The organism is Klebsiella sp. D5A (assembly GCF_001620885.1).
Classification (GTDB): Bacteria; Pseudomonadota; Gammaproteobacteria; order Enterobacterales; family Enterobacteriaceae; genus Klebsiella; species Klebsiella variicola.
On sequence record NZ_LOAR01000008.1, the window covers coordinates 226,894 to 309,968 of the forward strand.

70 protein-coding genes, 2 tRNA genes, 3 other RNA genes and 3 pseudogenes (1 of these 78 running past the window's edge) are annotated in these 83,075 nt (G+C 57.2%); 27 read left to right on the plus strand and 51 right to left on the minus strand.

What is annotated here, in order from left to right:
- On the plus strand, nucleotides 1-232 hold the 3' end of the coding sequence (locus tag AS136_RS13920) for a fructosamine kinase family protein (RefSeq protein WP_012541366.1). 641 nt of this gene lie to the left of the window's left edge; only the last 232 of its 873 coding nucleotides appear in the window; its start codon lies beyond the left edge, outside the window; its stop codon occupies nucleotides 230-232.
- A gap of 42 nt (nucleotides 233-274) precedes the next feature.
- Here the strand turns inward: AS136_RS13920 and tonB are convergent, their stop codons facing one another.
- Nucleotides 275-1,021, minus strand: a complete 747-nt coding sequence (gene tonB, locus AS136_RS13925) for a TonB system transport protein TonB (protein WP_022065331.1) — start codon at nucleotides 1,019-1,021, stop codon at nucleotides 275-277.
- Between the two features lie 210 nt (nucleotides 1,022-1,231).
- On the opposite strand from tonB, the gene AS136_RS13930 reads away from it, so the two are divergent.
- A complete protein-coding gene (locus tag AS136_RS13930; RefSeq protein ID WP_008804420.1) occupies nucleotides 1,232-1,528 on the plus strand; it encodes a YciI family protein in 297 nt (98 codons plus the stop codon).
- Between the two features lie 276 nt (nucleotides 1,529-1,804).
- Here AS136_RS13930 and AS136_RS13935 read toward each other — a convergent pair whose 3' ends face one another.
- Nucleotides 1,805-4,234: a glucose/quinate/shikimate family membrane-bound PQQ-dependent dehydrogenase gene (locus AS136_RS13935; RefSeq protein WP_023322849.1), complete on the minus strand. Its 2,430-nt coding sequence runs from the start codon at nucleotides 4,232-4,234 to the stop codon at nucleotides 1,805-1,807.
- A gap of 780 nt (nucleotides 4,235-5,014) precedes the next feature.
- On the opposite strand from AS136_RS13935, the gene AS136_RS13940 reads away from it, so the two are divergent.
- Nucleotides 5,015-5,593 (plus strand): YceI family protein, encoded by a 579-nt coding sequence (locus tag AS136_RS13940; RefSeq protein WP_063266805.1) that lies wholly within the window; start codon nucleotides 5,015-5,017, stop codon nucleotides 5,591-5,593.
- 468 nt (nucleotides 5,594-6,061) lie between these two features.
- Here AS136_RS13940 and AS136_RS28205 read toward each other — a convergent pair whose 3' ends face one another.
- Nucleotides 6,062-6,235, minus strand: coding sequence for a YciY family protein (locus tag AS136_RS28205; protein WP_023290120.1), 174 nt, complete (start codon nucleotides 6,233-6,235; stop codon nucleotides 6,062-6,064).
- A 143-nt stretch (nucleotides 6,236-6,378) separates the two neighbouring features.
- Between AS136_RS28205 and cls the strand changes: the two genes are divergently transcribed.
- Together cls and AS136_RS13955 are read left to right on the plus strand one after the other, a co-directional pair.
- Nucleotides 6,379-7,839: a cardiolipin synthase gene (gene cls, locus AS136_RS13950; RefSeq protein WP_008804416.1), complete on the plus strand. Its 1,461-nt coding sequence runs from the start codon at nucleotides 6,379-6,381 to the stop codon at nucleotides 7,837-7,839.
- A gap of 34 nt (nucleotides 7,840-7,873) precedes the next feature.
- Nucleotides 7,874-8,203 carry an HI1450 family dsDNA-mimic protein gene (locus tag AS136_RS13955; RefSeq protein ID WP_002910079.1) on the plus strand — a complete coding sequence of 110 codons (330 nt, stop codon included), beginning with the start codon at nucleotides 7,874-7,876 and terminating at the stop codon, nucleotides 8,201-8,203.
- A gap of 63 nt (nucleotides 8,204-8,266) precedes the next feature.
- Here AS136_RS13955 and AS136_RS13960 read toward each other — a convergent pair whose 3' ends face one another.
- The 8 genes from AS136_RS13960 to AS136_RS26860 all read right to left on the minus strand — a co-directional run bounded on the left by AS136_RS13960 (nucleotide 8,267) and on the right by AS136_RS26860 (nucleotide 16,531).
- A complete protein-coding gene (locus tag AS136_RS13960; RefSeq protein ID WP_012541359.1) occupies nucleotides 8,267-9,094 on the minus strand; it encodes an ion transporter in 828 nt (275 codons plus the stop codon).
- A gap of 54 nt (nucleotides 9,095-9,148) precedes the next feature.
- Entirely contained in the window at nucleotides 9,149-10,153 is a 1,005-nt protein-coding gene (oppF, locus tag AS136_RS13965) for a murein tripeptide/oligopeptide ABC transporter ATP-binding protein OppF (protein ID WP_008804414.1), read from the minus strand.
- Nucleotides 10,150-11,163, minus strand: coding sequence for an ABC transporter ATP-binding protein (gene oppD, locus AS136_RS13970; protein ID WP_004151853.1), 1,014 nt, complete (start codon nucleotides 11,161-11,163; stop codon nucleotides 10,150-10,152). Before oppD ends, oppF begins: the two co-directional genes overlap by 4 nt.
- Before the next feature lie 11 nt (nucleotides 11,164-11,174).
- Complete coding sequence (gene oppC / locus AS136_RS13975; RefSeq protein ID WP_004145396.1) at nucleotides 11,175-12,083, minus strand: oligopeptide ABC transporter permease OppC; 909 nt, start codon at nucleotides 12,081-12,083, stop codon at nucleotides 11,175-11,177.
- A gap of 14 nt (nucleotides 12,084-12,097) precedes the next feature.
- On the minus strand, nucleotides 12,098-13,018 hold the full coding sequence (oppB, locus tag AS136_RS13980) for an oligopeptide ABC transporter permease OppB (RefSeq protein WP_002910089.1): 921 nt from the start codon (nucleotides 13,016-13,018) through the stop codon (nucleotides 12,098-12,100).
- A gap of 85 nt (nucleotides 13,019-13,103) precedes the next feature.
- Entirely contained in the window at nucleotides 13,104-14,738 is a 1,635-nt protein-coding gene (oppA, locus tag AS136_RS13985; protein ID WP_008804413.1) for an oligopeptide ABC transporter substrate-binding protein OppA, read from the minus strand.
- Between the two features lie 746 nt (nucleotides 14,739-15,484).
- Nucleotides 15,485-16,132 carry a YchE family NAAT transporter gene (locus tag AS136_RS13990; RefSeq protein ID WP_008804412.1) on the minus strand — a complete coding sequence of 216 codons (648 nt, stop codon included), beginning with the start codon at nucleotides 16,130-16,132 and terminating at the stop codon, nucleotides 15,485-15,487.
- A 183-nt stretch (nucleotides 16,133-16,315) separates the two neighbouring features.
- Nucleotides 16,316-16,531, minus strand: a complete 216-nt coding sequence (locus AS136_RS26860; protein WP_012541357.1) for a hypothetical protein — start codon at nucleotides 16,529-16,531, stop codon at nucleotides 16,316-16,318.
- A gap of 77 nt (nucleotides 16,532-16,608) precedes the next feature.
- Between AS136_RS26860 and adhE the strand changes: the two genes are divergently transcribed.
- Nucleotides 16,609-19,284, plus strand: a complete 2,676-nt coding sequence (gene adhE, locus AS136_RS13995) for a bifunctional acetaldehyde-CoA/alcohol dehydrogenase (protein WP_008804411.1) — start codon at nucleotides 16,609-16,611, stop codon at nucleotides 19,282-19,284.
- A gap of 137 nt (nucleotides 19,285-19,421) precedes the next feature.
- Here the strand turns inward: adhE and tdk are convergent, their stop codons facing one another.
- Nucleotides 19,422-20,039: a thymidine kinase gene (gene tdk / locus AS136_RS14000; RefSeq protein WP_008804410.1), complete on the minus strand. Its 618-nt coding sequence runs from the start codon at nucleotides 20,037-20,039 to the stop codon at nucleotides 19,422-19,424.
- A gap of 7 nt (nucleotides 20,040-20,046) precedes the next feature.
- On the opposite strand from tdk, the gene AS136_RS28685 reads away from it, so the two are divergent.
- Both AS136_RS28685 and hns read left to right on the plus strand, forming a co-directional pair.
- Nucleotides 20,047-20,178: a hypothetical protein gene (locus AS136_RS28685; RefSeq protein ID WP_048271801.1), complete on the plus strand. Its 132-nt coding sequence runs from the start codon at nucleotides 20,047-20,049 to the stop codon at nucleotides 20,176-20,178.
- Between the two features lie 421 nt (nucleotides 20,179-20,599).
- On the plus strand, nucleotides 20,600-21,007 hold the full coding sequence (gene hns, locus AS136_RS14005; protein ID WP_002910103.1) for a histone-like nucleoid-structuring protein H-NS: 408 nt from the start codon (nucleotides 20,600-20,602) through the stop codon (nucleotides 21,005-21,007).
- Between the two features lie 122 nt (nucleotides 21,008-21,129).
- Here hns and galU read toward each other — a convergent pair whose 3' ends face one another.
- From galU to rssA, 3 genes are all read right to left on the minus strand, one after another.
- On the minus strand, nucleotides 21,130-22,032 hold the full coding sequence (gene galU / locus AS136_RS14010) for a UTP--glucose-1-phosphate uridylyltransferase GalU (RefSeq protein ID WP_008804409.1): 903 nt from the start codon (nucleotides 22,030-22,032) through the stop codon (nucleotides 21,130-21,132).
- Nucleotides 22,033-22,229: 197 nt separating this feature from the next.
- Nucleotides 22,230-23,243 carry a two-component system response regulator RssB gene (gene rssB / locus AS136_RS14015; RefSeq protein WP_008804408.1) on the minus strand — a complete coding sequence of 338 codons (1,014 nt, stop codon included), beginning with the start codon at nucleotides 23,241-23,243 and terminating at the stop codon, nucleotides 22,230-22,232.
- An 89-nt stretch (nucleotides 23,244-23,332) separates the two neighbouring features.
- Nucleotides 23,333-24,235, minus strand: a complete 903-nt coding sequence (gene rssA / locus AS136_RS14020; protein WP_008804407.1) for a patatin-like phospholipase RssA — start codon at nucleotides 24,233-24,235, stop codon at nucleotides 23,333-23,335.
- Nucleotides 24,236-24,347: 112 nt separating this feature from the next.
- Here rssA and AS136_RS14025 point away from each other — a divergent pair, with 112 nt between their 5' ends.
- From AS136_RS14025 to AS136_RS14055, 7 genes are all read left to right on the plus strand, one after another.
- Nucleotides 24,348-24,806 carry a YchJ family protein gene (locus tag AS136_RS14025; RefSeq protein WP_008804406.1) on the plus strand — a complete coding sequence of 153 codons (459 nt, stop codon included), beginning with the start codon at nucleotides 24,348-24,350 and terminating at the stop codon, nucleotides 24,804-24,806.
- Between the two features lie 42 nt (nucleotides 24,807-24,848).
- Nucleotides 24,849-25,691, plus strand: coding sequence for a formyltetrahydrofolate deformylase (gene purU / locus AS136_RS14030; protein WP_004203178.1), 843 nt, complete (start codon nucleotides 24,849-24,851; stop codon nucleotides 25,689-25,691).
- 159 nt (nucleotides 25,692-25,850) lie between these two features.
- Nucleotides 25,851-25,935: transfer RNA gene (locus AS136_RS14035), tRNA-Tyr, on the plus strand.
- Nucleotides 25,936-25,978: 43 nt separating this feature from the next.
- Nucleotides 25,979-26,111, plus strand: a non-coding RNA gene (locus tag AS136_RS14040) — RtT sRNA.
- Between the two features lie 39 nt (nucleotides 26,112-26,150).
- Nucleotides 26,151-26,235: transfer RNA gene (locus tag AS136_RS14045), tRNA-Tyr, on the plus strand.
- A gap of 44 nt (nucleotides 26,236-26,279) precedes the next feature.
- A non-coding RNA gene (locus AS136_RS14050) (RtT sRNA) lies at nucleotides 26,280-26,412 on the plus strand.
- A 43-nt stretch (nucleotides 26,413-26,455) separates the two neighbouring features.
- A non-coding RNA gene (locus AS136_RS14055) (RtT sRNA) lies at nucleotides 26,456-26,588 on the plus strand.
- A gap of 117 nt (nucleotides 26,589-26,705) precedes the next feature.
- Here the strand turns inward: AS136_RS14055 and AS136_RS14060 are convergent.
- Entirely contained in the window at nucleotides 26,706-27,149 is a 444-nt protein-coding gene (locus AS136_RS14060; RefSeq protein WP_004152249.1) for an Lrp/AsnC family transcriptional regulator, read from the minus strand.
- A 107-nt stretch (nucleotides 27,150-27,256) separates the two neighbouring features.
- On the opposite strand from AS136_RS14060, the gene AS136_RS14065 reads away from it, so the two are divergent.
- Entirely contained in the window at nucleotides 27,257-28,153 is an 897-nt protein-coding gene (locus AS136_RS14065) for a DMT family transporter (protein WP_008804405.1), read from the plus strand.
- Here the strand turns inward: AS136_RS14065 and narI are convergent.
- The 5 genes from narI to AS136_RS14090 all read right to left on the minus strand — a co-directional run bounded on the left by narI (nucleotide 28,150) and on the right by AS136_RS14090 (nucleotide 36,603).
- Nucleotides 28,150-28,827: a respiratory nitrate reductase subunit gamma gene (gene narI / locus AS136_RS14070; RefSeq protein WP_002910189.1), complete on the minus strand. Its 678-nt coding sequence runs from the start codon at nucleotides 28,825-28,827 to the stop codon at nucleotides 28,150-28,152. The two genes, AS136_RS14065 and narI, sit on opposite strands and share 4 nt — an antisense overlap.
- Nucleotides 28,827-29,537 carry a nitrate reductase molybdenum cofactor assembly chaperone gene (gene narJ / locus AS136_RS14075; RefSeq protein ID WP_008804404.1) on the minus strand — a complete coding sequence of 237 codons (711 nt, stop codon included), beginning with the start codon at nucleotides 29,535-29,537 and terminating at the stop codon, nucleotides 28,827-28,829. Before narJ ends, narI begins: the two co-directional genes overlap by 1 nt.
- On the minus strand, nucleotides 29,534-31,069 hold the full coding sequence (narH, locus tag AS136_RS14080; RefSeq protein WP_002910193.1) for a nitrate reductase subunit beta: 1,536 nt from the start codon (nucleotides 31,067-31,069) through the stop codon (nucleotides 29,534-29,536). The genes narJ and narH overlap by 4 nt, the downstream gene beginning before the upstream one ends.
- Nucleotides 31,066-34,809, minus strand: coding sequence for a nitrate reductase subunit alpha (locus AS136_RS14085; RefSeq protein ID WP_023322851.1), 3,744 nt, complete (start codon nucleotides 34,807-34,809; stop codon nucleotides 31,066-31,068). The genes narH and AS136_RS14085 overlap by 4 nt, the downstream gene beginning before the upstream one ends.
- A gap of 405 nt (nucleotides 34,810-35,214) precedes the next feature.
- Nucleotides 35,215-36,603, minus strand: a complete 1,389-nt coding sequence (locus tag AS136_RS14090) for a NarK family nitrate/nitrite MFS transporter (protein WP_023322852.1) — start codon at nucleotides 36,601-36,603, stop codon at nucleotides 35,215-35,217.
- Between the two features lie 311 nt (nucleotides 36,604-36,914).
- On the opposite strand from AS136_RS14090, the gene narX reads away from it, so the two are divergent.
- Nucleotides 36,915-38,693, plus strand: coding sequence for a nitrate/nitrite two-component system sensor histidine kinase NarX (narX, locus tag AS136_RS14095; RefSeq protein ID WP_008804401.1), 1,779 nt, complete (start codon nucleotides 36,915-36,917; stop codon nucleotides 38,691-38,693).
- Between the two features lie 10 nt (nucleotides 38,694-38,703).
- Nucleotides 38,704-39,354, plus strand: coding sequence for a two-component system response regulator NarL (gene narL / locus AS136_RS14100; protein WP_002910198.1), 651 nt, complete (start codon nucleotides 38,704-38,706; stop codon nucleotides 39,352-39,354).
- Here the strand turns inward: narL and AS136_RS14105 are convergent.
- The 7 genes from AS136_RS14105 to nasR all read right to left on the minus strand — a co-directional run bounded on the left by AS136_RS14105 (nucleotide 39,351) and on the right by nasR (nucleotide 51,933).
- Nucleotides 39,351-40,733, minus strand: a complete 1,383-nt coding sequence (locus AS136_RS14105; RefSeq protein ID WP_023322853.1) for a YchO/YchP family invasin — start codon at nucleotides 40,731-40,733, stop codon at nucleotides 39,351-39,353. The genes narL and AS136_RS14105 overlap by 4 nt on opposite strands.
- 151 nt (nucleotides 40,734-40,884) lie before the next feature.
- Nucleotides 40,885-43,491, minus strand: coding sequence for a nitrate reductase (locus tag AS136_RS14110; protein ID WP_023322854.1), 2,607 nt, complete (start codon nucleotides 43,489-43,491; stop codon nucleotides 40,885-40,887).
- Nucleotides 43,491-47,558, minus strand: coding sequence for a nitrite reductase large subunit NirB (nirB, locus tag AS136_RS14115; protein WP_023322855.1), 4,068 nt, complete (start codon nucleotides 47,556-47,558; stop codon nucleotides 43,491-43,493). Before nirB ends, AS136_RS14110 begins: the two co-directional genes overlap by 1 nt.
- Nucleotides 47,559-47,568: 10 nt before the next feature.
- Entirely contained in the window at nucleotides 47,569-48,357 is a 789-nt protein-coding gene (locus AS136_RS14120) for an ABC transporter ATP-binding protein (RefSeq protein WP_004145418.1), read from the minus strand.
- A gap of 9 nt (nucleotides 48,358-48,366) precedes the next feature.
- Complete coding sequence (ntrB, locus tag AS136_RS14125) at nucleotides 48,367-49,251, minus strand: nitrate ABC transporter permease (RefSeq protein WP_008804396.1); 885 nt, start codon at nucleotides 49,249-49,251, stop codon at nucleotides 48,367-48,369.
- Nucleotide 49,252: 1 nt separating this feature from the next.
- Nucleotides 49,253-50,509: a CmpA/NrtA family ABC transporter substrate-binding protein gene (locus AS136_RS14130; protein ID WP_032733486.1), complete on the minus strand. Its 1,257-nt coding sequence runs from the start codon at nucleotides 50,507-50,509 to the stop codon at nucleotides 49,253-49,255.
- 242 nt (nucleotides 50,510-50,751) lie between these two features.
- Nucleotides 50,752-51,933, minus strand: coding sequence for a nitrate regulatory protein NasR (gene nasR, locus AS136_RS14135; protein ID WP_023322857.1), 1,182 nt, complete (start codon nucleotides 51,931-51,933; stop codon nucleotides 50,752-50,754).
- 68 nt (nucleotides 51,934-52,001) lie between these two features.
- Between nasR and AS136_RS14140 the strand changes: the two genes are divergently transcribed.
- Together AS136_RS14140 and AS136_RS14145 are read left to right on the plus strand one after the other, a co-directional pair.
- Entirely contained in the window at nucleotides 52,002-52,355 is a 354-nt protein-coding gene (locus AS136_RS14140; RefSeq protein WP_012541343.1) for a DsrE/DsrF/TusD sulfur relay family protein, read from the plus strand.
- A 238-nt stretch (nucleotides 52,356-52,593) separates the two neighbouring features.
- The gene (locus tag AS136_RS14145) at nucleotides 52,594-52,836 is read left to right on the plus strand and encodes a DUF1883 domain-containing protein (protein WP_002910387.1); all 243 of its coding nucleotides are present in this window, start codon (nucleotides 52,594-52,596) and stop codon (nucleotides 52,834-52,836) included.
- A gap of 217 nt (nucleotides 52,837-53,053) precedes the next feature.
- Here AS136_RS14145 and AS136_RS14150 read toward each other — a convergent pair whose 3' ends face one another.
- Both AS136_RS14150 and chaB read right to left on the minus strand, forming a co-directional pair.
- Nucleotides 53,054-53,734, minus strand: coding sequence for a gamma-glutamylcyclotransferase (locus tag AS136_RS14150; RefSeq protein WP_004203203.1), 681 nt, complete (start codon nucleotides 53,732-53,734; stop codon nucleotides 53,054-53,056).
- A gap of 136 nt (nucleotides 53,735-53,870) precedes the next feature.
- On the minus strand, nucleotides 53,871-54,101 hold the full coding sequence (gene chaB / locus AS136_RS14155) for a putative cation transport regulator ChaB (protein WP_008804392.1): 231 nt from the start codon (nucleotides 54,099-54,101) through the stop codon (nucleotides 53,871-53,873).
- 263 nt (nucleotides 54,102-54,364) lie between these two features.
- Between chaB and chaA the strand changes: the two genes are divergently transcribed.
- Complete coding sequence (gene chaA, locus AS136_RS14160) at nucleotides 54,365-55,465, plus strand: sodium-potassium/proton antiporter ChaA (RefSeq protein ID WP_008804391.1); 1,101 nt, start codon at nucleotides 54,365-54,367, stop codon at nucleotides 55,463-55,465.
- Nucleotides 55,466-55,552: 87 nt separating this feature from the next.
- Here the strand turns inward: chaA and kdsA are convergent, their stop codons facing one another.
- Genes kdsA through hemA form a run of 6 tightly spaced genes read right to left on the minus strand, consistent with a single transcriptional unit; the run spans nucleotide 55,553 to nucleotide 60,884 of the window.
- A complete protein-coding gene (gene kdsA, locus AS136_RS14165) occupies nucleotides 55,553-56,407 on the minus strand; it encodes a 3-deoxy-8-phosphooctulonate synthase (RefSeq protein ID WP_002910393.1) in 855 nt (284 codons plus the stop codon).
- Nucleotides 56,408-56,446: 39 nt separating this feature from the next.
- Nucleotides 56,447-57,259: an invasion regulator SirB1 gene (gene sirB1 / locus AS136_RS14170; protein ID WP_008804390.1), complete on the minus strand. Its 813-nt coding sequence runs from the start codon at nucleotides 57,257-57,259 to the stop codon at nucleotides 56,447-56,449.
- Nucleotides 57,260-57,262: 3 nt separating this feature from the next.
- Nucleotides 57,263-57,655 (minus strand): invasion regulator SirB2, encoded by a 393-nt coding sequence (gene sirB2, locus AS136_RS14175; protein WP_008804389.1) that lies wholly within the window; start codon nucleotides 57,653-57,655, stop codon nucleotides 57,263-57,265.
- Complete coding sequence (gene prmC, locus AS136_RS14180; protein ID WP_023322858.1) at nucleotides 57,655-58,503, minus strand: peptide chain release factor N(5)-glutamine methyltransferase; 849 nt, start codon at nucleotides 58,501-58,503, stop codon at nucleotides 57,655-57,657. Before prmC ends, sirB2 begins: the two co-directional genes overlap by 1 nt.
- Nucleotides 58,503-59,585 carry a peptide chain release factor 1 gene (gene prfA, locus AS136_RS14185; RefSeq protein WP_008804387.1) on the minus strand — a complete coding sequence of 361 codons (1,083 nt, stop codon included), beginning with the start codon at nucleotides 59,583-59,585 and terminating at the stop codon, nucleotides 58,503-58,505. Before prfA ends, prmC begins: the two co-directional genes overlap by 1 nt.
- Before the next feature lie 42 nt (nucleotides 59,586-59,627).
- On the minus strand, nucleotides 59,628-60,884 hold the full coding sequence (hemA, locus tag AS136_RS14190) for a glutamyl-tRNA reductase (RefSeq protein WP_012541339.1): 1,257 nt from the start codon (nucleotides 60,882-60,884) through the stop codon (nucleotides 59,628-59,630).
- A gap of 271 nt (nucleotides 60,885-61,155) precedes the next feature.
- Between hemA and lolB the strand changes: the two genes are divergently transcribed.
- The 4 genes from lolB to dauA all read left to right on the plus strand — a co-directional run bounded on the left by lolB (nucleotide 61,156) and on the right by dauA (nucleotide 65,676).
- Nucleotides 61,156-61,767 (plus strand): lipoprotein insertase outer membrane protein LolB, encoded by a 612-nt coding sequence (lolB, locus tag AS136_RS14195; RefSeq protein WP_023322859.1) that lies wholly within the window; start codon nucleotides 61,156-61,158, stop codon nucleotides 61,765-61,767.
- Entirely contained in the window at nucleotides 61,767-62,615 is an 849-nt protein-coding gene (gene ispE / locus AS136_RS14200) for a 4-(cytidine 5'-diphospho)-2-C-methyl-D-erythritol kinase (RefSeq protein ID WP_012541338.1), read from the plus strand. Before lolB ends, ispE begins: the two co-directional genes overlap by 1 nt.
- A 183-nt stretch (nucleotides 62,616-62,798) precedes the next feature.
- Nucleotides 62,799-63,746 (plus strand): ribose-phosphate diphosphokinase, encoded by a 948-nt coding sequence (prs, locus tag AS136_RS14205; RefSeq protein WP_002910407.1) that lies wholly within the window; start codon nucleotides 62,799-62,801, stop codon nucleotides 63,744-63,746.
- Between the two features lie 250 nt (nucleotides 63,747-63,996).
- Complete coding sequence (gene dauA / locus AS136_RS14210; RefSeq protein WP_071787626.1) at nucleotides 63,997-65,676, plus strand: C4-dicarboxylic acid transporter DauA; 1,680 nt, start codon at nucleotides 63,997-63,999, stop codon at nucleotides 65,674-65,676.
- Here dauA and AS136_RS14215 read toward each other — a convergent pair whose 3' ends face one another.
- On the minus strand, nucleotides 65,677-66,723 hold the full coding sequence (locus AS136_RS14215; protein WP_012541336.1) for a MerR family transcriptional regulator: 1,047 nt from the start codon (nucleotides 66,721-66,723) through the stop codon (nucleotides 65,677-65,679).
- Between the two features lie 220 nt (nucleotides 66,724-66,943).
- Nucleotides 66,944-67,219 (minus strand): stress-induced protein YchH, encoded by a 276-nt coding sequence (gene ychH / locus AS136_RS14220; RefSeq protein WP_002910437.1) that lies wholly within the window; start codon nucleotides 67,217-67,219, stop codon nucleotides 66,944-66,946.
- A 272-nt stretch (nucleotides 67,220-67,491) separates the two neighbouring features.
- Here ychH and pth point away from each other — a divergent pair, with 272 nt between their 5' ends.
- Both pth and ychF read left to right on the plus strand, forming a co-directional pair.
- The gene (gene pth / locus AS136_RS14225; RefSeq protein WP_004180389.1) at nucleotides 67,492-68,076 is read left to right on the plus strand and encodes an aminoacyl-tRNA hydrolase; all 585 of its coding nucleotides are present in this window, start codon (nucleotides 67,492-67,494) and stop codon (nucleotides 68,074-68,076) included.
- A gap of 117 nt (nucleotides 68,077-68,193) precedes the next feature.
- A complete protein-coding gene (gene ychF, locus AS136_RS14230) occupies nucleotides 68,194-69,288 on the plus strand; it encodes a redox-regulated ATPase YchF (RefSeq protein ID WP_008804380.1) in 1,095 nt (364 codons plus the stop codon).
- Nucleotides 69,289-69,370: 82 nt separating this feature from the next.
- Here the strand turns inward: ychF and AS136_RS14235 are convergent, their stop codons facing one another.
- From AS136_RS14235 to AS136_RS14290, 13 genes and pseudogenes are all read right to left on the minus strand, one after another.
- Complete coding sequence (locus AS136_RS14235) at nucleotides 69,371-69,700, minus strand: DUF1869 domain-containing protein (RefSeq protein WP_008804379.1); 330 nt, start codon at nucleotides 69,698-69,700, stop codon at nucleotides 69,371-69,373.
- An 83-nt stretch (nucleotides 69,701-69,783) separates the two neighbouring features.
- Nucleotides 69,784-70,698, minus strand: a complete 915-nt coding sequence (locus tag AS136_RS14240; RefSeq protein WP_002910453.1) for a sugar ABC transporter substrate-binding protein — start codon at nucleotides 70,696-70,698, stop codon at nucleotides 69,784-69,786.
- Between the two features lie 131 nt (nucleotides 70,699-70,829).
- Nucleotides 70,830-72,232, minus strand: a pseudogene (locus AS136_RS14245) (VasL domain-containing protein).
- Nucleotides 72,233-72,251: 19 nt separating this feature from the next.
- Complete coding sequence (gene tssE / locus AS136_RS14250) at nucleotides 72,252-72,695, minus strand: type VI secretion system baseplate subunit TssE (RefSeq protein WP_004152261.1); 444 nt, start codon at nucleotides 72,693-72,695, stop codon at nucleotides 72,252-72,254.
- Nucleotides 72,696-72,697: 2 nt separating this feature from the next.
- Entirely contained in the window at nucleotides 72,698-73,234 is a 537-nt protein-coding gene (tssJ, locus tag AS136_RS14255; protein WP_016161331.1) for a type VI secretion system lipoprotein TssJ, read from the minus strand.
- Nucleotides 73,215-74,231 (minus strand): type VI secretion system baseplate subunit TssG, encoded by a 1,017-nt coding sequence (tssG, locus tag AS136_RS14260; RefSeq protein WP_162499954.1) that lies wholly within the window; start codon nucleotides 74,229-74,231, stop codon nucleotides 73,215-73,217. Before tssG ends, tssJ begins: the two co-directional genes overlap by 20 nt.
- A 29-nt stretch (nucleotides 74,232-74,260) precedes the next feature.
- Nucleotides 74,261-76,024: a type VI secretion system baseplate subunit TssF gene (gene tssF, locus AS136_RS14265; protein WP_022066211.1), complete on the minus strand. Its 1,764-nt coding sequence runs from the start codon at nucleotides 76,022-76,024 to the stop codon at nucleotides 74,261-74,263.
- Nucleotides 76,025-76,158: 134 nt separating this feature from the next.
- Nucleotides 76,159-79,569, minus strand: a complete 3,411-nt coding sequence (locus tag AS136_RS14270) for an ImcF-related family protein (protein ID WP_063266806.1) — start codon at nucleotides 79,567-79,569, stop codon at nucleotides 76,159-76,161.
- Nucleotides 79,553-80,710 (minus strand): hypothetical protein, encoded by a 1,158-nt coding sequence (locus AS136_RS14275; RefSeq protein ID WP_063266807.1) that lies wholly within the window; start codon nucleotides 80,708-80,710, stop codon nucleotides 79,553-79,555. Before AS136_RS14275 ends, AS136_RS14270 begins: the two co-directional genes overlap by 17 nt.
- Before the next feature lie 3 nt (nucleotides 80,711-80,713).
- Nucleotides 80,714-80,980, minus strand: a complete 267-nt coding sequence (locus AS136_RS14280) for a PAAR domain-containing protein (RefSeq protein WP_063266808.1) — start codon at nucleotides 80,978-80,980, stop codon at nucleotides 80,714-80,716.
- 297 nt (nucleotides 80,981-81,277) lie between these two features.
- Nucleotides 81,278-81,703 (minus strand): annotated as a pseudogene (locus AS136_RS29225) (DUF6392 family protein).
- Nucleotides 81,704-81,840: 137 nt separating this feature from the next.
- Nucleotides 81,841-82,069: pseudogene (locus AS136_RS14285) on the minus strand (DUF6392 family protein).
- Between the two features lie 133 nt (nucleotides 82,070-82,202).
- On the minus strand, nucleotides 82,203-83,075 hold an 873-nt coding region (locus AS136_RS14290), incomplete at its 5' end, for a formylglycine-generating enzyme family protein (protein WP_228140422.1).

Sequence of the window (83,075 nt, forward strand, 5' to 3'; positions counted from 1 at the left end):
CTACTGGGGCGATCGCGAGTGCGATTTAGCCATGCTGCCGATGCACCCGGAACAACCGCCGCAGATCTATGACGGCTACCAGTCCGTTTCACCGCTGCCAGCAGGTTTTCTCGATCGCCAGCCCATCTATCAGCTGTACACCCTGCTGAACCGGGCGATTTTGTTTGGTGGCCAGCACCTGGTGACGGTCCAGCAGGCGCTGGACGATGTATTGACGGAAAAAACGCGTTAGACAAGACTCACGGCGGACCAGGGGGTCCGCCGCAACGCATTATCAGTTGATCTCGACCCCACTCAGACGGAATTTGATAGTCATCGTCACGCCGGTTCCCGGTCTTGCCTGCTCGTAACGCCATCTGCGCATCGCGCTTTTCACTTCGCGCTCAAACATATTGGCCGGCTGGGCAGAGAGGATCTGTAGGTTGTCGATTCGGCCATCTGGCGTCACGTCAAACTTCACCCGTACCGTCCCTTCGATGCGCAGCGCCTGGGCGCGGGCCGGATAGGTCGGCTGGACACGGCTGATCGCCCGCGGGCCGCTCGGGGCAGTAACGGTGGGTTTGGCGGCCGCGGTCGAGGTGCTTGGCGCGGTGCGCGCTGGCGTCGTGTTGTTGTTTTCAAACGGCGAGGCCGGACGCGGCTCTGCTGCCGGCTTCACGTCCCGCTTCGGCTGCTCAACCTTTTTCTCCGGCTTGGGTTTCGGTTTGGGTTTAGGCTTCGGCTTCGGTTCCGGTTTATGGATCACCACCGGCGCCTCTTTCGGCGGTTCAGGCACCACCTCGGGTTCCGGCTCAGGATCAGGTTCGACAACGGGCTCCACGACTGGCTGTGCCGCCGGGGGCGGTTCAAGATCGGCCGGCGCGACCATCGTAATCTCAATCGGCTGCGTCGGAGAAGGCTGTTCAATAACCTGATGTACCGAGGTATAAAGCAGCCCCGCCACAACGGCACCGTGGATAGCCACGGACAGCAGCGTTGGCCACGGGAAGCGGCGAGGTAAATCAAGGGTCATTGCGCTCATAGTCGTTTCTGTTGAAAAATGATGCTCCGATTTTAAATGCAAATAGCAATCATATTCAATAAGGCGTCTTAACCTGAGTCAATTTTTGCCACCATTTGCAGAAAAAAGCCGCGTCGGCAGCGCATTCGACACCGGTATGCATCTTTGCATTGCAGTCCAGGGCGGTTTAACTTAACGTAATTCGCCTGATTATTGATAAGGAGCTTTGCCGTGCTTTACGTTATCTACGCTGAAGATATCGCCGATTCTCTGGAAAAGCGGCTCTCGGTTCGCCCTGCGCATCTCGCGCGTCTGCAACTCTTACACGATGAAGGCCGGCTGCTTACCGCCGGGCCAATGCCGGCCGTTGACAGCAACGAACCGGGCGCAGCAGGGTTCAGCGGCTCAACGGTGATTGCCGAGTTTGAGTCGCTGGAAGCGGCGCAGTCCTGGGCCAATGATGATCCGTATATTGCGGCTGGCGTCTACCGCCAGGTCTCTGTTAAGCCTTATAAGAAAGTGTTTTGATAAATATTCCCTGCTATTTTTCTGGTTAGCCATAAAAAAGACACCAGGCCATCAGATTAAAGGGCGCATTTTGGTACACAACATTAAAATGCCGCCCTTTTCCATCACGCGAAAAGTTTGGCTGTTCTCTCACTGACATGTCCTGTACAGGGTCAGATCCCCTCTCCTGCCTCAACATCGTCGCCTAACACAACGCCACACCATCCATGCATTAATATGAAAAGCCCCCGCTGTCCGGCGGGGGCCTCTGATCGTTATCGCTGATCCAATTATCTGTTACTTATCGAGCGCATAGGCAATCACGTAGTCACCGCGATCCGGCGACTGGCGGGCTCCACCGGCGGAAATCAGAATGTATTGTTTGCCGGTCTTCGGCGAAACATAGCTGATGGGTCCCCCCTGGCTTCCTACCGGAAGACGGGCTTTCCAGACTTCTTCACCCGTAGATGAATCGAAGGCGCGCAGGTAGTAGTCCTGGGTTCCGGCAATGAACACCAGGCCGCCCTGAGTTGCCAGGGTTCCACCCAGCGTCGGCATACCGATCGGCATCTGAGCACGCATTTTTATGCCAAACGGACCGGTATCCTGGACGGTACCGACCGGCACCTGCCAGACGATTTTCTGTGTTTTCAGGTCAATCGCGGACAGCGTACCAAACGGCGGTTTCTGACATGGGATCCCCAGCGGCGACATGAAACGGTTTTTGTTGACCGAGTACGGTGTTCCTTTCATCGGGACCGCCCCCATCCCAGCGTTCACCGCTTCACCACCGGTGTTGGCCACCGCGCTTTGTGGGTCCTGCTTAATCAGCTGCACCCACAGACCCAGACGCATATCATTGACGAAGATATAGTGGTTGTTCGGATCGGTAGACAGGCTGCCCCAGTTCATTCCTCCCAAAGAGCCCGGGAAGCTGAGGGAAACATCGGTCCCCGGCATGGTGTACAGCCCGTCATAACGCATCGATTTGAAGCTGATACGACAGACCAGCTGATCAAACGGCGTTGCCCCCCACATATCAGATTCTTTCAGGGTTTCCGCCCCAATCTGCGGCATCCCAACAGAGCGCGGCTGCGTCGCCGGATATTGTTCATTTGGGATATCAGCCGGTTTCACCGGGACCTCTTTCACTTCGGTAAGCGGTTGACCCGTCAGGCGATCAAGTACATAGATTTGACCCGCTTTGGTCCCCACCACCACGGCGGGTTTGTTGCCCTCTTTGGTCGGGAAATCGACCAGGCTTGGCTGCATCGGGACATCGAAGTCCCACAGATCGTTACGCACGGTCTTGTATACCCACTTCTCTTTCCCGGTGGTCGCATCCAGCGCCAGGATTGAAGTGGCGTATTTGTGATCGCCCTGAATACGGTCCGCGCCCCACAGGTCAACAGAGGAGCTCCCCATCGGAATAAAGAGGGTATTCATCGACGCATCCCATGACATGGGCGCCCAGGAGTTAGCGGAACTGCGTTTGTAATGTTCCCCTGGTTGCAGAACATGATTGGGATCCGGATTACGCGGATCAAATGCCCAGCGCTGCTGGCCGGTAATCACGTCATAACCGCGCACCACGCCGCCAGGCATGTCAGTACTGACGTTATCCGCCACGCGGCCTCCAACCACCACCGTGGTGCCAGCCAGCGTCGGGGCTGAAGTCAACACATAGCTTGGATCTGCCGCAGCGCCCATCCCTTCCCGCAGATTCACGCTGCCGTTCGTCCCGAAGTCCGGGCAGAATTGGCCGTTATCTGCGTCTAAGGCGATCAATCTGTCATCAATCGTATTCATCAGGATGCGACGCTGGCATGCTGCACCTGGCGCGACCTGTGCCGGCAGAACCGGGGAGGAGCCTGCCACAGTGGGCTGCGTCAGTGGCTTCGTCGCATCAAAATACGCCAGGCCTCGACAGCGCATCCAGATGGCGGATTTCGCATTAATTTCCGCTCTCCAGATCTCTTTTCCACTATCGGCATCGACGGCGATCACATTGTTATGCGGGGTACAGAGGAAAACACGATCGCCTACCTGCAGGGGTGTTTGCTGATCTTCTGCGCCATTGCCATCCGGGCTTAACGGGGTGTCGCCAGTATGGAAGGTCCAGACGGGTTTCAGGTTTTTTACATTGTCACGCGTGATCTGGTCCAACGCCACAAAGCGGCTACCGCCGGCAGTATTGCCGTAGTGGTCCCAGTTTTGCTGTTTAATGTCTTCTTTTACCGGCACCAGCGGTAATTTCTCGCCGCTGAACGCCACTGTGGGATGGGGCTGAAACATCTGAACAAAGGTGACGCCCATGGCGATAACCAGAACAACGCAGACCCCCCATGCCCCTTTGGTGCTGTAAGGCTTTCCTTCATGCTTACGTAGCGCAGGCCAGGTGGCCGCCGCCAGCAGCATCAACCCGGCGGGTACCATCAAACGGGAAACGAGCGGCCAGAAGTCGAAGCCGGCATCAAACAGTGCCCAAATCAGGGTACCCACGAATACCAGAGCAAACAGCCACACCGCGGACGACCTGCGGCGGAAAAACTGAATCGCGGCGAGCAGGGTAATAACCCCGGCAATAAGGAAATACCAGCTTCCCCCCAGGGAAACCAGTTTATAACCGCCGATGACAAAGAACAGGCCTGTCGCAAGCAGTATCACGCCGACCAGCAGGCACCACAAGCCTAACCAGCCGGATGAGCGGGGATTCGTATCTGACATAATAACTCTCCTGATAACACCATGAAATAAAACTATTTCTTATTTAACTATCGATGTTTTCCCCGCAGTAAGCCAAACGGCATTAATGAAGCATAATGCCGGGATAGAAAATGGCGATAAAACATCGATGTCGGGAATTATATTTAATTGTTAATAAATTGTGTAAGTCCGTTATGTAAGATCTTGTATTTTATTTATTTATTGATTGTTTTTTGCGCGACACTATTGTGATAAAGCTAAAAAAACGCCAGGAAGGATTAAAAAGAAATGACTACAACAAATAAATAACACAGAATAATATATCGACATTTATTCATTTCACATTGATATTGGATTGGATAAATGCCTAATTTATGGTTATTGCTCTTTTTTACATTGACTGGATTAGCATGTTGATGCGGGTAATTTCTCCCTGCCGATATTAAGCCATGGAATAAACGGGGATTAATGTCCGGTTTTCGCAAGGTACTGAACCGGTCTTAAACAACCTTCCTGCATTCAGGCTCGCGGTGATTTCTCTCCCCCGGAAAATAACCCCGCAATGATAAAACCACACACAATATCCTGACATGGCCCAATAAAAATCTCACCGTCAGGTTAAAATTGTCGATGATCATTTTTTAACTTCTATTAATTGCCTTGCGTAAAGTTCACGCTGCGTTATTGTAGGGTTATTCGTGCTTGATTAAAAATTTTGAAAGGGAATAACAAATGTTTTCAATAAGACTTTCCTGTTTTTAAGCTACCCTTTGTGTACTTGCCCATTTTGAGGACTTTTTTGTGAACGTTCTGAAAAAAACAGTATTTCTTTCTCTGCTTGCCTTATATATCCCTGTATCACAAGCTGCGGCGACGGAATATAACCTGGATCCGCAGCACACGTCGGTGGTTATTGCCTGGAACCATTTCGGTTTCTCTAACCCTACCGCCTATATCTCTGATGTTTCAGGGAAATTATCTTTTGACAAAGAAAACCTTGAAAAATCTTCTGTTAGCGTTACTCTGCCGGTAAAAACCATTGACACGCATGTCAAAGCGTTAACCGATGAATTTTTAGGCAAAGAATACTTTGATGTCAAAACGTTTCCCGAGGCTACTTTCCGGAGTACCAAAGTGGAAAGCAAGGGCGACAATAAATATGATGTCGAAGGTAACCTTACCATTAAAGGCATCACCAAACCGGTAGTTCTGCATGCAACCCTCAATAAGCAGGACATGCATCCAATGGTGAAAAAAGAGGCGATTGGATTTGATGCAACAGGGGTAATCAAACGTTCAGACTTCAAGCTTGATAAGTATGTGCCCGCGGTAAGTGATAACGTGACCATCACTTTATCCACTGAAGCCTATGCAAAATAAAGTAATGCACGCGTAATAGCGTGCATTTTATTCAGGCGCGTTATCCAGACAACCGTTCTGAAAGGCAAACAAACAGGCGCAGATTATTTAAGACCAGGAGCGGCACGCTTAGCCTCATGCGCCATGATCTGACTGCGCCTGTTTCATCATTCTTCTCAACTTACTTCAGGCTGCATCTGCTGGCCAGTGTAGGCATGCATTCGACAGCGCCGCACCTGTCTGGGTAACAATAAATACTGCATGGCAATTAATTCCTGTGGCGGCAGGAATAGGTTCTGCCTGAAACAAACCGCCCGGAATAACGTGACATGCCTATTTTAATGAGACGTGAAAGCAAGCCAGGCGCAAACTGTCGTTGCACCGCAGTCGAGCAAAATAATGATGTCAAGATGGCAATGATAACGATAATTCAGCGCAGGGCTGAGAAAACGACAACGGCACCGCGTACGGTGCCGTTAGCCTGCTCGCTTAACAGTCGGGAAAAATAAACAGCAGAGCATGACGCTGCCGTTTCACCAGTCCCTTCCTGATAGCAAGGATCCGCATATTGCGGCGCGATTGGGCTTCCAGCCAGCGCGCTTTACGGCGATTCACCTGTCTCAGCATGCGCCAGCGCCCTACTTCCGTTCTACTACGCTTCATTGCAACGACTCTACGAGTGAAAACAGCCTCCATTATAAACCTCTGCCAGCAACTGACTACCGCTTTCGCTGCGTTTTTATTTGCCAGAAAAATACTGATGCGTAAACTCATCACATAACGTCATTCAAAAGGATTTTACATCTATGACAACCTTTTACACGGTGGTGAACTGGCTGGTCATTCTGGGGTACTGGCTGTTGATCGCCGGTGTAACATTACGAATTCTAATGAAACGCCGCGCTGTCCCGTCCGCCATGGCATGGTTGCTGATCATTTATATCCTGCCGCTGGTGGGGATTATCGCCTATCTCTCCTTTGGCGAACTGCATCTCGGCAAACGCCGGGCGGAACGCGCCAGGGCGATGTGGCCCTCGACGGCCAAGTGGTTAAACGACCTCAAAGCCTGCAAACATATCTTCGCGGAAGATAACAGCCCGGTGGCAGAATCCCTGTTCAAGCTGTGTGAACGGCGTCAGGGCATTGGTGGCGTAAAAGGCAACCAGCTGCAGCTGCTGACGGAATCTGATGACGTGATGCAGGCTCTGATCCGCGATATTCAACTGGCCCGCCACAATATCGAGATGGTCTTTTATATCTGGCAGCCAGGCGGTATGGCCGACAGCGTCGCCGAATCGCTGATGGCCGCCGCGCGTCGTGGGGTTCACTGTCGGCTAATGCTCGATTCTGCGGGCAGCGTGGCCTTTTTCCGCAGCCCATGGGCGGCGATGATGCGTAACGCCGGTATTGAAGTCGTCGAGGCCCTCAAAGTTAACCTGATGCGTGTGTTCCTGCGCCGGATGGATTTGCGTCAACATCGCAAGATGGTGATGATCGATAACTATATTGCCTATACCGGCAGCATGAATATGGTCGATCCGCGCTACTTTAAGCAGGACTCGGGGGTCGGCCAGTGGATTGACCTGATGGCGCGGATGGAAGGCCCGGTGGCGACCTCGATGGGCATCGTCTACTCCTGCGACTGGGAAATCGAAACCGGAAAGCGCATTCTGCCGCCACCACCGGACGTCAATATCATGCCGTTCGAAGAGGCCAGCGGGCATACCATCCACACGATCGCCTCCGGCCCGGGCTTTCCGGAAGATCTGATCCATCAGGCGCTCCTCACCGCCGCCTACGCGGCGAAAGAGCATCTGATCATGACGACACCTTACTTCGTGCCCAGCGACGACCTGCTGCACGCAATCTGTACCGCCGCCCAGCGCGGTGTCGACGTGAGTATTATTTTACCGCGCAAGAACGATTCACTGCTGGTGGGCTGGGCCAGCCGGGCCTTTTTCACCGAGCTGCTGGCGGCCGGGGTCAAAATTTATCAGTTTGAAGGCGGATTGTTGCATACCAAGAGCGTGCTGGTGGATGGCGAACTGAGCCTGGTGGGGACGGTGAATCTGGATATGCGCAGCCTGTGGCTCAATTTTGAGATTACGCTGGTCATTGATGACGCCGGTTTTGGCAGCGATCTGGCGGCGGTCCAGGATGACTATATCTCGCGTTCGCGCCTGCTTGACGCCCGTCGTTGGCTAAAACGACCGCTCTGGCAGCGGATCGTCGAGCGACTGTTTTACTTCTTCAGCCCGTTGCTGTAAAACGTGCCCATCAGATACCGAATGAGTAGCAATCATGGATATGGATTTAAACAACCGCCTGACCGAAGACGAAACGCTTGAGCAGGCTTACGATATCTTCCTCGAGCTGGCGGCCGACAACCTCGACCCGGCGGACATCATTCTGTTTAACCTGCAGTTTGAAGAGCGCGGGGGCGCCGAACTGTTCGACCCGTCCGCAGACTGGGAAGAGCATGTGGATTACGATCTGAATCCGGATTTCTTCGCCGAAGTGGTGATTGGCCTGGCGGATACCGATGGCGGGGAAATTAATGACATTTTCGCCCGTGTTCTGCTGTGCCGCGAAAAAGATCATAAGCTGTGTCATATTTTGTGGCGTGAATAACGCTCACTATCCAGTGAAAAGCCTGCCGCGGTTCACCCGGCAGGCTTTTTTTATGCTGGCAGCTTATTTCGGCAACGCATGGCCGCAGGCGTGACAAAAACGGGCGTTATCGTCATGGTCGCCCTGCTGGCACTGCGGACACAGGCGACGCTGACGCCGACGGTTCAGGGCGCTGGTCATATGGGTAGTGATAAGCCCGGTCGGTATCGCAATAATGGAGTAGCCGATCAGGATGAGGATCGACGCCAGAATGCGGCCCAGTGGGGTATGCGGGGTGATATCGCCATAGCCGACGGTGGTGATGGTCACGATGGCCCAATAGACCGAGGCGTTGAGCGTCGTAAAGCCGTACTCCGGCCCCTCGATCAAATACATTAGCGAACCGAAAATCACCATCACAATGGCGATAAACGAATAGAACAGAATCAGCTGGTGACGCGCACTGACGATTGCTCGCCAGAACACGTTGAGCGAAGGCATAAAGCGCAACAGTTTGAGAATACGCAGCGCGCGGATCGCTCGCATTGCTCGCCAGGCAAAGACATAATTCAGGCTAATCTCCGGCCACAGCCACATCACATAGAGCGGCAAAATCGTCGCCAGGTCAATCAGTCCCCAAAAGCTAAAAATATAGTGGAGCGGATTGGGCCAGGTGGCGATACGCAGCAGGTACTCCACGGTAAAAACCGCGGTCACCAGCAGCTCCAGCCAGACGAAAATATGCCATTCATCTAATGTTAGATGATATTGCGTGCCCAGTCCCGACTCGATAAAAATCACCAGCACGCTGAGCAAGGCGAAAAGTCCGCACAGCCCTTCGAAGCGGCGGCCGGAACGTCGGTTCTGATCGAAAAGTAAATGATAAAGCCGCAGACGCGCGGCAGAAAGCATACCCACTTCGTTAACCTCGCAAAAAAAAGGGCTGACCTGCGTCAGCCCCTGAGATTATAACGGGTCTACCTTAAGGCAGGAAACCGCATGGCGGAAACTGCCCTCCAGTACCGGGCGGGTTTTCGCACACTCTGGCCCGGCGAGCGGGCAGCGGGTGCGGAACACGCAGCCCGACGGCGGGTTAATTGGCGAGGGTAATTCGCCCTCCAGCAACTGAATAGTTTTCGCTTTCTCGAGATCAGGATCGGGGATCGGTACCGCCGACATCAGCGCTTTGGTATAGGGATGCAGCGGATTATGATACACCTCGTCGTAGGTGCCCAGCTCCACCGCATGGCCCAGATACATCACCAGGACGCGGTCGGAGATATGTTTAACCACCGCCAGATCGTGGGCGATAAATATCAGCGACAGCCCCATCTCACGCTGCAGCTGCTGCAGCAGATTGACCACCTGAGCCTGAATCGACACGTCAAGCGCAGATACTGGCTCATCGCAGATAATCAGCTTCGGCTCAAGGATCAACGCCCGCGCGATGCCGATACGCTGGCACTGACCGCCGGAGAACTCATGCGGATAGCGGTTAATCAGATTAGGCAGCAACCCGACCTTCATCATCATCGCTTTGACGCGATCACGAACTTCCTGACGCGACATCTTCGGATGATAGGTGCGCAGCGGTTCAGCGATAATCTCCCCGATGGTCATGCGCGGATTCAGTGAGGCCAGCGGATCCTGGAAGATCATCTGGATATCGCTGCGCACATCGCGCCACTCTTCCTGCTTCATACCCAGCAGATCTTTCCCAAGCCAGGCCACTTTGCCATCGGTCGCTTTCACCAGGCCAATAATGGCGCGGGCGAAGGTCGATTTGCCGCAGCCTGACTCCCCTACCACACCGAGGGTTTCCCCCTCATAGAGGCGCAACGTCACGCCATCCACTGCTTTCAGCGTTTTCGACGGCTGCCAGAACCACTGCTTGCCATCTTTGATATCGAAGTGCACCTTCAGGTCGGCAATTTCAAGCAGGACTTTTCGTTGTTCAGTTACGGCGTTCATAGCAGATCCCCCACCGGTTTAAAGCAGGCGCGCAGGCGGCCTGGCGCGAACGACTCCAGCGGCGGTGCGCTGCTACACTGCTCCATGGCGTGCGGGCAGCGCGGCTGGAATGGACAGCCTTTCGGCAATCGCAGCAGGTTTGGCGGGTTGCCAGGGATGGTTAACAACGCATCGCCCTCGGCATCCAGACGAGGAACTGCATTCAACAGGCCAATAGAGTATGGATGTGACGGTTGATAGAAGACATCGCGCGCCTGACCGTACTCCATGGTGCGCCCGGCGTACATCACCAGCACTTTATCGCAGATCCCGGCCACCACCCCGAGGTCGTGGGTGATCATGATGATTGCCGTATTGAATTCGCGTTTAAGCTCATTCAACAGCGTCATGATCTGCGCCTGCACGGTGACGTCCAGCGCGGTGGTGGGTTCATCCGCAATCAGCAGCCGCGGCCGACACAGCAGCGCCATGGCAATCATCACGCGCTGGCGCATCCCGCCGGAAAACTCGTGCGGAAACATCTTCATGCGCTTGCGCGCTTCCGGCATTTTTACCGCATCGAGCATCTTCACCGACTCTTCAAACGCTTCGGCTTTGCTCAGTCCTTTATGCAACATCAGGACTTCCATTAACTGCTCGCCCACCCGCATATACGGGTTAAGAGAGGTCATCGGATCCTGGAAAATCATCGAGATTTGCTCGGCGCGCAGTTTGTTCAGTTCACGCTCGGGCAAATTGAGGATCTGCCGACCGTTAAAGGTGGCGGATCCTCCGATGCGGCCGTTGGCCGCCAGCAGCCCCATCAGAGCGAAGGCGGTTTGCGATTTACCGGAGCCAGATTCGCCCACAATGCCGAGCGTCTCGCCCGCCTGCAGGGTGAAGTTCAGGTCATTGACGGCGGTGACATCGCCATCCGGCGTTTTAAAGGTGACGCGGAGATCTTTCACGTCCAGCAGCAGGCCGCTGTGACTCTGCGCTTGCGGCGCCTTTGCCGTTTCAATCATGGTCATGGCAGCGCTCCTTAGCGGTCTTTCGGGTCGAGGGCATCACGCAGACCATCGCCGATAAAGTTGAAACAGAACAGGGTCACCACCAGGAAACCCGCCGGGAACAGCAGCAGCCAGGGCGAGACTTCCATTGAGTTGGCGCCATCGCTGAGCAATGCTCCCCAACTGCTGAGCGGCTCCTGGGTTCCCAGCCCGAGGAAGCTGAGGAAGGATTCGAAGAGGATCATGCTGGGGACCAGCAGCGAGGCGTACACTACCACCACCCCCAGTACGTTGGGGACGATATGGCGCAGCACGATGCTGGCCGTGGAGACCCCACCGACCTGCGCGGCTTCGATAAACTCTTTACGCTTCAGGCTCAAGGTCTGTCCGCGCACGATACGCGCCATATCCAGCCAGGAAACCATGCCGATGGCAACAAAGATCAGCAGGATATTCTGACCAAAAAAGGTCACCAGCAGGATGACGAAGAACATAAACGGGAAGGAGTTGAGGATCTCCAGCAGACGCATCATCACCGAATCCACTTTGCCGCCGAGATAACCGGAAAGCGAACCGTACAGCGTGCCGAGGATCACCGCCACCAGCGCCGCTGCCACCCCGACCATCAGCGAAATGCGCCCGCCGATCGCCACGCGCACCAGCAGGTCGCGCCCGGAGGAGTCGGTTCCGAAGTAGTGGCCTGAAGCCATATCCGGGGCATTGGACATCATGCCCCAGTCGGTATCGAAGTAGGAGAACGACGACACCATCGGCGCAAAGGTGACAAACAGCGCAATAAGCACCAGCATGATCAGGCTGGTCACCGCGGCGCGGTTATGCATAAAGCGGCGACGCGCGTCCTGCCAGAGGCTACGCCCCTCCACTTCCAGCTTCTCACTGAAGTTTTCCAGCGCCTCGCTATTTTTCTTACTTAACATCATGGCGAACTCCGGCTTCAGTAGCGAATCTTCGGATCGATAACGGCGTACAGCACGTCAACGATGGCGTTGAACAGGATAGTCAGGGCGCCAACGAGGATCGTCAGGCTCAGCACCAGCGAGTAGTCGCGGTTAAGCGCCCCGTTAACGAACAGCTGGCCGATCCCCGGCAGGCCGTAAATGGTTTCAATGACCATTGAGCCGGTGATGATGCCCACGAAAGCTGGCCCCATATAGGAGAGCACCGGCAGCAGCGCCGGCTTCAGCGCATGGCGCAAAATAATGCGGCGCATCGGCAGCCCTTTTGCCCGCGCGGTGCGGATAAAGTTAGAGTGCAACACTTCTATCATCGAGCCGCGGGTGATACGGGCGATACTGGCGATATAGGCCAGGGAAAGCGCCACCATCGGCAGGATCATAAATTTCAGCGCTCCGCCGTTCCAGCCGCCGCCCGGCAGCCAGTGCAGGGTAATGGCAAAAATCATCACCAGCAGCGGCGCCACCACAAAGCTCGGAATAACCACGCCGGTCATGGCTACCCCCATCACCGCGTAGTCCCATCGGGTGTTTTGCTTCAGAGCGGCTATCACCCCGGCGGCTACGCCGATCACCACCGCGAGTAAAAAGGCGGCGAAGCCCAGTTTCGCAGAAACCGGGAAGCTGGCGGCCACCAGATCGTTGACCGAATAATCTTTGTATTTAAAGGAGGGACCAAAATCGCCATGCGCCAGTTGCTTCAGATAATTGAAGTACTGCGTCATGATAGGGTCGTTTAAATGGTATTTTGCTTCAATATTCGCCATGACTTCCGGCGGCAGGGTGCGCTCCCCGGTAAAAGGACTTCCCGGTGCCAGACGCATCATGAAGAATGAGATGGTAATAAGAATAAATAGCGTCGGAATCGCTTCCAGACAGCGACGTAAGATAAATTTTAACATTGCCCGTACCTTCTGGCGTGTGCCTTTGCACTGCTCTCAAATAAGACACGATGGAGCGAGCACAGGCCCGCCCCACGTATTGCCATTAATGTTTGATAACGTAGAGATCTTTGGTATAGACGTTATCCATCGGGTCTTTACCGGTATAGCCCCCAACCCACGGTTTCACCAGGCGGGCGTTGACGTAGTAATAGACCGGTACGATCGCGCTGTCTTTGTCCAGCTGCTGTTCCGCTTTCGCATAGGCTGCCGTACGCTGCGCTTCATCAGACGCTTTTACGGATTCAGCCATAATCTTGTCGAACGCCGGGCTCTTATAGTGCGCAGTGTTCATTGAGCTGTCAGAGAGCATGGTATTCAGGAAGGAAGTTGGCTCGTTATAGTCGGCGCACCAGCCTGCGCGTGCCACGTCATAGGTGCCCTGGTGACGGGTATCGAGGAACGTTTTCCACTCCTGGTTAACCAGCTTCACGTCAATGCCCAGGTTTTTACGCCACAGCGAGGCGGCGGCAATCGCCAGCTTCTTGTGCAAATCGGAGGTGTTATACAGCAGGTTAAAGGTCAACGGTTTATCCGCGGTATAGCCGGCTTCGGCCAGCAGTTTCTTCGCTTCTTCGTTGCGTTTTTCCTGCGACCACGTAAACCATTCCGGCTCGCTCAGCTTCGCGCCATCGGTGTACGGCGGCGTGTAGCCGTAGGCCGGCAGATCGCCCTGTCCTTTCACTTTATTAGCAATAATGTCGCGATCCAGACCCAGCTTCAGCGCGGTACGGACGCGTACGTCGGTAAACGGCGCTTTCTGGTTGTTGATTTCGTAATAATAGGTACACAGATACGGGTCGACGTGCAGCTCGTTGGGGATCTCTTTTTTCAGCTTCTGGAAGAGTTCGATCGGCAGCTGGTTATAGGTCATGTCCAGTTCACCGCTGCGATAGCGGTTAACATAGGTCACTTCGGAAGAGGTCGGCAGCCAGGTAACGGTGTTAATGACGGTTTTAGCATTATCCCAGTAGTGCGGGTTGCGCTCCATCACGATACGTTCGTTGACCACCCAGTCTTTCAGAGTATACGCCCCGTTGGTGACGATGTTGCCAGGCTGTGTCCATTTCTCGCCAAATTTTTCAATAGCCGGTTTGTAGACAGGAGACATCGCCGGGTTAACCAGCAGCTTATAAAAATAAGGGACTGGCTCGCTGAGGGTAACTTCCAGCGTGTGGTCGTCAATGGCTTTTACGCCCAGTTCGCTCGGCGCTTTCTTGCCATCAATGATGTCGTCGACGTTAACGATATGACCATATTGCGGATAGCTGGCATAAGGAGAAGCGGTTTTCGGATCCACCAGACGCTGCCAGCTGTAGACGAAGTCCTGAGCAGTAACCGGCTCGCCGTTAGACCATTTCGCATCTTTACGCAGATGGAAGGTCCAGACTTTAAAATCTTTATTATCCCAGCTCTCTGCTACGCCAGGGATCGGGTGGCCATCTTTCGGCGAAGTATTCAGCAAGCCTTCGAAGAGGTCGCGGCTAATATTGGCCTCGGGTACCCCTTCAATTTTATTCGGGTCCAGCGATTGCGGCTCAGCGCCGCTATTTCGCACCAGCGTTTGCTTATCCGACAACTGCACACCGGCCGGGACATCCGCTGCCATAGCCATATTGCCGGCAAGCAGTGCGGATAGCACTCCCGCGGCGATCAAACGTTTTTTAGTGATGATGGTCATTGTGTTGTAACTCCAGTCATTATAATTACTGGTTTTTTAACCAGCCTGTTTTTTTCCCGTTTGCGGGGATCTGTCCAACGCAGGAGCGTTTGCGATTGGCAGATTGCTATCACCGACTTATTTATTACGACCGCTCGAACGGCAGCCTTAACGTCGATTCTTTGCCCCCTCGCTGGAGGGCAGTTCCGGCGCAGTGAGATTATTAATAATAATTCTCATTTACGCATATAATTCAGCAGACGATAACGGCGGAAATTACCAAAAGGTAAACACCTCCGCCAATGCAATTTGCAAATATGTTACCGGATTCTCTTTTATCGCCGATATTGCCCGCGATGCTCAAGATCTTCGCGGACTACCGACAAAAAAATATCATTGTTAATCATAGTGATATGATTTTTTAATCGCGTTGAGAATCGAGTATCGGCTAAAAGATGCTTTTTTGTACAAAAATTTAACAACAGGTTACTTTTTAGCACATTCATCTACTGCCTTGTTAAAATTACTAATATCATTTCGATGATCCGACAGCAAGTGCCAGAGAATGATGTGAAGAAAATAACATCGCAGGCAGGAAGAGCGTGAGGGGAAAACAATGAACAAAAACAGATATCTTAATGAAAAATATGGATTTAAAGATATTATCGCAAAACGTTATCTCAACAGCCGATCTCGCGCTGGTTAATAGGTTTTGCTAATAATCGCGCAAGCGCGAAGTGAAGCCTCCACGCTTGCATGGTGTTCCACTAATTAAGCAGTCCGGGGAACAGCGCTTTAATACCGGTTACGATAAACTCGATCCCCAGGGCCATCAGCAGCAACCCCATGATACGGGTGATGACGTTGATTCCCGTCTGTCCCAGCAGACGAACCAGCCACGGCGCCATTCGGAAAATGCCCCAGCAGCAAAGAGCGAATACCGCTATCGCCAGTGAGAACCCGACCAGGTGCACCCAGGAATGATATCGGGTGCCCCAGACAATAGTTGAACTGATTGCCCCCGGTCCGGCCATTAAGGGGAGCGCGAGAGGCACGACGCCGATGCTCTCCCGGACCGCCGTCTCCGATTTCTCCTGCTTGTTCTGCTTATCTTCGCCGAGCTTGCCGCTGATCATCGACATCGCAATGGTCACCACCAGGATGCCGCCGGCAATGCGGAAGGAATCAATCGAGATGCCAAAAATCTGCAGAATGCCATCGCCGAGAAACAACGACGTCAGGAGGATGATCGCCACCGACAGGTTTGCGGTCAGGTTGGTCTTGTTGCGCACCGCTGCCGGTTGGTAGCTGGTCATACTGATAAACACCGGAATGATGCCGACCGGGTTGACCAGGGCAAATAAGCCAATGAAAAACTTGAAATAGGTAGCAAAATCGAACAGTGGTTGAGTCACAATGGGCTCCGCAGCATCATCAAAATTGGCGGTTGACTATTAACAGCATAAAATAACTGCGCGAAACATACGCTTTTTGCATGCAATATTCATTATAAATATGCATAACCCGGTGATATGTATCGAATGTTAGTTATTTGTAGCTTTAATGCTAATCGTTTTTTTAATTTCAAAACCCTTCCATTACACTTGATCGAATCGGTTAAAAAGCAGCCAGCTGAAAGGTATCAGCCACGCCAATACTTGATCTAAATCACGTATTTTGTACTCAGAAGTGAGTAATCTTGATGACACCAACAGAGTGGAAGGCAGCATGACCTGAAAGTTAAAGTAATAGAGCTTTTTTAGTAAATCGGTAAAACAGTGTCCTGATTTTTCTACATAAACATTTACATGCAAGCTGTTAACAGCCTGTCTATAATGTCGAATCGAGCGACTGATTTACTAAAAAAGTTTAACATTATCAGGAGAGCATTATGGCTGTTACTAATATCGCTGAACTGAACGCGCTTGTTGAGCGTGTCAAGAAAGCCCAGCGTGAATATGCCAGTTTCACTCAAGAACAAGTCGATAAAATCTTCCGCGCTGCCGCTCTGGCCGCTGCAGATGCTCGAATCCCTCTCGCTAAAATGGCCGTTGCCGAATCCGGCATGGGCATCGTTGAAGACAAAGTGATCAAAAACCACTTCGCTTCCGAATACATTTACAACGCATATAAAGATGAAAAAACCTGTGGCGTCCTGTCAGAAGACGACACCTTTGGTACCATCACTATCGCTGAACCGATCGGCATCATCTGCGGTATCGTACCGACAACTAACCCGACTTCAACAGCCATCTTCAAATCGCTCATCAGCCTGAAGACACGTAACGCCATCATTTTCTCTCCGCACCCGCGTGCAAAAGAAGCCACCAACAAAGCGGCTGATATCGTACTGCAGGCTGCCATCGCGGCTGGCGCGCCGAAAGACCTGATCGGCTGGATCGATCAGCCGTCCGTAGAACTGTCTAACGCGCTGATGCATCACCCGGACATCAACCTGATCCTTGCGACCGGTGGTCCAGGTATGGTGAAAGCGGCGTACAGCTCCGGTAAACCAGCTATCGGCGTTGGTGCCGGTAACACCCCGGTGGTCATTGATGAAACGGCTGATATCAAACGTGCTGTTGCTTCCGTTCTGATGTCTAAAACCTTCGATAACGGCGTTATCTGTGCTTCTGAGCAGTCTGTTGTCGTCGTTGATTCAGTGTATGACGCGGTTCGCGAACGTTTCGCCAGCCACGGCGGCTATCTGCTGCAGGGTAAAGAGCTGAAAGCGGTTCAGGACATCATCCTGAAAAATGGCGCGCTGAACGCTGCTATCGTTGGTCAGCCAGCGGCAAAAATCGCGGAACTCGCAGGCTTCACCGTTCCGGCTACGACTAAGATCCTGATTGGCGAAGTGACCAACGTTGACGAAAGTGAACCGTTTGCTCACGAAAAACTGTCTCCGACGCTGGCGATGTATCGTGCGAAAGATTTCGAAGACGCGGTCACCAAAGCAGAAAAACTGGTTGCCATGGGCGGTATCGGTCACACCTCTTGCCTGTACACCGACCAGGACAACCAGCCGGCTCGCGTGGCTTACTTCGGCCAGATGATGAAAACCGCACGTATCCTGATCAACACCCCGGCTTCCCAGGGTGGTATCGGTGACCTGTACAACTTCAAACTCGCGCCTTCCCTGACTCTGGGTTGTGGTTCCTGGGGTGGTAACTCCATCTCTGAAAACGTTGGTCCGAAACACCTGATCAACAAGAAAACCGTTGCTAAGCGAGCTGAAAACATGTTGTGGCACAAACTTCCGAAATCTATCTACTTCCGTCGTGGCTCCCTGCCAATCGCACTGGATGAAGTGATTACTGATGGTCACAAACGCGCGCTGATCGTGACTGACCGCTTCCTGTTCAACAACGGCTATGCCGATCAGATCACTTCCGTACTGAAAGCAGCGGGCGTTGAAACCGAAGTCTTCTTCGAAGTTGAAGCTGACCCGACCCTGACCATCGTACGTAAAGGTGCCGATCTGGCGAACTCCTTCAAACCAGACGTCATCATCGCGCTGGGCGGCGGTTCCCCGATGGATGCGGCGAAAATCATGTGGGTCATGTACGAACATCCGGAAACCCACTTCGAAGAACTGGCGCTGCGCTTTATGGATATCCGTAAACGTATCTACAAGTTCCCGAAAATGGGCGTCAAAGCCAAGATGGTCGCCATCACCACCACCTCCGGTACCGGTTCTGAAGTGACGCCGTTCGCCGTAGTGACCGATGACGCAACTGGTCAGAAATATCCGCTGGCAGACTACGCGCTGACCCCAGATATGGCCATCGTTGATGCCAACCTGGTGATGGATATGCCGAAATCGCTGTGTGCGTTCGGTGGTCTGGATGCGGTGACTCACGCCCTGGAAGCTTACGTTTCCGTGCTGGCTTCTGAGTTCTCTGACGGCCAGGCTCTGCAGGCGTTGAAACTGCTGAAAGAGTACCTGCCGGCTTCCTACCACGAAGGTTCCAAGAACCCGGTTGCCCGTGAGCGCGTACACAGTGCTGCGACTATCGCCGGTATCGCGTTTGCGAACGCCTTCCTCGGCGTGTGTCACTCCATGGCGCACAAACTGGGCTCTCAGTTCCATATTCCGCACGGTCTGGCCAACGCCCTGCTGATCTGCAACGTTATTCGCTACAACGCGAATGACAACCCGACCAAGCAGACTGCGTTCAGCCAGTACGACCGTCCGCAGGCTCGTCGTCGCTACGCTGAAATCGCCGATCACCTGGGTCTCTCTGCACCGGGCGACCGCACCGCAGCGAAGATCGAGAAACTGCTGGCATGGCTGGAAAGCATCAAAGCTGAGCTGGGAATTCCGAAATCTATCCGCGAAGCTGGCGTTCAGGAAGCTGACTTCCTGGCTAACGTTGATAAGCTGTCTGAAGATGCATTCGATGACCAGTGCACCGGCGCTAACCCGCGCTACCCGCTGATCTCCGAACTGAAACAGATTCTGCTGGATACCTACTACGGCCGCGAGTTCGTCGAAGGCGAAACTGCTGCGAAAACCGACGCGGCTCCGGTGAAAGCTGAAAAAAAAGCGAAGAAATCCGCTTAATCAACAACGGTAAACATACTGCAAGCCCCGTCACCTGACGGGGCTTTTTTATGCCCGCTTGTCAGCCAATCCCGAGCTGCAGCCTTCCTGAGTATAAAAAAGGCGCCCACAGGCGCCTGTATGAGCTTCTGAGCAACTCAGCAGGAATAACGCTGGTTTTGTACCTGGGTTAAAGAACCCACGCTCAGCGCCTCTTTATAATGCTTACGACAGACGGACACATACCGCTCATTGCCGCCGATGACAACCTGCTCGCCTTCATTATAAGGTCGCCCCTCTTGATCGAGACGTAGCACCATGCTCGCCTTACGGCCGCAGAAGCAAATGGTTTTCAGCTCCACCAGCTTATCGGACCATGCCAGCAAATACTGGCTACCGGTAAAGAGCTCGCCGCGAAAATCCGTCCGCAGTCCATAGCACAGCACCGGAATATCCAGTGTATCGACAACTTCGGACAGCTCATGAACCTGTTCGCGCGTCAGAAACTGGCTTTCATCCACCAGCACGCAGTGAATTGGCTTAAGCTTGTGCTCTGCCGCAATATCGTTAAATAGCGACGTCTGCGGATTATACAACCGGGCCGGCGAGGAGAGGCCGATACGCGAGCTGACTTTTCCAGCACCGAAGCGGTCATCTATCTCAGCGGTATAAACGATGGTACGCATCCCCCGCTCCTGGTAATTGTACGAAGATTGCAACAGAGCGGTCGACTTACCTGCATTCATTGCAGAGTAGTAGAAATAAAGTTGTGCCATCGGCTGCGTGACCCCAATCAAAGTGTTTTATCGCGGCGGCGATTGTACCATATTTTATGCGTACAGCCGCCCTTTCCGCAGGGGTATTGTCGCAGCGCTGAAGGGCATGGAAACGGAAAGGGTGACGTGGATGAATTGAATTTACAGGGCCATTATTTGTACGCCCCGTTACGCTATCGGTGAGGTAACCATTGTCTTTTCGTGCTTATAGGACCAGTATCCATGCACTATAAGCGGGCTTGCGGGTTGTTTTATATTAAGGCGCGTAACCAAAAATGCGCTAATACTGACGAGGGTTATTTACCCATGCAAAGGATAATTTTTCTCACTGAACCTCAGAAAAAGCATATGGTCTCAGTGTTTTAGCTGGCCCCCTACTCATGGCTATAAGGAGCAAAGATGTGAAGCGGCACGAGAATTTTAACTTAAATTAATTAATTCCCGCGACAAATAACCAGTAATTTTGAATTCCTTACATTCTCCCCTATTGCACAACGCATTTTATCGCTCTATTATTAGTTCAACAAACCACCCCACAATATAAGTTTGAGATTACTACAATGAGCGAAGCACTTAAAATTTTGAACAACATCCGTACTCTTCGTGCGCAGGCAAGAGAATGCACCCTTGAAACGCTCGAAGAAATGCTGGAAAAATTAGAAGTCGTTGTTAACGAGCGCCGTGAAGAAGAAAACGCCGCCGCAGCAGAAATTGAAGAGCGTACACGTAAGCTGCAGCAATACCGTGAAATGCTGATTGCTGACGGTATTGACCCGAATGAACTGCTGAGCACTATGGCTGCCGTTAAAGCCGGTACCAAAACTAAGCGTGCTGCACGTCCGGCTAAATATAGCTATGTAGACGAAAACGGCGAAACCAAAACCTGGACTGGCCAGGGCCGTACTCCTGCGGTGATCAAAAAAGCAATGGACGAACAAGGTAAATCACTGGACGATTTCCTGATCTAATCTCCGTTGTCGCAATATTAAAAATCCCGCTCCGGCGGGATTTTTTTTGCCCTCAGGCTCGATAAACAAAACCGGGAGTCGCTGACGCGCTCCCGGTTTCTGGCTTTTAATCGCGCTGCGGATTACTTCGTCACCGCGGTTTCCAGCCAGGCTTTAAAATCGTCACCAAGCGTCTTGTGACGAATACCATATTCGACAAACGCCTGCATGTAGCCAAGCTTATTGCCGCAGTCATGGCTCTTGCCCTTCATATGATAAGCTTCAACCGTTTCTTTCTCGATCAGCATATCAATCGCGTCAGTCAGCTGAATTTCATCACCGGCGCCCGGAGGGGTCTTCGCCAGCAGCGGCCAAATATCTGCGCTGAGGACATAGCGCCCCACTACCGCCAGGTTGGACGGCGCAACGTCAGCTTTTGGCTTCTCGACCACGCCCACCATCGGCACACTTTCGCCCGGCTTCAGGGATTCGCCTTTGCAATCGACCACGCCATACGCGGTCACATCCTCGACAGGCTCAACCATAATCTGGCTAGCGCCAGTCTCATCAAAACGAGAGATCATCTCCGCAAGGTTATCACGGCTCAGATCGGACTCAAATTCATCCAGAATAACGTCTGGCAGAATAACCGCTACCGGCTCATCACCCACTACCGGATGTGCGCACAGCACGGCGTGACCAAGGCCTTTCGCCAGGCCCTGACGAACTTGCATAATTGTCACGTGCGGCGGGCAAATAGACTGCACTTCTTCCAGAAGCTGGCGTTTTACACGTTTTTCCAGCATCGCTTCCAGCTCAAAACTGGTATCGAAATGGTTTTCGATAGAGTTTTTCGATGAGTGCGTTACCAGAACAATTTCAGTAATTCCTGCAGCGATACATTCATTAACAACGTACTGAATTAACGGCTTATCTACCAGCGGCAGCATTTCTTTTGGAATTGCTTTGGTGGCAGGCAGCATCCTGGTGCCTAATCCCGCTACCGGGATAACCGCTTTTCTGACTTTAGAATTAAGGGCAGCCATTGAAATCTCCTGGACTGTTTGTTTTTTAAACTTCTCGTTACAAATAACGTGTCGAGTATATCAGTCAACCGCGTATTCACTGGTCTGAAAAGGTTCCGATAGCCTCGAATTAGGACTTTTACGCATAAAACTGCTCGATGGTACCACCAGTATAGGGCTGCAGGTAATGCCGTCTGCTTAGATATAAACGCAATTGCTCATTCCGCAGACAACATTAAGCGTAAACGCCCCCCGGCCCCCCAAATTTGGCACTGCCATGAGGCGCAGCGCTGGCTAATTTGGTTAAGATAGGCATCGCCCAGCGTCCCTAAAGGAACGCCATTACTTATCTGAATTTGATGCTCACCGGTATTCAACGTGCCATTGAGCCCTGCGGACACCAGAATTAAATTTTTCAGTCCACTGTGGTAATAACCCACCAGCAAAGGGAACTGACCGGGAAGATTCGCCTGGCGGAGTAACTGATTGACCTGTTTTAACAGACTCCCCATTTCAGGTAGCCGTTGCCCCTGATGCGCCAGTTGCTCTTGCAACAGGCTATTGAATAGCGCGCGCAGTAATAAAGCCGCCAGCACGCCATTATCCCCTGCTCGTGTGACATCCAGACAATAGAAAGCCAAATCATTTTCCGAGAGCGGCGCAATATCGAGCACCAGCCCCGGCTTATCCGCCGATACCAGCTGTCGATAATGAATGCGGCAATGTGACATTTCCTGTTGCACCGGAGGCTGTAGCTCCTGCAGCAGTCTCGATGCGGCGGTCGGATTACTGACCAGCGCGTCCCAGTCCTCAAATAAACGCTCTTCCTCTTCCACACGTGAACTAAACATCGCGGGATACAGGCAGGCATAAACGGTCTCACGCAGGCGATCGAAATCTTTCACCGGTTTTAACAGCACATCCTGGACGCCCAGCCGTAACGCTTTGGCAATATCCGCCATGTTTTCGGTGGCGGAAATCATCAGTATCGGTAGCTGCTCGCCGCGGTTACGCAGCGTCTCGACCAGTTCCAGACCGTTCATTCTCGGCATTGAAATGTCGCAAATCATCAGGTCCGGACGCACCTCGGTCATTTTATGCAGGGCATCCATGCCATCTTCCGCCAGCCAGGTCGTTGCTCCCAGCGAGGCCAGCCATCCATGCAAGAGTGAGCGGAAAACGGGTTCGTCTTCAACTATCAGAATCTGTTTTCCCGCCAATGGCTGCGTCATGATATCTCCCCTGGCTGACGATAATTCAATAGTGGCACGCTATTCTCACTATCGCCTGTCAGATTTTACTTAAGTCAGGTACTTGTACGTCAAACCGCTGTACGCACTAAGGGTAATAGTTCATCCATTTTCTTTTCCACGGCCAATTGGCCCGCGGCAATCGCCTCTCCTGCGCGATGGAAGTCGAGCGTCGACACTTGCGGACAGTATGGCTGCAGCAGGATATCCGGCGGGTCACCCGCCATGCGGTTGCGTTTAAGACGGTTCTCCAGAACCTGGATAGACGTGGTCATGATCTCCATCGCCGTCGGCGTCACGGCCGTACGACGGGAGCTCATTTGCGTCAATCGCGCGCGCAGACGAGTATGCCATGGGCCCTCCTTCTCTTCAGCTTCCGGCCGCGGCGTTTCGAGGGAAAATAAATCTTGCTGCATGAGATGGGCATCATGTTGCAGGTCAACGGCAATCACGATATCGGCCCCCATTGCCCGCGTCAGCGACACGGGAACCGGGTTGACCACTGCGCCATCGACCAGCCAGTAACCATTATGCCTCACCGGCGCCATCAGTCCAGGCATGCTGCAGGAGGCTCGAACGGCTAAATGCAGATCGCCTTCAGTAAACCACAGTTCCCGGCCGGTACTTAAATTGGTCGCGACGGCAGCAAACCGACGCTCGCAGCGTTCGATATCGGTCACCGGCATAATACGACGGTAATGATTGAATACCTTTTCACCGCGCAGCAGGCCCCCACGTCGCCAGGAGAGGTCCATCAGCTTCAGGACATCCCAGTTGCTGAATGAGCAGATCCATGACTCGAGCGCCGGGAGCCGGTTGCAGGCATACGCCGCCCCTACCAGCGAACCGATAGAACACCCCGCGACGATATCAATCTCGATACCAGCCCGACGGAGGGCGTTGATGACGCCAATGTGCGACCATCCTCGGGCAGCTCCCGCCCCTAACGCCAGACCAATTTTAAGCTTTCTCATTATTACTGATAACTATCCTTCCACTCTGAGCGTGGCAACATTGTCACGGCTCAGTTAACATAAACACCTTTGGCGTTGAAGCGCCGTAATTCTATCTTCCATGGAGGCAGTTTTGTCGCAATTATGCCCCTGTGGCAGCGCACTGGAGTATAGCTCATGTTGCCAGCGATATCTGTCCGGCGCAGAGCTTGCGCCAGGCCCGTCACAGCTTATGCGCTCCCGCTATAGCGCGTTCGTCATGAAAGATGCCGACTATCTGATCAAAACCTGGCATCCGTCCTGTCAGGCGCAGACGTTTCGCGCCGAGCTGGAGAAGGGGTTCAGCCAGACCGAGTGGCTGGGTTTAACCCTATTCGCCAGTGATGAAGGGCGAGTCCCAAATGAAGGCTTTGTCAGCTTTGTCGCCCGCTTTAATGACAATAACCGTCCGGGCGCCATTATTGAACGTTCCAGATTCTTAAAAGAAAATGGACAGTGGTACTATATCGACGGGACACGACCGCTGATTGGTCGTAATGACCCCTGCCCTTGCGGCTCAGGTAAAAAATTTAAAAAATGCTGCGGCCAGTAACGCTGCCGTAGCGCTTGCAAACACTACAGGATTTTCCTCGCGATGCATTCATTACAACGTAAAGTACTACGCACTATTTGCCCTGATCAGAAAGGCCTCATCGCGCGTATCACCAATATCTGCTACAAACACGAACTTAACATTGTGCAGAACAATGAATTTGTTGACCACCGTACCGGTCGTTTCTTTATGCGCACCGAACTGGAGGGCATTTTTAACGACGCTATTCTGCTGGCCGATCTGGATAGCGCCCTGCCGGAAGGTTCCATCCGCGAACTGAATCCGGCAGGCCGTCGCCGGGTGGTCATTCTGGTGACCAAAGAGGCGCACTGCCTTGGCGATCTGCTGATGAAAGCCAACTACGGCGGACTGGATGTCGATATCGCCGCGGTTATCGGCAACCATGACACGCTGCGCCCGCTGGTGGAGCGTTTTGGTATTCCGTTTGAGCTGGTCAGCCACGAAGGGTTAAGCCGCGAAGAACACGACAAGCAGATGGGGGATGCCATTGCGGCACATGAGCCGGATTACGTGGTACTGGCCAAGTATATGCGCGTCCTCACCCCGGAGTTTGTCGCCCGATTCCCGAACAAAATCATCAATATTCACCATTCATTTTTGCCGGCGTTTATCGGCGCCCGTCCTTATCATCAGGCCTATGAGCGCGGCGTGAAGATCATTGGCGCCACCGCCCACTATGTGAATGACAATCTGGATGAAGGCCCAATCATCATGCAGGACGTGATTCATGTCGATCATACCTATACTGCAGAAGATATGATGCGCGCTGGCCGCGATGTCGAAAAAAACGTCTTGAGCCGGGCGCTGTATCAGGTACTGGCGCAGCGCGTCTTCGTTTACGGTAACCGGACGATTATTCTTTAATCGACTGAGAAATGAATTGGTTAGCTTTACGGCGTTACGCGTAAAAATCAGGCAACCAGTTTATTTTTGTCAAACGAATGCTTTACAGGGGCGCATCATTTGGTATGATGCGCCCCGCTTCCCGAGAAGGAAGCAGGCCAGTACCAAGCATTACCCCGTGGTGGGGTTCCCGAGCGGCCAAAGGGAGCAGACTGTAAATCTGCCGTCATCGACTTCGAAGGTTCGAATCCTTCCCCCACCACCATTATTCACTACAGTGATATGGTTTCTCCGACAAGCGTAAACGATGTTTGCACTTAGCGGGAAGGGTAAGAACCTTCGACTAAGGTTCGACTCGAGCGCCAGCGAGAGAGCGTTGCCACAGGCAACGGCCCGAAGGGCGAGGAGCGATAGCGACGAGTTATCCTTCCCCCACCACCATTCATTTTGCTGAATAGCCTACAATGTGATTTTACCCCTGGTGGGGTTCCCGAGCGGCCAAAGGGAGCAGACTGTAAATCTGCCGTCATCGACTTCGAAGGTTCGAATCCTTCCCCCACCACCATCCTCTTAAAAAACACCGCAATCCAATTACTCTACGATATTCTATATTCTACCCTACGGGGAAGGATGAGAAGCTTCGACTAAGGTTCGACTCGAGCGCCAGCGAGAGAACGTTGCCGCAGGCAACGGCCCGAAGGGCGAGAAGCGATAGCGACGAGTTATCCTTCCCCCACCACCATCTCCCCATGTCATGCCCAGCTTAATCTACCTACGATATTCTATATTCTGCCCTACGGGGAAGGATGAGAAGCTTCGACTAAGGTTCGACTCGAGCGCCAGCGAGAGAACGTTGCCGCAGGCAACGGCCCGAAGGGCGAGAAGCGATAGCGACGAGTTATCCTTCCCCCTCTATTCTCGCGCTCTCTGCAACCACCTGTACTGCTACCTCCTCGCTCGCGCTTCGCTTAGCGAGGCTACAGGTGGCGCCGTCTGGTAAGCCCGGACAGGTGCGCAGCACCGCCTCCGGGAAACTCACAGCGGTGGCAAACGCCTTTTTACCGGCGAGCTTTTCACCACCGAGGTGTTACACTGCGCATACTCGGCCAGACCGTCCAGCAGGGTATCCAGCTGGGCAATATCGCGCACCACGAGGCGCATCACGAAACAATCTTCCCCGGTCACTTTGTCACTTTCAATGCATTCCGGCATCGCCTGGATATATTTATCCACTTTCTGCAGCAGCCCAGGCAGCGGCCGGACCCGCACCAGCGCCTGGAGGCTGTAGCCCAGCGCGGCGAGATTCACCCGCGCACCATAGCCCTGAATGACGCCCCGCTCCTCCAGGCGCTTCACCCGCTCGGCCGTGCTCGGCGAGGTCAGCCCTACTCGCGCGCTCAATACCTTTAGCGAGACTCTGGCATCCTGAGTCAGGCAAGTGAGGATGGCCCGGTCAATTTCATCAAGTACGTCATTCATGTTTTTCACCTAATTATAAAAGGCATTCGCGTCTTTCTACCTTAATTCAGCCATATCACCCTGTCAGGGTTTTTCGCACAATAACTGAAAAATGATGGAGGTGAAAAATGCAACTTACCCGCGGCGTCTGGCAAATGAGCCTGGCAATGATAATCTCCGGCTCGATCGGCGCGTTCGTGCTGCTCTCTGGTTTGCCGGTGATGGATGTGGTGTTCTGGCGCTGCCTGATTGGCGCGCTAACCTTACTGGTGTTTATCGTGTTAAGCGGCCAGCCCTTCAGCCGGCTAACGCGTTTCACTCTCGCTCTGGCAGTGATTGGCGGCGCGGCGCTGGTCGTCAACTGGCTGCTGCTGTTTGCCGCCTATTCGCGGATCTCAATCGGTATGGCCACCGTGGTCTATAACACCCAGCCGTTTATGCTGGTACTGATGGGGATGGTGCTGGGGGAACGGGTCAGCGCCGTGAAATGGGGATGGCTACTGCTGGCCTTTGGCGGCGTAGTGATCCTGTTGTCAAGCGAGCTGACGTCTGCGCATGGAGAGGGGCTTACCACCGGCGTTTTGCTGGCGCTGGGCGCGGCATTCTTCTATGCCCTGACCGCCATTATCGCGCGCAAATTGCATCCGCTCCCCGCGCAGCATATCGCCTTTATTCAGGTGCTCGTTGGCGTCGTGATGCTGCTGCCGCTGGTCCATGCCCCCGAATGGACGGCCAGCTTCCCCTGGCGCTATCTGCTGATCCTCGGCATCGTCCATACCGGGATCATGTATCAGCTTTTATATAGCGCGATACAGAAACTGCCGACGCCCATTACCGGTTCGCTCTCCTTTATTTATCCGCTGGTGGCAATGGTGGTCGACTATCTGGTCTTCCACCATGCGTTGACCCCTGTGCAGTTGATTGGCGGGATGCTTATTCTGTTTGCCGCCGCAGGGAATAACCTCGGCTGGGGCGAAAAAAAACCCCGCCGCGGCGGGGTCAGTGAGCAATCGCAGGCCAGTTAGCGACGGGCGCGGACAATCTGGTATTTGCGCGTCAGGTATTCGACCGGCGCGCTCCAGATATGAACCAGACGGGAGAACGGGAACAGCAGGAACAGGGTCATGCCCAGCACCAGGTGAACGCGGAAAATAAACGCCACGCCATCCAGATGCTGCGACGCGCCGCCGTGGAACGTCACCACCGACTGCGCCCAGCCGACCAGCTTCATCATTTCACTGCCGTCCATATGCTGGGCTGAGAATGGGATCGTCAGCAGGCCGAGCGCACACTGCACCATCAGCAAGGAGAGGATCAGAATATCCGCTCCGGTGGTGGTGGCGCGAACGCGCGGGCTGAGCAGACGACGCTTGAGCAGCAGTAACCCGCCCACCAGGGTCATCACGCCGCAGGCGCCGCCGGCGATCATCGCCATCTTCTGCTTGACGTCGATCGGCAGAAAGGACTCATACATCCAGTGCGGGGTCAGCATGCCGAGGAAGTGGCCGGCGAAAATACCCAGGATGCCGATATGGAACAGGTTCGACGCCAGGTTCATCCCCTTACGGTCCAGCATCTGGCTGGAGGCGGCGCGCCAGGTGTACTGGCCATAGTCATAGCGCAGCCAGCTGCCGATCAGAAACACCGAGCCCGCAATGTACGGATAAATGTCAAAGAAGAACATATTCAGGAAGTGCATTATTGCTGTCCTCCGTTAGAGATATTCAGATATTGCGGGGCTACGGCTCCGGCAAAACGACGCTGGTGAGCGGAAATTTCCGACTCGCCGCAGCCCTGGTCGGCAAAGAATTTGACCTGTTCTTCTTCCCAGACCGCGTCCAGCGCCTGCGGCGTATCGTCGCGCGCCTCGTCGGCAATCTTCTCCGCCACCTTCTGGCTGTCGACCTGAGTATTAGCCAGCTTCAGTAACAGCTCGAACAGCACCGCATAGCGACTTTCGCGCTGCTGCAGGCGCGCGCTGAGCAGGCCGAGGATCGGCGCGACGTCCCGCAGGCCGCCAAGCGCTTCCTCTTCCGGCAGTTGCGCCAGATACTCCAGATACAGCGGCAGATGATCCGGCAGCTCGTGGCTATCAAGCAGCAGACCGTGGCGCTCATACTGCGCCATCAAATCCACCATCGCCTGCCCGCGATCGCGGGATTCGCCGTGCACGTGTTCAAACAGCAGCAGCGAGGTGGCGCGGCCGCGGTCAAACAATTCGCTATACGCCGACTGGGCGTCCAGCGGATCCTGAGCCACTAAATCGCGCAGGAAAACGCCCAGCGCGTGGGCATCCTCTTTGCTGAGTTTCTCTGATGACGCGAGCGCCTCGAACATCTCTTGCTGATGCTGCCATAAGGCAGCGTCAGGGTATTCGAGCAGACGCGACATAATCACGAGTTCAATCATGCGTGCGGCTCCGTTTTGCTGGTCACGTCGATAGCGTCGATGCGACGGCTGTTGAACAGGTTGAACTGGCTGTCCGAGCCGTGGCAGCCATCGCCAAAGCTGAAGCCGCAGCCGTTTTTCTCCGGAAACGCTTCTCGCGCCTGTTCACGGTGGCTGCTCGGCACCACGAAACGATCTTCGTAGTTAGCGATCGCCAGATAGCGGTACATCTCCTGGGCCTGCGCTTCGCTCAGCCCCACCTCTTCCAGCGCGCGGGTATCGACGACGCCGTCAACGGTTTCCGCACGTTTATAGTGGCGCATCGCCAGCATGCGTTTCAGGGCCAGCAGGACCGGCTGGGTATCGCCTGCGGTCAGCAGGTTCGCCAGGTATTGCACCGGAATACGCAGGCTTTCCACGTCCGGCAGAATACCGTTGCTACCCAATTCGCCAGCGTCCGCAGCCGACTGAATTGGCGACAGAGGCGGCACGTACCAGACCATTGGCAGGGTGCGATATTCCGGGTGCAGCGGCAGGGCCAGCTTCCAGTCCATCGCCATTTTGTAGACCGGCGACTGCTGCGCAGCCTCAATGACCCCCTGCGGTACGCCATCTTTTAACGCCTGTTCAATTACTTTTGGATCGTTTGGATCCAGGAACACATCCAGCTGGCGCTGATACAGATCTTTCTCGTTCTCGGTGCTGGCGGCGTTTTCAATCGCATCTGCGTCATACAGCAGGACGCCGAGATAGCGGATACGGCCCACGCAGGTTTCGGAGCACACCGTCGGCATTCCGGATTCAATACGCGGGTAGCAGAAGATGCATTTCTCGGATTTCCCGCTCTTCCAGTTGAAATAGATCTTCTTGTACGGACAGCCGGTGATACACATCCGCCAGCCGCGGCACTTGTCCTGGTCGATCAGTACGATGCCGTCTTCTTCGCGCTTATAGATGGCGCCGCTCGGGCAGGTCGCGACGCAGGCTGGGTTCAGGCAGTGCTCGCACAAGCGCGGCAGATACATCATGAAGGTGTTTTCGAACTGACCGTACATCGCCTTCTGCATGTTGTCGAAGTTCTGATCTTTGGCGCGTTTTTCGAACTCGCCGCCGAGGATCTCTTCCCAGTTCGGACCGCTGGTGATCTTGTCCATCCGCTGGCCGGTGATCAGCGAGCGCGGACGAGCGATCGGCTGATGCTTGCTTTCCGGCGCGTTGTGCAGATTCTGGTAGTCATAATCAAACGGCTCGTAGTAATCATCGATCCCCGGCAGATGCGGGTTGGCGAAGATTTTACCCAGCAGCATCGCGCGGTTGCCCATGCGCGGCTGCAGTTTACCGTTGATTTTGCGGATCCAGCCGCCCTTCCATTTTTCCTGGTTTTCCCAGTCGTTCGGGAAGCCAACGCCAGGTTTGCTCTCCACGTTGTTGAACCAGGCGTATTCCATCCCTTCCCGGCTGGTCCAGACGTTTTTACAGGTCACCGAACAGGTATGGCAGCCGATGCACTTATCGAGATTCAGCACCATGCCGACTTGTGAACGAATTTTCATTTTACGCTCTCCTGTACCTGGTCGTTGCCTTCGCCGTCTAACCAGTTAATGTTCTTCATCTTACGTACCACTACAAACTCATCGCGGTTGGAGCCGACGGTACCGTAGTAGTTAAAGCCATAGGCCAGGTGGCCGTAGCCGCCGATCATGTGGGTCGGTTTTGGCGTAATACGGGTGACGGAGTTGTGGATCCCCCCGCGCTGACCGGTGATTTCAGATCCCGGCAGGTTCACGATGCGTTCCTGCGCGTGATACATCATGGTCATCCCGGCCGGTACACGCTGGCTCACCACCGCCCGCGCCGTCAGGGCGCCGTTGGCGTTAAACACTTCGATCCAGTCGTTATCTTCGATACCCAGATCTTTCGCATCCGCTTCGCTCATCCAGACGATCGGCCCGCCGCGCGACAGGGTCAGCATCAGCAGGTTATCGCTGTAGGTCGAGTGGATACCCCATTTCTGGTGCGGGGTCAGGAAGTTCAGCGCCTTCTCCGGGTTGCCGTTGGACTTCTCGCCCATCACCGCTTTCACCGAACGGGTGTCGATCGGCGGACGATAGACCAGCAGGCTTTCGCCAAAGTCGCGCATCCACTGATGATCCTGATACAGCGATTGACGGCCGGACAGCGTCCGCCACGGGATCAGCTCGTGAACGTTGGTATACCCAGCGTTATAGGAGACATGTTCATCTTCCAGGCCAGACCAGGTCGGGCTGGAGATAATCTTCCGCGGCTGCGCCTGAATATCGCGGAAGCGGATCTTCTCGTCTTCTTTGTTCAGCGCCAGGTGCGCGTGCTCGCGACCGGTGATCTCGCTCAGCGCTTTCCACGCCTTCACCGCCACCTGACCGTTGGTTTCCGGCGCCAGGGTGAGGATCATTTCCGCGGCGTCGATGGCCGTTTCCAGCTTCGGCTGGCCTTTCGCCGGGCCTTCCGCCTTGGTGTAGTTAAGCTTACGCAGCAGGTCCATCTCGCTCTGGGTGTTCCAGGCGATGCCTTTCCCGCCGTTGCCGATGGTTTCCAGCAGCGGACCGATCGAGGTGAAACGTTCGTAAGTCGCCGGGTAATCACGCTCAACCGGAATAATATGCGGCGCGGTTTTCCCCGGGATGAGATCGCATTCGCCTTTTTTCCAGTCTTTGACATCCAACGGCTGCGCCATTTCCGCGGCGGAGTCGTGCTGGATCGGCAGCGTGACGACGTCGGTTTCTTTGCCAAGGTGGCCCACGCAGACTTCAGAGAATTTCTTCGCGATACCTTTATAGATATCCCAGTCGCTCTTCGATTCCCAGGCCGGGTCAACGGCGGCCGACAGCGGGTGAATAAACGGATGCATATCCGAGGTATTCATGTCGTCTTTTTCGTACCAGGTGGCGGTCGGCAGCACGATGTCGGAGTAGAGACAGGTGCTCGACAGACGGAAATCGAGGGTCACCACCAGATCCAGTTTGCCGTCGAGGCCGTTATCCCGCCATTCGACTTCTTCCGGCTTCACGCCGCCCTGCTTGCCGAGGTCTTTGCCCTGAATGCCGTTCTCGGTACCCAGCAGGTACTTGAGCATATACTCATGGCCTTTACCGGAGGAGCCCAGCAGGTTGGAGCGCCAGATAAACAGGTTACGCGGGTGGTTTTTACCATTTTCCGGCTGCTCGGCCGCAAAGCGAATCGAGCCCTCTTTCAACGACTTCACGGTGTAATCCACCGGGGTCATGCCGGCTTTTTTCGCTTCATCAGCGATACGCAGCGGGTTCACCCCTAACTGCGGCGCAGACGGCAGCCAGCCCATGCGCTCTGCGCGCACGTTAAAGTCGATCAGGTGGCCGCTGTAACGGGATTTATCCGCCATCGGAGACAGCAGTTCCTGCGCGGTCACGGTTTCATAGCGCCACTGGCTGGAGTGGTTATAGAAGTACGAGGTACTGTTCATGTGACGTGCCGGACGCTGCCAGTCAAGGGCGAACGCCAGCGGCTGCCAGCCGGTCTGCGGACGCAGTTTTTCCTGGCCCACATAGTGCGCCCAACCGCCGCCGCTCTGACCGACGCAGCCGCAGAAGACCAGCATATTGATCAGGCCGCGGTAGTTCATGTCGAGGTGGAACCAGTGGTTGAGGCCCGCCCCGACGATAATCATCGAGCGACCATGGGTCTTATCGGCGTTATCGGCAAATTCGCGTGCAGTGCGGATAATGTGCGCGCGGGAGACGCCGGTGATCTTCTCCGCCCAGGCCGGGGTGTAGGCTTTCATGTCATCGTAGCCGGTGGCGCAGTTTTCATCGTTCAGACCGCGTTCCAGGCCATAGTTGGCCATGGTCAGATCGTAAACGGTGGTCACCAGAGCGGTGGAGCCGTCGGCCAACTGCAGGCGTTTGGCCGGCAGTTTGTGCAGCAGAATATTTTCGAGGTCGACTTTATTGAAGTGCTCAGAACCTTCGCCGCCGAAGTACGGGAAGCCGACACTCGCGACCTCGTCATGGCTGCCCAGCAGGCTCAGACGCAGCTCAATCTCTTCGCCAGTTTTACCGTCGCGCTGTTCGAGGTTCCATTTGCCTTTATCGCCCCAGCGGAATCCGAGGGAACCGTTCGGTACGGTCATGTCGCCCTTCTCGTCAAAGGCGACGGTTTTCCATTCCGGATTGTTCTCCTGACCAAGAGAATCCACGAGGTCGGAGGCGCGCAGCGTACGGCCTGCGGCGTAATAACCGTCGCGCTCCTCAAGCATCACCAGCATCGGCATGTCGGTATAGCGGCGCACATAATCGGTGAAATACTGGCTCGGCTTATCGAGATGGAACTCGCGCAGCATCACATGGCCCATCGCCAGCGCCATCGCGGCATCGGTACCCTGCTTCGGCGCCAGCCACAGATCGCAGAGTTTGGCGATTTCGGCGTAGTCCGGGGTGATCGCCACGGTTTTAGTGCCTTTGTAGCGGACTTCGGTAAAGAAGTGGGCATCCGGGGTACGGGTCTGCGGCACGTTGGAGCCCCAGGCGATAATGTAGCTGGAGTTATACCAGTCCGCCGATTCGGGGACGTCGGTCTGTTCGCCCCAGGTCATCGGCGAAGCTGGCGGCAGGTCGCAGTACCAGTCGTAGAAGCTCAGGCAGGTGCCGCCGATCAGCGACAGATAACGGGCGCCGGAGGCGTAGGAAACCATCGACATCGCCGGGATCGGCGAGAAACCGGCCACGCGGTCCGGACCGTAAGTTTTGACGGTATAGACGTTGGAGGCGGCAATCAGCTCATTCACTTCCTGCCAGGAGGAGCGGACAAACCCGCCGCGACCGCGAGCCTGTTTGAAGCTTTTGGCTTTGTCGGCGTCTTCAATAATCGAGGCCCATGCCTCAACCGGATCGCTATGCTGAACTTTCGCTTCCCGCCACATCTTCATCAGACGTTTACGCATCAGCGGGTATTTCAGGCGGTTCGCGCTGTACAAATACCAGGAGTAGCTGGCGCCGCGCGGGCAACCGCGTGGTTCGTGGTTCGGCAGGTCCGGACGGGTGCGCGGGTAGTCAGTCTGCTGCGTTTCCCAGGTCACCAGACCGTTTTTCACATAAATCTTCCAGCTGCATGAGCCGGTGCAGTTGACACCGTGAGTGGAACGCACAATTTTGTCATGCTGCCAACGTTGACGGTATCCATCCTCCCAGTCCCGGTTGGTGTTTAGAAGCTGGCCGTGCCCATCGGCAAAGGTTTCACCCTTCTGTTTGAAGTAGCGAAACCGGTCCAGGAATTTACTCATCGGGTTTCTCCTGATATGGAGCCTGACGGCTCTCTGATAAATCGACATTGCTGGATTTGCAGCGAAGGTAACGCTATGAAAGAGGGCGAGAATTGATGGCGATCAATCCGGACTGGCTTGCTAAAGCGGAGGGAAACCGCGATTACCACCAAGGTGGTATGTGATGCTATTTTTTAATTTTATGTTTTATAAGCTTTTTTTCCTAAAAAGCCGTCATCATGGAAGGATTTGTTAACAAAGGAGGTATTAAGGGGTAGAGCCGTTTCGCTGGCAAGCCGTCCCTTCCCGGCTCTGTGGCCAATATGAATCAAATCATCCATTAGTATGTTGTAACTAACGAGTAACGTAAAAAAAGGCGCCGCCCTGGGAGCGCGCCTTTTCAAACGTGATGATGAACGCGGCGGATTACTGACGCTTACGGCCGTATACCGCCCAGGTGATGATCACGCAGGCGATATAGAAGATCAGGAAGATTTTCATCGCGCCGGCCGGCGAACCGGTCAGATCCAGCGAGATACCGAACGCTTTCGGGATAAAGAAGCCGCCGATGGCGCCAATGGCGGAGATAAAGCCCAGCGCCGCCGCAGTATCGGTCGCCGCCTCGCGCATCGCTTGCGCTTCGCTGCCGCCCTGGGCCTTCACGCGGTCCATGGTCAGCTTACGGAAGATCACGGAGATCATCTGGAAGGTGGAGGCGCTCCCCAGCCCGGCGGTCAGGAACAGCACCATGAACACCGCGAAGAAGGCGATGAAGTTGCCGCCCTGGCCGTTGGTCGGCAGGGTCAGGAACAGCAGCGCGCAGAAGACAGCCATCATCACAAAGTTAACCAGCGTCACACGGGTCCCGCCGAGGCGGTCGGAAATCGCCCCGCCCATCGAACGTGCCAGCGCGCCAATAAAGGGGCCGAAGAAGGCGTAGTGCAGGATCTGCACGTCCGGGAACTGGGTTTTCGACAGCATGGCGAAGCCGGCGGAGAATCCGATGAAGGATCCGAAGGTCGCCAGATAGAGCAGCGCCATGATCCACAGGTGCAGGCGTTTGAGTACCGGCAGCTGTTCGCTCAGCGAGGCTTTAGAAGCCGACAGGTCGTTCATAAAGAACCACGCCGCCAGAGTGAAAATAATCAGGAAAGGTACCCAGATCCACGCGGCGTTTTCCAGATACAGCATTGAGCCGTCCGGCTGCTCGCTGCCGGTCCCGCCAAAAAAGGCAAACACTGAGACCGACACCACCAGCGGCGCGACCAGCTGCATCACGCTGACGCCCATATTACCAAGGCCGCCATTGACGCCGAGCGCCCCGCCCTGCTTCGCTTTCGGGAAGAAGAAGCTGATGTTAGCCATACTGGAGGCAAAGTTGGCCCCGGCGAAGCCGCACAGCAGCGAGATAATCACGAAGACGCTAAACGGCGTGGAAGTATCCTGGACCGCAAAGCCCAGCCAGACGCACGGAATAATCATGATCCCGGTGCTGAACGCCGTCCAGCGACGGCCGCCGAACAGCGGCACCATGAAAGCGTAAGGCACGCGCAATAAGGCGCCAGACAGCGCCGGCAGCGCGGTCAGCATAAACAGCTGATCGGTCGTAAACTGAAAGCCCACTTTGTTGAGATTAACGGCGACGGCGCTGAACAACATCCATACGCAGAACGCCAGTAACAGACAGGGAACGGAGATCCATAGATTACGGCTCGCCACACGGTGACCGCGCTGTTGCCAGAATTCAGGATCTTCAGGGCGCCAGTCGGTAATGACCGAGCGGTTAGCCTTCTCCGGTAGGGAAGATTGACTCATAGATACCTCTGATTATTCATATTTCCTGCCGCTACCTTAGGGGTTGCCCGGGGCGGTAAGTTGATATAAATCAAAGGAAAAGCGCGCACTAATTTGTGCAAAAATAAACCATGCTCCGAAGTGAGTAGAGAAAGGTGAGGAAAAAAGTGTGGTTTTTCACGCGGCTGCCGGGTTGCGTATAACCCCACCCCCAATAGCGCCTACCACCGACAATTAAGGAGTAACTCTTTAGGGGTATGGGTATACTCCAGGGGATAGCCGAGAATAAGCGCCACTCCCGGAGAGATCACCGGTCAGGAGCCACGCATTCCATGTTAAAACGTCTTTTTACTCCGCTGACGCTGGTCAATCAACTGGCGTTAATCGTGCTGCTCGCCACCATTATTGGCGTCGCCGGCATGGCGATCTCCGCGCGTCTGGTGAACGGCGTCCAGGGCAGCGCCCACGCGATTAACAAGGCCGGTTCATTGCGTATGCAAAGCTACCGGCTGCTGGCGGCGATCCCGCTGAATGAAAACGATCAAAAGCTGGTGGCGGACATGACCGCCACCGTCTTCAGCCCCGAGCTGCAGAATTCCGCCCGCCGCGACGGCCAGGAACAACAGTTAAAAGCGCTGCAGCAATACTGGCAGCAGGCGCTGGCCCCCGGCATGCAGCGTGCGGTTAACCAGGCGGAAGTGGCCCAGGATGTCGCCGACTTTGTCGATCGTATCGACCAGCTGGTCACCGCATTCGACCACACCACCGAGCAGCGTATCGAGCGGGTAGTCTGGATCCATCGCATTCTCGCCATTGGTATGGCGCTGCTGCTGATTTTTACCATCATCTGGTTACGCGCGCGCCTGCTGCGGCCGTGGAAACAGCTGCTGGGCATGGCGCGGGCGGTCAGCCAGCGCGATTTCACCCAGCGGGCGCACATCAGCGGGCGTAACGAAATGGCGACCCTCGGCATGGCGCTGAATAACATGTCGGAAGAGCTGGCGGAAAGCTACGCGGTGCTCGAGCGGCGGGTGCAGGAGAAGACCGCCGGGCTGGAACAGAAGAACGAGATCCTTGCTTTCTTATGGCAGGCCAATCGCCGGCTGCATGCCAGCGCCCCGCTCTGCGAGCGGATTTCACCGGTACTGAATGGCCTGCAGGGTCTGACGCTGCTGCGCGATATCGAGGTACGGGTTTACGACCTGGAAGACGAAGATAATCACCAGGAGTTTACCTGCCACTCGGATGATGAGTGTGATGATAAAGGCTGCTACCTCTGCCCACGCAATCTGCCGCCGCTGCCGGATGGCGGAACAACGCTGAAGTGGCGGCTGTCGGATGCGCATAATCAGTACGGCATTCTGCTGGCGACGCTGCCGGTTGGCCGCCATCTCAGCCACGACCAGCAGCAGCTGGTGGACACTCTGGTGGAACAACTGACCAGTACCCTGGCGCTGGACCGCCATCAGGAGAAACAGCAGCAGCTGATCGTCATGGAAGAGCGGGCCACTATCGCCCGCGAGCTGCACGACTCCATCGCCCAGTCGCTGTCCTGTATGAAGATGCAGGTCAGCTGTCTGCAGATGCAGGGCGACGCCTTACCGGCGGAGAGCCGCCAGCTGCTGGGGCAGATACGCAACGAGCTGAATACCTCCTGGGCCCAGCTGCGGGAGCTGTTAACCACTTTCCGCCTGCAACTGACCGAGCCGGGACTGCGCCCGGCGCTGGAGGCCAGCTGTCAGGAGTACAGCGCCCACTTCGGCTTTACGGTACAGCTTGATTATCAGCTTCCGCCGCGCTTTGTGCCATCGCATCAGGCCATTCACCTGCTGCAGATCGCCCGCGAAGCGTTAAGCAACGCCCTGAAGCATGCCAGCGCGACGGAAGTGACCGTGACGGTGTCACAACGCGATAATCAGGTCCGTCTGGTGGTGGCGGATAACGGCCGCGGCGTGCCGGATCACGCCGAGCGGAGTAACCATTACGGTTTAATTATTATGCGGGATCGCGCCCAGAGCTTGCGCGGTGACTGTCAGGTACGACGCCGGGAAACCGGCGGGACCGAAGTGATCGTCACGTTTATCCCGGAAAAAACGTTTTCCATCCAATAAGGAGACCCCCATGAGTCAACAGGAACGGGCAACCATCCTTCTCATTGACGACCATCCGATGCTGCGCACCGGCGTGAAACAGTTGATCAGCATGGCGCCGGACATCCAGGTGATTGGCGAGGCCAGCAATGGCGCGCAAGGTATCGAGCTGGCGGAATCGCTGGATCCGGACCTGATCCTGCTCGACCTCAATATGCCGGGCATGAATGGCCTGGAAACGCTGGACAAACTGCGTGAGAAATCGCTTTCTGGCCGGGTGGTGGTCTTTAGCGTCTCCAACCATGAAGAGGACGTTGTCACCGCCCTGAAGCGCGGCGCCGATGGCTATCTGCTGAAAGATATGGAGCCGGAAGATCTGCTGAAAGCGCTGCAGCAGGCCGCCGCCGGAGAGATGGTATTAAGCGAAGCGTTAACCCCGGTGCTGGCCGCCAGCCTGCGCGCTAACCGCGCCACCTCCGATCGCGACATCAGCCAGCTGACCCCGCGCGAGCGCGACATCCTCAAGCTGATCGCCCAGGGACTACCGAACAAAATGATCGCCCGTCGCCTGGATATCACCGAAAGCACCGTCAAAGTACACGTGAAGCACATGCTGAAGAAAATGAAGCTCAAATCCCGGGTGGAAGCCGCGGTATGGGTCCACCAGGAGCGAATTTTCTAAGGCGAGTCCGTCCAGGAGACGCCTGGCGTGGTGAACTTGACCAGCGGCTCGGTCAGCGCCAGAGCGATCTCATTGGAGGAGACGCGCTGCCCCTGTTTATCCTCCACCACCACCGACAGGCGCCAGCGGTTCGCGGCGCCCGGTTCACTGTTCCACACCGGCATAATGACGCTCCAGCCATCCGCGCTGCTGGCATCCACCGGCGGCGTCAGGCTGAGGGCCTGGGTGTCACCCTGCCAGTGCAGCGCCTTGATGCCATGCAGACTATGGATCTGCAGCTTCAACTGCACCGTCTCCCCGGACTGCAGATCCCAGGGCGGCGTGGCCAGATAGACTGTCAGATTTTTGCGCTGACGATACTCCACCACCGGCAGATTATCCCGCTCCGGACTATCGAAGCGGCTCCCGCGCAGCGAATTGCTGATCGCTACCTCGTCTGCGGCCAGCTGCTGCTTAAGGGGGACGCCAAAGCGATAGTTTAGCTTCAGGCCCACATTGTTCTGGCTGACGCCATTTTCCCCCTGCTTATGCTTAGCGGTAACGGTGACCAGCGGGACCGGGGTGTAATTGAGCCCAACGGAGACGGCTACCGGGTTATGGTAGCCGGTACCGGTGTGAAAAAGATCGACGCTATCGCCGAAGTACTGTTCGACGCTGACGCTGGTATTAATGTGCTGGTAGAACGGTAGCCGCGCCTGGGCGGTGACGTCATACCCTGCGGCCATCCGCTGCTCCTGAGTCTGATTATCGCGCAGTTGCCAGTCGCCCAGCGGATGGTAATAGTTTGCCGACAGGCGAAGATATTCTCCCCACGCCTCCGCGCCGACGCTGCCGCGCGCCAGGCTTTCGCTCAACACTTTGTCGTAAAACGAGTTATAGCCCAGCAGCCAGCCACCGACCCGCCAGCGCTGACCAAACCCGATGTTGCCCACCAGATCGTTCTCGCGCCGGGTCACCGAATACTGGTTCCACGTCAGGTAACGGTCGTTATCCTGCAACGGCACGAACCAGCTCCCTTTACTGCCGGTGAATTTGCCCTCTTTATCGACCAGCAGGTCGACATTGGCGTTGCCCCACGGCGAGAGCCAGCTCTCCAGCTGATGGCTCACTTCATTGCCGATTTTACTGATGGCGAACAGCTGCGCCTGCTCGCCCGCCGTCAGGCCGTTATCGCTCATGCTGGCCTCGCCAAACTTCTTCGCCACCTCAGCAAAGTGCCGGGCGTCGTCATCGACCTGGGGAGCAATCCCCATATCGGGCAGCGGATCTTGCGCTGGCGCGGGGCGAGTGGTGTCGCTGGCGGTCAGCGCCCAGACGGGAACGCCCGGCAGCAGCAGGAGACAGGTGAACGTTGGCAACAAACGGAAGGACACAGGCATCAACAGATTTTGAGCAGGCTCACAAAAATGGGAAGAAATGTTAGTTTATCGTTTTTTCCCTGCTCCCGCAGCCCTGTGGGCAATTCCAGGAATATACTGAAACCGGTTGGGCAAGGTGTCGCCCAACCGGAGCCGTCGCTGCGCGCCACCGTTACGCCTGGGTTCGGGTTCGTTGCGCCGCCAGCAGCGCGTTGAGTTCCGGCACGCAGGAGCCGCAGTTGGTCCCGCATTTCAGCTTTCCACCCAGCGCCCCGACGCTGGCGCAGCCGCTGGCGATAGCCTCGTTAATTGACCGTTCCCCCACGGCAAAGCAGCTACAGACGATCCGCCCCCGCGGGGCGACGGCGGCGCCCGGTCGGCCGCTAAGCAACGCATGTCGTTGGACGGCATCGGACGGCGGCGCGGCAAAGGCGGCGCTTATCCATGCGCTATCCACCGCCGGCTCGCGCGCATCGCTCCACCAGCCGAGCATCAGCCTCCCCTGATGCCAGGCCAGCAGGTTCCATACCGCGCCGCCGTCAGCCACCTGTAGCTGCCAGCCGCGCTGCGCGCACCACGCGCTGATCCACTGTCGGGCAGACGCCTCCCCGGCCAGCGAATAGTGCAGCACGCCAGGCGCTGCCCGCTGCCGCCAGTGCCAGGCCGCTGGAAACGGCAGCGGTTCGCGACAAAGCAGCTCGCTGTGCCAGGCCGGTTGCCAGGCGGCGATGGCCACCGCCGCCTGTTTACTTTCCGGCTGGCCGGAATACGGGTCGGTGACGGCGGCCAGCAGGTTATTCACCCGCCCCTGACGGGCAAACTGATTGTTCCAGTGCATCGGAACAAACAGCGAGCCGGGGCGCTGCCCTTCACTGATCGTCACTTTCGCCACCATCACCCCATGCCGCGACCAGATCCGCGCCAGCCCGTCGGCGGGAAGCTGGTAGCGAACGGCATCCTGCGGCGCCACCTCCACCACCGGCTCCGCGATGTGCTGCATCAGCCGCGGCACCGTGCCGGTACGGGTCATGGTGTGCCACTGATCGCGGATCCGCCCGCTGTTGAGGATCAGCGGATAAAAGACATCGGTTGTCGCCCGGGTCGGTTGAGGCGTCACCGGCACCATCCGCAGCCTGCCATCGCCATGCCAGCCGCGCGCGATATCCCAGGCGGCCTCGCTGCGACTGACCGGCCAGCGCACCGGCGCCATAGCCTCCCACGCCTCACGGCTGAGATCCGCCAGCGCGCCGATATCAAACGCCCGCTGACCGTCGTTTTCGAAACCGGACAGCGCTGCATGCTCGCGGAAGACGTCATGCGGATGCTGCCAGGCAAACGCCTCGCGATACCCTAGCGCCTGCCCCACTCTGGCGATGATCCACCAGTCCGCTTTCGCCTCCCCCGGCGGCGGCAGAAAGCTGCGCTGACGGGAGATCCGCCGCTCCGAGTTGGTGACCGTGCCATTCTTCTCGCCCCAGGCCAGCGCCGGAAAGCGGATGTGGGCGAAACGCCCGGTATCGGTCTGGGCGGCGACATCCGAGACGATCACCAGCGGACAGGCGGCCAGCGCCTGGCTCACCGCGTGGCTGTCAGGGAGCGACACCACCGGGTTGGTGCCCATGATCCACACCGCTTTGACCTCGCCGCGGCCAATGGCGGCAAACAGCTCCACGGCGGTCAGCCCTGGGGTCTGCGCCAGCCGTTCCGTCCCCCAGAAGCGGGCCAGCCGCTGCAGATCGGCTGGCACAAAATCCATGTGCGCGGCCAGCATCGTCGCCAGCCCGCCGACTTCGCGGCCGCCCATGGCGTTGGGTTGACCGGTCAGCGAAAAGGGGCCGCAGCCGGGGCGGCCATACTTCCCGCTGGCCAGATGGACGTTGATGATGGCGTTACATTTGTCGCTGCCGCTGGCGGATTGATTGATTCCCATGGTGTAGAGGGTGATCGCCCGCGGGGCGGCGATAAACTCGCGATAGAAGGCCGACACCTCATCGACAGTCAGGCCGCAAAAATCCGCTACCTTCGCCACGTCCCAGCCTCTCGCCTCGGCCAGCGCCTGTGAGCCATCGCGAAAGCCGTCGATGCAGGCTCCGGCCTCCGCCACGGCGTTAAGCAGCCCCACGAACAGCCCACCGTCGCTCCCCGGGGCCAGCGCCAGATGGCGGTCGGCGATCTCGCAGGTGGCGGTGCGCCGGGGGTCGATCACCACGATCCGCAGTCGGGGATTATCCCGCTTCGCCTGCGCCAGCCGCTGGAACAGCACCGGGTGCGCCCAGGCGGCGTTCGAGCCGACCAGCACCACCAGATCGCTGTTTTCCACATCCTCATAGCTACAGGGCACCACATCGGCGCCAAAGGCCCGTTTGTAGCCGGTCACCGCCGACGACATGCACAGCCGCGAATTGGTGTCGATGTTCGCCGCGCCGATAAATCCCTTCATCAGCTTGTTGGCGGCATAGTAATCCTCGGTTAACAGCTGGCCAGAGGCGTAGAAGGCCACCGCCTGCGGGCCGTGCTGGTCGATAACCTGTTGCAGGCGCGCAGCGGTCTCCGCCAGCGCCTGCGGCCAGGCTACTTGCTGGCCGTCGACCTCCGGCGCCAGCAGCCGCCCCGCCAGGCCCGTGGTCTCCCCGAGGGCCGCCCCTTTGACGCACAGGCGGCCGAGGTTGGCCGGGTGCTGATCGTCGCCGCGCACGCTCACCTGCCCCGCATCGTCCACGCTCGCCAGCACCCCGCAGCCTACGCCGCAGTAGGGGCAGGTCGTTCGGATGGTCTGCATCAGGAGGCCTCCGCTCGGGCCAGCAGCTGCTGGCTGCCCACCCACACTTTGCCGTTTTCCACTTTCACCGGCCAGGCGCGTACCGCCTGTTCACTGCCGTCGCACGGCCAGCCGTCGCGCAGGCGGATCCGCTGTTTGTACAGCGGGGAAATCACCACCGGCTCGCCGCCGACGTCCCCTAACAGCCCGCGTGACAGCACGTTGGCCGCGCTGCCCGGCTCGCGGTTGTCCAGGGCGTAGACCCGATCGCCAAAGCGGAACAGGGCAATCTGCCGCTCCCCTAAGCGGGCGCCGATCCCCGCCTGCGCCGGGATGGCGTCAAGGTCGCATACCGCCTGCCACGGCCGGGATGGGAGTTCGCCCTCGGGCAACGTCTCAGTCTGTAACAGCTGCGGCTGACCACGCAGCTCGTGGCGCTGCACCGCCTCGTCCGGCTGGTCGCTGTTCACGAAGGAGCGGAACAGCGCCAGACGCTGCGGATCGTTGAGGGTGGTCTGCCACTCGCACTGGTAGCTGTCGACGATCCGGGCCATCTCCTGCTCCAGCTCCTCGCCAATGCCGAGACTATCCTCCAGCACCACCTGCCGCAGATAGGCGACGCCGCCCTCCAGGTTATCCATCCAGGTGCTGGTCCGCTGCAGGCGATCGGCGGTACGGATATAGAACATCAGCAGACGATCGATGCTGCGGATCAGCGTCGCTTCGTCGAGATCGCTGGCAAACAGGTCGGCGTGACGCGGTTTCATCCCGCCGTTGCCGCAGACGTACAGATTCCAGCCTTTATCGGTGGCAATCACTCCGATATCTTTCCCCTGGGCTTCGGCGCATTCGCGGGTGCAGCCGGAGACCGCCATCTTGATTTTGTGCGGGGCGCGCAGCCCTTTATAGCGATGCTCGAGCCGCACGGCGAGCCCGGTGGAATCCTGCACGCCGTAGCGACACCAGGTTGAGCCGACGCAGGATTTCACCGTGCGCAGCGACTTGCCGTAGGCGTGGCCGGTTTCAAACCCGGCGTCGGCCAGCTCGCGCCAGATAGCCGGCAGCTGTTCCAGCCGCGCGCCAAACAGATCGATACGCTGGCCGCCGGTCACTTTGCTGTAGAGCTGGTAACGTTTGGCGATCTGCCCGATAGCGATCAGCCCGTCCGGCGTCACTTCCCCTGCCGCCATCCGCGGCACCACCGAATAGGTTCCGTCCTTCTGAATGTTGGCGAAATAGCGGTCGTTGGTATCCTGCAGCGGCAGGTGCGCCGGCTTCAGCAGGTACTCGTTCCAGCAGGAGGCCAGCACCGAGGCCACCAGCGGTTTGCAGACATCACAGCCGTGTCCCTGGCCGTAGCGGCTAATCAATTGCTCGAAGGTATGGATATGATTGACCCGTACCAGGTGGTAGATCTCCTGGCGCGACCACGGGAAATGCTCGCAGACGTCTTTTTTCACTTCGACGCCCTGCTCCGCCAGCTGGTACTCCATCACCTGTTTCACCAGCGCGCTGCAGCCGCCGCAGCCGGTGGCCGCTCTGGTGCAGCTTTTTATCGCCGCCATATCCCCCGCCCCATTGTTCACCGCCTGGCAGATATCGCCTTTGCTGACATTATGGCAGGAGCAGATCGGCGCGCTGTCGGGCAGCGCCGCGACGCCGAGCGCCTTCGGCGCGGCGCCCTCCAGCGCGGGCAGGATCAGGCTCTCCGGACGCGGCGGCAGCGCCATGCCGTTCAGCATCATCTGCAGCAGCGTGGCATAGTCGCTGGCCTCCCCCACCAGCACGCCGCCAAGCAGGGTTTTGCCGTCCTGACTGACGACGATTTTTTTGTACACCTGCTGCGGACCATCGGTCCATTGATAGCTCTGGCAGCCCGGCGTGCGCCCCTGCGCATCGCCAAATGAGGCGACGTCCACCCCCAGCAGCTTCAGTTTGGTACTCATGTCGGCGCCGCTAAAGCAGGCGTCTTCTCCCGCGAGGGTGGCCGCGGCGATACGCGCCATCTGATAGCCCGGCGCCACCAGACCGTAAATTTTATTGTCCCACAGGGCGCATTCGCCTATCGCCAGCACGTCCGGGTCAGAGGTGCGGCACTGGCCGTCGATGTGAATGCCCCCGCGTTCGCCCACCTGCAGCATGCAACCGCGGGCCAGCGCGTCCTGCGGACGGATCCCCGCCGAGAAGACCACCATGTCGGTCCGCAGCGCGCCGCCGTCGGCAAAGTTCAGCCGCAGGCCGTCGGCCTCGCGCACGATGGCGGTGGTCGCTTTGCTGGTATGCACCCCCACGCCGAGGGCGACGATCTTCTCCCGCAGCATCGCCGCCCCGCCGTTATCCAGCTGGACGGCCATCAGGTTCGGGGCAAACTCCACTACGTGCGTGTCCAGCCCCAGCTGTTTCAGGGCGTTAGCCGCCTCCAGCCCGAGCAGGCCGCCGCCGATAACCACTCCGGTCTTCGCCGCGGCGGCATGGGCGGCGATACGGTCGAGATCGTCAAGAGTGCGGTAGACAAAGCACCCGTCGAGATCGTTGCCAGGGATCGGCGGAACAAAGGGATAGGAGCCGGTCGCCAGCACCAGTTTATCCCAGTGGGTTTCATGTCCCTCGGCGTCTCGCACCAGCCGCGCGTCGCGGTCGATCGTCGCCACCGCCTCGCCGAGGCGGAGTTCGATGCCGTGCTGGTGAAAGAAATCATCGGCCACCAGCGACAGCGATTGAGCGCTGCGCCCGGCGAAATATTCGGAGAGATGGACCCGGTCGTAGGCGGCGTAACGCTCTTCGCCAAACACCACGATTCGATATTGCTGATGCAGGTTGCGGCTCACGCATTGTTCGAGAAAATGGTGGCCGACCATGCCATGTCCCACCAGCACTAATACAGGTTTCGTCATCGTCATTATTCCTGCAGCCTGCGGCTGCGTTGAAGAGGGGTCAAAAAGCCAGTCCGCGGTGGCGGGCTCGTCGCTTTCCAGGCGCGCGGTGAGCGCGGCGGCGGCGGTGCAGTCGCCCATCAGCAGCACGCCGCGCAGGCGGCCGTCGCGCAGCAGCAGGCGACGGTAGTGGCGATCGATGGGGTCCCAGCTGGTATAGATGTCATCCTGTTCGCCGGCCTGCTGCTCCCCGACGCTAAAGAGTTCAATGCCGGTAACCTTCAGGCGGGTCCCGGCGTCCTGCCAGACAAAGCCCTCACCGGGGGCGCCGCACAGGCGATCCGCCAGTACCTCGGCCTGGCGCAGGCAGGGAGCCACCAGCCCCCAGGTCTGGCCGTCAATTTCGCAACATTCCCCGACGGCGCTGATCCCCGGCAGCGAGGCGGCCATCTGGCGGTCAACCACGATCCCCCGCTGACACAGCACGCCGCTCTGCGCCGCCAGACGGCTGTTAGGCTGCACGCCGGCGGCCAGCACCACTCTGGCAGCACGGAAAGCGCGCCCGTCCGCCAGCCGCACGCCATCCTCTTCGATGGCGGCGATCCGGCATTCCAGCACACAGCGGATGCCGCGCGCTTCAAGCTGCTGCCTGAGCTCATCGGCGGCAAAAGCGTCGGTCAGCGGCGCCATTAATCCGCTGCCGCGATGCAGAAGAGTGACCTCCCCGCCGTGGCGACGCAGCGCCGCCGCTGCTTCCACACCGAGTACTCCGCCGCCAATCACCACCGCCGGCCCGGGTATCGCCAGAATACGTTCCACGTCCGCCAGGGTGCGGAAGGGGATAACCTGCGGACGATCACTGCCCGGCAGCGGCGGGATAAAGGGCCGCGAACCGGTGGCGAACACCAGCTCGTCCCACGGCAGCCAGGTTTCCGCGATGCGCAGCCGCCGTTGCTCAACATCGACTTCATCGACCGCCTCGCCGGACCGCAGGCACACCCCGTGCCGGGTGTACCACTCCGCCGGCAGCAATGGGAGCTGCGCCGCCGTTTTTTCGCCAGCCAGCAGCGGCGAGAGCTGAATGCGGTTATAGGCCGGGTGCGGCTCGTCGCCGACGACAGTAATGGCAAACCGCGCGGGGTCGCGCTCAACCAGTCGCTGCACCAGTCGGGTGGCCGCCATGCCGTTACCGATCACCACCAGTCGCCGCGTCATGACCGCCTCCTTACGCCGCTTTCGGCTGTTTTTCATACAAAAAATGCAGGATCTGCTGGCGCAGATGGTGATACCGGCTGTCGTCCGCCAGCTGAACGCGGTGACGCGGACGCGGCAGATCGACCGCGAGGATCTCACCGACCGTCGCCGCCGGACCGTTGGTCATCATCAGCACCCGATCCGAGAGCAGCACCGCTTCATCAACGTCGTGGGTGATCATGACGATGGTGGTATTAAGCTCCTGCTGGATATGCATCACCGTGTCCTGAAGGTGAGCGCGGGTCAGCGCATCCAGGGCGCCGAAGGGCTCATCAAGCAACAGCACCTTCGGCTTCATCGCCAGCGCCCGGGCGATACCTACCCGCTGCTTCATGCCGCCGGAGATCTCCCCGGGCCGTTTGTGCAGCGCATGCCCCATCTGCACGCGCGCCAGGTTGTGTTCGATCCACTCCCGGCGCTCACTCTTGCTCATGGTGCGACGGAACACCTGATCCACCGCCAGCGCCACATTATCGAAACAGCTCAGCCACGGCAGCAGCGAGTGGTTCTGGAAAACCACCGCCCGCTCCGGCCCGGGCCCGGCGATTTCCCGGTTATCACACAGCAGTCCGCCCTCGGTGGGCGTCGTGATCCCGGCGATCAGATTCAGCAGGGTCGATTTTCCGCAGCCCGAGTGGCCGATCAGACTGATGGTCTCCCCTTCGACGATATCGAAGGAGACATTCTGCAGCGCCAGGAACTCGCCGCTGGCAGTGTTAAAGCGCTGGCTGACGGCCTGCACCTGAATTAATGGTTTCATGTTGGCTCCTTATTTGTCCTGCCAGCTAAAGCGGCGGGCGAGCAGCATCAGACCCTGCTCCAGCAGCAGGCCGACGACGCCGATAATGACGATGGCGATGATGATGTTTTCCACATTGAGGTTGTTCCACTCGTTCCAGATCCAGAAGCCGATCCCCAGCCCGCCGGTGAGCATTTCCGCCGCCACGATCACCAGCCAGGCGATGCCGATGGAGAGACGCACGCCGGTGAGCACCGCCGGCAGCACCGCCGGAAAGAGAATTTTGCGCATCACCGTCCACTCTGAGAGCTGGAGGACGCGGGCGACGTTGAGATAGTCCTGCGGGATCCGCCGCACGCCTTCCGCGGTGTTGATCACCATCGGCCAGATGGAGCAGATAAAAATGGTCCAGCTGGAGGCCGGCTCCGCCTTCTGGAACAGCAGCAGGCCAATCGGCAGCCAGGCCAGCGGGCTGACCGGGCGCAGCAGGGCAATCAGCGGATTAAACATGCGGGCGAAGAACAGCGAACGGCCGATCAAAAACCCCAGCGGAATGCCCGCCAGCGCCGCCAGGCCGAAGCCCACCGCCACGCGCTGCAGGGAGGCCAGCACGTTCCAGCCGATGCCCATGTCATTGGGCCCGTCCTGATAGAACGGATCGGCAAACAGCGTCAGCGCCGAGTCCAGCGTGCTCAGCGGCGTGGGAAAACCTTTGCTGTGCATCGCCGCCAGCTGCCAGGCCAGCAGCAGCACCCCCAACCCCAACAGCGGAGGCAGCAGGCGCTGAATGAGCTCACGCAGCCAGCGCGTGACGGTTGGCGTGGTGCGCCGGACCTGCACCGGCGGCAGGATAATCACTTCGCCAGGCGCGTTCTCCACGCTGACGACCGGTTGCTTACGTTGTGCCTGCTTCATCTCATGCCCCCTTACGTTGAATGGCAAAATGGCGGGCGTAGCCTTCCGGGTCAGACCCGTTCCAGACCGTACCGTCCATCAGTGTGCTGCTGCGCATCGTGGCTGCCGGGGCGCTGATCCCGCCGACCGCCTGGGCGGCAGCCTGCCAGACGTCGATGCGGTTAATGCGCGACGCCACCGCGAGGTAATCCGGAGCCTGCTTCAGCAGTCCCCAGCGGCGGAACTGGGTGAGGAACCACATTCCGTCCGACAACCAGGGGAAACTCACCTCGCCCCCGGCCCAGAAGCGCATCGGATGGGCATCCTGCCAGCGGCGGCCAAGGCCGTTGTCATACTCCCCCAGCATCCGGCCGGTGAGGTACTGTTCCTTGGTATTGAGCCAGCCACGTCTGGCGAGCAGGCGGGCCGTCTCCTGAGTGTTCTCCGGCGAGGCGGCGATCCAGCGCTGCGCCTCCATCAGGGCCGCCACCAGCGCGCGGGCGGTGTTCGGGTTACGTTCCACCCAGTCGCGACGGGTGCCCAGCACCTTTTCCGGATGCTCGGGCCAGATATCCTGGGAAGTGGCCGCGGTGAAGCCAATGCGGTCGTTAATGGCGCGCGCGTTCCACGGCTCGCCGACGCAAAAGCCGCTCATATTGCCGATGCGCATGTTCATCACCATCTGCGGCGGCGGCACCACGACGGTGCGCACATCGTTAAAGGGATCGATGCCGGCGCTCGCCAGCCAGTAGTAGAGCCACATGGCATGGGTGCCGGTGGGAAAGGTATGGGCGAAGGTGTAGCTGCCCGGCGCGCTGCGGTCGATCAGCCGTTTCAGCCCGCCGAGGTCGGTTACCCCTTTCTCCTGCAATTCACCGGAGAGGGTGATGGCCTGACCATTGCGGTTGAGGGTCATCAGATTAGCCATCGCCTGCGGCTTGCTGGCGATCCCCAGTTCAAGACCGTACAGCAGGCCGTAGAGAATATGCGCCGCGTCCAGCTCGCCGGCCACCAGCTTGTCGCGCACCGCCGCCCAGCTGGCTTCCTTACTCGCCACCAGGGTGATGCCATACTTTTTGTCAAACCCCTTCGCCGCGGCGATAGCCAGCGGCGCGCAATCGGTCAGTGGAATAAATCCGACCCGCACGCGGGTTTGCTCCGGTTTGTCCGATCCGCCGGCCCATGCGGCCTGCATCACCCCCGGCAGCAGCATCGCGCCGCCCAGCGCGGCCCCTGCCTGCAGCAAGCGCCGCCGGGAAATTGAAAACTTGTCGCTCATATCCGCTCCACCACGCGCAAAAAAAAAGCGTCCGACAGTGCATACGCACTGCAGGACGCCTTTATCCACGGACACCCGAACCGCCATTGGTTCGTTGTCCGGACTTTTATTCACTCAATAAGTAATGCAAACGGGATGCCAGCTTTGGCAATGGCGCACTGGCAGGCTTTTTCCCTACGCTGGCCGGTTTTTCACGTAAAAGTGCACCGCCGACAGGCAGAGAATGCCCATCGATTGTGCATCTACTCCTTTGGTGTTAGCGGCCAAATCGCCTTCACCATCAGCAGCGCGCGGGCTATCTCAACCATGCGCTGATTTTTGTCCATGGCCATCTTGCGCAGCGTCTGCCAGGCCTGCTCCTCCTGCATTCCCTGGTGCGTCATCAGCAGGCTTTTCGCTTTTTCGATCAGCTTGCGTTCTTCGAGCGCGTCTTTCAGCGAGGCCAGCTGGCTGGAGAGCTGCTGCAGCTCATAGGCCTGCTGGCGCACCAGCGGCAGCAGCTGTTTATCCAGATGCGGCGTCAGGGTATCGACTTCCTCGCCGGCCAGCCAGCCAGGCGCGTCGTCCACTAACAGCGCGTCGGTGGCGTTCAGCAGATCGTCGATCAATTGCTCTTCCACTTCGCGCAGGTGTTCAAGCCGCTGGGTTTGCAGGCCAAACCAGCGCAGCGCCGTTTCCCCGCCGTCGGCGGCCGGCTGGCGGGTACAGGCGATCCGCCGCAGTTGCTCAATGTCCAGGCCGGCCTGGCATTGGGTGATAAACAGCTGGACGGTCGCCGGGCTGCCCAGCGCCTGAAAGCTATCGAAGCAGGGCTGCTGACCGTCAATACGGTCCACCAACTGCTGGCGCAGGCTGTCGCTGAACTCGCCGCGGGTAAAGCCCAGAGCGCCCAGCGCGCGCTCCTGACCCACCAGCTCTTTACCCTGCATAAAGCTGTACAGCGCGACCATGCGGCCGGCCACCGGCGGATCGTCAATGCTGTCATTGAGCTGCGGGACGATGTTCAGCAGATGGCGGATGACACGGCTGAACTGCTCCGTCGCGGCTTCCGCGGCAATCTGCCGGCAGGCGATCTGCTCACGCAGCGCCGGAAGCTGCAGCAGATCGCCAACCGCCCTGGCGATGCGCCAGCACAGCGCGCTGCCGGCGACCGTACGTGCCCGTTCGAGGCTGGCATAGAACAGCGCTAACCGCTCATCAACCAGCGCCCCGCCCGCCCGACACTCCGCCGCATACAGTTGGCCGCCCGAGCAAAGAAAAATATTCGATGCCCCGCGCTCACACTGCAGCATATGCACCAGCGCGCTGAGCTGGCTGGCCAGTTCCCCCAGTTGGCTAAGCTGCTGAAGTTGTTGTTTTTGCAGGCGACGCGCCAGCTGCAGCCAGGCCGTCTCATCGTGCACGTGACCAGTCGTATTATTCATACCCCTCCTCCGGGTTAACGCTTTATACTGCGGTAAAGCAATAACCGTGCCTTTAAGAAGGAGTTTGTATGCAACGTATTGTGATTATCGCCAACGGCGCCGCCTATGGCAGCGAATCCCTGTTCAACAGCCTGCGCCTGGCCATTGCCCTGCGCGAGCAACAGTCCGACCTCGATCTCAAGCTGTTTCTGATGTCCGACGCCGTCACCGCCGGGCTGCGCGGGCAGAAGCCGGCGGAAGGATATAATGTGCAGCAGATGCTGGAGATCCTCACCGCCCAGCAGGTGCCGGTGAAGTTGTGCAAAACCTGCGCGGACGGCCGCGGCGTCAGCGCGCTACCGCTGATTGACGGCGTGGAGGTCGGTACTCTGGTTGAGCTGGCCCAGTGGACGCTGGCGGCAGATAAAGTGCTGACCTTCTGAATGTAGGCCGTCGAACGGGATGAAATGTCACGTATTGGCGCTTGAAGAGACAAAAAAAACGTTAGCTGAATGCTTTCAGGAACAACGTCATTTTTGTTTAATCTTTATCCCTTTTTTTGATCAAAATCAGCATCCCGGCCCGCGCCGTTTGGTGTGATGCACAGAGCAAAGTGTGAACAATATCACGCGAGGACTGGGTGGGCAGGATGCTGTAGCGGGACAGAAACGGGGTACAAAAATGGCGATGGTTAAAGCAAGTTTGACGTTATTTGGTGGTGACACACTGGTGGTGCGGTGTTCAGAGCGCTGCCATATTCATCTAATGAGCGCGAAGGTCCCGGGCGATAGCCATGCGGATATTCTGAGCGTGCAGGATCGGGATAGCGCCTATCTGACGGTGCCCTACAGCGGCACCTGGAACGTGCTTATCGACAGTCACAGCCAGTCACTGGAGCACTCCATCAGCTACGTTCCGGCCTGACAGTTACTATCAGAACACACGCCCGGCCGTGCCGGGCGTGAGATTCATGACAAACCTCATGCAATCATTGTACTTGCAGATTGCACCAGAAAAATAACAGGGAAAATCAATTTATTGATTTTCGGCTGATAACCACCAGTAAGGAAAAACCACGCTTTTTCCTTACTGGTCAGCAATCGGACGCCCGGCCATGCCGGGCGTTTTCTTTTGCGCGCGCTCAGGCCAGGCCCGGCGTCGGACTCTCGCCCAACAGCGCGCGTACGCTGGCCACCAGGTCATCGAGACTGGCGTCGTGCATCCCCAGCTTGCTTAGCGCCTGCTCGAGCGAAAACAGATACTGGGCGTTGGTGCCGAGCGGCCCGCTGGCCCGAGCGATCAGCGGGGCGATAACCTGGGCGCTGGTATCCGGTTCAAACAGTGGATGGCGCGGATCCATAATAAACACCAGGGCATTCACCGTCCGTCCGTCGTCCAGCTCCAGCTTGCACCAGGTGGGCAGATAGCAGCCGGTGATCATCTCCCGCTTCCACAGCAGGGTCAGCTCTTCTTCCAGCGTGTCGTCAGGCAAACGATAGGCGACGCCGGTGGTTCGGCCGCCCTCTTTGAGAGCGAGCATACGTCCCGGCTGGCAGGCGCTACCGCGCCCGGCGGTCAACCGCAGGCAAAACGCACGGTGCCAGCCCGGCAGCGTACCGGTGCAGGACTCGCGATAATTGAGCGCCGGGTTCCAGATAAGCGAACCGTAGCCAAAGATCCATACTGAGCCATCATCCGGGCGGCAGGCCAGCGTCGCCGCCAGCGAGGCTGCACGTTGTTCTGCCGACCAGAGTAGCGATTCCTCAATAGCGCCAAACGCTGTCTTACAATCCGCATTCATTAAGAAATCACGAGTTAACACTGTTTACTACCTCCGCCACTGCCCGCTTCCCGGCGTTCGTCTCATGCATCCGTCAATATTGCTGAAATATTATCCAGCTTTATCCTTCAATAAGCAATCAGCGGGGCGCTGGCAAGCATAAAAGCGGCGTCAGCAATTATTTTTTCTTATGCCACTTATCATCATCGCCTTTCTCGTAACTGTTCTTCACCGCCGCCCAGGCGACTTTGTGCGCCGTCTCTTCGCGGCTGGCGTCATCGCGCCGCTCATCTTTATCTTTATATTGATCCCAGGCGCTGTTAAACGCTTCTTTATAAATTTCCTGCGCATGAGCAGGCAGAACATGCTGAACGCTGTCGGGGAGTTCTTGTTTATTGCGATAGGGCATACTGACCTCCTGTTTGAGCATTAAATTTAAGTCTGGTACGCAAGCGGCTGGCTATCAAGGTCAAAATGAGTAGAAAAATTATTTTAGTAATTATCTGAATAGTAAGAACTAAATAGTGGTAAACATAAATTATAATAAACTAATCAAGATATCACTCGATACCCGTAAATTTAAGTAAAAAACCAGCGGTAATTTATCAAAATCTGTTACTTTACCGCCCTACGTTTTTATAATTATAACACCTGCATAAATGGAGATGGTTCATGACCCATGCACATGAGGCGGTAAAAACCCGCCATAAGGAGTCTTCCCTCGTCTTTCCGGTGCTGGCGCTGGCGGTGCTGTTTTTCTGGGGCAGCAGCCAGTCACTGCCAGTGGTTATCGCAATTAATATCCTCGCGCTGGTCGGTATTTTAAGCAGCGCCTTCAGCGTGGTCCGCCACGCCGACGTCCTCGCCCACCGCCTGGGCGAGCCCTATGGCTCCCTGATCCTCAGCCTGTCGGTGGTTATCCTTGAGGTCAGTCTGATCTCGGCGTTAATGGCCACCGGTGACGCCGCGCCGACCCTGATGCGTGATACGCTCTACTCCATTATTATGATCGTCACCGGCGGTCTTGTCGGTTTCTCTCTGCTGCTGGGCGGGCGTAAATTTGCCACCCAATATATGAATCTGTTCGGCATTAAGCAGTATCTTATCGCCCTGTTTCCGCTGGCGATTATCGTGCTGGTCTTTCCGATGGCGCTGCCGGGCGCAAACTTCAGCACCGGGCAATCGCTGCTGGTGGCGGTGATCTCGGCGGCCATGTACGGCGTTTTCCTGCTGATTCAAACCAAAACCCATCAGAGTCTGTTTGTTTATGAACATGAAGACGACAGCGACGATGACGACCCGCACCACGGTAAACCGTCTGCCCACAGCAGCGGGTGGCATACCGCCTGGCTGCTGGTGCACCTGGTGGCAGTGATCGCGGTCACCAAAATGAACGCCAATCCGCTGGAAACGCTGTTGACCAGCATGAACGCCCCGGTGGCCTTTACCGGCTTCCTGGTGGCCCTGCTGATCCTGTCGCCGGAAGGCCTTGGCGCCCTCAAAGCGGTGCTCAACAATCAGGTACAGCGGGCGATGAACCTGTTTTTCGGCTCCGTACTGGCCACCATCTCGCTGACGGTCCCGGTGGTCACCCTCATCGCCTTCCTGACCGGCAATGAGCTGCGCTTTGGCCTTGGCGCCCCGGAGATGGTGGTGATGGTCGCCTCGCTGGTGCTGTGCCATATCTCCTTCTCCACCGGGCGCACCAATGTGCTGAACGGCGCGGCCCACCTGGCGCTGTTCGCCGCCTATCTGATGACCATTTTCGCCTGACCCCGCTTACCCGCCCGGCGGAGTCCGGGCGAAAAAAAAGCCTGCCGGTGTTAACACCGGCAGGCTTTTTCTGTGATGCGTTCAGGCTTACTTGCTGGTATCCAGCTCGTCGAAGCTTTTCACCAGATCGTCAATCGCTTTCATCTGCTTGAGGAACGGCTCCAGTTTATCCAGCGGCAGCGCGGACGGGCCGTCGCATTTCGCGTGGTCCGGATCCGGATGCGCTTCGATAAACAGACCGGCGATACCTACCGCCATACCGGCGCGGGCCAGCTCGCTCACCTGCGCGCGGCGACCGCCGGAGGCAGCGCCAAACGGGTCGCGGCACTGCAGCGCGTGGGTGACGTCGAAGATAACCGGCGAGTTGTTGGAGGCTTTCTTCATCACGCCGAAGCCGAGCATATCCACGACCAGGTTGTCGTAACCGAAGTTAGCGCCGCGGTCGCAGAGGATCACTTTGTCGTTACCGCCTTCGATAAACTTATCGACGATATTGCCCATCTGACCCGGGCTGACGAACTGCGGCTTCTTGACGTTGATCACCGCCCCGGTTTTGGCCATCGCTTCCACCAGGTCAGTCTGGCGCGCGAGGAAGGCCGGAAGCTGGATCACGTCCACCACGTCAGCCACCGGCTGCGCCTGGCTGGCTTCATGAACGTCGGTGATGATTTTCACGCCAAAGGTCTGCTTCAGCTCCTGGAAAATCTTCATCCCTTCTTCCAGACCCGGACCACGATAGGAGTGGATGGAGGAACGGTTGGCTTTATCAAAGGAGGCTTTGAAGACGTAGGGGATGCCAAGCTTCTGCGTAACGGTGACGTAATGTTCACAGATGCGCATCGCCAGATCGCGCGACTCCAGCACGTTCATCCCGCCGAACAGCACGAACGGCAGGTCGTTCGCTACGTTGATATCACCAATGCTAACCACTTTTTGTTTCATAAGTTCGCCTTATCAGGGTGTAACCGGAATGGTTCCAGACTAATGCAATGTAATTTGTTTGTGCGAAATCGTATTGATCTGCGCGCGGATCATCTCACTGATCGGATCCTCCGGGCACTGCTCAACGAAATAGCTCAGATCCAACAGCGCCACGTGATCGCAGTCCAGCTGGGCGTATATCAGCCCGCGGTCGCGGATCTCATACGGATCTTCCGGGTTAAACTGCAGCAGCGCTTCGCTGGCGCGCAGAGCCAGCTCCATCTGCCGCTCTTCCATCAGCGCCGACTTCAGGGTGTCCAGCAGCTTGCGGATCACCTCGGCGTTATCCGCTTCGTCGAGATCTTCATTAAACAGTTCCGCCACCGGCCCGATGTTGCCCTTCAGCCATACCTCCAGGGTATGTTCGTCGAGGGTCTCGCCGTTAAACGGATTAATCAGCCACATCTCTTCGCTGGTTTCCGGATCCGCACGCAACAGCATTTGGGTCGGGAAGATCACCGGCACCACCGGCAGCGCCAGGCGCTGGGCGATCCACAGCAGGATCGCGCCTAACGACACCGCGCTCCCCTGACGGTTGACCAGCACTTTATCCAGCCATAACGCGTCGGAAAGACGATAAATGCCCTGCGAAGCGCCAAAGCCCCACTCGTCGTAAAACAGCGCCAGCAGGCGTTCAATCTGGCGCTCCTGGTCCCACGACGGCGCAATCTCCTCCTGCGCGAGGCGCAGCAGCCGCTGCAGCTCTTCCTCGACAAAACGCGACGGAAAATCGTCGCGGACCTGTTCAGAAATGAGGACCATGCCATCACACAATGGCGCTTTGTTAAATTCGAAATCCGCTAATGACCCCATGCCCTACCCCAGTATCGGTATTCTTGTGATGGCGAGTTGAATGATAATAAACAACACCACCAGCGCCAGCAGGAACGCGATAAAACGGCTCTGCTGGCTGCGCGGACGACGGCGGCCCAGCGCGATAAAACCTAATGCGATGTAAATGATAACGCCAAACAGCTTTTCAGTCAGCCATGCGCCGTCTTCGGTGAACGGCAGGTAGTGCGTTATCGCCATTAAACCCGCACCGCTGAGAAACAGCAGCGTATCGCTGCAGTGCGGCGCAATTCGCACCCACCGCTGGTTCAGCAGCGGGCTCTGATGATACATCCACCAGTAACGTAAAACGAACAATCCTACCGACACCACCACGCTGGCGATGTGCAGGTAGAGGACAGCCGTGAATAAGTTCATCAGCCAACGTTCTCCATGTCGGGTAAACGTCCGAGAGTCAGACGTTCATTGTCGCCATAGTCGCGACAGGTCGCGACGTCGAGATAGCCCGCTTCGCGGAACAGGGCGCGAACCGCCTCGCCCTGGGTCCAGCCATGCTCCAGCAGCATCCAGCCGCCGGGCAGCAGATACTGCCGTCCCTCGCGGATAATCTGCGCCAGATCCGCCAGCCCCTGATCGGCAGCAACCAGCGCCGTCAACGGCTCAAAGCGCACATCGCCCTCGGCGAGATGCGGGTCGGCGGCGTCGATATAGGGTGGATTACTGACGATCATGGCAAAACGCTGCCCGGCCAGCGCGCTAAACCAGTCGCTTTGCCGTATCGTCACGTTAGCGATGTCCAGATGAGCGGCATTGCGCAATGCCAGCGCCACGGCGTCCGGCATCACATCCACCGCGGTGACCTCGCAATTCGGACGCTCGCTGGCCAGCGCCAGAGCAATGGCGCCGGTCCCGGTGCCGAGGTCGAGAATACGGCACGGCGCGGCAGGCAGTCGCGCCAGCGCCTGCTCCACCAGACACTCGGTATCCGGTCGGGGGATCAGCGTCGCCGGGGAGACGAACAGCGGCAGCGACCAGAACTCACGCTGCCCAACCAGGTGGGCAATGGGTTCTCCGCGCTGACGTCGCTGCAGGAGCGCCTCCAGCGTCGTCGCCTCGTCAGCGGACAGCGTCGTTTCGCCGAAGGCCAAAATCCAGGTGCGCGCCCGGCCGGTAACATGTCCCAGCAGGATCTCGGCATCGCGTCGCGGGCTGTCGCTTTCACGCAGGCGGGCGATCGCCTGCTGCAGCCAGGCCTGAAAGGTCATCATTCCTGCTCGGACAGCGCCGCCAGCTGATCGGCCTGATATTCCTGAACAATTGGCTCAATCAGCATATCGAGTTTGCCTTCCATGGTTTCATCCAGACGATAAAGCGTCAGGTTGATGCGGTGGTCGGTCACGCGCCCCTGTGGGAAATTGTAAGTGCGGTTACGGTCGCTACGATCGCCGCTGCCCAGCAGGTTACGGCGCGTGGAGGCTTCCGCCTGCTGACGCTTGGCCACTTCGGCGGCGCGGATACGCGCCCCCAGCACTGACAACGCCTTGGCTTTGTTTTTATGCTGGGAACGTTCGTCCTGACACTCCACCACGATGCCGGTCGGCAGGTGAGTAATACGGATAGCTGAGTCGGTGGTGTTGACGTGCTGACCGCCCGCGCCGGAGGAGCGGAAAGTATCGATGCGCAGATCCGCCGGGTTAATGTCCGGCATTTCGGCTTCCGGCAGCTCCGGCATCACCGCCACGGTGCAGGCGGAGGTATGAATACGCCCCTGCGATTCGGTGGCCGGCACACGCTGCACGCGATGGCCGCCGGATTCAAATTTCAGCCGACCGTAAACGCCGTCGCCGCTGAATTTGGCGATCACCTCTTTGAATCCGCCGTGTTCACCTTCGTTGGCGCTGAGGATCTCCACCTGCCAGCGGCGCGATTCGGCGTAGCGGCTGTACATGCGGAACAGATCGCCGGCAAACAGCGCCGCTTCGTCGCCGCCGGTTCCGGCGCGCACTTCCACGAAAGCGTTACGCTCGTCATCGGGATCTTTCGGCAGCAGCAGTACCTGCAGTTGTTGCTCCAGCTGGTCGCCTTTTTCTTTGGCGTCACGCAGCTCTTCCTGCGCCATTTCGCGCATCTCCGGATCGTCGAGCATCATCTGCGCAGTTTCGATATCCTCCTGCACCTGACGCCAGTCGGTATAGCAGCGCGCCACATCGCTCAGTTGAGCATATTCCCGCGACAACGCGCGGAATTTATCCTGATCGGCAATCGTCGCGGCATCGCCGAGCAGCGCCTGCACTTCTTCATGGCGCTCGTACAACGCTTCCAGTTTGGCAACAATAGAAGACTTCATAGGCGTGAATTCACCCTGTCCTGAAAATAAGAGAAAGGTGCGCTATTCCAGCCCGAGGCTGTTGCGCAGAATATGCAGGCGTTCGTCGTCCCCGTCACGGGCGGCCTGCTGAAGAGATTTGGTTGGCGCGTGGATCAGGCGGTTGGTCAGCTTGCGGGCCAGATCCTGCATAATTTCCTGGGCATCACCGCCCTGCTCCAGCGCGGCCAGCGCCTTCGCGGTCAGCTCCTCACGGACCTGCTCAGACTGAGAACGGTATTCGCGAATCGTCTCGCTGGCGCTCTGCGCGCGCAGCCAGGCCATAAATTCGCTGGTCTCCTGCTCGACGATCGATTCCGCCTGCACCGCCGCGGCTTTACGCTGCGCCAGGTTATGCTGAATGATGTTTTGCAGATCGTCGACGCTGTAAAGGTAGGCGTTGGCCAGTTTGCCGACCTCCGGTTCGACATCGCGCGGAACGGCGATATCCACCAGCAGCATCGGCTGGTTACGCCGCGCCTTAAGCGCGCGCTCCACCATGCCTTTGCCGATGATCGGCAGCGGGCTGGCGGTGGAGCTGATAATAATGTCGGCCTCTTTCAGCCGTTCGTCGATATCGCTGAGGGCAATCACCTCGGCGCCCACTTCGTCCGCCAGCGCCTGGGCGCGTTCGCGGGTGCGGTTGGCAATCACCATTTTGCGCACGTGATGTTCGCGAAGATGGCGCGCCACCAGTTCGATGGTTTCACCGGCGCCGACCAGTAACACGGTGACGCTGGAGAGCGATTCAAAGATTTGCCGCGCCAGGGTACAGGCGGCGAACGCGACGGAAACGGCGCTGGCGCCGATATCGGTTTCGGTACGCACACGCTTTGCCACCGAGAACGATTTCTGGAACATCCGCTCCAGTTCGCTGACGTTAAGATGACCGCGGCTGGAATCAGCAAACGCTTTTTTCACCTGGCCGAGGATCTGCGGCTCGCCCAGCACCAGCGAATCGAGGCCGCTGGCGACGCGCATCAGATGGCTGACGGCGTCATTATCCTGGTGCCAGTAGAGGCTCTTACGCAGGTCTTCTTCGTTGAGGCCGTGATAGTTGCACAGCCAGCGGATCAGCGCTTCCTGCAGATTGTCCTGCTCTTCGACGCTGAGATAGAGTTCCGTGCGGTTGCAGGTCGACAGCACTACCCCACCCTGCACCATCGGCTGAGCCAGCAAGCTCTCCAGCGCCTGATCGAGCGTTTCCGGCGAAAACGTCACGCGTTCTCGCAGGTCGACCGGCGCTGTTTTGTGATTGATGCCAAGAGCTAAAAGGGTCATTGTGAGGGAGTAGTACCAGCGTTGCTAAGGTTAGTCTGAGTGCATCATACAGGATGCGCGTAATCAATAAAAGAGAGGCTCCCCTTTTGGAGTAATAGCCAAAGCAAGACCGCCATTAACGTTAATTTTTTGATTTCAGACAACTTGAACGTAGACGCTATCGCCCGGCGACGCTAGCATTAAAGGTTATAAATGTAACCTGCTACACAAATCGGCCCGCTGTTCCCCTGCCGCCGTTTTTCCCTGTAGACATCAAGGATTTGTCATCATTATGAATCGACTGTTCCGCTTGCTGCCGCTGGCCAGCCTCGTCCTCACCGCCTGTTCTCTTCATACGCCGCAAGGGCCTGGCAAAAGCCCGGATTCGCCGCAGTGGCGTCAGCACCAGCAGGCTGTTAGCAGCCTCAACCAGTTCCAGACTCGCGGGGCGTTTGCCTATCTTTCCGATGAGCAAAAAGTCTATGCTCGCTTCTTCTGGCAACAGACCGGCCAGGACCGCTATCGCCTGCTGCTGACCAACCCGCTGGGCAGCACCGAGCTGTCGCTGACCGCGCAGCCAGGCAGCGTGCAGCTGATCGATAACAAAGGCCAGACCTACACCGCCACCGATGCCGAAGAGATGATCGGCCGCCTGACCGGGATGCCGATCCCGCTGAACAGCCTGCGCCAGTGGATCATCGGCCTGCCGGGCGACGCCACCGACTATTCGCTGGACGATCAGTACCGTCTGCGTGAACTTAACTACACGCAAAATGGCAAAACCTGGCACGTCACCTACGGCGGCTACACCAGCGATACCCAGCCAGCCCTGCCGTCTAATGTCGAGCTGAACAATGGCGCTCAGCGCATCAAGCTGAAGATGGATAACTGGATCGTGAAATGATGAGCCGCTGGCCCTCTCCTGCAAAACTGAATCTGTTTTTATATATCACCGGCCAGCGGGCCGATGGTTACCATACCCTGCAGACGCTGTTTCAGTTTCTCGACTATGGCGACACCTTGACCATCGAACCGCGAACTGACGGTCAACTGCGCCTGCTGACGCCGGTGGCCGGCGTGCCGGACGAGGAGAACCTGATCGTTCGCGCCGCGCGTCTGCTGATGCGTGCCGCCAGCGAAAGCGACCGCCTTCCGGCGGGTAGCGGCGCCGATATCAGTGTCGACAAGCGCCTGCCGATGGGCGGCGGCCTGGGCGGCGGCTCATCCAATGCCGCCACCGTGCTGGTGGCGCTCAACCATCTCTGGGGCTGCGGTCTCTCGGAAGAGGAGCTGGCGACCCTGGGCCTTCAGCTGGGGGCCGATGTGCCGGTCTTCGTGCGCGGTCATGCCGCCTTTGCCGAAGGGGTCGGCGAAATTCTGACGCCGGTGGAGCCCGAGGAAAAATGGTACCTGGTGGCGCACCCGGGGGTCAGTATTCCGACGCCAGTCATTTTTCGCGATCCGGAGCTACCACGAAATACCCCGCGCCGGTCAATTAATACGTTATTAAATTGTGAATTCAGCAACGATTGCGAGCTTATCGCAAGAAAACGTTTTCGCGAGGTTGATGCAGCGCTTTCCTGGCTGTTAGAATATGCGCCGTCACGCCTGACCGGCACAGGGGCCTGTGTGTTTGCTGAATTTAACACCGAATCCGCTGCCCGTCAGGTGCTGGACACTGCCCCGGCATGGCTAAACGGCTTTGTGGCGCGCGGAGTTAACCTTTCGCCGCTCAAGCAGGCCCTGCTCTGAATCCTGCGCCGTGATGGCGCAACGATGACGAGTCAACCGGGGAAATTGAGTTACGGTGACAACGTCACCCTGTTCCAGACGTTGCATCGTGCTCTTTAAATACACCGACTGGATCGAATGGCGCCAGCCCGCACATTATTGGCCCACTCATCCACCACTGGACGCATGCCTGAGGTTCTTCTCGTGCCTGATATGAAGCTTTTTGCTGGTAACGCCACCCCGGAACTAGCACAACGTATTGCCAACCGCCTGTACACTTCTCTTGGCGACGCCGCTGTAGGTCGTTTTAGCGACGGCGAAGTCAGCGTACAAATCAATGAAAACGTACGCGGTGGTGATATTTTCATCATCCAGTCCACTTGTGCTCCCACCAATGACAACCTGATGGAACTGGTTGTTATGGTTGATGCTCTGCGTCGTGCTTCGGCAGGTCGTATCACCGCCGTTATCCCTTACTTCGGTTATGCTCGCCAGGACCGTCGTGTTCGTTCTGCTCGTGTGCCAATCACCGCGAAAGTGGTGGCAGATTTCCTGTCCAGCGTCGGCGTTGACCGCGTGCTGACCGTTGACCTGCACGCAGAACAGATCCAGGGCTTCTTCGATGTGCCAGTTGATAACGTGTTCGGCAGCCCAATCCTGCTGGAAGATATGCTGCAGCTGAACCTGGACAACCCGATTGTGGTTTCTCCGGACATCGGCGGCGTCGTGCGTGCCCGCGCTATCGCTAAACTGCTGAATGATACCGATATGGCTATCATCGACAAGCGCCGTCCGCGCGCCAACGTCTCCCAGGTGATGCATATCATCGGCGACGTGGCTGGTCGTGACTGCGTGATGGTCGACGATATGATCGACACCGGCGGCACCCTGTGTAAAGCGGCAGAAGCGCTGAAAGAGCGTGGCGCGAAACGCGTATTCGCTTACGCAACGCACCCGATCTTCTCCGGTAACGCTATCCAGAACATCAAAAACTCTGTGATTGATGAATTTGTCGTTTGCGATACCATTCCGCTGGCACCCGAAATTAAAGCGCTGGATAAAGTGCGTACTCTGACGCTCTCCGGTATGCTGGCTGAAGCTATTCGCCGTATCAGCAATGAAGAATCTATCTCTGCTATGTTCGAACATTAATCGAGCCGAGCATAAAAACCCGCTGCGGCGGGTTTTTTTGTCTCTGAATTTTTAATTCTTCCACAAAATCATTCGGCATGCGTCAAGGCGGCAAGTGAATGAATCCCCGGGAGCGTACAGGCAGTACGTGACCGGGGTAAATGAACGCAGCCAACACAGAGGCATCCCGAAGGATGACGTGGAAATGACCAATGCCTCCTTCACCTGCCATTTAGTTGACAGATGATGCGCTCATGGATGAAACATTATTGTGAACAGATTATTTTCCTCACATGTGATGCCTTTCCGCGCCCTCATCGACGCTTGTTGGAAAGAAAAGTACACCACCGCCCGCTTTACCCGCGACCTGATCGCCGGGATCACCGTCGGGATCATTGCGATTCCGCTGGCGATGGCGCTGGCGATTGGCAGCGGTGTGCCGCCGCAGTACGGCCTCTATACTTCAGCGGTGGCAGGGATTGTGATCGCCTTAACCGGCGGGTCGCGCTTTAGCGTTTCCGGTCCGACCGCCGCCTTTGTGGTGATCCTCTATCCGGTTTCCCAGCAGTTTGGTCTGGCGGGGCTACTGGTGGCGACGCTGATGTCGGGGATCTTTTTAATTCTCTTTGGTCTGGCGCGCTTTGGCCGTCTGATCGAATATATCCCGCTGTCGGTGACTCTCGGTTTCACCTCCGGGATCGGTATCACCATCGGTACCATGCAGATTAAAGACTTCCTCGGCCTGCAGATGCCCCATGTGCCGGAGCATTACCTGCAGAAAGTGGCGGCGCTGGCGATGGCCCTGCCAACGATTAACCCCGGCGATGCCGCCATCGGCGTCGTCACTCTCGGCACTCTGATCCTCTGGCCGCGGCTGGGTATCCGTCTGCCGGGCCACCTTCCGGCGCTGCTGGCCGGCTGCGCGGTGATGCTGGTGGTTAATTTGCTCGGCGGCGATGTCGCCACAATTGGCTCGCAGTTCCACTATCAGCTGGCAGACGGCACTCAGGGCAACGGCATTCCACAGCTGCTGCCGCAGCTGGTACTCCCCTGGGATATGCCGGGTTCAAACTTTACCCTGAGCTGGGCCTCGCTGCAGGCTCTGCTGCCTGCCGCCTTCTCCATGGCGATGCTCGGCGCCATTGAGTCTCTGCTGTGCGCGGTGGTGCTTGATGGCATGACCGGTACCAAGCATAAAGCCAATAGCGAGCTGATTGGCCAGGGGCTGGGCAACATCGTTGCGCCGTTCTTCGGCGGGATCACTGCCACCGCGGCGATTGCCCGCTCGGCGGCGAACGTCCGCGCCGGCGCCACATCGCCGGTGGCCGCCGTGATCCACGCCCTGCTGGTGATCCTGGCGCTGCTGATCCTCGCCCCGCTGCTCTCCTGGCTGCCGCTGTCGGCGATGGCCGCCCTGCTGCTGATGGTGGCATGGAACATGAGCGAGGCACATAAAGTGATCAACCTGCTGCGCCACGCACCGAAAGACGACATCGTGGTGATGCTGATGTGCATGTCGCTGACGGTGCTGTTTGATATGGTGATTGCCATCAGCGTCGGGATCGTGCTGGCCTCGCTGTTGTTTATGCGCCGTATCGCGCGCATGACCCATCTGGCGCCGGTCAACGTCGAGGTGCCAGACGATGTGCTGGTGCTGCGGGTGATTGGGCCGCTGTTCTTTGCCGCCGCCGAAGGCTTGTTCAACGACCTGGAGACCCGGATCGCCGGCAAGCGCATCGTGGTGCTGAAATGGGACGCGGTGCCGGTTCTCGACGCCGGTGGTCTGGATGCCTTCCAGCGCTTTGTGAACAAACTGCCGGAAGGCTGTGAATTGCGCGTATCTAACCTCGAGTTTCAGCCGCTGCGCACGTTAGCGCGCGCCGGCGTCAAGCCGCTGCCCGGACGCCTGAGCTTCTACCCCGATCGTCAGGCCGCGCTGGCTGACCTGTGATCACCCGGCGGCAGGCCCCTGCGCCTGCCGCATCAAGGCTCCGGTCGCCTGCTGCAGCCAGCTCAGCACCGCCGGCGTCATCCAGGTGCCCTTCATCAAATGCGGCTCCTGCTCCATTGCCCGACGAAACTTCTGCAACGTCTGCGGCCGGGTACCGGCATAGGACTGAAACAGTTCAAGCCACGCCCGGGCCAGCGCCTGACCCGACGCCGAGTCCGGCGCTACGCCCTCCCGGCACGCCTGATGCAGCTTCGCCACCAGCGCAGGCCACTCCTGTAGCCGGTCGAAATAGTGCCGGCGGGTGAACGCCATCTCCTCGTCGTCGAGGTAACGCGCCCAGATGGCCAGTTTGCTTTCGGCAAAGGCCTCGGTGATAAAGGCGATGATGGCCGGGGTGACGCCAGTCTGTTCAACCATTTGCGGCTCGGCGGCATGCATCTCGTTCAGGCGGGTCAGAAACTCCGGGCGCCCTGCCGTATCCTGCTCCAGGCGCTCCATCCAGCGCGTCGCCAGACTCATCGCCTGCGGGCTGTCCGTCGGGCAGCCGCTCGCCATCAGCGTCTGCACCTCCTCTGTTAGCTCGCGCCACGCCTGCGCGCGCTGTTCATCCTGTGCCGCAAACGGCAGCGCGGCTAACTCCTGTTGACTAAACCAACGATCGTACATTTTCATTAACTCCAGCGTCTGTAGCCAGGACTCCAGATCGGGTTCATTGCCGCCCGCCAGCGCCTCGCGCAGCACCAACAGCCGGTCGCGCAGCCTGCCGACATCGCGCAATTGGGCGTTGAGCGTCTCTATCTGCTGCGTCAGCAGCTCGGGTAGCGACAGCGTTTGCCGATCGAGATAGTCCTTGATGGTGGCGAGCGTCAGCCCGGCCTGCGCCAGCGCCTTTATCATATGCAGGCGCTGAACCGCGGACAGGTTATAGAGCCGATAGCCCGCCTCGCTTCTGGCCGAAGGCGTTAACAGCCCCGTCTGTTCATAATGATGCAGCGTACGCACCGTCATTCCGGCGCGCTTCGCCAGCTCTCCCACCTGAATTAACATGACTGCTCCTCTCTGTGGCCAGGTCCGCTACTCTGCTGCCTCACGTAACGTCAGGGTCAAGCGAAAACCTCATTTGCTATTCATTTTGGCAGCAACCTTAGCAGCACGGAGGTCAGGACGGAATGGGGTCGTATGGTGATGGGGAAAAGAGGAGGAAATAACGAGGGTCACAGGAAAACGCATCGGCCTTCAGGGGCCGATGCGGGAAATCATGCTACGGTTAGCTGTGGCGATGCTGATTACGACGGCAGCGTTTATCATAGTGGCGCACCCACCAGTAGCGGTCGCTGACCTGCTCGTGGCCGCCAATACGGGCACCGGCCAGCCAGAGCACGGCGCCAACGAAGATGCTTAAGATTGCGCCATGTGCAAAGAATTGCGGCAGGTTAAGCTGCGGAAGCTGGTTCAGAATGGAGTAACCTACCCCCACAACCATCACCACCAACCCTAACCCCATGAGTACGTTACCGAGTAACGAAGCGTTTTTGCGTTTCATGTGTCACCTCCGGACTTTGGGTTGCCAGGGAATATCCCCAAATCTTATAGGTGTAGTATAGACAGGGTCCCTGCCCTGGAGTGCGCCCACGATCACATTAGTGAACACCGATTAGACAAATATTTACAAATAAGCCTCTGAACAATATCAAATTCTAATGATTCAGGTGGGTAATCATCAATGCTGGTATTGTCTCGTGGGCAGAACTTTGTCAAGCGCGCCCGCAGACAGTACACTACGCGGCAGAGAATGCCCCATGCAGGAAAGAAAACGTGACCATTAAACTGATTGTCGGCCTGGCCAACCCCGGTGCGGAATATGCCGCCACCCGGCACAACGCTGGCGCCTGGTATGTAGATTTACTGGCGGATCGCCATCGTGCGCCGCTGCGCGAAGAGAGCAAGTTCTTCGGCTACACCTCGCGCATCAATCTGGCGGGCGAAGACGTTCGCCTGCTGGTTCCTACGACGTTTATGAACCTCAGCGGTAAAGCAGTGGCTGCAATGGCGACCTTTTATCGCATTAACCCGGATGAAATTCTGGTCGCCCATGATGAGCTGGATTTGCCGCCCGGGGTGGCGAAATTCAAGCTTGGCGGTGGCCATGGCGGCCACAACGGCCTAAAGGACATCATCAGTAAGCTCGGCAATAACCCGAACTTTCACCGCTTACGCGTCGGGATCGGCCATCCGGGTGACAAAAACAAGGTTGTCGGCTTTGTACTCGGCAAACCGCCGGCCAGCGAGCAGAAACTGATTGATGATGCTGTCGACGAAGCGGCGCGCTGCACCGAAATCTGGTTAAAGGACGGGCTGACCAAAGCCACCAACCGCTTACATGCCTTTAAGGCGCAATAAGCCGTTGTCGTGCGGCATTTTTGCCGCGCACCGTGTATAATAGGCAAAGCTATTCAATTTTCTGCAATCTGTTGCTTATAACAGATTGATTATCCAAAGATTAAGGTGATTTAAATCATGGGATTCAAATGCGGTATCGTCGGTTTGCCCAACGTCGGCAAATCCACCCTGTTCAATGCGCTCACCAAAGCGGGTATTGAAGCGGCCAACTTCCCCTTCTGTACCATTGAGCCGAACACCGGTGTCGTACCGATGCCCGATCCGCGTCTGGACAAGCTGGCTGAAATCGTCAAACCGCAGCGCATCCTGCCGACGACGATGGAATTCGTTGATATCGCGGGCCTGGTGAAAGGCGCGTCCAAAGGTGAAGGTCTCGGCAACCAGTTTCTGACCAACATTCGTGAAACCGAAGCTATCGGCCACGTGGTTCGCTGCTTTGAAAATGACAACATTATCCACGTTAACAACAAAGTGGATCCGGCTGACGACATCGACGTTATCAACACCGAGCTGGCACTTTCCGATCTGGACACCTGCGAGCGCGCTATCCACCGTGTGCAGAAGAAAGCTAAAGGCGGCGATAAAGACGCTAAAGCTGAGCTGGCGGCGCTGGAAAAATGCCTGCCGCAGCTGGAAAATGCCGGCATGCTGCGTTCACTGAAAAACCTGACCGACGAAGACAAAGCAGCGATTAAATACCTCAGCTTCCTGACGCTGAAGCCGACCATGTATATCGCCAACGTCAATGAAGACGGCTTTGAGAATAACCCTTACCTCGATAAAGTCCGTGAAATTGCCGCCGCCGAAGGTTCTGTAGTCGTCGCCGTTTGCGCCGCCGTTGAGTCCGATATTGCCGAGCTGGACGACGCTGACCGCGACGAGTTTATGGCCGAGCTGGGTCTCGAAGAGCCAGGCCTCAACCGCGTGATCCGCGCCGGTTACGAGCTGCTGAATCTGCAGACCTACTTCACCGCAGGTGTGAAGGAAGTTCGCGCATGGACCATCCCGGTCGGGGCAACCGCGCCGCAGGCAGCCGGTAAGATCCACACCGACTTCGAAAAAGGTTTTATCCGCGCGCAGACCATCGCCTATGAAGACTTTATTACCTACAAAGGCGAACAGGGTGCAAAAGAAGCCGGTAAAATGCGTGCAGAAGGCAAAGACTACATCGTGAAAGATGGCGATGTGATGAACTTCCTGTTCAACGTCTGATCCCGCTGGCTGGCGTTTTCGCCACCACCACGCCATAAAAAATCCACGCTCCGGCGTGGATTTTTTTTACCCGGACGACACGCTACTCCACAATATGGGTCTCTTCAGCCGCCTCATAGCCATCAACGATCTGCACAATTTTCTTTAATTCGCCCTCGATGAAAGCCGGGGTGGCGCTTTCCCCTGAGGCCGGGTGATGAAGCTCCACCGAGATGCCGCTGGCGGCATTGGTCAGTGACAGGCTGATCTCCTGCTGGCTCGCTGCGGACGATGGTCGCCCGATTTGCTGCACGATGGCCGCCGCCGCCGCGCGCGTATCAACGTCTGCGAGATGCCCCCACCTCATTTCAACATGTCCCTGCTGCCCTGCCTTTATCACCTGCAGCGTATAGCCGCTTCTTGCCGTTGCCATGTCTTTTCCTCCGGTTTCGTTGCCCGGGCGTCACATTATCAGCCCGGTTTTATCAGCAAAGTTCGTTCACGTGCGCCTTGCCGTTAATGACTCTTTTCCACATAGGTCTGCATGTTTTCTTTGGTCACTAACTCAAACGGGATCCAGACATGAGACTCGACCTTTTCTCCTTTAATCAGCTTCAGCGCTACCGCTAAGGCCGTTTTGCCCTGACCGACGGCGTCCTGGAAGACCGTCACCTGGATCTTATCGCTGGCCAGGGCTTTCAGCCCGTCCGGCGTGGCGTCGATCCCACCGATCAACAGCTTCTTCTGGCTCTTCTCCAGCGCCATCGCCGCGCCAATCGCCATCTCGTCGTTGTTCGCCGCCACAATATCAATCGCTTCCCCGTTGCCTGTCCAGTTCTGCATCAGATCCATTCCCTCGCTGCGGGAATAGTTGGCCGGCTGTTTCTGCACCACTTTCATTGCCGGATATTTGGCCACCACCTGCTCGACGTCTTTGGTGCGCTGCAGCGCGCCGGCGTCAGTGAGATTGCCGATCATGATGGCGACATTGCCTTTGTAGTTCGCCAGCTTCGCCAGCGCCTCCATCTGCAATGTGCCGGACTCCCGCTCGTCCGAACCGACAAACACCACGCCAGGCGGTAACGTTTTATCCCCCGGCGTCCGGTTCACATACACCAGCGGCATTTTGGCCTGCTGCGCCATCTTCGTCAGCTGCGGGGTGCTGGCGGAGTCCACCGGGTCGACGATGATCGCGTCCACGCCGGAGGCGATAAAGCTCTGCACCTGATCGGCCTGACGTCCGGTGTCGCCGCGGGCGTCTTCAAACTGCACGTCGACGTGGCGGGCTTGAGCTTCTTTCTCAATGGACTGGCGGATAATGGTGAGAAAGTTTTGATCGAAGTAGGCCATTGAGACGCCGATCTTCTCCGCCAAAGCCGAGGCGGAACTGGCCAGTAACCCCACTAACAGGATGATTTTACAGTGCTTCATAGCATGCCCTCAGAGGTCGAAATGAAATTTTCAATATAAACACAAATGGTATATTTAAATCATTTTCAGACTACGAAGGGCGTTCGGTTCTTGCAATAAGGATGTAAAGAAAATGTTGCCATGCGCACACTTTATTTCACCGCCTCACTCACCGAGGGCTTACCGGTAGGGGGATCTCAGCGGGCGGCGACTGCTTTCGCTTCAGCAGGGCATACTCCACGATCAGCTGTTGCAGATGCAGCTCCGCGAGGCTTCCCCGGGCGGCGGGCCAGGGTTGCTCAACGGGAGGCACGGCCAGCTGGCGTAGCTCCTCCTCCAGCGGAACGGCGCGGTTAAACGACTGCATGATGGCAAACACTGCGGTTTTCAGTTCGCTCACCGTGAGGTATCTCCCCTTCTGCTCGTCGAGGGCATTGAGCTGGCCGGCGAGCCGCTGCAGCTGCTGCATTCCCTCGGACCAGCCGGTGAGGTTTTCCGCGGGCAGTGCGGCAGCGCTCAACTGCTGCCGCCACTGCTGCGCCAGCGGTTGTGCTTGATCCGGCCAGCGACTCAGGGCCTGCCGGACCAGCTGGTCGCCGTAGCTTACCGCCCAGTCCGGCGCCAGGCGGGCGAGCTCGCCAAGCTGGCGCTGCGTCTGAGGCAGATCCACCGGCATCAGGGGAGATGCCCCCGGCAGGCCCGGTATCACATTTTGGGTCACCGAAATGGGCGGTAAATCGGACTGACGCAACGCCAGCCATCCACCGACGGCGATGCCCGTCACCGCCAGCATGGTGACCATCCCGGCGACAAACGGCTTCCAGCGCGGCGCGGTTGCCGGAGAAGACGCCACCACTGGCGCGGGCCGCTTTGCAGGTAAAGGCGGCGCCAGCGGCTCAGCCTTTGGTCTACGTTTTAGTTCTGGCACTGGTTCAACCTTCGCCGCATCCTCTTCGCTGACCAGAGCGCCGGGAAGTTCCGCGTCAGACACCGCCACCGGCGGCGCGGTGGGGAGCGCTGGCGCAGGGTCGAGATTCTCGAAGCGGCTTACCGTGCTGTGCAACAGCGCCCGCAGGTCGCTCAGCGAGTCTTCAGGCGCGATCTCAAGGCGCTGGAGCACTGCGTCGAAGCTTTGCAGCGAACGTTCAGCCTGACCAAGCGATTCGAGATCCGCCGGGGCGAGACTCAGAGTGCGGATCACCTGCCGCAGCCGCTTGCTCAGGGTGCGGAAGATCTCTGTCCGGGCCGGGAGCGCCTGCGGCCACAGGTTTTTACCCTGGTGGGCCAGCAGCGACTCCATTAGCGACAGCCCCTCGTGGATCCCTGCCAGCCCGCCCAGCCTGGCGCGGGCCAGCGTATACCAGGCGACAGTCTGCAGATCCGCGCCGTGATGCTCCAGCAGCGAGCGGGCAAGCTGCTCGGCATACGGCCAGTTAATATCCGGCCGCGCCGGGTGGCTGAGCTTGTTCATTTCCGCACGCAGGGCAATAAAATCAGCCAGCGTGCGCGGGTCGCCACCGGTTTTATAGTGGCGTTCGTCGTGTGTTGTCATCATGATGTCTTTCTGCGAGAGATTAGAGGGCGGAGCGGGCGTCAAGGTACTGCTGGCGTTTGAGGTGGCGGATCAACACCCTGCCCTCGGGCATAAACTCTGTGCCGTAACGCACCAGGCCAATATCCTTCAGCTCCGCATCAATGGCATAGCGCAGTTCGCCGGGCGCATGCTGATCGAGCATCACCACCGCGATCCGCTGCAGGCGCGGTTCGTACTTCAATAATACCGCCGACAACGTGCTCATCAGTTGATGCGCCGACGCCGGCATGCCCTGGAGGATAGCGGTCATATCCGGCAGGCCGTAGTCCGGCAGATGCGCCAGCGTTCCAGCCCGACAGTTGAGGATGCGCTGCATGTTATCGAGCACCGACAGGATGACCTGATCCGTTTCGCTGACAGTATTCAGGTCAAGCCCGCCGGCGAAGTTGCCGTACAGGATGTCATACAGGGAGGGACGAGGCATTTTCACTTCTCCTTAAGCGGGTGCAGCGTCAGTTGATTTTGGCTGGCTTCGATAATGCGCGGCCTCGCCGGGTCAAGATCGTCCCGGGTGAGTACCAGCCGCCAGCTGTTTTGCGTCAGGTCTGGATCGATAAACATGGCCGCCACCGCCACAAACTGCGCGCTGGTTTCCATAGGCATATCGACGGTCACCGATTCGCCCGGACGCAGGCGAACATCTTTTTCCGCCACCCGGTCCGCCTGCAGCGCCTGGCCATCGCCAGCAAACAGCGACGGGTAGTCAGTATTGTCGAACGCCTGCCGGTCCTTAAGCTGGTAAATACGCACTACCGTCGCCAGGGAGGCGCCTTTGGCGTTGTTATTCACCCCTTCCCGGGCGCGAAGATCCAGATGAAGCGTTTTCACCTGGGGGTAAAAAATGGACTGGGTCACGGAAACGGCGCCGTCTTTCACGGTCTGCGTCAGGCCGCAGCCGGTTAAGACGGTAACCATAAGGAATGCCAGCAACCTGGCGGAGGGTTTAACTGCGGTAATCGCCATCTTCATCGCTCTCCCTGCGGTGGATATTTTCCCGGACGCGCTGATAGCGCCCCAGATAAATCGTGATCCTGTCGTCAGCCTGTTTTTGCGCATCCAGCGGACGCAGCACAGCGGTACGGCCAAGCTGGACGGCATGCGCCTGCTGGCAGCAAAGTTGCGCATCCGGCAGTAAATGGCGGGCGACGCAAAGCTGCAGCCGCACGTCGAGATGAGATCCGAGCCAGACGTGCAGGAGCGCCATCAGGTCGCTGAACAGTTCGCCGCCGGGCAGCCAGCCGCGGACCTCATCAGGCTTTTCCGTCGCCAGCTGCAGCAACACCTGACCGTTCACATCCGTGGCGTGGGTTCCCATCACTGGCCTATGTTGCAGGCTAACCGGCTGGCGGACGCTCATCGTTAACGGCTGCGACAAGGGGATCCGGCAGGGATCGTGGTGGTACACCGTCGCCCGGGTCCCCGGGGCCAGGAGCGCCACCAGCGCCTCCATGCCTTCCCCGGATCTCCCCGGCAGCATCATCACCGGCAGCAGCGCCAGAAATCGCGACAGCGGCGCTGCGGCAACGGCGGCACATCCCGGTATGCCCAGCCCCGCCAGGCCCAGCAGATACTGCGAGGTGTTGTCTGTGCCACCCGCCCGAAAGGTTGCCGGGTAGGAATATTTGCGCCAGATACGGTAATACTGGGCGATCAGCCGATGGTTAAAGATATCGAGAAAATCCTCGGTCGCCTCGACGCCTTCCCGCCGTTGCGCAATGTCATCGCTATAGTGGGTCGGCAGCGGGGATTCCACGCCGTAGAGCCCCATAAAAGCAACGCGCACCGCCGGCGGTCGGGGCGGTTCAGGATCGTCCATTCCACGGATTTCGCCGGCCGGGAAACCCATCCCCGGATGCGGGCGAAAGCGTATGGGCTCATCACCCAACTGCCAGTCGCTGCCGATGACCGGCGCCTTCGGCTGGATCTTCTCCAGCAACTGGCAGAAGCGGTAAAAATTCATGTATGGCAACTGAGGCCGGAGCTGATCCATCAGCCGGGCAGCCGCAGACTGTGATTCTCTTTCCACCGGATACATTTTCCTTCAGGTTGAACAATGAGCGTTAGCTGGTTGAACTGATTCATATCGGCATACAGCGCGAAAAAGCGGTTGAGCATGTCGCCAAACAGGTGGACATCGCCCGCGCCGGTAAATCCGCTACCGTCGAGCGTCACTTCGATATCCAGCCCGCGCAGCAGGAATCCCTGTTCGAAACGCTGAATTCGGTGATGGCTGACCGCCAGAATAGCGTCCAGACGACGGTTATTGAGCTCATCCTCCCGCCAATTGTAGAGCGACAGCGTACCGCGCAGTACCTCGGCGCTGCTCATCATATTGAGAAAACGGGTGCCCAGATGGCTCATGACCCGCCAGTGGTAGCGGTCTTCCGCCGGGGGATATACCGGCAATGTGGGCTTACAGAGATTGCGGACGGTAAGCGGCGTGGCTGATATCGACTCACAGCGATCCAGCAGCGTGCTCTGTAGCGCCCGGCGCGGCAGCTGGCCGTTAGTGCCGGTGATGCGCAAGGAGACCGTTTCCCGTGCCAGCGCCCGGTCAGCCTCCCATTGCTGTCCGCCGAGGATAAGCCAGGTATCGTGCATGCCGGTGACGCCCCGTTTGACGCGGGTGTGGTAGTAGCGCTCCGGCGCATGGCGACGCATCATTCCCCCCTGGTGACGAAAGCGGGTGAAAGGCACATAGCGCGCCTCCCCGGTGCGCCCGGAGCCGGTCACGCTGTCGACAGAATAGATTTCGGTATGCCCGTCCTGCAGGCGCTTCGGACGCAGGAGGTATTCGCTCTCCAGCCCGCTGATGGTCAACGGATCGGCCTCGAGGGTAAACAGGTTAATCACCGGCACACAGTGCAGGCGAAGGCTGCTTGCGCTGACGGGTAAATCGCTTTGCCAGACCTCGCTGAACACCACCTCAAGCGTGAAATGCGATATCCCCGCCGGCAGGGTGATGTTTTCCAGGCCATTTAGCTGCACGAACATAAATTTTTCGCGAAAGGTGAAATACTCGAGCAGCAACTGATAGCCGCTGAAAGCGCTCTCCCCCTTCGGCCATAAACGATCCTCCTCGCTGAATCCCCCCGGGGAAAAATAGCCGTCGAGGCTTACCCGCTCTGTCTGACCCGGCAGGCGCAGGTACAGCGCGACCTGGCGTCGGGTCAGCCACAGATGGAGGGCGCTGCCGGTAACGGCGTCTTCCCCCAGGTACAGCGCCAGGCGGCGGAGATCGGTCTGCGACCAGTCAGCCAGCTCGCTACAGGCGAATCGTAGTCGCAGGGCCGAACGCCCGTCCGGCTCCGCCGTCATCACCGCCTCCTCTATCGCCAGCGGGTTAAGCGTCAGATCGCGGGTGGTTCGGTACCGGCACACGGTATTTTTCGGCCCCAGTGGGCGGGAGCTAATCTCAAACCCGGCGGGCACCGTTTCCGCCATCTTCATCGCCGGCAGCGTTGGGGTCAGCGCCACGATCGATAACGACGGAATGGTGCGCAAATAGTGCGGCCACAGCATGCTGACCAGCCCCTCGGTCAGCTCCGGCAGATCATCATCAATTTTTTCGCGCAAGCGACCTACGGAAAAGGCAAAGCCTTCAAACAGGCGCTCAACGTAAGGGTCCGGCGTACCGGCTTTATCGAGATCCAGCATCGCCGCCCGATCGGGGTGAGCCTGCGCGAACGCTTTTGCCGCCTCGCGCAGGTAGCGCATTTCAGCGTCAAAATATCGCAGGGTTAAATCGTCCATTATGAATATTCCATTATTCGTCTACAGGGAGACACGCAGCATGGCTGCGCGGTCAGATTAGTTGGCCGCCGGGCGGCCATGAGCAGAGGAGGCCCGGCGTCGCAGGTCAACGCCAATCAGTGAGGGAGGCGGTTTCAGTATCCCTCTTCGCCGGGTATATCGTCGGTCAGCGGAACACGCTCAGCAGGCGCGCGCACGCTGAATATCGTCTCCGGTAGCGTAAAGTTTCGCAGGGCCAACAGCGCCAGCGGTCCTTCCCCCGCCTCGGTACGCAGCGTGTAGTTCAGCAACAGACCATCCGGCGCTTTCCAGCTCAGGCTCCAACTGCTGCTCGTTCCGGGATAAGCGCTGACCACCGCCTTATCCAGCAGGCGGATCCAGCCCCAGGCGCCCGGGAAATCGCCATACTGGCGGGTGCCCGCCCGGGTACTGATCCAGCTCAGACTGGCGCCCGGCGCTTCGGTGTCGGCGGGCCAGCTGAACCGCCGCCAGATCGGCATCTGGTTCATATAGACAAGTTTCTGACTGTCGATGACCAGCTCCGTCTGCATCACGCCGTCCGCGGTGCCGGGGCGAAGCGCAAAATGCAATCCCGCTTCGCCGTTGGCGAACGCGACGTCGGAGAGATGGCTCAGGGTATTCATCGCCTGCAGAAAGGCCGGGTTAAATGTCAGTCCCTGAGCATTGATACTGTCCGCCATCCAGCGGCTCCCCTCTTTATGCAGCACACCGTTCAGCCGGGTCTGCAGAAAGCGGGCGATGCGCCCGGTCTCGCTATTGAGATATTTTGCCAGCAGCGGCAGAGAGACTTCACTGCTGGTATTTTTAAAGGGGTAGCGACCGCCAAAAGCGCTATTCCAGTCCTCCACCACCGCGCTGCGCCACTGGGCGTTGAGACTTTCCGCCGCCGGGGTCAGCACCTGCTGCCAGGCCTGCTCCATCGGGCGAACAAACAGCGTCTGCCCAAAACCACTCCACTGCTGGCCCAGTCCCGCCGCCACCAGGCTGCCGTAGTCGCGCGTTTCGGTTAAATCCACGGCCTTGCCCTGGAACACCGTCTGCGCAAGTAACCGGGTCATCGCCTGCGGGTCGGTGGCGTTGGTGACCTGCTGCAGGCGCAGACGCACCTGGGTGACGCGGGTCAGGAAGGTCTGCAGGCTAAGACGGCTGGTGGGCGTCCCGCCGTCGCGATTGTCCAGCAGCGCCAGTACGGGCCCGAAGGTAGCATCCAGAGGACCGCGCGCGCCGGACCGTTGATCGATGGCGGGCGGGTTGTCACGGTTGAACAGCTGCCTGGCCGATTTGACCAGCGAATCGGCGATGGCTTCCCCGGTCTGGCCGGTTCGCCCCTGCACGCTCAGGGTGTTCATCAGCGCCACCAGCGGCGACTGGCGCACATCGGCCATCAGGGTCAGCTGGTCGATGGCATCGGAGAGGGTCGCCGCGCGCTGCCAGCGTAAGCTGTTGAGAAAATCCAGCCAGGCGCCGCTGAAATCAGCGAAATAACGCTCCGCCAGCCGGGCTCGCAAGGCTTCCGGCGACGTCGACTGTGCGGCAGGTTGCTTCGTGTCGCTCAGCACCCAGTCCATTTCATCGCGGCGCTCCGCGACCACTTGCTCAATGGCCGGCTGCACGGCCTGCTCCCAGGCCTGACGGGTAAACATTCCCGGCACCACCTCATCAGTGCTGAACAGACGCGAAGCATCGGTGTCCGCAGTCATATCCGCCAGGCGCATATCGGCATACTGATTCGCCACCTGCGCGAGCATCTTCTGATAAAGCGTGGACTCACTGTTGCGCTGGCCCAGCTGGCGAATTAACCGTATGCGCGCCTGGCTTACCAGCCCGTCATCGACAGGCAGACGCCACTGCGGATACGACGCCAGACTGGCGGCATAAAATGCCAGTAACGAAGGGCCGCTGCCCTGCCAGACGGCGTCGGCGATGCCTGAGCGCTGCGGCCAGTCCTGCATTAGCGTGGTAGCGAACCACGCGGCGTCCATTTTTTCCGGGCGGGTCAACATCAGATATTGTTTCAGTTGTCCGTAAGCGGACTTCGTCATCTTCTCTCGCAGCGGGCTGTCCGGCGGCAGCTGCACGAAGGCGTTCAGTTGCCGCTGAAGATGCTCCGCTGCCGCATCGCGCAGCAGCGGCTGCGCCCTCTCCCCGTAGCGCGGAAACAGCGCCGCCAGCAGGTCATCGTTCTGACTGAGGCCAGCGCGGGCATACCACGGCGCGCCGTGCTGCGAGCGGTATTCCAGTTTAGAAAACGTTTTCTGTAACGCGGAGAGCGCATGCAGGCGTACGGCCAGCGGCTGTTTTCCCGCCGAGGCCTGCTGCACCTGCTGCTGTGCGGTCGCCACCAGGTGGCGGTTGGCGATAAAAGAGACTGTCATTGAGGCGGCCCAGAGTAACATCAGGGCAGCAGCGGCCACGCTCATCCCACACATCCAGTTGACGCCCTGTTTGCGCGGACGTAGACCGGCTGGCAGCCACAGCACAGAGTCTGGTATCGTTTCCCAGCGGTTATCCCGTCCCCAGTGATGACTGACACTGCGACCAGCCTCTACTGACGCCTCACTAAATACCACCCCGGCCAGCGGCAATGGTCGGTATGGATTAAGCAGTATCGATAACGATTCCACCACCGCTTCCGCTTCCCGAGTCAACTGGTCGGCCAGCGCGAGTAAAAAATTGTGCTGTGGTTGCCCGCATATCTGCTGGATGCCCTGCTCTATCAGTAACGGCGCCAGGGCAGTGAACTGTTCGGCAACTATTTGCGGCGTACAACCTGCGGGTAACAGGCAGCCTACAGGCTGAGTGATACGTCCATTTTTTTCGTTGCCCCCCTCATACAGCGACCAGACGTATAGGGGAAGTTTCCATCCAAGAGCTTCGTAGCGTAGCTTTAGAGAGTGAGACACACTGTCCATTTCATCTGGCGTGAGCCTGGGCTTCGTTCTGTTCATCGTTGTCAAAACGCCGTCAAAGCCCGATGTTACCCACACCATACCATCAGCCGGGCGATAACGCAGTTTACGCAGCGCTGTGAACCAGGCGTTATCTACCGCTGCCCCAGGGTCTCCACCCCACAGCAATAATGTACCCTGATCTTCCTGCCAGAGTTCCTGCGTGAGCTTTGGGGTCAGTTGTTCTACGTCTCTGACTGAGCCAATTATCAGCAGAATACGGACTTTGCGGGACCAGGCGCGTCCATACTGATAGCGTAGAGTCTGGCGAATTTCCCCCACCGTAATATGATGGGGAGGTGTCAGCGCCACGCGCCCTTCTTCGCCGGGTAAGACGTTGGCCTGCTGCGACTGCCGGCGATATAAACTCTCCTTCACACGGCGGGACATTGCAGGAAGGTAAAAAACAAATACCAACGCCAGACAGACCAGGACAAACGCCAGTACCTGCTCGCCCCGCGTATTGATATTCAGCATGCCGCCATAGCGGGTGATCCCCCACCATATTGCAGCCATCCCGGCCAACGTAAGCCCGGCCAGGCCAAACCGGCCCAGGCCATTACCCGGTATATTCATCTTCACTCCCTGGGGTGATGGTACTGATAAAATGTTCCTGTTCGCTGGAAAATAACGCCAGCAGGGGCTGTTTACGGAGGCTGACCAGATCGGCTGCCAGCGCGGTCAGGAGCCAGGGCGCTGCGGGTCCCGGAATACCGCACCATTTTTCCAGCAGCGCGATATCTTCAGCTTTCCATGGGGTATGCATTTTGCCGCCCTGCGTGATAAGCGCGGCGCTTCTTTCCGTCCATTTTTTTGCGTCCCCGATAACGGAGGGCGTCTGGCAGGCGACAGTCTGGGTTTCCAGAAACAGGGTGATATCGTCTTCAAAGTTCGTCATATCTAAGGGCATCGGACGTAACAGCCGTGATGAGTGCGGCAGATGGTATTTTTGCGCCACATCATCGCTGGTCAGCAGCAGCACGGCCAGCCCGTCGGAGTATGCTGTACCACCGTTGAGCTGGATGACCAGGAGTAAATTGACCGTCAGTACAGGCTGCTTCAGGCGCTCCTCCACTTCCGACAGTGAGAATGAGCCGGTAACGGTAATAGCATCAGGCACGGCGCGGCCAGGAATGTGTTCTTTCCAGAGATTACTGAAACTGCTGGTCAGCTCAGGCGAGGGATTATCCGTGATCAGGGTGACATACAGCGGTAGCTCTTCCGGCAGGCACTGCACGCGCTCTTCTATACTGGTCAGCAGCGCATGCATCGCACTCAACTGCACCGGCTCTTCTGCCGGAAGGTAATTAATCCTGCGGGTAAGTCCGTATTGCTGAGGCCGCTCACTCCCCCAATGCGCCGCAGAAATATGATCCGGCAACAGCACTGCACTGCCCAGAACGGCCAGCCAGCGCCCGGCCCAGTCTTCCCACCTCTGCTGTCCGTATTCCGCCTCTTTCAGCAAGAACTGATGCGCTTTCAGATCCCTGTCCCACAGGTAGCAACGCAGGCAAAAAATCAGCAACCAGCATCCTGCAGGCATCAGGGATACCCACCAGATATTTATCACTGAGAGAATTTTTACGGTGCCGGAAGCATGGAGGATAAAGAGCAGGATACCGATAATCGCCATCAGTACACCGGCAAACAGCCATCGGGTCAGTGAAGGAGCCGATGGCTGCTCCATGGTCAATGCTTTTGTTCGTACCCAGCCCATTTTTTATCCTATAGCGCATTCCGGCGCGCCGGAAATCACCTGGCAACCGCACTGACATTTGCAGCCATCGATCACGATGGCTTTACCATCGGAAGACCATTCCGGCGCTCCCTCAATAATGGCATTAGTGCCATGTCCCGGAATCGGGCAGCTGACTTTATCCCCCACCAGCGCTACAGGCTTTCCATTTACAATCATGGTGGAGGATGCGGAAATAACAGCACCGCCGTGCGTAGTTTTATCGCCGAGTAATACAAAACCTTTGGACATTGAATTTCCTTTTATATATCAGCGATACAGTAGTTATTAATTAGAATACTCAATCGCATCTATTTCAACCTAAAGAGTGAGGCAATAACATTTAATAACAGACAAAAACCGGCTACTCCTATCAAAGAAAGAATAATAAACATAAAATAATATCTGGAATATCTGCACGCCTCTCTTTACTTAATATATACTTCTTCCCCCAGGTGATATCCCCTACATTAATAACTTTTCACTTCGAACGCCAATTGCCAGACGACCTTATACTCGCGAGATCCGCCTTAATTTCTATTGCATGCTCTATACAATAAAAAATACACTAACAACAAAATAATCAGAATTATAAGAAAATAAAACAGACATTTTCTGATTAGGTGGCAACAGTGGGTATACCTCGCTAATACGACGACTATAGCTCTCTATCGTTTTGCGTTCGCCATAACCTATGGGAAATCCGAAGCGTTCGCGCATCCATCGCTGCGTCATTACTGATTCAAGACTAAATGGCAGCGGATTAGGAAATAACCAAGCCGTTTTTTTTCATCTTCTAACCGCAAAGTCACTTCCTCAAGATTTTTTCTGGTTATTGATAAAAGATAAAAATATTCCTTACCGCCTCATATCCAGCCTGGAAATATCATCACTGACAGTAATCGTTAGTTTTGTTTTGTAGGGAAGTAAACCTTGTTCATAAATATCCTGATAAGGTTTACCTAATTGCTTCACAAGTGTTCGATATCAATATTCATTTGCCACCAAGTCGCTTTTTCTCCAGCGCAATATGAATCTCCTTTGCTCGCTTCAGTGGATAAAAAGTCACGGTTTCTGAAAATAAATCCTTGTTATAGGTAAATCCGACAGAACTATTTTGATGAGGCATAGGTAAGGTATATATCTCTTCCCCCCCCTATAAGCAGTCATAACAATTTTTGCTTCAACGTAAACCAACGGAAATCCTAGATAAGCCCGCACCCACTGCTGAGTCATAACTCGTTCCAGACCAAACGGCATAGGATTAGGAAACAGCCAGTCAGTTTTGGCTTCATCTTCAAACCTTAACATTTCTTCTTTCAGATTTTTAATAAGCACCACTTTTTTCCGTTGACAATCATCGTTGATGACGATGAAATAATTTCACTACTGTACATGATTTTACCATCCATTAGAAAAAAACCTTATATGTTGAACGCCACCGATTTTTTAAAATAAGATATAGCATCACACATTATTTATTAACGACACAACGAAATACATACTGCGGACCAACACCATATTTTTCATAGTCATCGTCTTTATCGATCTTCGGAACTGGCAATTTTGATTGCCTGAACATGGTTAAAGCGTACTGTCTGTCGCCGCCAATATATCCACGCAGGACTTTTTTAGTACCCTGCGCAGGCCCCTGAGGATCGTTTACCGGAGAATGAGAGTAATAATCTGCTGCATACCAGTCATCAGTCCATTCAGAGCCACTGAGCCCCATATCATACAGACCCAGGGGGTTTGGGGGATATTTGCCTACTGGGTAAAATGGGAAACCAAAACCATCTGTATATTTATCTAATTCATCTTTACCCGGAACATTTTTTCCAGGTAAATAGCCGCCATTATTTGTTGGAAACTGAAAATATTGACCTCTGGATCTTGCTGCATATTCCCATTGCGCCTCTGTTGGTAAATCAATCTTTTTACCAGACTCCTTACCTAACCACTGACAATAGTCTTTTGCCTGTTGCCAGGTAACACCAACAGAATAATATCCTTTTTGCAAGGATGGATAATTTTTTAAAAAAATATGGATGGGTGCTTTTTTTACCCCTGTTATCTGCAAATATTTATTATAATCATCATTGGTGATTTTGTATTTTGATATCGAAAAATCGCTTAATACAACCTTATGTAATACCTTATCATCCTGGTTTATGCTGAAAGGCAGTTTTTCACCGACTAATGGGCCAAAATCCCCCATTAAGAACTCGCCGCCCTTAACGGGAACCATGTTAGAAAGCGACTTAGCAACAAGCGCTTCAGACAAGGTTTCACGCTTGCCAGTACTCTTCTGGTCGCACCCGAGCAGTAAACTGGCGGCAACAGAAGC

What these genes read in the sequence shown, in the direction of transcription:
- kdsA (WP_002910393.1), bottom strand. Translation starts at nt 56,407, where the DNA reads ATGAAACAAAAAGTGGTTAGCATTGGTGATATCAACGTAGCGAACGAC.
- AS136_RS14105 (WP_023322853.1), bottom strand. Translation starts at nt 40,733, where the DNA reads ATGCCTGTGTCCTTCCGTTTGTTGCCAACGTTCACCTGTCTCCTGCTG.
- sirB1 (WP_008804390.1), bottom strand. Translation starts at nt 57,259, where the DNA reads ATGGGGTCATTAGCGGATTTCGAATTTAACAAAGCGCCATTGTGTGAT.
- tdk (WP_008804410.1), bottom strand. Translation starts at nt 20,039, where the DNA reads ATGGCACAACTTTATTTCTACTACTCTGCAATGAATGCAGGTAAGTCG.
- narX (WP_008804401.1), top strand. Translation starts at nt 36,915, where the DNA reads ATGTTAAAACGTCTTTTTACTCCGCTGACGCTGGTCAATCAACTGGCG.
- AS136_RS13955 (WP_002910079.1), top strand. Translation starts at nt 7,874, where the DNA reads ATGGATATGGATTTAAACAACCGCCTGACCGAAGACGAAACGCTTGAG.
- AS136_RS14235 (WP_008804379.1), bottom strand. Translation starts at nt 69,700, where the DNA reads ATGGCAACGGCAAGAAGCGGCTATACGCTGCAGGTGATAAAGGCAGGG.
- narJ (WP_008804404.1), bottom strand. Translation starts at nt 29,537, where the DNA reads ATGATTGAACTCGTGATTATGTCGCGTCTGCTCGAATACCCTGACGCT.
- oppF (WP_008804414.1), bottom strand. Translation starts at nt 10,153, where the DNA reads ATGAACGCCGTAACTGAACAACGAAAAGTCCTGCTTGAAATTGCCGAC.
- prmC (WP_023322858.1), bottom strand. Translation starts at nt 58,503, where the DNA reads ATGACCTTTCAGGCCTGGCTGCAGCAGGCGATCGCCCGCCTGCGTGAA.
- AS136_RS14280 (WP_063266808.1), bottom strand. Translation starts at nt 80,980, where the DNA reads ATGTCCAAAGGTTTTGTATTACTCGGCGATAAAACTACGCACGGCGGT.
- AS136_RS14120 (WP_004145418.1), bottom strand. Translation starts at nt 48,357, where the DNA reads ATGAAACCATTAATTCAGGTGCAGGCCGTCAGCCAGCGCTTTAACACT.
- narL (WP_002910198.1), top strand. Translation starts at nt 38,704, where the DNA reads ATGAGTCAACAGGAACGGGCAACCATCCTTCTCATTGACGACCATCCG.
- tssE (WP_004152261.1), bottom strand. Translation starts at nt 72,695, where the DNA reads ATGCCTCGTCCCTCCCTGTATGACATCCTGTACGGCAACTTCGCCGGC.
- ispE (WP_012541338.1), top strand. Translation starts at nt 61,767, where the DNA reads ATGAGCCGCTGGCCCTCTCCTGCAAAACTGAATCTGTTTTTATATATC.
- galU (WP_008804409.1), bottom strand. Translation starts at nt 22,032, where the DNA reads ATGGCTGCCCTTAATTCTAAAGTCAGAAAAGCGGTTATCCCGGTAGCG.
- AS136_RS14090 (WP_023322852.1), bottom strand. Translation starts at nt 36,603, where the DNA reads ATGAGTCAATCTTCCCTACCGGAGAAGGCTAACCGCTCGGTCATTACC.
- lolB (WP_023322859.1), top strand. Translation starts at nt 61,156, where the DNA reads ATGAATCGACTGTTCCGCTTGCTGCCGCTGGCCAGCCTCGTCCTCACC.
- AS136_RS14065 (WP_008804405.1), top strand. Translation starts at nt 27,257, where the DNA reads ATGCAACTTACCCGCGGCGTCTGGCAAATGAGCCTGGCAATGATAATC.
- oppC (WP_004145396.1), bottom strand. Translation starts at nt 12,083, where the DNA reads ATGATGTTAAGTAAGAAAAATAGCGAGGCGCTGGAAAACTTCAGTGAG.
- tonB (WP_022065331.1), bottom strand. Translation starts at nt 1,021, where the DNA reads ATGAGCGCAATGACCCTTGATTTACCTCGCCGCTTCCCGTGGCCAACG.
- nirB (WP_023322855.1), bottom strand. Translation starts at nt 47,558, where the DNA reads ATGACGCGGCGACTGGTGGTGATCGGTAACGGCATGGCGGCCACCCGA.
- AS136_RS14215 (WP_012541336.1), bottom strand. Translation starts at nt 66,723, where the DNA reads ATGTTAATTCAGGTGGGAGAGCTGGCGAAGCGCGCCGGAATGACGGTG.
- AS136_RS14085 (WP_023322851.1), bottom strand. Translation starts at nt 34,809, where the DNA reads ATGAGTAAATTCCTGGACCGGTTTCGCTACTTCAAACAGAAGGGTGAA.
- nasR (WP_023322857.1), bottom strand. Translation starts at nt 51,933, where the DNA reads ATGAATAATACGACTGGTCACGTGCACGATGAGACGGCCTGGCTGCAG.
- AS136_RS14240 (WP_002910453.1), bottom strand. Translation starts at nt 70,698, where the DNA reads ATGAAGCACTGTAAAATCATCCTGTTAGTGGGGTTACTGGCCAGTTCC.
- AS136_RS14275 (WP_063266807.1), bottom strand. Translation starts at nt 80,710, where the DNA reads ATGGGCTGGGTACGAACAAAAGCATTGACCATGGAGCAGCCATCGGCT.
- narH (WP_002910193.1), bottom strand. Translation starts at nt 31,069, where the DNA reads ATGAAAATTCGTTCACAAGTCGGCATGGTGCTGAATCTCGATAAGTGC.
- AS136_RS14145 (WP_002910387.1), top strand. Translation starts at nt 52,594, where the DNA reads ATGGCGATGGTTAAAGCAAGTTTGACGTTATTTGGTGGTGACACACTG.
- AS136_RS13960 (WP_012541359.1), bottom strand. Translation starts at nt 9,094, where the DNA reads ATGCTTTCTGCCGCGCGTCTGCGGCTTTATCATTTACTTTTCGATCAG.
- ntrB (WP_008804396.1), bottom strand. Translation starts at nt 49,251, where the DNA reads ATGAAGCAGGCACAACGTAAGCAACCGGTCGTCAGCGTGGAGAACGCG.
- prfA (WP_008804387.1), bottom strand. Translation starts at nt 59,585, where the DNA reads ATGAAGTCTTCTATTGTTGCCAAACTGGAAGCGTTGTACGAGCGCCAT.
- AS136_RS14060 (WP_004152249.1), bottom strand. Translation starts at nt 27,149, where the DNA reads ATGAATGACGTACTTGATGAAATTGACCGGGCCATCCTCACTTGCCTG.
- hns (WP_002910103.1), top strand. Translation starts at nt 20,600, where the DNA reads ATGAGCGAAGCACTTAAAATTTTGAACAACATCCGTACTCTTCGTGCG.
- AS136_RS14140 (WP_012541343.1), top strand. Translation starts at nt 52,002, where the DNA reads ATGCAACGTATTGTGATTATCGCCAACGGCGCCGCCTATGGCAGCGAA.
- AS136_RS14270 (WP_063266806.1), bottom strand. Translation starts at nt 79,569, where the DNA reads ATGAATATACCGGGTAATGGCCTGGGCCGGTTTGGCCTGGCCGGGCTT.
- AS136_RS28205 (WP_023290120.1), bottom strand. Translation starts at nt 6,235, where the DNA reads ATGAAGCGTAGTAGAACGGAAGTAGGGCGCTGGCGCATGCTGAGACAG.
- rssB (WP_008804408.1), bottom strand. Translation starts at nt 23,243, where the DNA reads ATGACGCAGCCATTGGCGGGAAAACAGATTCTGATAGTTGAAGACGAA.
- oppD (WP_004151853.1), bottom strand. Translation starts at nt 11,163, where the DNA reads ATGACCATGATTGAAACGGCAAAGGCGCCGCAAGCGCAGAGTCACAGC.
- rssA (WP_008804407.1), bottom strand. Translation starts at nt 24,235, where the DNA reads ATGAGAAAGCTTAAAATTGGTCTGGCGTTAGGGGCGGGAGCTGCCCGA.
- chaB (WP_008804392.1), bottom strand. Translation starts at nt 54,101, where the DNA reads ATGCCCTATCGCAATAAACAAGAACTCCCCGACAGCGTTCAGCATGTT.
- AS136_RS14110 (WP_023322854.1), bottom strand. Translation starts at nt 43,491, where the DNA reads ATGCAGACCATCCGAACGACCTGCCCCTACTGCGGCGTAGGCTGCGGG.
- tssG (WP_162499954.1), bottom strand. Translation starts at nt 74,231, where the DNA reads ATGAATTTTTACCGCTTCTGCCAGTTGCTGGAGAAGATCCAGCCGAAG.
- oppA (WP_008804413.1), bottom strand. Translation starts at nt 14,738, where the DNA reads ATGACCATCATCACTAAAAAACGTTTGATCGCCGCGGGAGTGCTATCC.
- tssJ (WP_016161331.1), bottom strand. Translation starts at nt 73,234, where the DNA reads ATGGCGATTACCGCAGTTAAACCCTCCGCCAGGTTGCTGGCATTCCTT.
- ychH (WP_002910437.1), bottom strand. Translation starts at nt 67,219, where the DNA reads ATGAAACGCAAAAACGCTTCGTTACTCGGTAACGTACTCATGGGGTTA.
- chaA (WP_008804391.1), top strand. Translation starts at nt 54,365, where the DNA reads ATGACCCATGCACATGAGGCGGTAAAAACCCGCCATAAGGAGTCTTCC.
- tssF (WP_022066211.1), bottom strand. Translation starts at nt 76,024, where the DNA reads ATGGACGATTTAACCCTGCGATATTTTGACGCTGAAATGCGCTACCTG.
- AS136_RS14130 (WP_032733486.1), bottom strand. Translation starts at nt 50,509, where the DNA reads ATGAGCGACAAGTTTTCAATTTCCCGGCGGCGCTTGCTGCAGGCAGGG.
- cls (WP_008804416.1), top strand. Translation starts at nt 6,379, where the DNA reads ATGACAACCTTTTACACGGTGGTGAACTGGCTGGTCATTCTGGGGTAC.
- ychF (WP_008804380.1), top strand. Translation starts at nt 68,194, where the DNA reads ATGGGATTCAAATGCGGTATCGTCGGTTTGCCCAACGTCGGCAAATCC.
- oppB (WP_002910089.1), bottom strand. Translation starts at nt 13,018, where the DNA reads ATGTTAAAATTTATCTTACGTCGCTGTCTGGAAGCGATTCCGACGCTA.
- hemA (WP_012541339.1), bottom strand. Translation starts at nt 60,884, where the DNA reads ATGACCCTTTTAGCTCTTGGCATCAATCACAAAACAGCGCCGGTCGAC.
- purU (WP_004203178.1), top strand. Translation starts at nt 24,849, where the DNA reads ATGCATTCATTACAACGTAAAGTACTACGCACTATTTGCCCTGATCAG.
- narI (WP_002910189.1), bottom strand. Translation starts at nt 28,827, where the DNA reads ATGCACTTCCTGAATATGTTCTTCTTTGACATTTATCCGTACATTGCG.
- sirB2 (WP_008804389.1), bottom strand. Translation starts at nt 57,655, where the DNA reads ATGAACTTATTCACGGCTGTCCTCTACCTGCACATCGCCAGCGTGGTG.
- AS136_RS13935 (WP_023322849.1), bottom strand. Translation starts at nt 4,234, where the DNA reads ATGTCAGATACGAATCCCCGCTCATCCGGCTGGTTAGGCTTGTGGTGC.
- adhE (WP_008804411.1), top strand. Translation starts at nt 16,609, where the DNA reads ATGGCTGTTACTAATATCGCTGAACTGAACGCGCTTGTTGAGCGTGTC.